99 protein-coding genes, 3 tRNA genes and 1 pseudogene (1 of these 103 running past the window's edge) are annotated in these 115,343 nt (G+C 61.6%); 55 read left to right on the top strand and 48 right to left on the bottom strand.

What is annotated here, in order from left to right:
• A protein-coding gene (locus DD235_RS00510; RefSeq protein ID WP_109060119.1) for an ABC transporter substrate-binding protein crosses the window boundary here: on the bottom strand, positions 1-952 show its 5' portion. Its footprint begins 668 nt before the window's first position; the window shows 952 of its 1,620 coding nt (coding positions 1-952); its start codon is at positions 950-952; its stop codon lies beyond the left edge, outside the window.
• A 434-nt stretch (positions 953-1,386) separates the two neighbouring features.
• Between DD235_RS00510 and DD235_RS00505 the strand changes: the two genes are divergently transcribed.
• Positions 1,387-2,865 (top strand): inorganic phosphate transporter, encoded by a 1,479-nt coding sequence (locus tag DD235_RS00505; protein WP_109060118.1) that lies wholly within the window; start codon positions 1,387-1,389, stop codon positions 2,863-2,865.
• An 84-nt stretch (positions 2,866-2,949) separates the two neighbouring features.
• On the opposite strand, the gene DD235_RS00500 is transcribed toward DD235_RS00505, so the two are convergent.
• Entirely contained in the window at positions 2,950-3,906 is a 957-nt protein-coding gene (locus DD235_RS00500; RefSeq protein ID WP_109060117.1) for a DnaJ C-terminal domain-containing protein, read from the bottom strand.
• Between the two features lie 193 nt (positions 3,907-4,099).
• On the opposite strand from DD235_RS00500, the gene DD235_RS00495 reads away from it, so the two are divergent.
• Positions 4,100-4,555, top strand: a complete 456-nt coding sequence (locus DD235_RS00495) for an Hsp20/alpha crystallin family protein (RefSeq protein ID WP_109060939.1) — start codon at positions 4,100-4,102, stop codon at positions 4,553-4,555.
• A 2-nt stretch (positions 4,556-4,557) separates the two neighbouring features.
• The gene (locus DD235_RS00490) at positions 4,558-4,941 is read left to right on the top strand and encodes an Hsp20/alpha crystallin family protein (protein ID WP_109060116.1); all 384 of its coding nucleotides are present in this window, start codon (positions 4,558-4,560) and stop codon (positions 4,939-4,941) included.
• A gap of 74 nt (positions 4,942-5,015) precedes the next feature.
• Here the strand turns inward: DD235_RS00490 and DD235_RS00485 are convergent, their stop codons facing one another.
• Entirely contained in the window at positions 5,016-5,918 is a 903-nt protein-coding gene (locus DD235_RS00485) for a LysR family transcriptional regulator (protein ID WP_109060115.1), read from the bottom strand.
• A 182-nt stretch (positions 5,919-6,100) separates the two neighbouring features.
• On the opposite strand from DD235_RS00485, the gene DD235_RS00480 reads away from it, so the two are divergent.
• The gene (locus tag DD235_RS00480) at positions 6,101-6,907 is read left to right on the top strand and encodes a type 1 glutamine amidotransferase domain-containing protein (protein WP_109060114.1); all 807 of its coding nucleotides are present in this window, start codon (positions 6,101-6,103) and stop codon (positions 6,905-6,907) included.
• Here DD235_RS00480 and DD235_RS00475 read toward each other — a convergent pair.
• Complete coding sequence (locus tag DD235_RS00475) at positions 6,852-7,535, bottom strand: DJ-1/PfpI family protein (protein WP_109060113.1); 684 nt, start codon at positions 7,533-7,535, stop codon at positions 6,852-6,854. The genes DD235_RS00480 and DD235_RS00475 overlap by 56 nt on opposite strands.
• 148 nt (positions 7,536-7,683) lie before the next feature.
• On the opposite strand from DD235_RS00475, the gene poxB reads away from it, so the two are divergent.
• Complete coding sequence (gene poxB / locus DD235_RS00470; RefSeq protein WP_109060112.1) at positions 7,684-9,402, top strand: ubiquinone-dependent pyruvate dehydrogenase; 1,719 nt, start codon at positions 7,684-7,686, stop codon at positions 9,400-9,402.
• Positions 9,399-9,749 carry a hypothetical protein gene (locus tag DD235_RS00465; RefSeq protein WP_204524156.1) on the top strand — a complete coding sequence of 117 codons (351 nt, stop codon included), beginning with the start codon at positions 9,399-9,401 and terminating at the stop codon, positions 9,747-9,749. Before poxB ends, DD235_RS00465 begins: the two co-directional genes overlap by 4 nt.
• Here DD235_RS00465 and DD235_RS00460 read toward each other — a convergent pair.
• The 4 genes from DD235_RS00460 to tkt form a co-directional block, all read right to left on the bottom strand.
• Positions 9,722-10,123 (bottom strand): hypothetical protein, encoded by a 402-nt coding sequence (locus DD235_RS00460; RefSeq protein ID WP_109060111.1) that lies wholly within the window; start codon positions 10,121-10,123, stop codon positions 9,722-9,724. The two genes, DD235_RS00465 and DD235_RS00460, sit on opposite strands and share 28 nt — an antisense overlap.
• 95 nt (positions 10,124-10,218) lie before the next feature.
• Positions 10,219-11,418, bottom strand: coding sequence for a phosphoglycerate kinase (locus tag DD235_RS00455; RefSeq protein ID WP_109060110.1), 1,200 nt, complete (start codon positions 11,416-11,418; stop codon positions 10,219-10,221).
• Positions 11,419-11,434: 16 nt separating this feature from the next.
• Positions 11,435-12,448: a type I glyceraldehyde-3-phosphate dehydrogenase gene (gene gap, locus DD235_RS00450; protein ID WP_109060109.1), complete on the bottom strand. Its 1,014-nt coding sequence runs from the start codon at positions 12,446-12,448 to the stop codon at positions 11,435-11,437.
• Positions 12,449-12,459: 11 nt separating this feature from the next.
• On the bottom strand, positions 12,460-14,514 hold the full coding sequence (tkt, locus tag DD235_RS00445; protein ID WP_109060108.1) for a transketolase: 2,055 nt from the start codon (positions 14,512-14,514) through the stop codon (positions 12,460-12,462).
• A gap of 118 nt (positions 14,515-14,632) precedes the next feature.
• On the opposite strand from tkt, the gene DD235_RS00440 reads away from it, so the two are divergent.
• Positions 14,633-15,478, top strand: a complete 846-nt coding sequence (locus tag DD235_RS00440) for a 16S rRNA (uracil(1498)-N(3))-methyltransferase (RefSeq protein WP_109060107.1) — start codon at positions 14,633-14,635, stop codon at positions 15,476-15,478.
• On the opposite strand, the gene DD235_RS00435 is transcribed toward DD235_RS00440, so the two are convergent.
• On the bottom strand, positions 15,444-16,394 hold the full coding sequence (locus tag DD235_RS00435; protein WP_109060106.1) for a LysR family transcriptional regulator: 951 nt from the start codon (positions 16,392-16,394) through the stop codon (positions 15,444-15,446). The genes DD235_RS00440 and DD235_RS00435 overlap by 35 nt on opposite strands.
• 86 nt (positions 16,395-16,480) lie before the next feature.
• Here DD235_RS00435 and DD235_RS00430 point away from each other — a divergent pair, with 86 nt between their 5' ends.
• Positions 16,481-17,269: an NAD(P)H-dependent oxidoreductase gene (locus DD235_RS00430; RefSeq protein ID WP_193519531.1), complete on the top strand. Its 789-nt coding sequence runs from the start codon at positions 16,481-16,483 to the stop codon at positions 17,267-17,269.
• Positions 17,270-17,467: 198 nt separating this feature from the next.
• Here DD235_RS00430 and DD235_RS16930 read toward each other — a convergent pair.
• The 4 genes and pseudogenes from DD235_RS16930 to DD235_RS00410 all read right to left on the bottom strand — a co-directional run.
• A pseudogene (locus DD235_RS16930) lies at positions 17,468-17,899 on the bottom strand (barstar family protein); the annotation flags it as partial.
• Positions 17,896-19,083 carry a patatin-like phospholipase family protein gene (locus tag DD235_RS00420; protein WP_109060104.1) on the bottom strand — a complete coding sequence of 396 codons (1,188 nt, stop codon included), beginning with the start codon at positions 19,081-19,083 and terminating at the stop codon, positions 17,896-17,898. The gene DD235_RS00420 and the pseudogene DD235_RS16930, both read right to left, overlap by 4 nt.
• A gap of 4 nt (positions 19,084-19,087) precedes the next feature.
• Entirely contained in the window at positions 19,088-21,379 is a 2,292-nt protein-coding gene (locus DD235_RS00415; RefSeq protein ID WP_109060103.1) for an NADP-dependent malic enzyme, read from the bottom strand.
• 80 nt (positions 21,380-21,459) lie between these two features.
• Positions 21,460-22,374, bottom strand: a complete 915-nt coding sequence (locus tag DD235_RS00410) for an FAD-binding protein (protein ID WP_109060102.1) — start codon at positions 22,372-22,374, stop codon at positions 21,460-21,462.
• Positions 22,375-22,496: 122 nt separating this feature from the next.
• Here DD235_RS00410 and DD235_RS00405 point away from each other — a divergent pair, with 122 nt between their 5' ends.
• The 11 genes from DD235_RS00405 to DD235_RS00355 all read left to right on the top strand — a co-directional run bounded on the left by DD235_RS00405 (position 22,497) and on the right by DD235_RS00355 (position 32,664).
• Positions 22,497-23,657, top strand: coding sequence for a pyridoxal phosphate-dependent aminotransferase (locus DD235_RS00405; protein WP_109060938.1), 1,161 nt, complete (start codon positions 22,497-22,499; stop codon positions 23,655-23,657).
• 34 nt (positions 23,658-23,691) lie between these two features.
• Entirely contained in the window at positions 23,692-24,084 is a 393-nt protein-coding gene (locus DD235_RS00400) for a CidA/LrgA family protein (RefSeq protein ID WP_109060101.1), read from the top strand.
• Complete coding sequence (locus tag DD235_RS00395) at positions 24,081-24,818, top strand: LrgB family protein (protein ID WP_109060100.1); 738 nt, start codon at positions 24,081-24,083, stop codon at positions 24,816-24,818. Before DD235_RS00400 ends, DD235_RS00395 begins: the two co-directional genes overlap by 4 nt.
• Positions 24,815-25,615, top strand: a complete 801-nt coding sequence (locus tag DD235_RS00390; RefSeq protein WP_109060099.1) for an N-acetylmuramoyl-L-alanine amidase — start codon at positions 24,815-24,817, stop codon at positions 25,613-25,615. The genes DD235_RS00395 and DD235_RS00390 overlap by 4 nt, the downstream gene beginning before the upstream one ends.
• A gap of 134 nt (positions 25,616-25,749) precedes the next feature.
• Positions 25,750-25,840, top strand: a tRNA-Ser gene (locus tag DD235_RS00385).
• A gap of 168 nt (positions 25,841-26,008) precedes the next feature.
• On the top strand, positions 26,009-27,124 hold the full coding sequence (locus tag DD235_RS00380) for a cytochrome P450 (protein ID WP_109060098.1): 1,116 nt from the start codon (positions 26,009-26,011) through the stop codon (positions 27,122-27,124).
• The gene (locus DD235_RS00375) at positions 27,121-27,381 is read left to right on the top strand and encodes a DUF2249 domain-containing protein (protein ID WP_109060097.1); all 261 of its coding nucleotides are present in this window, start codon (positions 27,121-27,123) and stop codon (positions 27,379-27,381) included. The genes DD235_RS00380 and DD235_RS00375 overlap by 4 nt, the downstream gene beginning before the upstream one ends.
• Before the next feature lie 127 nt (positions 27,382-27,508).
• A complete protein-coding gene (locus DD235_RS00370; RefSeq protein WP_109060096.1) occupies positions 27,509-28,477 on the top strand; it encodes a chemotaxis protein in 969 nt (322 codons plus the stop codon).
• 118 nt (positions 28,478-28,595) lie between these two features.
• On the top strand, positions 28,596-29,123 hold the full coding sequence (locus DD235_RS00365) for a sigma-70 family RNA polymerase sigma factor (RefSeq protein ID WP_109060095.1): 528 nt from the start codon (positions 28,596-28,598) through the stop codon (positions 29,121-29,123).
• Entirely contained in the window at positions 29,113-30,102 is a 990-nt protein-coding gene (locus DD235_RS00360; protein ID WP_109060094.1) for a FecR domain-containing protein, read from the top strand. Before DD235_RS00365 ends, DD235_RS00360 begins: the two co-directional genes overlap by 11 nt.
• A 90-nt stretch (positions 30,103-30,192) precedes the next feature.
• On the top strand, positions 30,193-32,664 hold the full coding sequence (locus DD235_RS00355) for a TonB-dependent siderophore receptor (protein ID WP_239989988.1): 2,472 nt from the start codon (positions 30,193-30,195) through the stop codon (positions 32,662-32,664).
• Here DD235_RS00355 and DD235_RS00350 read toward each other — a convergent pair.
• The 5 genes from DD235_RS00350 to DD235_RS00330 form a co-directional block, all read right to left on the bottom strand.
• Positions 32,616-32,831 carry a hypothetical protein gene (locus DD235_RS00350; protein WP_109060092.1) on the bottom strand — a complete coding sequence of 72 codons (216 nt, stop codon included), beginning with the start codon at positions 32,829-32,831 and terminating at the stop codon, positions 32,616-32,618. The genes DD235_RS00355 and DD235_RS00350 overlap by 49 nt on opposite strands.
• A gap of 129 nt (positions 32,832-32,960) precedes the next feature.
• Positions 32,961-33,431 (bottom strand): Imm42 family immunity protein, encoded by a 471-nt coding sequence (locus tag DD235_RS00345; protein WP_109060091.1) that lies wholly within the window; start codon positions 33,429-33,431, stop codon positions 32,961-32,963.
• Complete coding sequence (locus DD235_RS00340) at positions 33,428-45,403, bottom strand: two-partner secretion domain-containing protein (RefSeq protein WP_109060090.1); 11,976 nt, start codon at positions 45,401-45,403, stop codon at positions 33,428-33,430. Before DD235_RS00340 ends, DD235_RS00345 begins: the two co-directional genes overlap by 4 nt.
• A 15-nt stretch (positions 45,404-45,418) precedes the next feature.
• Positions 45,419-47,122, bottom strand: a complete 1,704-nt coding sequence (locus DD235_RS00335; protein WP_109060089.1) for a ShlB/FhaC/HecB family hemolysin secretion/activation protein — start codon at positions 47,120-47,122, stop codon at positions 45,419-45,421.
• 263 nt (positions 47,123-47,385) lie between these two features.
• Positions 47,386-48,600 carry an EAL and HDOD domain-containing protein gene (locus tag DD235_RS00330; protein WP_109060088.1) on the bottom strand — a complete coding sequence of 405 codons (1,215 nt, stop codon included), beginning with the start codon at positions 48,598-48,600 and terminating at the stop codon, positions 47,386-47,388.
• 247 nt (positions 48,601-48,847) lie between these two features.
• Here DD235_RS00330 and DD235_RS00325 point away from each other — a divergent pair, with 247 nt between their 5' ends.
• Both DD235_RS00325 and DD235_RS00320 read left to right on the top strand, forming a co-directional pair.
• A complete protein-coding gene (locus DD235_RS00325) occupies positions 48,848-49,366 on the top strand; it encodes an Lcl C-terminal domain-containing protein (protein WP_109060087.1) in 519 nt (172 codons plus the stop codon).
• On the top strand, positions 49,363-49,806 hold the full coding sequence (locus DD235_RS00320) for a lysozyme inhibitor LprI family protein (RefSeq protein ID WP_109060086.1): 444 nt from the start codon (positions 49,363-49,365) through the stop codon (positions 49,804-49,806). Before DD235_RS00325 ends, DD235_RS00320 begins: the two co-directional genes overlap by 4 nt.
• Positions 49,807-49,898: 92 nt before the next feature.
• Here the strand turns inward: DD235_RS00320 and DD235_RS00315 are convergent, their stop codons facing one another.
• Both DD235_RS00315 and gad read right to left on the bottom strand, forming a co-directional pair.
• On the bottom strand, positions 49,899-51,641 hold the full coding sequence (locus DD235_RS00315) for a methyl-accepting chemotaxis protein (RefSeq protein ID WP_109060085.1): 1,743 nt from the start codon (positions 51,639-51,641) through the stop codon (positions 49,899-49,901).
• A 313-nt stretch (positions 51,642-51,954) separates the two neighbouring features.
• The gene (gad, locus tag DD235_RS00310) at positions 51,955-53,358 is read right to left on the bottom strand and encodes a glutamate decarboxylase (RefSeq protein WP_109060084.1); all 1,404 of its coding nucleotides are present in this window, start codon (positions 53,356-53,358) and stop codon (positions 51,955-51,957) included.
• A 109-nt stretch (positions 53,359-53,467) separates the two neighbouring features.
• On the opposite strand from gad, the gene DD235_RS00305 reads away from it, so the two are divergent.
• Complete coding sequence (locus DD235_RS00305; RefSeq protein WP_109060083.1) at positions 53,468-53,950, top strand: acyl-CoA thioesterase; 483 nt, start codon at positions 53,468-53,470, stop codon at positions 53,948-53,950.
• 4 nt (positions 53,951-53,954) lie between these two features.
• On the opposite strand, the gene DD235_RS00300 is transcribed toward DD235_RS00305, so the two are convergent.
• From DD235_RS00300 to DD235_RS00280, 5 genes are read right to left on the bottom strand one after another with little or no spacing between them, the layout of a single operon-like run.
• The gene (locus DD235_RS00300; RefSeq protein WP_109060082.1) at positions 53,955-54,581 is read right to left on the bottom strand and encodes a PqiC family protein; all 627 of its coding nucleotides are present in this window, start codon (positions 54,579-54,581) and stop codon (positions 53,955-53,957) included.
• Positions 54,578-56,236, bottom strand: a complete 1,659-nt coding sequence (locus DD235_RS00295) for a PqiB family protein (RefSeq protein ID WP_109060081.1) — start codon at positions 56,234-56,236, stop codon at positions 54,578-54,580. The genes DD235_RS00300 and DD235_RS00295 overlap by 4 nt, the downstream gene beginning before the upstream one ends.
• Positions 56,229-56,873 (bottom strand): paraquat-inducible protein A, encoded by a 645-nt coding sequence (locus DD235_RS00290; protein WP_109060080.1) that lies wholly within the window; start codon positions 56,871-56,873, stop codon positions 56,229-56,231. Before DD235_RS00290 ends, DD235_RS00295 begins: the two co-directional genes overlap by 8 nt.
• Positions 56,870-57,499, bottom strand: a complete 630-nt coding sequence (locus DD235_RS00285; protein WP_109060079.1) for a paraquat-inducible protein A — start codon at positions 57,497-57,499, stop codon at positions 56,870-56,872. The genes DD235_RS00290 and DD235_RS00285 overlap by 4 nt, the downstream gene beginning before the upstream one ends.
• 60 nt (positions 57,500-57,559) lie before the next feature.
• Positions 57,560-58,726 carry a mandelate racemase/muconate lactonizing enzyme family protein gene (locus tag DD235_RS00280; RefSeq protein ID WP_109060937.1) on the bottom strand — a complete coding sequence of 389 codons (1,167 nt, stop codon included), beginning with the start codon at positions 58,724-58,726 and terminating at the stop codon, positions 57,560-57,562.
• A 107-nt stretch (positions 58,727-58,833) separates the two neighbouring features.
• Here DD235_RS00280 and DD235_RS00275 point away from each other — a divergent pair, with 107 nt between their 5' ends.
• On the top strand, positions 58,834-59,730 hold the full coding sequence (locus DD235_RS00275) for a LysR family transcriptional regulator (protein WP_109060936.1): 897 nt from the start codon (positions 58,834-58,836) through the stop codon (positions 59,728-59,730).
• A gap of 27 nt (positions 59,731-59,757) precedes the next feature.
• On the opposite strand, the gene DD235_RS00270 is transcribed toward DD235_RS00275, so the two are convergent.
• The 4 genes from DD235_RS00270 to DD235_RS00255 are packed head-to-tail and all read right to left on the bottom strand — an operon-like array spanning position 59,758 to position 66,333.
• Positions 59,758-60,513: a universal stress protein gene (locus DD235_RS00270; RefSeq protein WP_109060078.1), complete on the bottom strand. Its 756-nt coding sequence runs from the start codon at positions 60,511-60,513 to the stop codon at positions 59,758-59,760.
• A 7-nt stretch (positions 60,514-60,520) separates the two neighbouring features.
• Positions 60,521-61,981, bottom strand: coding sequence for an efflux transporter outer membrane subunit (locus DD235_RS00265; RefSeq protein ID WP_109060077.1), 1,461 nt, complete (start codon positions 61,979-61,981; stop codon positions 60,521-60,523).
• Positions 61,978-65,136: an efflux RND transporter permease subunit gene (locus DD235_RS00260; protein WP_109060076.1), complete on the bottom strand. Its 3,159-nt coding sequence runs from the start codon at positions 65,134-65,136 to the stop codon at positions 61,978-61,980. Before DD235_RS00260 ends, DD235_RS00265 begins: the two co-directional genes overlap by 4 nt.
• A 12-nt stretch (positions 65,137-65,148) precedes the next feature.
• A complete protein-coding gene (locus tag DD235_RS00255) occupies positions 65,149-66,333 on the bottom strand; it encodes an efflux RND transporter periplasmic adaptor subunit (protein ID WP_109060075.1) in 1,185 nt (394 codons plus the stop codon).
• A gap of 86 nt (positions 66,334-66,419) precedes the next feature.
• On the opposite strand from DD235_RS00255, the gene DD235_RS00250 reads away from it, so the two are divergent.
• Complete coding sequence (locus DD235_RS00250; protein ID WP_109060074.1) at positions 66,420-67,127, top strand: TetR/AcrR family transcriptional regulator; 708 nt, start codon at positions 66,420-66,422, stop codon at positions 67,125-67,127.
• A 68-nt stretch (positions 67,128-67,195) separates the two neighbouring features.
• Here DD235_RS00250 and glcC read toward each other — a convergent pair whose 3' ends face one another.
• Positions 67,196-67,981, bottom strand: a complete 786-nt coding sequence (gene glcC / locus DD235_RS00245; RefSeq protein WP_109060073.1) for a transcriptional regulator GlcC — start codon at positions 67,979-67,981, stop codon at positions 67,196-67,198.
• 184 nt (positions 67,982-68,165) lie between these two features.
• Here glcC and glcD point away from each other — a divergent pair, with 184 nt between their 5' ends.
• From glcD to glcF, 3 genes are read left to right on the top strand one after another with little or no spacing between them, the layout of a single operon-like run.
• A complete protein-coding gene (glcD, locus tag DD235_RS00240; RefSeq protein WP_109060072.1) occupies positions 68,166-69,665 on the top strand; it encodes a glycolate oxidase subunit GlcD in 1,500 nt (499 codons plus the stop codon).
• Positions 69,665-70,777 (top strand): glycolate oxidase subunit GlcE, encoded by a 1,113-nt coding sequence (glcE, locus tag DD235_RS00235; RefSeq protein WP_109060071.1) that lies wholly within the window; start codon positions 69,665-69,667, stop codon positions 70,775-70,777. Before glcD ends, glcE begins: the two co-directional genes overlap by 1 nt.
• A gap of 9 nt (positions 70,778-70,786) precedes the next feature.
• Positions 70,787-72,016 carry a glycolate oxidase subunit GlcF gene (glcF, locus tag DD235_RS00230; protein WP_109060070.1) on the top strand — a complete coding sequence of 410 codons (1,230 nt, stop codon included), beginning with the start codon at positions 70,787-70,789 and terminating at the stop codon, positions 72,014-72,016.
• Between the two features lie 63 nt (positions 72,017-72,079).
• Here the strand turns inward: glcF and DD235_RS00225 are convergent, their stop codons facing one another.
• From DD235_RS00225 to DD235_RS00205, 5 genes are all read right to left on the bottom strand, one after another.
• Complete coding sequence (locus tag DD235_RS00225; RefSeq protein WP_239990033.1) at positions 72,080-73,129, bottom strand: NAD(P)-dependent alcohol dehydrogenase; 1,050 nt, start codon at positions 73,127-73,129, stop codon at positions 72,080-72,082.
• Between the two features lie 160 nt (positions 73,130-73,289).
• Complete coding sequence (locus DD235_RS00220) at positions 73,290-74,681, bottom strand: NAD-dependent succinate-semialdehyde dehydrogenase (protein WP_109060068.1); 1,392 nt, start codon at positions 74,679-74,681, stop codon at positions 73,290-73,292.
• Between the two features lie 128 nt (positions 74,682-74,809).
• The gene (locus tag DD235_RS00215) at positions 74,810-75,946 is read right to left on the bottom strand and encodes a metallophosphoesterase (RefSeq protein ID WP_109060067.1); all 1,137 of its coding nucleotides are present in this window, start codon (positions 75,944-75,946) and stop codon (positions 74,810-74,812) included.
• A gap of 4 nt (positions 75,947-75,950) precedes the next feature.
• Positions 75,951-76,538, bottom strand: coding sequence for a flavin reductase family protein (locus DD235_RS00210; RefSeq protein ID WP_109060066.1), 588 nt, complete (start codon positions 76,536-76,538; stop codon positions 75,951-75,953).
• A gap of 52 nt (positions 76,539-76,590) precedes the next feature.
• Positions 76,591-76,881 (bottom strand): putative hemolysin, encoded by a 291-nt coding sequence (locus tag DD235_RS00205; RefSeq protein WP_109060065.1) that lies wholly within the window; start codon positions 76,879-76,881, stop codon positions 76,591-76,593.
• A 129-nt stretch (positions 76,882-77,010) separates the two neighbouring features.
• Between DD235_RS00205 and alkB the strand changes: the two genes are divergently transcribed.
• From alkB to DD235_RS00190, 3 genes are read left to right on the top strand one after another with little or no spacing between them, the layout of a single operon-like run.
• Positions 77,011-77,661: a DNA oxidative demethylase AlkB gene (alkB, locus tag DD235_RS00200; protein ID WP_109060064.1), complete on the top strand. Its 651-nt coding sequence runs from the start codon at positions 77,011-77,013 to the stop codon at positions 77,659-77,661.
• A gap of 4 nt (positions 77,662-77,665) precedes the next feature.
• Positions 77,666-78,217, top strand: a complete 552-nt coding sequence (gene ogt, locus DD235_RS00195; RefSeq protein WP_109060063.1) for a methylated-DNA--[protein]-cysteine S-methyltransferase — start codon at positions 77,666-77,668, stop codon at positions 78,215-78,217.
• Positions 78,214-78,894 carry a hypothetical protein gene (locus DD235_RS00190; RefSeq protein WP_109060062.1) on the top strand — a complete coding sequence of 227 codons (681 nt, stop codon included), beginning with the start codon at positions 78,214-78,216 and terminating at the stop codon, positions 78,892-78,894. The genes ogt and DD235_RS00190 overlap by 4 nt, the downstream gene beginning before the upstream one ends.
• 21 nt (positions 78,895-78,915) lie before the next feature.
• On the opposite strand, the gene DD235_RS00185 is transcribed toward DD235_RS00190, so the two are convergent.
• Positions 78,916-79,263, bottom strand: coding sequence for a hypothetical protein (locus DD235_RS00185; protein ID WP_146193358.1), 348 nt, complete (start codon positions 79,261-79,263; stop codon positions 78,916-78,918).
• A gap of 19 nt (positions 79,264-79,282) precedes the next feature.
• A tRNA-Gly gene (locus DD235_RS00180) sits at positions 79,283-79,356 on the bottom strand.
• Between the two features lie 178 nt (positions 79,357-79,534).
• Here DD235_RS00180 and DD235_RS00175 point away from each other — a divergent pair.
• The gene (locus DD235_RS00175; RefSeq protein ID WP_109060060.1) at positions 79,535-81,004 is read left to right on the top strand and encodes a DUF1266 domain-containing protein; all 1,470 of its coding nucleotides are present in this window, start codon (positions 79,535-79,537) and stop codon (positions 81,002-81,004) included.
• Here DD235_RS00175 and DD235_RS00170 read toward each other — a convergent pair.
• From DD235_RS00170 to DD235_RS00155, 4 genes are read right to left on the bottom strand one after another with little or no spacing between them, the layout of a single operon-like run.
• A complete protein-coding gene (locus DD235_RS00170; protein ID WP_239989986.1) occupies positions 80,964-82,619 on the bottom strand; it encodes an alpha/beta hydrolase in 1,656 nt (551 codons plus the stop codon). The genes DD235_RS00175 and DD235_RS00170 overlap by 41 nt on opposite strands.
• A gap of 21 nt (positions 82,620-82,640) precedes the next feature.
• On the bottom strand, positions 82,641-83,897 hold the full coding sequence (locus tag DD235_RS00165) for a complex I 51 kDa subunit family protein (RefSeq protein WP_109060934.1): 1,257 nt from the start codon (positions 83,895-83,897) through the stop codon (positions 82,641-82,643).
• Between the two features lie 4 nt (positions 83,898-83,901).
• A complete protein-coding gene (locus DD235_RS00160; protein WP_239989984.1) occupies positions 83,902-85,548 on the bottom strand; it encodes an FAD-binding protein in 1,647 nt (548 codons plus the stop codon).
• The gene (locus DD235_RS00155; protein WP_109060058.1) at positions 85,545-86,219 is read right to left on the bottom strand and encodes a 4Fe-4S dicluster domain-containing protein; all 675 of its coding nucleotides are present in this window, start codon (positions 86,217-86,219) and stop codon (positions 85,545-85,547) included. The genes DD235_RS00160 and DD235_RS00155 overlap by 4 nt, the downstream gene beginning before the upstream one ends.
• Before the next feature lie 86 nt (positions 86,220-86,305).
• On the opposite strand from DD235_RS00155, the gene thiS reads away from it, so the two are divergent.
• The 3 genes from thiS to lysM all read left to right on the top strand — a co-directional run bounded on the left by thiS (position 86,306) and on the right by lysM (position 87,759).
• Positions 86,306-86,506 carry a sulfur carrier protein ThiS gene (gene thiS / locus DD235_RS00150; protein WP_109060057.1) on the top strand — a complete coding sequence of 67 codons (201 nt, stop codon included), beginning with the start codon at positions 86,306-86,308 and terminating at the stop codon, positions 86,504-86,506.
• 3 nt (positions 86,507-86,509) lie between these two features.
• The gene (gene trmB, locus DD235_RS00145; RefSeq protein ID WP_109060056.1) at positions 86,510-87,247 is read left to right on the top strand and encodes a tRNA (guanosine(46)-N7)-methyltransferase TrmB; all 738 of its coding nucleotides are present in this window, start codon (positions 86,510-86,512) and stop codon (positions 87,245-87,247) included.
• 65 nt (positions 87,248-87,312) lie between these two features.
• A complete protein-coding gene (gene lysM, locus DD235_RS00140) occupies positions 87,313-87,759 on the top strand; it encodes a peptidoglycan-binding protein LysM (protein WP_109060055.1) in 447 nt (148 codons plus the stop codon).
• Positions 87,760-87,883: 124 nt separating this feature from the next.
• Here lysM and DD235_RS00135 read toward each other — a convergent pair whose 3' ends face one another.
• The 3 genes from DD235_RS00135 to ffh all read right to left on the bottom strand — a co-directional run bounded on the left by DD235_RS00135 (position 87,884) and on the right by ffh (position 92,781).
• The gene (locus DD235_RS00135; RefSeq protein WP_109060054.1) at positions 87,884-90,157 is read right to left on the bottom strand and encodes a FepA family TonB-dependent siderophore receptor; all 2,274 of its coding nucleotides are present in this window, start codon (positions 90,155-90,157) and stop codon (positions 87,884-87,886) included.
• Positions 90,158-90,328: 171 nt separating this feature from the next.
• Entirely contained in the window at positions 90,329-91,336 is a 1,008-nt protein-coding gene (locus tag DD235_RS00130) for a helix-turn-helix domain-containing protein (RefSeq protein WP_109060053.1), read from the bottom strand.
• 26 nt (positions 91,337-91,362) lie between these two features.
• Positions 91,363-92,781 carry a signal recognition particle protein gene (gene ffh / locus DD235_RS00125; protein ID WP_109060052.1) on the bottom strand — a complete coding sequence of 473 codons (1,419 nt, stop codon included), beginning with the start codon at positions 92,779-92,781 and terminating at the stop codon, positions 91,363-91,365.
• A gap of 29 nt (positions 92,782-92,810) precedes the next feature.
• Between ffh and DD235_RS00120 the strand changes: the two genes are divergently transcribed.
• From DD235_RS00120 to cyoE, 18 genes are all read left to right on the top strand, one after another.
• Positions 92,811-93,674 (top strand): cytochrome C assembly family protein, encoded by an 864-nt coding sequence (locus DD235_RS00120; protein ID WP_109060051.1) that lies wholly within the window; start codon positions 92,811-92,813, stop codon positions 93,672-93,674.
• A gap of 20 nt (positions 93,675-93,694) precedes the next feature.
• Entirely contained in the window at positions 93,695-93,991 is a 297-nt protein-coding gene (locus tag DD235_RS00115; RefSeq protein ID WP_109060050.1) for a PP0621 family protein, read from the top strand.
• Between the two features lie 46 nt (positions 93,992-94,037).
• Positions 94,038-94,625, top strand: coding sequence for a 1,6-anhydro-N-acetylmuramyl-L-alanine amidase AmpD (gene ampD, locus DD235_RS00110; RefSeq protein ID WP_109060933.1), 588 nt, complete (start codon positions 94,038-94,040; stop codon positions 94,623-94,625).
• A 12-nt stretch (positions 94,626-94,637) separates the two neighbouring features.
• Positions 94,638-95,558 carry a LysR family transcriptional regulator gene (locus DD235_RS00105; RefSeq protein WP_109060049.1) on the top strand — a complete coding sequence of 307 codons (921 nt, stop codon included), beginning with the start codon at positions 94,638-94,640 and terminating at the stop codon, positions 95,556-95,558.
• A 270-nt stretch (positions 95,559-95,828) separates the two neighbouring features.
• Complete coding sequence (locus DD235_RS00100) at positions 95,829-96,881, top strand: TRAP transporter substrate-binding protein (protein WP_109060048.1); 1,053 nt, start codon at positions 95,829-95,831, stop codon at positions 96,879-96,881.
• Positions 96,882-96,883: 2 nt separating this feature from the next.
• Entirely contained in the window at positions 96,884-97,501 is a 618-nt protein-coding gene (locus DD235_RS00095) for a TRAP transporter small permease subunit (protein WP_162300375.1), read from the top strand.
• Complete coding sequence (locus DD235_RS00090; RefSeq protein ID WP_109060046.1) at positions 97,498-98,784, top strand: TRAP transporter large permease; 1,287 nt, start codon at positions 97,498-97,500, stop codon at positions 98,782-98,784. Before DD235_RS00095 ends, DD235_RS00090 begins: the two co-directional genes overlap by 4 nt.
• A gap of 93 nt (positions 98,785-98,877) precedes the next feature.
• Complete coding sequence (locus tag DD235_RS00085) at positions 98,878-99,873, top strand: threonine/serine dehydratase family protein (protein ID WP_109060045.1); 996 nt, start codon at positions 98,878-98,880, stop codon at positions 99,871-99,873.
• Between the two features lie 29 nt (positions 99,874-99,902).
• A complete protein-coding gene (locus DD235_RS00080) occupies positions 99,903-100,970 on the top strand; it encodes a DUF4392 domain-containing protein (protein ID WP_109060044.1) in 1,068 nt (355 codons plus the stop codon).
• Entirely contained in the window at positions 100,967-101,449 is a 483-nt protein-coding gene (locus DD235_RS00075; protein WP_109060043.1) for a RidA family protein, read from the top strand. The genes DD235_RS00080 and DD235_RS00075 overlap by 4 nt, the downstream gene beginning before the upstream one ends.
• A 131-nt stretch (positions 101,450-101,580) precedes the next feature.
• Positions 101,581-101,656 (top strand) — tRNA-Lys (locus tag DD235_RS00070).
• A gap of 86 nt (positions 101,657-101,742) precedes the next feature.
• Positions 101,743-101,904 (top strand): hypothetical protein, encoded by a 162-nt coding sequence (locus DD235_RS16780; RefSeq protein WP_155574600.1) that lies wholly within the window; start codon positions 101,743-101,745, stop codon positions 101,902-101,904.
• Between the two features lie 173 nt (positions 101,905-102,077).
• Complete coding sequence (locus DD235_RS00065; protein WP_109060042.1) at positions 102,078-102,938, top strand: hypothetical protein; 861 nt, start codon at positions 102,078-102,080, stop codon at positions 102,936-102,938.
• 432 nt (positions 102,939-103,370) lie between these two features.
• Entirely contained in the window at positions 103,371-104,279 is a 909-nt protein-coding gene (cyoA, locus tag DD235_RS00060) for a ubiquinol oxidase subunit II (RefSeq protein WP_109060041.1), read from the top strand.
• 6 nt (positions 104,280-104,285) lie between these two features.
• Positions 104,286-106,259, top strand: coding sequence for a cytochrome o ubiquinol oxidase subunit I (gene cyoB / locus DD235_RS00055; RefSeq protein WP_109060040.1), 1,974 nt, complete (start codon positions 104,286-104,288; stop codon positions 106,257-106,259).
• Between the two features lie 5 nt (positions 106,260-106,264).
• Positions 106,265-106,906, top strand: coding sequence for a cytochrome o ubiquinol oxidase subunit III (cyoC, locus tag DD235_RS00050; protein ID WP_109060039.1), 642 nt, complete (start codon positions 106,265-106,267; stop codon positions 106,904-106,906).
• 2 nt (positions 106,907-106,908) lie between these two features.
• Positions 106,909-107,241, top strand: coding sequence for a cytochrome o ubiquinol oxidase subunit IV (gene cyoD, locus DD235_RS00045; protein ID WP_109060038.1), 333 nt, complete (start codon positions 106,909-106,911; stop codon positions 107,239-107,241).
• A 19-nt stretch (positions 107,242-107,260) separates the two neighbouring features.
• Positions 107,261-108,166, top strand: coding sequence for a heme o synthase (gene cyoE / locus DD235_RS00040; RefSeq protein ID WP_109060037.1), 906 nt, complete (start codon positions 107,261-107,263; stop codon positions 108,164-108,166).
• Between the two features lie 146 nt (positions 108,167-108,312).
• On the opposite strand, the gene DD235_RS00035 is transcribed toward cyoE, so the two are convergent.
• Entirely contained in the window at positions 108,313-108,927 is a 615-nt protein-coding gene (locus tag DD235_RS00035) for a DUF6436 domain-containing protein (RefSeq protein WP_109060036.1), read from the bottom strand.
• Positions 108,914-109,186, bottom strand: a complete 273-nt coding sequence (locus DD235_RS00030) for a hypothetical protein (RefSeq protein ID WP_109060035.1) — start codon at positions 109,184-109,186, stop codon at positions 108,914-108,916. Before DD235_RS00030 ends, DD235_RS00035 begins: the two co-directional genes overlap by 14 nt.
• Before the next feature lie 238 nt (positions 109,187-109,424).
• On the opposite strand from DD235_RS00030, the gene DD235_RS00025 reads away from it, so the two are divergent.
• Positions 109,425-110,183, top strand: a complete 759-nt coding sequence (locus tag DD235_RS00025) for a sulfite exporter TauE/SafE family protein (RefSeq protein ID WP_109060034.1) — start codon at positions 109,425-109,427, stop codon at positions 110,181-110,183.
• 3 nt (positions 110,184-110,186) lie between these two features.
• On the opposite strand, the gene DD235_RS00020 is transcribed toward DD235_RS00025, so the two are convergent.
• Together DD235_RS00020 and DD235_RS00015 are read right to left on the bottom strand one after the other, a co-directional pair.
• Complete coding sequence (locus tag DD235_RS00020) at positions 110,187-112,115, bottom strand: methyl-accepting chemotaxis protein (RefSeq protein ID WP_162300374.1); 1,929 nt, start codon at positions 112,113-112,115, stop codon at positions 110,187-110,189.
• 210 nt (positions 112,116-112,325) lie between these two features.
• Positions 112,326-113,210 (bottom strand): LysR family transcriptional regulator, encoded by an 885-nt coding sequence (locus DD235_RS00015; RefSeq protein WP_109060032.1) that lies wholly within the window; start codon positions 113,208-113,210, stop codon positions 112,326-112,328.
• Between the two features lie 150 nt (positions 113,211-113,360).
• On the opposite strand from DD235_RS00015, the gene DD235_RS00010 reads away from it, so the two are divergent.
• The gene (locus tag DD235_RS00010; RefSeq protein ID WP_109060031.1) at positions 113,361-114,164 is read left to right on the top strand and encodes a dioxygenase family protein; all 804 of its coding nucleotides are present in this window, start codon (positions 113,361-113,363) and stop codon (positions 114,162-114,164) included.
• Between the two features lie 112 nt (positions 114,165-114,276).
• A complete protein-coding gene (locus DD235_RS00005) occupies positions 114,277-114,693 on the top strand; it encodes a DoxX family protein (protein WP_109060030.1) in 417 nt (138 codons plus the stop codon).
• Positions 114,694-115,343 lie beyond the last annotated feature (650 nt).

Raw genomic sequence — 115,343 nt, 5'->3', positions numbered from 1 at the left:
ACGGCACGTCGATGGCATGGGCAATGGCGCGACGCACACGAACGTCGGCAATTTCCTTGCGACGGAAGTTGAACTCCACCGTATTGAAGAACTGGTTGGCCTCTGAACCCTTGCTGGTCACTTCGAAGTCCGGGTTGCTGCTGAGACGATCCAGATCGGCCAGCGTCAGCTGCGAATAGGCGCTCAACTGCACCTGACCGGTTTCCAGCGCGGCCGTGGCGGCCGACTTGTCGGTGATGATGCGCCAGACGATACGGTCGAGGTAGGGTTCGCCTTCGCGCCAGTAGTCAGGGTTGCGCTCGGCAATGATGTACTGGCCGCGCTGGTATTCGACGAAACGGAACGGGCCGGTGCCGATCGGCGCAGTGTTGGCCGGATTCTCGAGCACGTTGGTGCCTTCGTAGACATGACGCGGCACCACATAACCCAGATCGGCCAGGGCACGCAGCAGCAGATCCTCGGGGATCGGACGGGAGTAGCGGAATACGGCCGTGTGATCGTCCGGCGTGTCCACCGCTTCCAGGTTCTGCTGCAGGCCGGTCGAGAAATTCAGGTGCTTCTTCCACAGTTCCAGCGCGTTGTACTGGACGTCGGCAGAGGTAAAGGGCTTGCCGTCATGCCATTTGACGCCCTCGCGCAACTTGAACGTCACGGTCTTGCCATCCGGGCTGGACTCCCAGGACGTGGCCAGTTGCGGTACGACCTTGCCATCGGCATCCAGGTCAACCAGCGACTCGATAATCTTGCTGGTCACGATATAGACCCCGGTCGAAGCGCGCAGGGACGGATTCAGGATGCGCTGCTCGGAGCCCAGATGCACATTCAGCACACCACCGCGAACCGGCGCTGCTGCATTGCCCGTGACTGCCTCGGCCATGACAAGATGCGGCCAGAGAGGGGCCGCAATCAAGGCGCCGGACATCGCCAACCATTCACGACGGGTGATTGCCATTTCGTCAAACTCCAGTAATTTGCATAGAAGGAAGCGTTAGTCTAAAACCAGCCTCTTATCTAATAAAATTATTTATAGCGATTCTTATATTATTTTTTGAAATATAAAAATCGGGCGATCCATACCTGACATGCCATATCGCATGGTGTTTTTTCACAACAGGAATGGAAGACGCAAAAGGGGAGAAAATTCTATTCCAGCATCCAAATAACAATAAACAATCAAAAATTATTAGCTTATAACCAAACAGAAGTAGTCGCCGGAGCAGCGCCCTTGTGGTCAACCCCATACGCAGGCCATGCAAAACAATGACGGCCTGCCAATACGTCTCCTTGAAACCCCGTTTTTACATATCGGCGGCATTTGATCTTTCTCGTCACGGACACGTCATTTATCTGCAATAATCGCGCATCTTCATTCAGCCAACATCTCCCATGCCCGATCTGTTCACCGGCCTGGATCCCTGGGTCGCAGCCAGTCTCGTCCTGGCGCTGACCTTCGTGCTCGCCTTCGAATTCATCAACGGTTTCCACGATACGGCCAACGCCGTTGCCACCGTCATCTACACCAAGGCCATGCCCCCCTATCTGGCGGTGGTCGCATCCGGCATCTTCAATTTCCTCGGCGTACTGCTGGGCGGCGTGGGCGTCGCCTACGCGATTGTCCATCTGCTGCCCGTCGAACTGTTGGTCAACGTCGATACCGGACGTGGGCTGGCAATGGTCTTTGCCATGCTGTCGGCTGCCATCATCTGGAACCTGGCCACCTGGTATGTCGGCCTGCCCGCCTCCAGCTCGCACACGCTGATCGGCTCCATCCTGGGCGTGGGCCTGGCCAATGCATTGATGACCGACCTGCCGCTGGGCAGTGGCGTCAACTGGGGCAAGGCCATGGACATCGGGCTGTCGCTGGTCATGTCGCCGATAGCGGGGTTCCTGGCCGCCGGCGGGCTGTTCCTGCTGCTGCGTCGCTACCTGCCGCTGTCCAAGATGCACAAGACGCCCGAACAGCGCCGCGAAACCGAGAACAAGAAACACCCGCCGTTCTGGAACCGGGTCGCCCTGATCTTCTCGGCCATGGCGGTGAGCTTCGTGCATGGCTCCAATGACGGCCAGAAAGGCATCGGCCTGGTCATGCTGGTACTGATCGGCATCGTGCCTGCCAACTATGTCCTGAATATCGAAAGCACCCCGTACCAGATACAGCGAACACAGGATGCCGCCGCGCACCTCAGCACCTTTTACCTGCGCAATGGCGAACTGCTCAACGGCTATCTGGGGCAACCGGAACATACTCACGCAGATTCCGATACGCCCCAGCAGTTCCGCTGCGAAGCAAGCCAGACCATGCAGACGCTCGAAGCCCTGCAACAGGCTCTGCATGGCGCAACCAGCTATACGGAACTGTCGCCGGACGAGCGTATCCGGGTACGCCGCTACCTGTTGTGTCTGGATGACACGGCCAAGAAAATCAGCCAGGACAGCAGCCTGCCCACCGCCGAGCGCAACGATCTCAACCGACTGCGCAGCGACCTGACCGCCACCACCGAATACGCCCCCCTGTGGGTTATCGTGGCAATTGCCATCGCGCTGGGTGCCGGCACCATGATCGGCTGGCGTCGCGTGGTACTGACCGTGGGTGAAAAAATCGGTCGCCAGGGCATGACCTATGCCCAGGGCATGAGCGCCCAGGTCACGGCGGCCTGCGCCATTGGGGTGGCCAATGTGTTCAGCCTGCCCGTCTCGACTACCCACGTGCTGTCGTCGGGCGTGGCCGGCACCATGGTGGCCAACAAGAGCGGCCTGCACGCAGGCACCATACGCAGCATCCTGCTGGCCTGGGCCATGACGCTGCCCATCTCGATCGGCCTGGCCGCCCTGTTCTTCTGGATCGGCGTCCAGATCACGGGCTGATGTGACAAGGGCGGCCCGCTACGGACCGCCCCATAGGCATCGGGCACTGCGCGATGCCCCACACAGACCACCGCCCGCCGTCAGTCAGAGCCTGGCGCGCGGATCGAACTTCAGGTCGCGTGCCATCTGTTCATAGAGTGCCCTCGCTTGCGGTGTATCGGCTGGCGGCACCACCACCTGCAACTCGAGATACAGGTCGCCTGCCGGCTTGCCGGGAATGCCACGCCCACGCAGGCGCAGGCGACGTCCACTGACAGTGCCTTCCGGCACCTTGACCTCCACCCGTCCGCCCGGCGTCGGCACCTCGATATCCGCCCCCAGCGCGGCCTCCCAGGGTGCAATCGGCACGGTCATAGTCAGGTCACGCCCCTCGACGCGATAGCGGGCATGAGGCCGGAACTTGATTTCAAGATAGAGATCCCCTGCCGGACCGCCGCCCAGTCCGGGATCGCCCTGCCCCGCCAGCCGGATCCGCTGGCCTTCGTGCACACCGGCGGGAATACGCACCGACAGCGTACGCTGCTGCATCGATGGCTGTCCATGCGCATCGGTCTGCATGGCGCGCAGTCCGATCTCGCGCTGGGCACCCTGCAAGGCATCATCCAGATCGATCTCGATCACGGTATGGCGATCCTCGCCACGCGTGCGAAAACCGCCCCCGGCACTGCGAGGATGTCCGCCCATGCCTGAGCCACCCATGCCACCAAAAAAGGCCGAGAAAAAGTCGCTGAAATCGCCCTGCGCACCACCAGGACCTGCCTGTCCGCCACGAAACTCGAAGCCGCGCTCCCAACCCGGCGGCGGATTGAAACCACTGCCCTGGGCATAACCTGCGCCAAGCTGATCATAGGCGGCCCGCTTTTCGGCGTCGCTCAGTACGGTATGGGCTTCGTTGATCTCGCGCATGCGCGCTTCGGCATCGGCCTCGGTGCTGACATCGGGATGATATTTGCGCGCCAGCTTGCGATAGGCGCGGCGGATATCATCGGCGGACGCATCTCGGGCGACACCCAGAATTTCATAATAGTCCTTGAATTCCATGTGCTTTCACCTGGTCAACTGCCTGTATGTCGAATGGGATCCATATGGGGCCTTTGCACCCGATATCAAGACATGATTTTTCGTAATGCGAAAAAATTATCTGCCCTCTTGAAAGCCTGCCCGGCGATCCCATTATCGGTTCATGCGGTGCTGGACTGCCAGCACCATCACAGTCAACACATCGGAGAATCGCATGTTCCACACATCCGCAGGTTCACCCTACGCACTCTTTGGCGATCTGGATCGGTTGCACCGCAGCCTGAGCCAGGCGCTGGCAGGCAGGGGATCTGACATCCGTTCGGGAGCCCAGGGCACCTTCCCGTCAGTCAATATCGGCCGCACCGCCAGCGCCGTCGAAATCTATGCCTTCCTGCCCGGCGTGGCACCGGAAAAAGTAGAAGTCAATCTCGACCGGGGGCTGCTGTCCATTTCCGGCGAGCGTGACACCAGTCTGCCTGCCGCAGAAGGTGAAAAGCGCACGACGCATGCCCAGGAACGCACCAGCGGCAAATTCCGGCGCACCATCAGCCTGCCGGACAATATCGACCCGGCCCGAGTCAGCGCGCGCTATCAGCATGGCGTGCTGCAGATTTCGGCACTGCTGCGTGAGTCCGCCCAACCCCGTCGCATCGATATCCAGGGAGCCTGAACATGACTGACAAACATACCTCCGCCCGTCGCGAAGCCTCCGACACCGGCCGCGAAACCTGGCTGGTGCCGCAGGTGGACATCCATGAGGATGACAGTGGTCTGACCCTGCTGGCCGATCTGCCGGGTGTTCCCAAGGACCGCCTGACACTGCGCGTGGAAGGTGACGCGCTGCACATCGAAGGCGAGCTCGCCGTCGATGCGCCGGCCGATCTGTCGTCGGTCCTGGCCGAAGTGCAGGTGCCGCGCTACCGCCGCAGCTTCACGCTGAGCCGTGAACTCGACAGCGCCGGCATCCAGGCCGCCCTCAACGATGGCGTGCTGCGCCTGCGCATTCCCAAGCTGGCGGATGCCCAGCCGCGCAGGATCGATATCCAGGTGGCCTGACGCGCTTTGGCTCCCTTGCCTGTGAGGCGGGTATCCGTACCCAGGACATACCCGCCTCACAGGCAAACCGTGCTTCAGCGATTCAGCACCTGGGCACAGATTTCGATGAAAGCCCGCAACTTTGGCTGATTCCTGGCGGATTTGGGAAAATACAGGAAAAGCCCGTCACGGCCTGGCGAGCAGTCGAGCAAGGCAGGTTCCAGCATGCCAGCCGCCAGTTCACGCGACGTATGAAAAGTCGAGGAGTAAATCAGGCCCTGCCCAAGGACTGCCAGACTACGCATCAACTCGCCATCATTGACCGTGATCGCACCTGCAGGATCGAACCGGACAGCCACCCCGTTTTCAAGAAACTCCCAGCGATAGATATCGCCTTTTTCCGGTCGCCTGAACACAATGCACTCGTGCGTCACCAGGTCGCCAACAGCACGCGGCCGCCCCTTGCGCCGGAAGTAATCCGGCGAACCGAAAACAGCCCAGTTGAACGGTTTCGCGATCCTGACGGCGATCATGTCCTGTGCAATATAAGAGCCGATGGAAATGCCGGCATCATAGCCCTCGCTCACGAAGTCATCGTGGCGATTGCTGACCGTGATGTCCAGCCGCAGATTCGGCCAGGCCTGCCTGAAAACAGGCAACACCGGCTCAAGGACGTGAGGCAAGGCAAGCCGCTCGACCAGCAACCGCAACGTGCCCGAAGGCTCCATGGCTGACTGCGCAGCATCCTCCAGGCCACTGACGATGGCATGGGCCGCAGGCTCGACTCTGGCCAGCAGTTCAGCTCCAGCCTCCGTCAGGGCCATTCTGCGCGTCGTGCGCTGGAAAAGGGAGACGCCCAGCCGCTGTTCCAGACGCTGCAATGACTGGCTGACGGCCCCCGGTGTTTTACCCAGATCGTGTGCTGCCTGACGAACACTGAGTCGCTTTGCAAGCGCCAGAAATTCGGACAGACCGTCAAACGGATGATTCGTACTCATTGCATGCCTCTGGAAAATCTATCGTGTCCAGTCCCTCTCAAGACACCAACTTAACCACAAATTTTCGCCTCAATCAAACAGCATTAAGATAAAAAATTAAATAGTTCATTCAGCGCCAGGGGGCTGTTCCCGACGCTCGTCATCCCTAGAATGACTGGACACCATTTGTTCCGGAGAATGCCATGTCGATTGCCAAGTCCCTGTTCCTCATTGCATGTACAGTGCTCTCACTCTCACCGCCTGTCTCAGCCGCGCCTGCGCAGCCCCATCGGGACACCGATAAGGTATTGATCGTCGTGTCGAGCCTGGACAGAAAAACCGAAAATCTGGTGGGCGGATACTGGTTTCCGGAACTGACCCATCCCGTTGAAGTCTTGACTGAAGCAGGCATAGCGTATGACGTCGCCAGCCCGCAAGGCGGCTTCGCTCCCTTCGACGGCTTTGATCTGAAAGATCCCGTCAGCATGAAAATCTGGGTGAATCCCGAACATCGCAACAAACTGGGCAATACACTCAAGCTGGCTGATGTGAACCCTGCCGATTACGATGCCATCCTGCTGATCGGCGGGCATGGCCCGATGTGGGATTTCGTCAACAATCCCGAATTGGCCCGGATCGTTCGCACCATCTATGAAAATGACGGTATCGTCAGTGCCGTATGCCACGGGCCAGCAGGGCTGATCGACGTCCAACTCAGCAATGGCTCCTTGCTCATAGACGGGCGCAGACTGACTGCCTTCACGGCAGAAGAGGAAGCCTCCCGCCAATACGACAAAATCGTTCCTTTCGAACTTGAAGCCGCCCTCAAAAATGCAGGCGCAACGTTCGAAGAAGCGCCGATCTTTGAAAACAAGGTGGTCATCGACGGGCGTCTTATCACGGGGCAAAATCCGGCATCAGCAACAGCGCTTGGAGCAGCACTCGTCGCGGCACTCAAGAACGCTCCCGAAGCGCTCGCGCAGCCTGGGCAACCGCCTCGGCCCGAATAGCCAGCCGCGCACCGGCAGCCTCCCTGCAGCGCTGCACGATATGCGCCGGTGACGTGCCGGGTGTGCCACCAGAGAAAGGCGGCGCAGGATCATACTCGATCTGCAACTGGATCTGCCGGGCGGTATCCTCATCAAACAGGCTGGCAATCACCTGGATGGCCATGTCGATACCGGATGTCACCCCTCCCGAGGTAAAGACATTGCCATCCACGCACAGGCGGGAATCATCAGGGGTCGCGCCGAACTCGGCCAACAGCTCCCGCGCCAGCCAGTGACTGGCAGCACGCCTGCCGCGCAGTAGCCCTGCAGCGCCCAGCAACAGGGAACCGGTACAGATACCAAAAATATAGCGAGCCTGCGCGCCCTGACGGGCCGTGAACTCAACCCACTGGGGATCCAGCAAGGCATCATCGGCCCCCGGCCCACCTGGCACGACCAGCAGGTCGCAGGAACGTGCCTGCGCCATCGTGACTGTTGGCAGCAGGGTCAGGCCCCGATCGGATCGTACCGGTGCCATCGACGCGGCCACCAGATCGACATGCACACCCGGCGCACGGGCCAGGACCTCGTACGGTCCGGTCAGATCAAGCAGGGTTACAGCAGGGAACAGCAGAAAATTGACTTGCATGACGGCACCTTTCTACAGAATCCAGAGTCCAGCCGCTAGCGTAACCGCAGACAGGGGTGCCGTGTTTTGCGCCATAATGAAAAAACATGCAGTTCCCCATCCGGGCGCAGCCTGATCGCGCCCGCATCCCCCCTGAAATGGAGCGTCCATGTCGAACACCATCGCAGACTACCTTGCCGAAACCCTTGCCGCCGCGGGCGTCGAACGTATCTGGGGCGTCACTGGCGACAGCCTCAACGGGCTGTCCGACAGCATGCGTCGTCTCGGCAATTTGCGCTGGATGCACACCCGCCACGAAGAGGTCGCGGCCTTTGCTGCCGGAGCCGAAGCCGCCGAAACAGGCCGCCTGGCGGTATGTGCCGGCAGTTGCGGGCCTGGCAACCTGCATCTGATCAACGGGCTTTACGATTGCCATCGCAACCAAGTACCCGTGCTCGCAATTGCCGCGCAGATTCCATCGACAGAAGTCGGCCTGGGCTACTTCCAGGAAACCCATCCGCAGGAACTCTTCAAGGAATGCAGCCATTACGTGGAACTGGTCAGCCATGCCAGCCAGTTGCCGCGCGTGCTGGAGCGGGCCATGCGCACGGCCATCGGACAGCGTGGCGTCGCCGTGATCGTGCTGCCAGGCGACGTTGCCCTGAGCGAAGCACCGTTCGCCCCACAGCCATGGCACGATGTTGCACCCGCCAGCCTGGTACCTGACGATGCGGAACTCGACCGACTGGCAGCCCTGCTCAACGAATCGGCAGCCGTCACACTCATGTGCGGCAGCGGCTGCGCCGGCGCACATGCCGAAGTCGTGGCGCTGGCCGACACGCTGGCCGCACCGGTCGTGCACGCCCTGCGGGGCAAGGAATACATCGAGTACGACAACCCCAACAGTGTCGGCATGACCGGTCTGATCGGCTTCAGCTCCGGCTATCACGCCATGGAATCGTGCGATACCCTGCTGCTGCTGGGCACCGACTTTCCCTATCGCAATTTCTATCCCTCCAAGGCCAGGATCGCACAGATCGACCGCAACCCCGGCAACCTGGGCAAGCGCGCGCCCCTCACCCTGGGCCTGAACGGCGACATTCGGCCCACGCTGGCGGCACTGCTGCCGCGCCTGCATCGCAAAGACGAGCGACGCTTTCTGGAAAAGGCGCTGGCGCATTATGCCGAGGCCCGCAAGGATCTGGATGCCCTGGCGCGTCCCTCCCCCCAGGGCCGTCCGATCCATCCACAATACCTGACCAAGGTTATTGACCATGCTGCCGCAGAAAATGCCATCTTCAGCGCGGATGTCGGCACCCCGACCCTGTGGGCCGCCCGCTATCTGACCATGAATGGCCAGCGACGCCTGCACGGCTCCTTCAACCACGGCTCCATGGCCAATGCCATGCCCCAGGCACTGGGCGCACAGGCGGCCCAGCCTGACCGCCAGGTCATTGCCCTGTGTGGCGACGGCGGCCTGTCCATGTTGCTGGGCGACCTGCTGAGCGCGCGCCAGCTCGACCTGCCCATCAAAATCGTGGTCTACAACAACAGTTCGCTGGGCTTCGTCGCCATGGAAATGAAGACCGCCGGCTTTCCCGAAACCGGTACGGACTTCGTCGATACAGACTATGCCGCCATCGCGCGCGGTGCCGGCCTGCATGCGATCCGCGTCACCGATTCGGAAGCGTTGCCCGAAGCCGTGGTCGCCTTCCTTGCACATCCCGGTCCGGCGCTGCTGGATGTCGTGACCGACAAGCACGAACTGGCGCTGCCGCCCAAGGTCACGCTGGCCCAGGCCAAGGGCTTCAGCCTGTACATGCTGCGTGCCGTGCTGAGCGGACGCGGTGACGAAGTGCTGGAGGTCGCCAAAACCAATCTGCGATGAATACACAGCCTACCACCATCACACAAGAGCAAGTGCTGGCATTCGCTATTTACGAAATACGCCAGTTACTTGCCCAGCATCTTGGCAATGACGGGACATCCGATCCGGCTATTCGCGCTGCAGCACATTTGGCGTATGCCTTGCACAATCAGGCCAGCGCCATTCTGGAAGGCAAGCATGTCAATGCCCAGCAGTCCGTCTCGACTATCAAAAAAGTCGATCAACTGCTGGAAACCGACTTTCACAGTCGGCTGTCTGCTGCCATACCGAACCCCACCAGCAGGCATTCAACACCTCGGCCATCCGCCTCCTGGCAGACTCACAAAAAAGAGAATCCGAAAAAATGATTCGGATTCAAGCACACATCCCGCTCAGCCAATCCTTCTCGGTATTTGATTGTCAAAGTTTCAAAAGGACCGCTCGGACTGCTCACCGAAACAACCACCACATCCTGCTCCGTCTTGAAAAACTGGTTATATACGGACATCAAAGAAAAAGCATCATCTTCATCCATATCGAACCATACCTCTATATCCCCCAGCGCACGAACGTCAATCCACCCTGAATCGCTCACAAACAATTCAAACGTGCATTTCTCAAAAACAAAAAACAAACGCTCATACATGGGATGAAATCTCGCAGGACTTGCGGAATCAATATATCCAGACACAAACACATCCACTATCAGTTCATGACTGAGAGCATGAATCAAATCTTTCATGACGCCTTCAACATGTCAAAAAAATGCCAGTTGGCACTCACCAACTGGCATTGATTTTTTACTACAGACTCAGGGACAGAGCCCGGATGCGGCGATCAATCTTCGGCCCGCTCCTGCAACACCGCCACGGCCGGCAGCGTCTTGCCTTCGAGGAACTCCAGGAAAGCCCCCCCTCCGGTCGAGATATAGCTGACCTGATCGGCAATGCCGAACTTGGCAATGGCCGCCAGCGTATCTCCGCCCCCCGCGATCGAGAAGGCATCCGAATCGGCAATGGCTCGGGCAATCTGTTCGGTACCGTTGGCGAACTGCGGCAGTTCGAACACCCCCACCGGACCGTTCCAGACGATGGTGCCGGCGTGGCGCAGGATTTCCGCCAGGGTAGCAGCGGTTTCCGGCCCGATGTCCAGGATCATGTCATCCTCGGCCACGTCCTCGACACGCTTGACCACGGCTTCGGCATCCGCCCCGAACGACTTGGCGCAGACCACGTCGGTCGGTACCGGCACTTCGGCACCATGGGCGCGCATGCGCTCGATGACGGCACGCGCCTGCTCTACCTGGTCGGGTTCGGCCAGCGAGGCACCAATCCGAAATCCCTGCGCCAGCAGGAAGGTATTGGCAATGCCGCCGCCCACGATCAGGCGACCCACCTTCTGCGCCAGGGCATCAAGGATAGACAGCTTGGTTGACACCTTGGAGCCACCCACGATAGCCACCAGCGGCTGGCGCGGTGCCTCAAGCGCCTGCGACAGCGCATCCAGCTCGGCAGCCAGCAACGGGCCGGCGCAGGCCACGGGTGCGAAACGGGCAATACCGTGCGTGGTGGCCTCGGCGCGATGTGCCGTACCAAAGGCATCGTTGACGTACACATCGCACAGCTCGGCCATGCGACGTGCCAGCGCCTCTTCGTTCTTTTTCTCGCCGGCGTTGACGCGGCAGTTTTCCAGCAGCACGACCTGTCCGGGCACCACCTGCACACCCTTCTGGACCCAGTCCTGCACCAGATCGACCGGCTGCCCCAGCAGTTCGGTCAGCCGTTGCGCCACCGTGGCGAGCGAATCGGCATCGGTCAGCTCACCTTCTTTGGGACGCCCCAGGTGGGACGTGACCATGACCGCAGCACCGGCGGCCAGTGCCATGCGAATGCCGGGCACCGAAGCGCGGATGCGGGTATCTTCGCTGATGTGACCGTGCGCATCGAACGGCACGTTCAGGTCGGCGCGGATAAACACGCGCTTGTCCTTGAGCCCGCCCGACTGGGCCAGACCGGCCAGCGTCAGTACTTGAACCATGTTCCGACCCGCTCCCTCAGGTTGCTGCCATCATGGCGGCAGCAGTATCCAGCATGCGGCTGCTGTAGCCCCACTCGTTGTCATACCAGGCCGAAACCTTGACCAGCGATCCCGACACCTTGGTCAGCGTGGAATCGAACACGCTGGATGCAGGATGGTGGTTGAAGTCGCCCGACACCAGCGGCGCATCGTTGTAATCAAGGATACCCTTGAGCCAGCCTTCGGAGGCCGACTTGAGGATGGCGTTGATTTCCTCCACGGACGTTTCACGCGCAGCCACGAACGACAGATCGACCAGCGACACATTGATGGTCGGCACGCGAATGGCATAGCCGTCCAGCTTGCCGAGCAGCTCGGGCAGCACCAGGCCGATGGCCGAGGCCGCGCCGGTCTTGGTCGGGATCAGGTTGTGGGCTGCGGCGCGGGCGCGACGCAGATCCTTGTGATAGACGTCGGTCAGCACCTGATCGTTGGTGTAGGCATGCACCGTCGTCATCAGGCCGTTGACCAGACCGATCTCGCGCTGCAGCGGTGCCACCAGCGGTGCCAGGCAGTTGGTCGTGCAGGAAGCATTGGACACTACGGTATGGCTGGCGCGCAGCACATCATGGTTGACACCATAGACCACGGTGGCATCCACATCCTTGCCACCCGGTGCCGAAATCAGCACCTTTTTGGCACCAGCCTGCAGGTGCACGCTGGCCTTTTCCTTGCTGGTGAAGGCACCGGTGCACTCCATGACCACGTCGATGCCCTGGGCAGCCCAGTCGAGCGTGGCGGGATCACGGGTCGTCGTCACGGCGATGCGATCACCATTGACGATGATGGCATCCTCGGTCGCCTCGACCTTACCCGGGAAACGACCATGCGCCGTATCGTACTGGGTCAGGTGGGCATAGGCCGCTGCATCACCGCGACCGCCGTTGATTGCCACGATCTGGATATCGTGGGGATTGCCGTTTTCGTACAGGGCCCGCACGACATTGCGGCCAATGCGGCCATAACCATTGATAGCGACACGAATCGTCATCGACAGACTCCTTATAGAACCTTGCGAACCGCCTCGACCACCGCATCGGTGGTCAGGCTGAAATGTTTGAACAGGACATCGGCAGGGGCCGACTCGCCGTAGCTGTCGATGCCCACCACGGCCCCCTCCAGGCCAACATACTTGTGCCAGAAGGCCGTGACGCCCGCCTCGACCGCGACGCGCGGCACACCGGCCGGCAGCACCGACACCTGCCAGGCCTTGTCCTGACGGTCGAACACATCGGTCGAAGGCATCGACACCACGCGCACCGGCACGCCTTCGGCCTGCAGTCGCTGCTGCGCCTCAAGCGCCAGGGCCACCTCGGAACCGGTCGCGAGGATCACGGCACGCACCTCACCCTTCGAGGCCTCGCTCAGCACATAGCCACCCCGTGCAATCGCCGCCGTAGTCGCGGCATCGCGCGGCACAAACGGCAGGTTCTGGCGCGACAGCAGCAGCGCGCTGGGGCCGCCGGCATGCACCGTCATGCCGAGGCTGGCCGGACGGTTTACGGCAGCGCCCCAGGCGGCAGCTGTCTCGACCGTGTCGCACGGACGCCAGACGTCGAGATTGGGGATCAGCCGCAGACTGGCGGCATGCTCGATGGACTGGTGGGTCGGGCCATCCTCGCCCAGACCGATGGAATCATGGGTAAACACATGCACCACGCGCTGCTTCATCAGCGCAGCCATGCGCAGTGCGTTGCGCGAGTAATCAGAGAACGTCAGGAACGTACCGCCAAAAGGCAGGTAGCCACCGTGCAGGGCAATACCATTCATGATGGCGGCCATGCCGAACTCGCGCACACCGTAGTTGATGTGACGACCAAAGGAAATCGGCTGGCCGGGCTGCTGCGCGGCACGCACCGGTACGACGCCCTTCCAGTCGGTATAGTTGGAGCCGGTCAGGTCAGCCGAGCCGCCCAGCAGTTCCGGCAACAGTTCGGCCAGTGCAGCGATGGCATGCTGCGAAGCCTTGCGCGTGGCCAGTGTTTCACCCTTGGCCACCGTGGCATCGACGAAAGCCTGCCAGGCAGCCTGGAACTCGCCCGGCAGGTCGCCGCGCATGCGGCGCAGGTACTCGGCAGCCAGTTCTGGATAGGCGGCGGCATAGGCATTGAAACGCTGCTGCCAATCGGCCTGCGCCTGAGCACCCGCCGCACGCGCATTCCAGAATGCCGCGACATCCTCGGGAATCTCGAAGGGGCCGTGGTTCCAGCCCAGCGCAGCACGCGTGGCGGCGATTTCTTCGGCACCCAGCGGTGCGCCATGCACCTTGGCCGTACCCGCCATGTTGGGCGAACCCTGGCCGATATTGGTGCGGCAGGCGATCAGCGTGGGACCGCCGGCGGTACGCGCACGCGCCTCGGCAATTGCAGCAGATACGGCTGCAGCATCGTGGCCATCGGCCACGCGGATGACGTGCCAGCCATAGCTTTCGAAACGGCGCGCCGTATCGTCGGCAAACCAGTGCTCAACCTTGCCATCGATGGAAATGCCGTTGTCATCGTACAGTGCCACCAGCTTGTGCAGGCCCAGCGTGCCGGCCAGCGAGGCGACTTCATGTGAAATGCCTTCCATCAGGCAGCCATCGCCCAGGAACACGTAGGTATGGTGATCGACCACGGCATGGCCGTCACGATTGAATTCTGCCGCCAGCAGGGCTTCGGCCAGCGCCATGCCGACCGCATTGCCCAGCCCCTGGCCCAGCGGCCCGGTGGTGGTTTCGACCCCTGGCGTGATGCCGACTTCGGGATGGCCGGGCGTACGCGAGTGCAACTGGCGGAACTGACGCAGGTCATCGATTGACAGGTCGTAGCCGGTCAGGTGCAGCAAGGCGTAGATCAGCATCGAACCATGCCCGTTGGACAGCACGAAGCGGTCACGGCCGGGCCAGGCCGGATCAGCCGGATTGTGCCGCAGATGGTCATGCCACAGCGCGTGCGCCATATCGGCCATGCCCATGGGCGCACCCGGGTGGCCCGAGTTGGCCTGTTGCACGGCATCCATCGCCAGGGCACGGATGGCATTGGCGGGACGATGGTTGGATGTATCGGAAATACTCATGGATGAGAGTGGCGCAGCCGCTAGCGGTGGGAAATGCCGGGCATTTTAGCATTCAAGCGCAGCCCGATGGGCATGGCTAAAATAGGGTCATCCCCTTGTCCGCCCTGTCACCCCACCCATGTCCGCACCCCGTTTCCACTGCACGACCGCGCTCTGCGCACACCAGACCCTGGATCTGCCCGACGAGGTTGCCCACCACGCGATACGCGTGCTGCGCCTGCCTGAAGGCAGCCCCGTCACACTGTTCGACGGTCATGGTGGCGAATATCCCGCGCACCTGCGCATCGATGGCAAGCGCGGCCGCGCCGAGATCGGTGCCCACGACCCGCGTGAAGCGGAGCTTCCCGGCTGCCTGACCCTGGTTCAGGGACTGCCGGCCGGCGACAAAATGGACTGGATCATCGAAAAGGCCGTCGAGCTGGGCGTCCAGCGCATCAGCCCCATAGCCGCACAACGCAGCGTGCTCAAGCTGCAGGGCGACCGCCTCGAAAAGCGGCTGCGCCACTGGCGTCAGATCGCCGTGGCGGCCTGCGAGCAGTGTGGGCGCAATCGCATTCCCGAAATCGATGCGCCCGTAACACTGGCGCAATGGCTGGCGAATGCTGCTCGGCAAGGCGTCTCGCCGGCACCCGGCACCTCGAACCAGATGACGCCATCAACTGAAACCACGCTGCGTCTGATGTGCACGCCAGAAGCCGGCCACACGCTGAAACAGGCGCTGGAACTGTCTGCCCAGCCAGCCAGACAGACAGACAGCGCGCACAGCATCCCCGCAAACCGGCAGGCACGGAACATCGCGTTCCTGATCGGCCCCGAAGGCGGCTGGAGTCCTGAGGAACAGACACAGGCACAACAGCACGACGTACAGGCCATCCGGCTCGGCAGCCGGGTTCTGCGCACTGAAACCGCCGGGCTGGCGCTGGTAGCCGCTACGGCCGCCCTGCTGGGATGGCTGAACGACTGAGCACACTGTCACGCTCGCGATTGATCGAATTGGCAATATGCTCTCGCAGCCACTGATGCGCAGGATCTCGATGCACCCGTTCAGGCCATAGCATCAGCATCTCGAAGCCAGGAATCGCCACCGGCGGCACCGTCACCTGCAAGGCCATGTTGCCACTGACCAGTCGCGACGGTACCATCGCCACCAGATCGGTATTCGCCAAGACCGCATTGAGAAAAAGAAAATGGGGCACGGACAGCACGACTCGACGTGCGACACCACGCGCCGCCAGGGCCTTGTCCGTCTCCCCCTCGAAGCCACCGCCTTCCGGCGACACGACAACATGCTCCAGCGCGCAGAACTGCTCCAGAGTTGGCGGGGATATCAGGCTCGGATGGCCGGCACGCCCGACCAGTACGTATGTTTCAGTAAACAACGGTCGGCGACGCAAATCCGGCGGCGCTTCGGCATTGGTCAGAAAGGCCAGATCGATATCACCCTGCTCCGCCTTTTTTGCCACCCGGGTGGGAGCCGCCTGAACCACAGCAAGACGTGTCGCGGGCGCACGCTGGTGCAGGCCTGCCAGAGCAGGCAACAAGGCGGTGTACTCCCCGTAATCGAATGCGGCGACACGCCAGGTCTGACTGGACTGCGCCGGCTCGAATGCACCGACAGGCGCAACGGCCTGCGCCAACACGGCCAAAGCCTGCCGCAGCGGCTCACGCAGCGCATCTGCCCGTGCAGTCGGTCGCATCCCGCGCGGCCCCGGCAACAACAGAGGATCGTCGAAAAAATCTCGTAGACGGGCGAGCTGCACACTGACCGTGGGCTGAGCCAGATTCAGCCGGGCGGCAGCACGGGTCACATTGTGTTCAACCAGCAACGCGTCCAATGTGACCAGAAGATTGAGATCAAGCTGCCTCAAGACATTATTCATGGCAATACCAGAAATCTTGGAAATTCATTTCTAATATATCTCAGACCACTCTATCGTGTATGGACTTACCGATGGAGTCAGAAATCATGAATGTCCTGCTTGTCCACGCGCACCCCGAGCCTCACTCACTGAATGGTTCGCTCGCCCATTTCACTGTGCAGCACCTGCAACACTCAGGGCATGGCGTACAGGTTTCCGACCTCTACGCCATGCAATGGAAAGCGACACTGGATACCGGCGACGACCTGGCTTTCCGGGCAGGGGAGCACTTCGATCCATCCGCCAACTCCAAGCGGGCCTACGACACCGGCATGCAAAGCGCCGACATTACCCATGAGCAGGAAAAGCTGCGCTGGGCAGATGCCGTGATCCTGCAATTTCCCTTGTGGTGGTTCTCGATGCCCGCCATCCTGAAAGGATGGATCGATCGGGTCTATGCCTGCGGCTTCGCCTATGGTGTAGGCGAACACTCTGACACGCACTGGGGGGATCGCTACGGCGAAGGACTGCTGAGCGGCAAGCGTGCGATGCTGGTGATCACAGCCGGCGGCTGGGCCTCACACTATGCGCCACGCGGCATCAACGGTGCGATGGACGACATCCTGTTCCCGATCCAGCACGGCATCCTGTTCTATCCAGGATTCGACGTACTCCCGCCCCATGTGATCTACCGCACCGGCAAAATCGATGACGCAGGTTTCGAGCAGGTCAGGAAAGAACTGGGCCAGCGACTGGACACCCTCGGGACAACCACCCCGATTGCCTTTCGCAAACAGAACGCAGGTGATTACAACATTCCGGAACTGACCTTGCGAACCGATCTTGCTCCAGGAGAGACGGGCCTGGGCATTCATGTCAGGCAAGATCCGGCCTGACACGGACCGGCATGCTGACCGGCTCAGGGTGATGGACGATCCGCGCGCCTCTCAGCGCTCGTCCTCATCGTCATCATCGCTGTCAGAGACCTCGCCATCCTCGACGTCATCATCCTCATCAAGGCTGTCGTCGAAATCGATATCTTCCTCTTCTTCGTCGTCGTACTGGTCGCGACTCGATACGGCGACCGGCAGGGTATCCGGCTCGGCATGACGGCCGGCATGTTCGAAGTAGTAGGCAAAGGCACGGCCATTGTCGCGGGCAAACTCGGCCACATCGGCGCACACGGCCTCGATATTGACAACCTCGTCTTCCAGCGCCGGGTCGGCTGAATGCAGGTGGCTCAGCCAGAGCACCACACCCGTTTTCTGCTCGGTGACGGTATCGCACAGACAATCGTACAGCGCTTCCAGATCACCACCGAAGAACAACGGATAATCCACAGCCTTGGCGATCGCCCTGAGCACCGCCGAACGGTTGCGGGCACGATCACAATCGGCCACGAACAGTGCCATCTCGGCCTGGGACGCCATCTCGGCCAGTTGGCCGGCCTCGGACACTGCCATGGTAAGGGCTCCGCCCTCTCGCAAATCACGCAGGTGCCGCGCAGCCGATTTGCCTTGCGTCATATACTGCTCTCCTGGAAAAAATCTTCGACTTCTGCAATGCGCTGCATCGTATCGGTATATCCGAGTTCGATCAATTGATTTGTGTAGGCCGCTTCGAACAATAGGTAAGAAACCAACGTTCCCCCACTGAGCCGATTGCGCTCGGTCGATACCCCCAGCGCCCGCAGGAACATGCGCATCATCGGCGGCATGCTGTCCAGGTGTGTCAGGGCCAGGTCATCGAGCCGCCGGCTCGGTGCCAGCGCCAGCACACGCACCGGCCGCAAGTCGAGCGCCCGGCCCGCTTCCGGGCTCAGCGCCAGCATGGCGTTGAGACGTTCCAACCGCTCCACGTCCATCGAAATACTGTCCAGGAAAACAGTCGCCATGGCCTGCCCGCCGATCTGGGCCAGTGATGGATGGCCCGTCTCCTGGCCGCGCTGCTCGGGATGCGTATCACCGCCGCTGAACGCAGTACCGATCACCAGCACCCGCTGCGCGCCCAGATGAATGGCCGGGCTGATCGGTGCCAGTTGCCGCATGGAACCATCACCACACCACTCCCGCCCCTGCCCGGTTTCCAGCGGACGAGCAGGAAACACAAAGGGAATGGCGCTCGAAGCCATCAGGTGCTGCACGCCGATCCGGGCCGACACGGCACGCCGCAGCGTGCGCCGCCACGGCTTGATCGCGTAGCGGGCCTGATAGAAGGTCAGATGCTCGCCGCTGTCGTAGCCGGAGGCCGTGATCGCAAGTGCCGACAACGCACCGGATTCGAGGTGCCCTGGTAGCCGCCCGAAATCGAGCGTGGCCTCCAGCAGCTTTTCCAGCGGTGCATTGTCGAGAAGAGATCTGGGTTGCGGCTGGCGAATGGCCGACCACAGCCAGCCCAGCATCAGCATGGACAGCCAGCGCCCGCCCCCGCGCGACAGCCCCCAGGCATCGGTACGGTAAACCAGGGAAGTATCGAGTGTGCCCCACAGGTGGCGCAGTCGTCGCAGCGCCAGGCGAGGATGGCTGGCACCGCAGGCCAGTGCCGCCGCATTGATGGCACCGGCTGAAGTGCCGCAAAGAATGCCGAACGGCAGGGGGAAATCCGCCCTGCCGTTGGGGTCGAGAATGTCAGCGATGGCGCACAGCGCACCGACCTGATAGGCTGCGCGGGCACCGCCGCCCGCCAGGACCAGGCCGGTCGCGGCCGCCATTGACTTACCTCGGCACGTTGGCGTCGACCACGGTCAGCGCCGTCATGTTGACGATGCGCCGCACGGTCGAGCTGGAAGTCAGGATGGTCACCGGCGCATTGGCCCCCAGCAGGAAGGGGCCGATCGCCACGTTGCCACCCGCCTCGGTCTTGAGCAGGTTGTAGGCGATATTGCCGGCATCCACATTCGGGCAGACCAGCAGGTTGGCCGCCCCCTTGAGGGTCGTTTCCGGCAGGATGCGGCTGCGCAGCGACTCATCCAGCGCGCAGTCGGCGTGCATTTCACCATCGACTTCCAGGTCAGGAGCCCACTCGCGGATCAGGCGCAGCGCCTCGCGCATCTTCTCGGACGAAGACGAGCCACCCGTACCGAAATTGGACCGCGACAGCAGCGCCACCTTCGGCTCGAGGTTGAGCCGACGCATTTCGGCTGCCGCCAGCAGCGTAATTTCGGCAATCTCTTCTGCGTTGGGATTGTCGTTGACGTGGGTATCGACCAACGCCACCGTACGCTCCGGCAACAGCAGGATATTCATGGCGGCGTAGACGTTGACGCCCTCCTCGCGGCCGATCACCTGGTCGATGAAATTAAGGTGATTGCCATAGGCTCCCACGGTTCCGCAAACCAGACCATCGGCTTCGCCCAGGTGCATCATCATGGCACCGATCAGGGTCAGGCGACGGCGCATTTCAACGCGTGCCATTTCCTTGTCGATGCCCTGGCGGCACATCATGTTCCAGTAGGTATTCCAGTAACGGTGGAAACGCTCGTCGAACTCTGGATTGGTGACTTCGACGTCATGCCCCAGGCGAATGCGCAAACCGTACTTTTCGATGCGATCGGCCAGCACGGCAGGACGTCCCACCAGGATAGGCTTGGCCAGCTTTTCATCAACGATCACCTGGACGGCGCGCAGCACACGCTCGTCTTCGCCCTCGGTAAAGACAATGCGGGCCTTGCCGCCTTCACGCACGAATTTCTTGGCGGCCGCGAACAGCGGCTTCATGAAGGCACCGGAGTGGTAGACGAACTGCTGCAACTGATCGCAATAGGCCTCCATGTCCTGGATCGGCCGCGTCGCCACGCCACCATCCATGGCGGCCTGGGCCACTGCAGGCGCGATACGCGAGATCAGGCGAGGATCGAAAGGTTTGGGAATCAGGTACTCGGGGCCAAACGACAGATCCTGGATACCATAGGCAGCCGCCACGATGTCGCTCTGCTCTTCCTGGGCCAGGCCCACCAGCGCATTGACCGCAGCGATTTCCATCTCCAGGGTAATCGTCGTGGCCCCCACATCAAGCGCCCCCCGGAAAATGTACGGGAAGCACAGCACATTGTTGACCTGGTTCGGGTAGTCCGACCGACCGGTGGCCATGACCACGTCGTCGCGTACCGAATGGGCGATCTCGGGCAGGATTTCGGGATTGGGATTGGCCAGCGCCAGCACCAGCGGACGGGCCGCCATCTTCGCCAGCATCTCGGGCTTGAGCACATTGCCTGCCGACAGACCCAGGAAGGCATCGGCCCCATCGATCACTTCGGCCAGGGTGCGCGCATCGGTCTTCTGGGCGAACACCGCCTTTTCTTCGTCCATCAGGGCGGTGCGGCCTTCGTAGACCACGCCTTCGATATCGGTCACCCAGATGTTTTCACGCGGCAGGCCGACATTGACCAGCAGCTTGAGGCAGGCCAGCGCGGCTGCGCCTGCGCCCGACACCACCAGCTTGATCTTGTCGATGTCCTTGCCCACCACCTTGAGGCCGCCCACGAAGGCAGCCACCACACAGATGGCCGTACCGTGCTGATCATCGTGAAAAACGGGAATCTTCATCCGCTCACGCAGCTTGCGTTCGATGATGAAGCACTCCGGTGCCTTGATATCCTCAAGATTGATGCCGCCAAAGGTCGGCTCCAGCGAGGCGATGATATCCACCAGTTTGTCGGGATCGGTCTCGTCGATTTCGAGGTCAAAGACATCAATACCCGAGAACTTCTTGAACAGCACTGCCTTGCCTTCCATCACCGGCTTGGAGGCCAGCGCACCAATGTGCCCAAGGCCCAGCACGGCGGTGCCATTGCTGATCACGCCGACCAGATTGCCACGCGCGGTGTAGCGGAAGGCATTGGCCGGATCCTGCACGATTTCTTCGCAAGGCGCAGCCACCCCGGGAGAATAGGCCAGCGCCATGTCGCGCTGGTTGGTCAGGTGCTTGGTAGGGGTAACGGCTATTTTGCCCGGCCGGCCCTGCTCATGATAGAGCAATGCAGCCTTGCGCAGATCGGTGGCATCCATAAGTCTCACTCTCGCTTCGATGGACAGAAGCTGTTGATCTTTTCAACAACGGGAAGCGCTGATTCTAGCCCTGTTCTGCCCTATTCTGGCAAGTGCGGCAGGATTTTTCGGGGATCGAAGAGTGCCTTGATTTTGCGTTCGAGTTCAACGGCCTGCGGTTCGGCAGCGGATTGCTGCGACGCGTCATCCGCCTCTTCCCGCGCCAGATCGAACACCACCTGTTCTACCCAAACCAGCGTACCGCCACTGCCGGCAAGCAGTCGCGCCAGATCCGGCACGTGGGCGTCATCGGCACGCATGGCATCGAGACGATAACGAAGCGGCCAGTTTTGTGCGTCGCACCACGCCTGCACCTGCGGCTCACGCGACAGATCGAACAAGGCCGGGATCAGCCGTTGCACCACCGTGCTGCGCAGAGGACGCTGCCCGTCAACCCCGAATGGCCCGAAACGCTCCAGCGTGCCATCGGCCAGCATGACATCCACCGCCCTCAGATAACGGCTGCGCCCGCCACGCGCAAACCATGCCGCCAGCGTCTGCATATCGCCACCCCGGCACTGCGCCAGCAGGTCATCGGCAATGACCTCAGGCAACTGGCTGATTGTGCATCCAGGCCCGGCCCGCCACAGGCGGCCATCTGCCTCCGACACCAGGTGCGTCAGATGACGCCGCACATCGATGCAGACGGCTGGCAACTCCGGATCGCGCTGCGACCAGATACCCGCCGTACGGGCCAGCGGCCCTTCGACCGCATCGGCCAGCCCTTGGCAGACACCGGCAGGTGCCATTTGCACGCCCAGCTCAGCGCACCAGTCACGCAACTGGCGCACTTGCGCGGCCTCGGCAGGTGCAGCCCAGGCCAGCGGTGCCCGGCCCTCTGCGGGTGCCTCTATATAGGCATCGGGCAACAGGCGGGCCAGCCGCCGGCAGAATATCTGCCAGGGTGATTCGGGCGGGCGACGCCCGGTCAGGAAAGCTCTGCGTGAAGGCTGCATGGTGACTACAATCCGTTCTTGATCTAACCTTATATATAACCACGATCACACAGACATTGCCCGGCATCAAACTGCCGGGCGTTTTCCATTTTATTCCCCCTTTTTTCCTGCTGCTACCCGACATGTCCGCCCTTCTTGCCGCACGTACCCATGCCATCCAGCCGTTTCTCGCCGTCGAAGTCGCCAAGGAAGCGGCGCGACTGCAGGCAGCCGGTCGCGACATCATCAGCATGGGCATCGGCGAGCCGGACTTCACAGCCCCGCCCCCCGTGCTCGCCGCCGCGCTGCGGGCCATGGAAGCGGGCCATACAGGCTACAGTGCTCCAGCCGGCCTGCCGGCGCTGCGCGAAGCCATCGCCGCGTTCTATGCCGATCACTTCGGCGCGCCGGTCGATCCCGGCCGCGTCATCGTCACCTCGGGTGCGTCCGGTGCGCTGCTGCTGGCGGCCATGGCCCTGGTCAACCCCGGCGACGAGATCCTGCTGCCGGACCCATCCTATCCGGCCAACCAGAACTTCATTGCCAGCGCCGGCGGCATTCCCCGCCTGATCCCGAGTGATGCGGCACGACGCTTCCACCTCAGCGCCCAGGATGTCCGCGATCATTGGACGCCTGCCACGCGCGGCGTGCTGATCGCCTCGCCCAGCAATCCGACCGGCACATCCATCGCCGACGACGAACTGCGCGCCCTGATCGACGCAGTACGCCAGCGCAACGGTTTCGTCATCATGGATGAAATCTACCTGGGCCTGTCCTACGACCATGCCCCCCGTTCTGCCCTCCGACTGGACGACAACCTGATCATCCTCAACAGCTTTTCCAAATACTTCCACATGACAGGCTGGCGCCTGGGCTGGATGATCGTCCCCGAGGTACTGGTTGCCCCCATCGAACGCATGGCAGCCAGCCTGGCGATCTGCCCGCCCTCGCCTTCGCAGCACGCCGCCGTGGCCTGCTTCGGCACCGAAGCTCTGGACATCTTCGAGGCCCGTCGCCTGGCCTTTCGCCAGCGCCGCGACTTCCTGCTGCCCGCCTTCGACAGCCTGGGCCTGGATGTGCCGGTCAGGCCCGATGGAGCCTTCTATATCTATACGGACATCAGCCGCCACAGTGACGACAGCTCGACCTTTGCCGCACGACTGCTGCACGAAGCCGGCGTGGCTGCCGTGCCGGGCATCGATTTCGGCCCTGCGCATGCCGCGCGCAGCATCCGTTTCTCGTATGCCACCGCGCTGCCACAACTGGAGCAGGCCATCGAACGCATGCGCCCCCTGTGCCGCTGACCGTTCCATACCGACAGCCTTCCACGAGACTGCCATGCTCTACGCCATCGCCGCACTCCTGCTGTTCCAGCTCATCGGAGAGCTGACTGTCCATTTCCTGGCATTGCCGATTCCCGGCGCGCTGGTCGGCATGCTGCTGATGTTTGCCGTGCTGATGCTGCGCCGCAAGGTGCCGGGCCCGCTGCACGATGTCTCGATGACATTGCTGCGCAACATGATGCTGCTGTTCATCCCGGTCATCGCCGGCGTGATTGTCCACTCCGAGCGCGTCGCCGCCGAGTGGCTGCCGTTCATCCTCGCCTGCGTCGCCGGCACGGCCGCCACCCTTGCCGTCACCGCACTCACGCTGCGCTGGATGATGCGCCGCATGGCACCTGCCGCGACGGGTCATGCAGGTACCTCTGCCGACACGGGGGACACACCATGACCGAAGCCGCGCCAGCGCTGACGGCCTCCTTCTGGCAGTCTTTCTCCAATCCGCCCCTGCTGTGGCTCAGCATCACGCTGGCGGTCTACCTGGCCACCCACTGGCTGTATCAACGCAGCAATGGCAACCCGCTGCTACTGCCGGTGCTGACCGGCGTCGTCATCATCGTGGCGCTGCTCTGGAGTACGGATACCGCCTATCCTGACTACTTCGACAGCGTGCGGCTGCTGTACTTCCTGATCGGCCCGGCCACCGTCGCGCTGGCAATCCCGCTCTGCAGCCAGATCGCCCGCCTGCGGCAGATGTGGCTGCCACTGCTGGTCGCCCTGCTGGCCGGATCGGCCACCGCCGTCATCTCGGCCATCGGCATCGCCTGGCTGTTTGGCGGTTCGCTGGAAACCATCATCTCCCTGGCTCCCAAGTCGGCCACCATCCCCATCGCCATGGGCGTGGCCGAGCGCACCGGCGGGCTGGGGCCGCTGGCGGCCGTCGCCGTCGCCGTGACCGGCATCAGCGGTGCCATGATGGCCCCCCTGATGCGCCGCCTGCTGCACATCGATGACCCCGCCATCACGGGTTTCGCCATCGGCGTCTCGGCCCATGCCATCGGCACCTCGCGCGCCATTCAGCTCGGCGAAGTCGCCGGTGCCTTCTCGGCGCTGGGCATGGCCCTCAACGGCATCGCCACAGCCCTGCTGGTGCCACTGGCCCTGCAACTGCTGGGGTGGCTATGAAAACACCACGCCTGCTGTCAGTCCTGCCCCTGGCATGCGCCGCCCTGCTGGCCGGCTGCACGACCTCCAAGCCATACGTCCTGGATACGTCGCATACGGCAGTCAGCCAGGACAGCCGGGTACGCTTTATCGTGCTGCACTACACGGCGGGCGATCTGGACCGATCCCTGCAGGTTCTGGGCCGGGGCCGGGTCAGCAGTCATTACCTGGTGGACGACAAGCAGCCTGTCACCGTCTACGCCCTGGTCGATGAAAACCGTGCCGCCTGGCATGCCGGTGTCAGCAGCTGGTACGGCCAGACGGCACTCAATGCCAGTTCCATCGGCATCGAGATTGTCCATGACGGCCCGCAAGAAGACCGCTACGGCAACCTGTCATGGGCCCAGCCCTATGACGAGGCACAGATTCAGGCCGTGATCGCCCTGGTGCGCGATATTGCACAGCGGCATGGCGTCGCGCCGCGCAACATCGTCGGCCACAGTGATATCGCCCCGCTGCGCAAACAGGACCCGGGACCGCTGTTTCCCTGGAAACGCCTGGCCGATGCCGGCCTGGGACGCTGGTATGACGAAGCCCAGGCCACTCACCTGCGCCAACGCTTCGATAAACAGGGACTGCCCGATATCGGCTGGTTCCAGGACAATCTGATCCGCGTCGGCTATGCCCTGGATCGCACCGGCCTGCTCGACAACGCCACACGCCGGACCCTGTCCGCCTTCCAGATGCACTACCGCCCAGCGCGTTTCGACGGCCAACCGGATGCCGAAACAGCCGCCATTCTGCAGGCACTGCCCTGAACTGCCTGACATTGCGGGGAGGTCGACACCATCCGAAGACAGGCTGACTTGATAGGATCCGCATTCTGGTCTAGAATGCCGGATTCGCAAAAAGCGCAGCGCAGCTAGTACAGCCCAGCCGCCTTTGATGCATGGGACAGGTGGCCGAGTGGTTGAAGGCGCACGCCTGGAAAGCGTGTATACGTCAAAAGCGTATCGGGGGTTCGAATCCCCCTCTGTCCGCCAGATATTCAAAAAGCCTTCGGTTTACGCCGAAGGCTTTTTTATATTTCGGCCCACACCAGCATCCCCTCCGCCAATTGCCTCAGGCGCTTGACCTTCATCATTCCGCCCCAGACCGCCGCCCGCCTATCCTGATGCCCTCACCGCAGCGTCTGCGACAGGAACAGGCCCATGACTCACGACCCGACACTTCACGCCGCCCCGCTTACCGAAGATGGAGCCGGCGGCTGGGTCGTCACCGGCCATGCCGAGGTCTGTCGCATTCTGGCCGATCACGACACCTTCAGCAGTCGCGTATCGCGCCACCTAGCCGTGCCCAACGGCATGGATCCACCTGAACACAGCCGCTACCGGGCACTGATCGAGCCACATTTTTCCGCTGCACGCATGGCAGAACTAGCCCCACGCTGCCAGGCCATCTGCGACGACCTGGTCGGCGCACTGGCTCATGGCGATGCCATCGAAGCCATGGCAGGGCTGGCCGATCCCTTCGCGCTGCGCCTGCAATGCGCCTTTCTGGGATGGAACGACTCACGCCACACGCCGTTGCAGGACTGGATTCAGCAGAAAAATGCCGCCGTGGCCTCTGGTAATCCACAGGCGCTGGAGGCGGTTGCCCATTCATTCGACACCACAATCCGCACCATACTAGCCGAGCGGCGCAGCCGCAGCGACGCGTTTCCCGACGACATCACCACGGCGTTGCTGCACAGCACCCTGGATGGCCAGCCGCTGGATGATGCCGTGCTGGTCAGCATCCTGCGCAACTGGACGGTCGGCGAGCTGGGCACCATCGCGGCCAGTGCCGGCATCCTGCTGCACTGGCTGGCCACGCACCCGGACCTGCAATCGGCACTGCGCAGGCAACCCGAGGACATCACCGCTGCCAATGATGAAATCCTGCGCATCCGTGCGCCCCTGCCGTCCAACCGCCGCATCACCACTCGGGCCTGCACCCTGGCCGGCATCGATCTGCCTGCAGGTGCCCGGCTGACCCTGATGTGGGGCGCAGCCAATCGTGACGCCAGCGTCTTCGACGCCCCGCTGGAATGCCGCCCGGCACGCTCTCCGGCCGCCAACCTGCTCTACGGTGCCGGCATCCACGCCTGTCCGGGTGCCGGCATGTCGCGCATGGCCCTGGACACACTGATCCGGACCACACTGGCCCGGACGCGTCATATCGAACCGGCCCGGGCCATCGAGACCCAGCCGGCCTCTTCACCGGCCAGCGGCTTTGCGCTGCTTGGCCTGCACCTCCATCCCCTTTTACCGGAAAAATCAGCATGACCGACCACGCACTGCCCCTGTTCAACGAAAACATCTACCCTTTCGACGCCCGTGGCGTCGCCAAGCGCTTCCGGCACGCAGCTATTTTCGGTGCACTGTCTGCCCTGCAGCCTGGCGAAGCCATGCGCTTTTGCAACGACCATGATCCCCTGCCGCTGCTGCAGCAACTGGTGGACTATTTCGGCGACCGGATCGAGATTGAATATGTCACTCGCGAACCGGGTGCCATCGTGATCGATTTCCGTATCGTCGCCTGACCCGCGTCAAGCCCCTTTTGCGCGCACCCCACATCCAGAGAAGTCTGTTGACGCCACCATCTGCCAGCGGTACGGTAGATGTTTCAAATTTTTGCGCAACGATACGTGGTGTGCGCCTGGGGACAGCATGGACGATTTTCAGAAAGAAATCGAGGAACGGACCAACCTTACTTCCGCCAACAAGTTTGAGTTGCTTCTGTTCCGGCTCGGTGCTGCCCCTGACAAAGGCCACTCGGAACTGTTCGGCATCAACGTCTTCAAGCTGAGCGAAATCGTTCCCATGCCGAGCCTGACCAAGGCCGCAGGGATGCGCCCGCCGATCCTGGGCATGGTCAACATCCGGGGCAAGATCATTCCCGTGATCGACCTGCCCGCCGTGACCGGCTGCACCCCGCAGACCGGCCTCAACATCCTGCTGATCACCGAGTACGCCCGCAGCGTCCAGGCCTTTGCCGTGGAATCCGTCGACGATATCGTCCGCCTTGAGTGGAGCCAGGTGCTGACCGCCGAATCCGGCGTGGGCAGCAGCTACATTACCAGCATCGCCCGCCTCGACAGCGACCAGTCCACCAGCCGCCTGGCCCAGATCCTCGATGTTGAACAGATCCTCTACGACATCATTCCTGCCGACCGCACCAGCGGCATCGAAAAGGTCAAAACCAATCAGTTCGATATCAAGCCGGGTGCCGTCGCCATCGTGGCCGAAGACTCGCGCGTGGCGCGCACCCTGCTCGAGCAGGGCCTCAACGCCATGGAGATCCCCTTTTCCATGCATATCACCGGGCTGGAGGCCTGGAACCGGATCAAAGTCATCGCCCAGGAAGCCAAGGCCGAAGGCAAGCCGATCTCGGAAAAGATCGCCTTCGTGCTGACCGACCTGGAAATGCCGGAGATGGATGGCTTTACCCTGACCCGCAACATCAAGTCCGACAATTTCCTGAAGAACCTGCCCGTTATCATCCACTCGTCGCTTTCGGGCAGCGCCAACGAAGATCATGTGCGCAAGGTCGGTGCCAATGGCTATGTGGCCAAGTTCGAAATCAACGAGCTGGCGGCCGCCATTCGCAGTGCGCTGGATACAGCCGGCCCCTACTGAACGACACTTCACTCACAAACGCAACACCCGCCCCGGATCTGTTTGACTGGGGCGCGGCCTGCCGCTTATCATTAATGGAAACAATTCACACTCACAAAGTTTCCTGCCTGCATCCCCGATGTCCGCCGAGTCCTGCGCCCGTTCCCATGACATCGTCTCCACGCTGTACCGTGACCATCACGACTGGCTGCGAGGCTGGTTGCGCCTGAAACTGGGCGATGCCCACCAGGCGGCAGACCTGGCCCAGGACACCTTCGTGCGCCTGCTGTCGGCCGATAAGGCGGCCGCAACCGACACGACACTGCGCGAACCACGCGCCTACCTGCGTACCATTGCCAATCGCCTGGTAGTTGATCACTGGCGCCGGATGGAAATCGAGCGTGCCTACCTGGCCGTACTGCACAGCCATCCCCAGGCCAGTTGGCCCTCCGAAGAAGAGCGCTTTCTGATCATTGAGTCGCTTGAACAGATCGCACAGATGCTGGGTCGCCTCAAGCCTTTAGTCCGCGAGGTATTCCTGCTGGCCCAGATGGATGGCCTGAGCTGCCCGCAGATCGCCCGCCAGATCGGCAAATCCGTCGCCACGGTCGAACGCTACCTGGCACAGGCGCTGCAACACTGCTACCGCCTCACCTATGGACAGTGAGCAGGCCATCCTGGATGCCGCGATCGCCTGGCGCATCCGGCTACAGCACAACACGGCCAACGCACAGGACTGGCAGGCCTTCGAGACCTGGAAACAGGCCGCCCCCATGCATGCGGTGGTGTGGGAACGCCTGCAGGCGCTTGGCTCCCACCTGCAACGGCCCGCAGCGAGCCTGCCTCCGCTGGCGGCAACCCATGTCCTGCGCCAGGCCGAAGCCGCACAGCGACGGACGGCACGCCGCAAGGCGCTGATGTCACTGGGCATTCTGACCACGGGCGGGCTGCTGGCATGGCGTCTGCACGGCACATCCGCTGTCCAGCATGTGCTGGCAGATACCTCTACACGACGCGGTGAGCGCCATCGCATCGCGCTGCCAGACGGCGGTATTCTGCTGCTCAACACCGATACTGCCGTCAATATTGCTTTTACGCCCCAGTTCCGCCGTATCGAACTGCTGTCCGGCGAAATCTACCTGACGTCGGGCCACGATCCACAAGGACGTCCCCTGTTCGTACAGACGCGCGACGGTCGCGCCCAGGCCCTGGGCACGCGCTACCGCGTGCGCCTGCTCGACACCCATTCCGAAGTCGCCGTCGATGAAGGAGCCGTCTCGCTATGGCCCCATGACAGCCCTGGCGACACGGCACTGGCCACGCTGCATGCCGGCGACGCCGCCCTGATGACGCCCGCCCAGGTCATGCCCCTGCCGGATGATGCCAGGATGGATGCAGCCGCCTGGACCGAGGGAGAACTGTCCGTGCGCGAAATGGCACTGGCCCGGTTCCTCGACGAACTGTCGCGCCATCACGGCACCATCACCTGCGATCCCGCCGTTGCGCAATGGCCGGTCTCGGGCGTGTTCCAGCTCAGTGACACCCGCAAAGTACTGGCACTGTTGAGCCAGAACTTGCCCATTGAAATCCAGATCACCCGCCGATGGTGGGGCGGCACACAGACCCACGTACGCGCCAGGGGCTGATTTTTTGAGGGGATAGGCGGATTCATCCGTCATACAGGTTGAAGCAGTGCGCACTGCCCCATATCAACCGCCCCTTTTGGAACCATTTTCGTGAAGCCCATTTGTCTCCAGTCCATGGCTGCGTCATCCAGCCAGGCGACCGCGCGCGCGCACTGCAAGTCTTCGCCCATCGTCTTGCTGTCGCTGGCGGTCGCCCTGACCAGCCTTGCTCCCCATACGGCCGAAGCCCAGCCAGCCACCGCCTCGACCCACCGACAGACCACCTACCCGTTCAACATTGCCGCCGGTCCGCTGGACGATGCCCTGGCCGCATTTGCACGACAGGCCGGCATCTCGCTGATCTATTCGGCCCAACAATTGCGTGGCCTGCGCAGCACCGGCCTGGATGGCCGCTACGATGTCACCCAGGGGCTGGGTATCCTGCTGTCGGGTACAGGCTACCGCGCAGCGCGTGTCGAAGGCGGCATCCGCATCGAGGCGAACCCGTCTCCCTCGACCAGCCTGCTGGCTCCCGTGCTGATCACGGGTACCCACAATGCCACGACAGAAGACTCGCAATCGTATGCGGCCAGAGCCGCAACCATCGGCAAGACCGAACAGGCACTCATCGACATTCCGCAATCGGTCACAGTCATCACCCGGCAGCGGCTGACCGACCAGAACCTGACCACCCTCAGCGACGTCCTGGAGAACACCACGGGCGTGACCATCAGTGAGGTCGCCGATGGCGGGCGCAAATTCTACTCACGCGGGTTCACCATCAGCAATATCCAGTATGACGGTGTGCCCCTGTCCCGCAGTTTCTATGCCGTCGGCAACAGCTTTACCGCCAGTACCGCCTACCTGGATCGTGTCGAAGTCTTCCGGGGCGCGCAAGGCCTGTTCGAAGGGGCCGGCCAGCCAGGCGGCTCGGTCAATCTGGTACGCAAGCGGCCAACCGCCGACACACAGATCCGGGTCGAAACCCGTGCGGGCTCCTGGGATCACCTGGGAGGCATGCTGGACGCCGGTGGCGCACTCAACCAGGATGGCAGTTTGCGCGCCCGCGCCGTACTCGACTATGACGACAAGGGATCATTCATCGACAAGGTCAAGGAGCGCAATACCAACCTCTACCTGGCCCTGGACTACGACCTGACGCCCGACACCACGCTAGGCGCAGGCGTACTGGTATCGAGGCTGCGCTCCACGCCCTTTTTCGGTGGCCTGCCTCGCTTCAGCGATGGCAGCGACCTGGGCCTGAAACGCTCGACTTTCCTGGGGGCAGACTGGAACCAGTGGGACCGCAACGAAACCCAGGTCTTTGCCGATCTGACACACCAGTTCAACAGCGACTGGCGGCTGAAAATCGCCGCCAGCCATGCCAGGGAAACCAGCATCACCTCGGCGCTGGACGCAACCGGCGCGGTAGATCCCGCGACACTGACCGGTCCCAAGCGCAACGCCTGGAATTACGACAAATCCAGCGAGCATTTCGGCTTTGATGCCAACATAAACGGCCGCTTCAGCGTATGGGGCATGCCCCAGGATCTGCTGGTGGGTGCCAGCATGTCGCGCCTGACATCAAGCGACCGCATCGAATACAACTCCAACTACGCGCCCCTGGATGTCTTCAACCCTGACTCAGGCATTGCCAAGCCGGATGTATTCCCCGACTCACAGCGCCTGTCACGCTATGACCCACACGTGCAGAAAGGCATCTATGCCCAGTTGCGCAGCAGCCTGACCGAAGACCTGACACTGATCACGGGCGGGCGCATGAGCTGGTTCGAAAGCCGCTATACCACGCAGGCAGCCACCTGGAGCGATGTCAGCAAGAGCAAGGCCAGCGCAGAATTCACGCCGTTCCTGGGCGCGGTCTATGCGCTTTCGCCACAATGGGCGCTGTATGCCAGCTATGCCGATATTTTCGAACCGCAAACGGCAACCACGCAGGACGGCAGTATCCTGGAGCCCATCGTGGGAGCCAACTACGAGGCCGGCATCAAGGGCGATCTGATGGAGGGGCAGCTCACGGCCTCATTGGCCGTGTATCGCATCGACCAGACCCACCGTGCCGTGCAGGATTATGCCGCAGGGCCGATCTGCAACGGCGGCTATTGCTCGCGTGCAGCAGGCAAGGTCAGGAGCCAGGGTTTCGAGGCAGAGCTGAATGGCGAACTGCTGCCGGGATTGCAAGTGGCCGCTGGCTATACATACAACCGCAACAAATACCTGCGTGATCCGGATCGCGAAGGACAAACCTTCAGCGAAGAAACGCCGCGCCACCTGCTGCGCCTCTGGAGTGAATACCGCCTGCCGGGCGAATGGAACCAATTGAGCATGGGCCTGGGCGTGAACTGGCAAAGCGCCCTGACCAATGGCATTTCCAATCTGCGCCGCCCATCCTACAGCGTATGGAACACGCGGGTCGCCTACGATCTGACATCGAACTGGACAGCAGCACTGAACGTCAACAACCTGTTCGACAAGGTCTACTACGAGTATCCGGGGTATATCGAGAATCGCAACAACTACGGTACGCCGCGCAGTTTCATGCTGACATTGCGTGGGAAATTCTGATTGTCTGATTGATGCGGCTGAAAAAGGCGGTCTTGCTGGAGGTGATTACACAGCGGGCTGCCTGATGAGTGCGGTTTTAGTGCAGCGATATGCTGCGTGACCGGCAGGCCCGCATCAGCCTCCCGTAGAAAACCAATGATCTGTTCTTCTGTAAATCGCTTCTTCATGTCCAATCTCCTGCATGGAGTGGTTGGAATCCAAATCCTGATGCTACTAAATCTCGGGGGAGACGTCGCCCCACTTTAGACAAACACGGCTTTCTCTTTGAAATTCAGACTTATACCAATTAGAAAAACTCAAAAACCACTAAATTTTGACAATTCCTCACTAACTCGCGACAAGCTTCCTGACGGCAGCAAAATTTCATGCACAGTCTTTCCCTCATCTGCACTCCATACAAATCTATCTTTCCCGCAACTTTTCATAAAACACAAAAAAAACCCAAAATCATTAAGCGCATTCCAAGTTATATAAAAAACCCCATCAACCAAATCCCTACCATCCCCAAAAAAATGCCCCACTACATTTTCATAAACCTCGCGAGAGGACAGATCACACTCTCCCAAATCAACACCAGAAAAATCAAGTTCAGCCTTATAAAAATCAAAAGCGCATCTTAATTCAATAGAATCAACAACATCAAAAACCCTCTTTCCTCCCAAATAAATAGAGACCATGCCATTCTTCCAAAAGCCATCATCTGGAGGATTCCAATCCGCAACATGATCAAACTGAATTGAAAAACAAAAAGGATCACCGAAAATCATTTTAAATTCACCCCAAGAAGCCTTCTAATCTCAATAGGAATTTGCTCTTTTCGCAACTTACTCAAAGCATCGCCCGTGCTGCCACTCCAATGATACTCACCATTAGAGCTGAAAAACCTATGCACGTTACCACTCTCATCAACTGCATATCTAGTATATGAGCTACTTCCTTTTCCACTAGGATCAGGTACAGATTTCTCAAAAAGAGCCAAAGAATTACGTGGTTCCACTCCGGCATTCGGCCCAGAGCCTCGCTGCCCCAAAGTATGCTTAGGATTTGATTTATACATCCCATGCGGTGTAGAAACTGGCTCGGGAACTGGTAATGCACTCGTCGGCCCCCTGCCTCGAATGCCACTCCTGATAGTCGTCCCTAACGCAGACAATGCAGCACTGGCTATCTCCATGGCTTGGCTTTCATCCACGTCATAGCGCGCCATCAACTCATCAGCAAACGCTTGCTGATTTATCACCCCCTCAATCTCAAGCTGTTGAAACAGCAGCGCCGGCATATCATTCTTCATGCCGCTAGGAACCGCATCACTTGCCATCAAGCGATCCATCGCCTCCCGCAACAGCATGCGCTCTGCAACAAGATCACCATATCGTGCCTGACATGCCTGAGAATCGACTGAACATAGAGCCATCAATTCATCTTGCTGTTTGACGCTGAGGTTTTCCATCTCCTTGATGATTTCTTCGCAATCGCCTCTAGACTCGCACTCTCTGGCTCGATTGGCAAAACCATCAACCTGCGCATGTGTCAAATAATTATTCTCCGTCTCCAACGCAGCAGCCACGGTCGCCGCAGCAGCATCTCCACCTGCCGCTGCCGTCACGCCCGCCACCAGCGTCTTGATCAGATTGACCCGTGCTTCCTTCTCCGAAGGACTCAGCGCATCGCCTGAACTCGACTCCAATTGCGACAGCAGGTTGTTCAACACCACGCTCGACGCTGCTCCCAGCGCGCCACTGCCGCAGCCTGCTCCCTGTGCCGCCGCGCCTGCGCAACCGGCCACCGCATGCAGCGCAGTACGGGCCACTTCCGAGTCCAGGCTGTCTGCAATCAGCTTGACCTGACGTGCCGTCAGCCCTTGCAGGTAATTCACTGACGCTGCTCGCAGTACCTCCGCGCCACTGCCCGTCACGTTGCCGCTCAGCGCCGCCGTGACCGCAGTCAGAATCAACCGCTGGTCGCCGCCCGGCAACCAGCCCTGTGCATCCTGCAACTGCTGCTCCAGCACTGCGATGCGCTGTCCGTCCTGCTGGCCCGGCTGGCGGCTGCGCTCTTGCGCCAGTTGCTGCTCCAGGTTCTTGACTTCGGCATCGGCTTCCCGCGCTCGATTTGTCAGGAACTGACCTACCTGACGGCTCGCCTCCCCCGCAATCTCAAATCCTGCCTCAATCTTTTCCTTGTCAAAGATCGGCCTCAGCGCATTGAGCGTATCCGAGGTATCACGATCCAGCGCGGCGATCGTTTCCGCACCCGTCTGACCCGTCAGCGCCTGCTGGCCCGCTTCGTCGCGGATCTCGATCTCGCCTTCGCTGATCGCGCTGCGTGTCGTGCTGCTGCCGCTGCCACTGGCGGCGACCACGGTGGGCGCGTTCATCGTCAGGCCACTGCCTGTCCCCTGATTGTCCTTGGCCGCGCCCTGGTCGGCAGGGCTGCCCGCGCCTTCCGTACTGCCACCAAAGCCGAAACTGCCACCTACCGAGACCTGGCTGGCGCTATAGCTAGCCTTGTTGCGGATATCGTCGGTCTCCAATGTGCCGGTAGACAGCCGGTTACGGCCCTCGGCAATGGCTTGATCACTGCTGGCGATTACGCTACCGGTCAGCGATGTACGCCCTCCCACGTCGATCTGGAAGCCACCATCGCCCGCCCACAAGCCGGTCTGCTTGGTCACCGACTCGAAATCGCTGTCCATCCGGCCGGTACTGGCGTTGGCCCAGGCACTGCTGGCCCCTGCGCACAAAGGTGGCACACATATACTGACGCCAATACCACCACTACGCTGCCGAGACGTGTACTCACTGATCTCCTGCAGGCTGGCCAGCAGCAGGTTGCCACCGGCTGACGCAATGATCCGATCCGCCTTGGCCGATGCGCCCTGCAGGGAAATATCACCGCCGGACTGCAATGCCAGCGTATTGCCCGCGGCTACATGGGCATTTGACCAGGTGACATCGCGGCCATCCTGGCGACCGCGAGCGGCATTCACACCCAGCTCCAGCGTCAGTCCATTGGTCGCGCCGCCGAAAGACAGACCCACACCAATACTGGCACCGCTGCTCTTGCTGTCGGTATGCTGCTCGAACACATTGCGCGCTGCCTGCAACTGGATATCGCCTTCGGCTTTCAGAACCGCATCACGACCGGCCGACAGGTTGGCCCCCTGCACCGTAATGTCCGAGGCCTCGCCTGCGCCCCTGGCGAGCACGGTCAGGTCGCGCCCTGCGGCGACATTGGCACCGGTATTGCTGGTCATGCTGCGATCAGTCGTGCTGGAACTCTGGCTGCTGCCCAGGCTGATCTTGATGCTGACACCGCCGATCTGGCTCAGTGCGCCTGGGTTGGCTGCATTGCGGGCCGCATTGACCGCGTCATAGGCATTGCTGGCGGCCAATACCGTTGTGGCACCGGCCAGCCCCTGCATGACAGGATTGTCGACCTTGCCTGCAGCATCGGCCATGCGCATGCCGGTCTGCATCGCGTCCACCACCGGATTGCTGGCGGTGACGGTCAGGCCCGATTGCTTGACCTCATGAAACTCCCGCTGGCGCATCGTGTCGGCCAGCCCGGCCACGGTCACATCGCGACCGACCAGGGTAATGTCCCCCTTGCTGGCCAGGATGTCGCTGCCCAGTACGCCCAGCGATGCCCCCGCATTGACCAGCACATCGCCTTCGACGCTGCCGAGCGTGCTGCCGGTATGCAGACCACGCTGCGTATCCAGTGAGTCGGTGGTACGGCGCGAGCCGTAGCTGATGCCGCCCAGTGCGCCAAAGCCGGATTTCTTGACGCGGCGGTATTCATATTCTTCCAGGCTGTTGGCGGCCGCCGTGACCGCCACATTGCGATCAGCCGACATGATCAGATCATGCTGGGCAGCCACGTTGGAACCTGCAACCAGCAGATCGCGACCCGCCATCAGGACCGCACTGTCGCCGGTAAAGGTCGAGGAGACCGAATCGGTCCAGTCGGACGACACGATGGTGTGCACGGACCGGCTGGACATGAAACCACGCTTTTTGTAGTAGGTTTCGTTGTACGCGTAGCCACTCTGGTCGCCGGCCGCGACCGTAATGTCGCGTTCGGCACCCACCGCCAAACGTCCCCCTGCGGCAACCTCTGCGGCAATGGCAGCGACATCGCGACCGGCAATCAGCGTCAGGTCGGAACCGGCATCGATCCGTGTCCCCATGTCCGTAGCCGTTCGCATCTCGGCGCGGTTTCTTTTGCCATAGTTGTAAGACTCGGCATAGCGCTCTTCGGCCGTGGTCAGGTTGATATCGCGCCCTGCCTGGATGCGTGCCGACTCGGCCACGCTGACGGCAGCAGCTTCGGCATTGAAATCCTGGCCGGCCTGTACGTTCAGCGTGCCGGCATCGATTCGCGCCACACCATCCAGGCGCGTGCTGCTGACACCGCCGCTGGCCTGCGAACGGGTGGATGCCTGGAGATTGACATCCCGGCCCGCTGCCAGCGTGACGGTATCCCCCCGGATCAGCCCGGCCAGGTTATCGATATCCTCGCGTGCGGCAAGATTGACGGTACGGCCCTGTACCGAGCCGACCGTGTTGCGGATATTGCCTGCTTCGACCACCACGGCATTGCGGGCTCCTAGCGTGCCGGTATTGACGGCATCGCCGTCAACGCGGATCGAGGTGTCCCGACCGGCGATCAGCGTACCGTCGCCACGCAGGTCGCCCGGCTTGACGGCCAGGTACACCTGAGGGGCCAGCACCTGTTGCTGGGTGCCATCCGGCAGCGTGACGGTCTGCTCCACCAGCCAGACCATGTCGCTGGTCATGTGGCGCAGTTGTTCGTCGGTCAGCGCCGTGCCGACGTTCAGTCCAAGCTTGTGCGCGAAATCGACGCCTGCGCCCAGCAGGGCCTTGTACTGGGACTCGTTGTCGGTATAGTCGCCCACGAAGCGCTGGCCGGTTGCCAGCATGACCTGTTCTGCCACCAACCGCTGCTCGTAAAAGCCATCACCAAGCCGCTTGAGAATATGCTCGGGGTCCTGGTTCAATTGCTGCAGCATGAAGTCGCTGGACACGGACTGACGCTGGCCTGTGAACTGCGCGTCTGTTGCGATCAGGTAAGGGGCGTCGGGGCGCTGCACGACGCTGTACATCGCGTTCTGCGGCACCTGGGGCTGGAGCGTGACGACACGCACGGTCTGCGCGCCCGAGGCACTGATGTCGATCACGACGGCAGGCGCGCGCGGCCCGGGCTGAACGCCGGACATGCCGATACCTGTCGCCACGGCAGAGGCCTGCTGACTCCCATCAGAGGAAGTGGCAGGCACCATCGGATCGGCCACGCCAGACGCGGCACCGGAACCCTGAGTGCCGATCCCCCTGGCAAGGGCTGCGGCCCGCAATCCACCGGACTGTTCCTTTTCTACACCAGGCACTCCAGCCTGTGAGGTCGCAGCAAAATCCAGGGGGCCTGTGACACCGTGTGCAGGCTGTCCGCCCTGTGTGTCTATTCCTTTGGCAATGCTGGCCGCCAGCGGCCCACCCGATACCTGTACAGACTGCGCACCCGGTACATTGGCACCGGTGGAGGGGGAAGATATCGATGCGCCGGCAATGCTGCTGGCTCCGGGCGTATTCTGGCCAGATAAGGGTGCGCCCGCATGCTGGGTAGTCGAGGCGGCAGCCAGTTCAATGCGTTCGGGTGCAATGACATCGTTGTAGGCGGAGCCATCGTGCCGCCGCTTTTTACCCCCTACTACGGTCCGTACCTCTTGGCCTACACGAGCGACTATCCGCTCCCCCTCTGCGCCTTGATTGACGATTGCCGGACCATCGATTGAAAGAGTGTGGCCAGCAATGATCGTGCTCTTGTCATTAAGTACAGTACCACTCAATCGCATGTCACCACCGGCAATGATTCTGCCCGGATCGGTAGACACAACTCGACTCTCTGAGACAATCTCGTCTACTTTATAATAAAAGAAATTTTCTACTAGACGATTTTTGAAATCAGCATTAAAGGCACGGATACGGCGATCGAGTTCTAGATTTTTTTCTTTATAAACCTTTACTGCTTCCGAATGTTCTGAAACAAGGCGCTCATAATTTAACAAACACTCTCTAGTTAGATCGCCTACACACGAGCTTATCGATCCATTAAACTCAGGTGGAGGACCTGGGTAATCAAGATCAAAAATAGCCCACACAGCAGAATCATTCGCATAAACCAGTATTTCTGGAGATGTGTGGCAATCACCACCATTATCACCGCCATTACAATAAAAAGAGGGCTTTATATACGCAAGCGGAATTGGTGCTCCCACACCTGGCAGCCCTTGGTGCCAAGGAACATAATTAAATGGAGGCCCATACTGTGATTCAGGATACCGCTCTGAGGGCAGCAACAAACGGCGGCTAGCATCTCCCCAGAGAAAACTGAGCGGTTCTCGGCCGCATTCATTTGTCCTCTGATCACACAACCACATCTTTGAACCATCCATCAGCTCAGTCGAATTTTCCAGCCGGTAATACAGTTTCGGCTCGCGACTGATCTCGACCACTTCACTTTCGAAATGATTGTTGAGGTTCCTGATGCTGGCTGCCGCGATATCGGCATGCCCCGTGGCTTCGATGGTGGCTGATGCGTTGATCAAAGAACGGGCGCTGCCTGCAGCGCGACTGGCGGCGTCAAGTGCGCCACCGATGGCCAGATCACCATCCGCAAAGATCAGGGCACGCTCCCGGTTGGTCAGCGTGCCGATGCCCAGATCCATGTCGCCACGCGATGCGATCACGGCACCGGGTTCATTACGCAGCTCACCCGCGCCGATGCTGATCCTGTCGCCATACAGGCGGCCGGTATTGTTGACCGTCGCAGCCTGGATACGGGTATGGCCGCCATCGATCAGGCCCTGATTCTCCAGCACCCCCGAAACGTTCAGGCGATTTACGCCTGCCGCGACGATTTCGCCGCTGGCACGGTTGGTCAGCGACCGGACATCCAGCGTCAGGTCGCCACCCGAATGCAGCCGCCCCTGATTGTCGATCCGATCGGTTGCCAGTGTCAGGGCCGTCCCTGCGGAAATCAGCCCGGTATCATTGCCCAGACGGGTCGCCTCGATACGGGCGCGACCGTTGGAGGCAACCTGCCCCCGGATGTTGTCCAGCGAGGCCGTCACGATATCCAGCGACTGGCTGGCACCGATACGCCCGGCACGATTGTCGATGGCATCGGCAGCCAGATCGACTGCGCCCCCCATCACGCCCTTTGCCGATGCATTCAGCGTATCGCGGTTGTCGATGCTGGCCGCCCGGATGCGCAACCCGTTGTCGGCCAGGATCAGACCATTACGATTGTCCAGTGCGCCATCGACCTCCAGAGCCATCGCCTGGGCCTCGATACGGCCCCGGACGTTGCCCAGCACACCGGTCTGCACATCGAGGCGGCCACCTGCTGCCAGCGTACCGTCTGTGTTGTCGATCCGACGCCGCGCAATCAGGTCCAGGCTTTCCGTTCCGATAAGACGTCCTGCGCTGTTATCCAGCCCTGCGGCCGTCACCGACAGCACGCCACCATACAGTTCGCCACGCTGGTTGTTGACTTCGCCAGCACTGATCAGTTGCAAGGCTCCATCGGCCTGCACAATACCACTGCGGTTGTCGAGACTGCCTGCCTCTATCCTGCCGCTGTCGGCCAGTACCCGACCATTGCGATTGTCGAGTTGCCCGGCACTGCTCAGATCAAGCTGCTGCCCGGATTGCACGACGCCGCGTACATTGGTGATCGTCTCGTTGACTCGGATCGAGACGCCTTCACCTGATACCACGCCATCCGTGTTGTCCAGCGCGCTTGCCTGCACGTCGAGACGGTCACCTGCGGCCAGGGTGCCAGCAACATTGCTGACCGATCCATTCGTCACTACGTCCAGCGCACCATCGCTGCCAATGCGCCCTGCGGCATTGTCGAGACGATCCGCCTGCACAGACACCGTTGCGCCGTGTGCGGCTCCCCGTACGTTGCGTAGTTCACCCTCGGTTTGCAGCGTCAGGGCCTGTCCGGCCACCAACTTGCCGCCCGACAGGTCTATCGTGTCGGCCACGACCAAGGCCTCACCGCCCGCCAGCAGGATGCCGCTGTTCGATACGACTGCAGTACGGATCTGCAAGTCGCCTTCCGCCCCCAGCGATCCATCATCCTGCAAGCCCGCCGCCAGCGTGCCGCGATTCTCTATCCGGCCCGCATCAACCTCGATCCGCCCCGCCGCAGACAGCCCGCCCGTGTTGGACAGTTTGCCTGCCACGCCCAGCGTCAGATCACGCCCGGCTTCGACTGCACCGTCGTTGGTCAAGGATGCCACGTCCAGCGTCATGCCCTGACGGGCCGCCAGTACGGCTCCCGTCGCATTGCGCAGATCACCCGTCGTGATGCCGACCTGATCGCCATACATCCGCCCCGCGCTGCTCACGTCGGCGGCCTGGATGTGGGTCTGGCCACCATCGATCAGCCCCTGGTTGATCAGCGCCCCGGCGATCTCCAGACGGTTCTCGCCTGCCGTGACGATTTCTCCCCCGGCACGGTTGGTCAAGGAGCGGGCGTCCAGCTTCAGGTCACCCGCCGAATGCAGCAGGCCGGCGTTGTCCAGCGCGTCGGTGGTCAGCGCCAGCGTCGTGCCGACCGAGACCTGCCCGGCATCATTGCGCAGGCTGTCGGCATCAATCCGTGCGCTGTCCCTGGCTGACAGGTTGCCCCGCGCATTGTCCAGTTGCGTCGTGGCGACTTCGAGTGTCTGGCCTGCTCCGATTCGCCCTGCCGTGTTGTTGATGCTGACTGCGGCCAGATCGACCGTGCCACCCACAATGCCCCTGGCGGATTCGCCCGCTGCCCCCAGGGTGTTGCGATTGTCGATGCTGACAGAACGGATGCGCAGGCCATTGTCGGCCAGAATCAGCCCGCCACGATTATCTACTGCGCCCTCGACCTCCAGGGCTGCTGTCTCCGCTTCGATATGGCCACCGGCATTGCCCAGCGCACCGGTCTGCAGGTCAAGGCGACCACCCGCTGCCAAAGTTCCATCGGTGTTGTCGATCTGCTGCCGTGCAATCAGATCCAGGCTTTCTGTGCCAATCAGGCGTCCTGCACTGTTATTCAACCCCTCAGCCGTCACCGACAGCTCACCGCCATAAAGTTTGCCCTGACGGTTGCTGACTTCGCCAGCACTGATCAGTTGCAAGGCACCATCGGCCTGCACGATGCCACTGCGGTTGTCGAGACTGCCTGCCTCTATCCTGCCGCTGTCGGCCAGTACCCGACCATTGCGATTGTCGAGTTGCCCGGCACCGCTCAGATCGAGCTGCTGCCCGGATTGCACGACGCCGCGTACATTGGTGATCGTCTCGTTGACTCGGATCGAGACGCCTTCACCTGACACCACGCCATCCGTGTTGTCCAGCGCGCTTGCCTGCACATCAAGGCGATCTCCTGCGGCCAGGGTGCCGCCAGCGTTGGCGAGTGTGCCGCCTGTTTGCAGCGTCAGGGCCTGTCCGGCCACCAGCTTGCCGCCCGACAGGTCCATCGTGTCGGCCACGACCGAGGCATCACCGCCCGCCAGCAGGATGCCGCTGTTCGATACGGCTGCAGTACGGATCTGCAAGTCGCCTTCCGCACCCAGCGATCCATCATCCTGCAAGCCCGCCGCCAGCGTGCCGCGATTCTCTATCCGGCCCGCATCAACCTCGATCCGCCCCGCCGCAGACAGCCCGCCCGTGTTGGACAGTTTGCCTGCCACGCCCAGCGTCAGATCACGCCCGGCTTCGACTGCACCGTCGTTGGTCAAGGATGCCACGTCCAGCGTCATGCCCTGACGGGCCGCCAGTACGGCTCCCGTCGCATTGCGCAGATCACCCGTCGTGATGCCGACCTGATCGCCATACATCCGCCCCGCGTTGCTCACGTCGGCGGCCTGGATGTGGGTCTGACCGCCATCGACCAGCCCCTGATTGACCAGCGCCCCGGCGATCTCCAGACGGTTCTCGCCTGCCGTGACGATTTCGCCCCCGGCACGGTTGGTCAAGGAGCGGGCGTCCAGCTTCAGGTCACCCGCCGAATGCAGCAGGCCGGCGTTGTCCAGCGCGTCGGTGGTCAGCGTCAGCGTCGTGCCGACCGAGATCTGCCCGGCATCATTGCGCAGGCTGTCGGCATCAATCCGTGCGCTGTCCCTGGCTGACAGGTTGCCCCGCGCATTGTCCAGTTGCGTCGTGGCGACTTCGAGTGTCTGGCCTGCTCCGATTCGTCCTGCTGTATTGTCGATGCTGGCAGAACGGATGCGCAGGCCATTGTCGGCCAGAATCAGCCCGCCACGGCTATCTACTGCGCCCTCAACCTCCAGAGTTGCTGTCTCCGCTTCGATATGGCCACCGGCATTGCCCAGCGCACCGGTCTGCAGGTCAAGGCGACCACCCGCTGCCAGGGTGCCATCCGTGTTGTTCAACGCCTGACTGCGCACCCCAAGACCGCTACCCGCAGATACCGTACCGCCGAGATTGGCGAGATTGCCTGCCACCTCAAGGTTCAGGGACTGCCCCGTCGCCAGCTTGCCACCCGAAAGATCCATCGCATCGGCCACGGCAGTCGCATCGCCACCGGCCAGCAGGATGCCGCGGCTCGACAATACAGCGGTACGGATCTGCAGATCACCTTCTGCGCCCAGCGAGCCATCGGACTGCAAGCCGGCTGCCAGCGTGCCACGATTATCCAGCGCAGCAGCCTCGGCATTGATCCGCCCCGCTGCCGACAGTTGCCCGGCATTGGCCAGTTTGCCTGCGACATCGAGAGCCAGATCCTGTCCGGCCCTGACCGTACCATCGTTGTCCAGTGCAGCCACACCAAGATCCATGCCCTTGCGCGAGGCCAGCACGGCACCACCGGCATTGCGCAACGCCCCTGCTCTGAGATCAACCCGATCTCCCTGGAGACGCCCGGCATTGTCTACGCTGCCGGCCTGGACGCGCGTCTGCGCTCCATCGATCACGCCCCGGCTCGCCAGCGTGCCCGAAATGTCGAGCTGGTTATTGCCTGCCGCGAGAATCTCACCGCCGGCGCGATTGTTCAGCGACTGGCCGTCCAGCGCCAGGGTACCTGCCGAATACAGCAAACCACCATTATCGATTTCACCCACTGCCAGCGCCAGCGTCTGGCCTGCCGACACCTGGCCGGCATCGTTGCCAAGGTGATCGGCTTCGATCCGGATATGTTCCCTGGCGGCCATTCGACCAGCCGCGTTGTCCAGCGTACCGGTCTCAACAGCAAGGCTGCGGCCATACAACTCGCCCTGCCGGTTATCCAGCCTTCCGACACTGTCGATCTGCAAGGCGTCGTCCGCCTGCACGACACCACGCACGTTGCCAACAGCCTCGTTCGCCCGGATCGACACGCGCTCGCCGGCCACCACGCCATCGGTATTGGTCAGCACCTGTCCACGCGCATCCAGGCGGCTGCCGGCTGCCAGCGTGCCGCCAGTATTGGCGATCCGGCCATCTGCAGCCAGCGTCAGGTTCTGCCCGGCAACCATCCGGCCGCCTGACTGGTCGATCGTCCCGGCAGTGGCAACCACATCACCACCGGCGACCAGCAGGCCTCTGTTGGAAAGGCCGGCAGTCTGTACCTGCAACAGGCCCTCAGGGCCAACAGAGCCGTCCGCACGCAGGCCTGCCGCCAGCGTGCCGCGATTGTCCAGTGCCGACGCCTCGATGACGACCTGTCTGGCCGCCGACATCCCGCCCGTGTTGGAGAGCTTGCCGCCGACATCCAGCGTCAGTTCGCGCCCGGCCGCCACGGCACCGGCGTTGTCCAGCCCGCCACCTGCCTGTGCAGCGATATTGCCCGTCGCCTGCAGCCGGCCCGAAGGACGGATGCGCACATCGCCATTGGCACTCAATTGCAGGTCACCGGTCATGGCCACCAGATCGCCTCCGACGTTCACACCGAGGCCGGCTTCCGTACCGATCAGGCGAATACTGTTGGCATACATCCCGCCCAGCGCGGCCACGTCCAGCGCAACGGCCGGTGCAGTCCCCTCGCCAGTGCCGCGCCGTACCGCCAGGTTGTCATAGTCCACCTGCGCGGCACCTGCCACCACGTTCAGCCGGTCTGCCCAGACCTTGGCATTGACCTCCAGTGTGCGAGCCAGCAGATCGACACGGCTGAGGTTGTCTCCATACAGCCCTTGCCCCTCGATCCCGATACGGCCACCTGCGATATCGAAGCCCTGTATGCCATCCGCGCCGATCCGAGGCCGGCCCGTCGTCAGGGTGGCCTGTCCGGCATTCAGGAAGCCGCAGCCGTCGCAGGTAATGCCGGCCGGATTGGCGACGATGACATTGGCACGCTGGCCGGCCACTTCGACCATGCCCATGAGGCGCGACGGGTTGGCGGCCGTGACCTGATTCAGGATGACGGTCGCACGCTGGTTGCCCAGCATGGGATTGCCGGCGATCTGTCCGGCCAGTTGCGTCTGGCTGGCCCCGCCGCTGTTATTCAGCACAACGCCGGAAGGGCCGGCATTGAATTGGGTAAAACGGTTGTTGGACACACCGGCAGCAGAAGGCGGCGCGATGTTGACCACCGGCACGCCGTTGCTCACCCCGACGATGGGCTTGGGCCCGGACACGCTCCGATCAACGGTGATAGGCAGGGTCTGCGCCAGGACCGGCGACCATACCTGCGTGAAAATGACGAGCCAGGCGGCGGCGGAACGGAGCTTGGTCATGATCAATAATCCGGATCAGAATTCGAACATCAGGGTGGCAGCAAATACGGTGTGGTCGGTTTTCAGGCCGGCAGGCTTCTTAAGAGGCCAGCCAGCCGACAGGTCATAGCTGGCATTGACCCAGGGCATGGCAACGCGACCCCGCAATCCCGCCACGGCTCCGACCAGCGAGCGACCAGACAGGTCACGGGCAGAAGGTCCGCCGACATGCCCGGCATCGACGCCGGCATAGAGCTGCTGGCCGGACTCCCCCAGCGACAGCGACAGATCATTGCGCAGCGTCCAGCCATCCTCGGCAGCCAACGTCATCTGGCCATCGAAACCCCTGACGGCGTAGCGGCTGCCGATGGTGAAATAATCGGATGGCACGAGCGGCGTACGAGCATGCTGGATCTGCCAGTTCCCCTGATAGGCCCACTGCCGGCCTGCCATTTGCCAGGGCAGGTACAGGCCGGCGCTGGCTGTCAGGATCGTGCTGCGGCCGTTCCAGTCCGGATCGCCATAGACAAAGCCGGGCTGGTCGGACATGCCGCGCAGATTGCCCCTAACGCCAAAGCCGGCATCGAGCACGGCCTGGCCGACATAATGCCGATGCGCATAGCCGATCTCATACCCGGTCACATCCCGGCGCTGGACATCGATCTCCTCGTCGTTGAGCGTGCTGGAGACGCGTTTGCGCGATATCGATGCGGTCAGCGTGCCCTTGTAGGCACTGCCCCGGTACGCGACCCAGGACAGCCCGCCCTGCACCTGACGCGTCGTGCCACCGTAGATGATCGGTGCATCGAAGCCCGCCACCGTCTGGCGATACGTGGAACGGCTGGCACTGAAAAAAGCAGTCCAGTAACCAAACGGCACGCTGTAGTTGATCGATGCCGCCCGCGTATTGGCCTTGTCGCTGCGCCAGCGGGCATTGCTGTTCCAGGCGATGGACAACTGGTCATACAGGAACAGCGGCGAATCCAGTGTCAGGCCCGCATTGACCTGGTAGGTACCGACATTATCGAGACCGCTATTGTCCCCACCCACATAGCCATGCCAGCGCTTGCCCGTACCGGGGCGCAGGAGGATGTCCGAATCGCCGGCCTCGGGGCCGGGCGTGATATCAATGGCGGCATCGGCCTGCCCGGCCAGCCTGCGGATGTTTTCGAGTGCCTGATCCAGATCACGCTGGTCAAGCGGGCTGCCCGGCCAAGTCGGCAAGACAGTACGCCACCATCCGGGCATGTCCGGGTCATGCACCCCGGATATCCGTCCGGGCATATAGCGCAGCGTCAGCGTACCTGAGGCCAGGGACTGCTCTGGCACCAGTACGCGGGAGGTAATCAGGCCGGTATCGATCAGCCGGTCCATCATCCTTTCCTGCAATCCTCGCAGCCCTTCGATACCGACACACCGGCCCTGCACAGTGTCACCCATGCGTCGCAGGACAGCAGGCGGCCTGGCCCCGTCCCAATCTATGGTGTCAATCAGAAAGCAAGGGGTTTCTTCCGGAAACTCGACGGCATCCGCCTGGCCGGACACAACCGGCCGGGACGACAGGATATCCGGCCGCGCAGCCGCGCGGGCCCGCTGCGCCTCGATTTCCTGCTCCTGGCGCCGCTGTATTTCTGCCGCATCATTGCCGGGTATTGAAACGGATTGTGCAAAGACTGTCGGCACAACGACAAATGCCAGCGCAGCAAGCCATGCGCCGGAGATATTTTTATTCTGGACCATGCCTGATTGCGGTCGATGCGACCGCCCTATTGCCAATTACAGCCAGGCTTATTTATTCAAGATGCGGCAATATAAATCAAATATTTGAAACAAAGAGAAATTAATTCCAATTAATGCAGGCATGGCGATAGATTTAATCCATCAAATAACCTTTTTAATTAAATGGATACCGGCGACTGAATATGGTGAAACCACATCAGAAATGGAATGAATATAATCCGTCGCCTGTGCCGTCAATGCATTCGCAACAGGATAGCGAGACGTCAGGCTCCGACCGCCGACAGGATTTCAGTCGCCCAGACCCGACTGCTCATCCAGGTCCGATTCAGACGGGCCACCATCTCAGGGTCCAGACCGGCTGTTTGGGCCTGCTCGAACGCTTCGACCATGTCCAGTACCTGTCCCAGGCACTGGCTGCGATGCAGCAGCGCATCATTGACATCCTGACCCAGCGGTAGCGCTTCGAGAATGTCGGCCAGCGACAGGCCAAGTATGACATCCATCATGGAAATCATGCCGGCCATGAACGCCACCTCAGGAGGAACGCCGCCCATTTTCTCGGCCAGACGCTCGCACATGGCGGCTCGTGTCAGTACCTGGGGCAACAACAAGCGACTGGCTGGCCCGTTGTTGGCGAGCATCAGGGTCAGCACCACCGTACGCACTCGATGCAGGCCCAGCATATTGATCGCCTGCAGAATCGTGACGGCCTTGCTGAAACGATAAAACATGGCTGAATTGGTGTAGCGCAGCAGCATGAATGCCAGTTGCGGGTCCTGGATAATCAGGGATTCGAGCTTGTGATAATCCGCCGCCTCGCGCTGCAACTCGGCCAGAATACGCAGCTGTGCCTGGCGATTGCCAGTCCGGTCGCGTGCCGTACTGGTCTGTACTTCCGGGCGGGCATAGAAATATCCCTGGAACAATTCAAAACCCAGCGCCCGGCAACGCTCGAAGGTTTCCATGTCTTCGACCTTCTCGGCCAGCAACCGGATACCCCGATTGCGATATAACAGGATATCGTCGAGCCGGAGCGGCTGCAGCATATCTACCTTGACGACGCTGGCCACCTCCAGCAGAGGGCGCGTCGCCGGTGTCAGCACGAAATCATCGAGCGCTACCTCGTAGCCCAGCCTGCGTATGCGTCGCAGTGCCTCGATCACGGCAGGTTCGCCAGTCACACTCTCCAGCACTTCGACCACGACCTGCGAGGAATCGGGGGGCAACAACTCGGGACGCAGCAGCCATTCGCGCGGGGCATTGAAAAACAGTTTGCGCCGCCCCACCAGTTTTTCGATGCCGGTTTCATAGAAGGCGGCATTGCAGACACGCGCCGTCACCATCATGTCGTCATCGACCTGGGCATAACGCGCATTGACACCTGCACGGTATAACAACTCGTCGGCCACATGACGCAACGCGCCGTCGCAAATAGGCTGCAATGCGACGCAATAATTTTCAGGCGCGCTTTCTTTCATTATGGACCTCCTCCTGCGCCTGCTGCCAACCCGATATTTCCGCAACAGGAAGCAATATTTTGCATAAAGCATAGCCGTGTCACATGACAATTGAGAACGGCACTTTGCACTGCTTTGCCTTTGCAGACGCTATTGCAACAGGCAAGCATCATGGGCTGCATATATGCAGTAAATATGTTGCCAAGCGAAATATCCTGCACTGGAAAAATGCACACGGGAGCAGGTATCATGAGCGCCTTTTGCCCTTATGCCACCTGCTTTTTCAGCGCTGACAGCCCTGCTGTTGGTCGCATCCGCCAGTACGGCCGCCTACGCGGCCTGCCCTGCAGAGACACCCTCTCATTTCGTACCGGACGATACTGGCCTGGTTCGAGACACCCGTACCCAGCTTACGTGGCAACGCTGCAGCGTCGGCATCACCTGGTCTGCCGAGCAAGGCTGCACCGACGGTGAGCCGGCCATGCTGAATCTTGATGATGCCCATGCTGCTGCCCGTGAGGCCGGGACGGGGTGGCGCCTGCCTACCCTGGATGAGCTGGGCAGCCTGGTCGTCCCTGACTGCACGCCAGCCGCGCTCGATGCCCGGATATTCCCGGACGTGACAGACCTGGGCGATGGCATTCCATACTGGAGCGACACGGCCACGTCGATTGCCGAGCCATTGAAAATGCATTACTACCTTGATTTCAGCGACGGCAGCGTCGATATCCATACCACCGGATTTCCGCTGGCCGTACGACTGGTGCGCGATGGAGTATCACCATGAAAACTGCAGCACTTTTTCTGGTTGCCATGCTGCTGCATGGAGGCGTCCAGGCCCAGGAAATGTCGGAAAATTGCGAAGATGCCCCCGGAGCCGACCGGCTGACGGTCGAAACCTGTACCCGGCAGGCACTGGATCGCCAGCACCAGGCCATGGAGTCGGCCTATCGCCAGCTCCATGCGGCACTCCCCCAGACCGAAGCGGCGGCGCTTGAGGCCGGGCAGCGTGACTGGCAGGCCTATCAGCAAAGCTATTGCAGACTGTTTGTCCAGATTTCCGGCGCAGAAAACCCGGCCTGGGCCATGACCTGGGGCGAGATCGCCCAGGCAGGCTGCGAAGCCGACCAGATCGAGGGGCGCACGGCCCAACTGGAAGCCTTGCGCAACATCGTCGAATTGCGCGCTCGCCAGGGCGAAGCGATCATGGAAGATACCTCGCACTAGCGTGCCTTGGCTAGCGCTGTGCAGCACTCAGCCGAGCGGCCCTGCCACAGATGACCGGCAGGACTCGCTCGTGGTGATTTGACCAACCGGACTCAGAACGTGCTCCAGTCCTCATCGGATGGTGCTGCCGGTTTCGTGGCCGGGCGTTCTGTGGTCGTGGGAGAGGCCAGCCTGGGTGCAGGTTGTGCCGACCTGGGCACCGATGTCGCGGCAGGCTTGCGCACGGGTACCGACACCGTGCGCATGGCGGGGGCACTCCGTACTGGCAGTTGCGGCACCAGTGTCGCAGTGCGCTCAGATGCAATCCGGAACACGCTGACAGCCTCGGCCAGTTGCGCAGCCTGATCCTTGAGCGCACCGGTTGCCGCCGCAGACTCCTCGACCAATGCCGCATTCTGTTGCGTTACCTGATCCATTTGCTCAACCGCCTGGCTGACCTGGTCGATCCCGGTACGCTGCTCGTCGCTGGCCGCCGTGATTTCTCCCATGATATCCGTCACGCGCCGGATGCTGTCGACAATGGCCTCCATGGTGCGACCGGCCACCTCGACCTGCTGCGACCCTTCGCCCACCTTGGCCACCGAGTTGCTGATCAACTCCTTGATATCCTTGGCAGCACCTGCACTGCGTTGTGCCAGCGCCCGCACCTCGGCAGCCACCACTGCAAAACCACGCCCCTGCTCACCGGCACGGGCGGCTTCCACCGCAGCGTTGAGCGCCAGGATATTGGTCTGGAAGGCAATCGAATCGATCACACCGATAATGTCGGAAATCTTGCGGCTGCTTTCGTCGATATCCTTCATGGTCTGCTCGACATCGCCCATGGCCTGCCCACCCTGTGTGGCCACGGAACTGGCCTCGACGGCCAACTGGTTGGCCTGGCGAGCGTGGTCGGCATTCTGGCGCACGGCACTGGCCAGTTCCTGAATGGATGCAGAGGTTTCCTCCAGCGCACTGGCCTGTTCTTCGGTACGCGATGACAGGTCCTGATTGCCGGCATCAATCTGACCCGATGCTGTGGCGATGCTATCGGCATTGACGCGCACATGCCCTACTACGCGGGCGAGATTGCCATTCATCTCGTGCAGTGCCTGCAGCAACTGGCCTACTTCGTCACGGGAGTCAGCGTGAATCACGCTGGTCAGGTCATTGGCGGCCACCGTGCGCGCCACCCGTACCGCATCGGCCAGTGGCCGCGTAATGCCACGCGTCAGCCACCAGGCAACACCCAGCCCCAACACCACGGCGGCAGCCCCCAGCAGGATGATCCAGAGCCGGACTGACGTATATTCGGCATGAATGGCCTGCGCCTCGGCATCGATGCCGGCGCGTTGCAGGTTGGACAGGCTCAGGACCAGATCCAGATAGCGCTGCGTGACCGGCTGATAATTCTGCGCAAACAGACGTTCTGCGTCGGCCGAACGACCTTCGCGCCGCGCCTTCGACACGTCATCACGAGCACTGAGATAGCCGGCCCGAGCCTCCTTGATACCTTCCCACAGACTCAACTCTTCCGGTGTCCGGATCAGTGGCTCGATCTGCTTTTGCAGCGCGCTCGACTGACGGGAGGATTCGGCTGCTTCTTCTGCGAAGAAGTCTGCCAACCCCGGATCCGTGCTCTTGGCAATGGCGGTAGTGCGCCGTGACCCCGTGTTGATATTGCGATACCAGTCACCAATCAGCCGCTCCTTGGCCAGCGACTGCTGCGTCATTTCCGCGACTGAGCGGTCAATGGCACTCAGGCTGAGCAATCCCACGACCGACATCAACACCACCAGTGCGACCAGCAATCCAAACCCGCCTGCCAGACGCACACCTATCTTCAGATGCTTCATTATTGCGTACTCCCCCAAACCAATACAGATCGTTTCTACTTGAAATTACCTGACACATACAGGTCATTCCATTTCATCTGGTAGAGGTAAAGACGTCAACTGCATTTACACCCTCGTAGATTGCGCGCAACCGTACGCATTGCGGTCTTGTCCGCGCAAAAAAAGAGGCCTGCAGGCCTCTTGTATATATACCGCCGCATAAACAGCACGCTGATTCATCAACGCTTTGTACGCATGCGGGAGATCCAGCTGCAAATCGCGCAGCTTGATACCGGTGAGATCAAAGTATGGACTGGCACACCCTGTCAGCCCATCAGTGCCTGAAGCCGCCAGCCTCCTCCTCGCTCATGGGCCGGGCCACCGGATGCTTCTCGAAATAATCGAGGCTGCGCCGGATATCGTCCATCAGCAGGCTGGCCAGGTCACGGCTCACACCGTGGCGTACCAGAATGCGCTGCACAACCAGATCCTCGCGATTGACCGGCATTGAGTAGGCGGGCACCTGCCAACCCCGACTGCGCAGCCGGTCGGCCAGGTCATACAGTGTGAAGTTGACCTTGCCATTGTCGTCTTCCTTGAGCGTCCATGACAGCGCCGGGATGCCCTTTTTCATGTCGCCATCGAACAGAATCCTGAAGGGGCCCAGCTTGCCGATCTCGTCGGCCAGATAGCGGGCCGTGTCATAGCATGCTGTCTGAATGCGACGATAGCCATCCTTGCCCAGACGCAGGAAGTTGTAATACTGGGCCACGACCTGCCCGCCAGGGCGCGAGAAGTTGAGCGCGAAGGTCGGCATGTTGCCACCCAGGTAGTTGACGTTGAAGATCAATTCTTCAGGCAGGCTTGCGGCATCGCGCCAGATGATCCAGCCCACGCCCAGCGGTGCCAGGCCGAACTTGTGTCCGGAAGCATTGATGGAATGCACGCGCGGCAAGCGGAAATCCCATTCGATCTCGGGCGCGCAGAACGGTGCCAGGAAGCCGCCGCTGGCACCATCGACGTGGATCGGAATATCCAGGCCTGTGTCCTTCTGCAGCTTGTCGAGCGCATCGCTCACGGCCTTGACCGGCTCGTAGTCGCAGGTAAAGGTCACGCCCATGGTCGGCACCACGCCGATGGTGTTCTCATCCACGCGCTTGAGCACTTCTTCCGGGCTCATGATCAGGCGATCACCTTCAAGTGGGATCTCGCGCAGTTCGACATCGAAATAACGGGCGAACTTGTGCCAGCAAATCTGCACGGGCCCGCAAATCAGATTGGGCCTGTCGGTCGGCTTGCCTGCCGCCTGCATCTTCTTGCGCCATTTCCACTTGAGCGCCAGGCCCCCCAGCATGGCGGCCTCTGACGAACCCGTGGTCGAGCAGCCCAGCGTGTTGGCTGCCTCAGGCGCATTCCACAGGTCGGCAATGATATGCACGCAGCGCGATTCGATTTCGGCCGTCTGCGGATATTCATCCTTGTCGATCATGTTCTTGTCGACGCACTCATCCATCAGACGACGCGACTCGTCCTCGACCCAGGTCTGGCAGAAAGTGGCGAGATTCTGGCGGGAATTGCCATCCAGCATCAGCTCATCGTGTACGACCTGATAGACATGCCGAGGGTCATGTTCGCCCTCGGACATCTTGTATTTGGGCATGGAAACAGACAGATCCGTTGATGCATAAATATCATCGAACGCACGGTCCCGGATCGAGTCTTTGGTATGTATTGCCATGGATCACCTTTTCAGTGTCGTGTAAAAACGGGAGAGGCCCTGACAGTGTATGGCAAGCGCTACAATCTGCGGCCCATCGCTACCTTGCGGCACCTGGCCGACCGACCTCATGAAAAACGATCACTCCATCACCCTGCGCTTTCTGGCCGAACCCAGCACCGTCAATTTTGGCGGCAAGGTGCACGGCGGCACCGTCATGAAATGGATCGACGAAGCAGGCTACGCCTGTGCCACCAAATGGTCACAGCGTTATTGCGTGACGGTCTACGTCAGCGGCATCCGCTTTCATCATCCCATCATGATCGGTGACCTGGTCGAGGTCGAGGCGCGCCTGGCCTATACCGGCGAAACCAGCATGAACATCGTGGTCGATGTGCGCAGCGGTGACATGAAAAGCGGCAAGATGCAGACGACGACAGAATGCGTGATCGTGTTCGTGTCGATCGACTCCCACGGACGGCCGATCCCGATCCGCCCCTACGAACCGGCCACACCGACTGCCGTCGAACTGGCCCGCAGTGTACGGGCGCATCTGGACACCTCGCGCCAGATCCCGACGCTGGACAATACCGACAGCGACCCCAGCGCCTGAGCGCTCAGTTGACGGCCGGCGATGCCGACCCGCAACCGGTGCGCGATGCCATCCAGAGGCGGGCATCCTGCGCGATCCGATCAGCCAGATCAGCAACCAGGCGTTGCTGTGCCTGCACCAATTCCGCATAGCTGCCGGGAGCGGCCACCCGGAAACGTCCCTGGCACACCAGCCTGGAATCAGCCTGGTCATCGGCCTGACCCATGCTCCAGCCTGCTTCCATCTGTGCCTCGCGTCCTGGCCAGGCATCCAGGCGCCTCACCTGTACCTTGATCCGCAACAGCGGCTGCCCACCCGGACGGGCCAGACCGGCAATATCCGGCACCCCCAGGCGCTGCGACAGACCGCTCGACAGCGCGGTACGCATCTCGTCACTCAGCGGCCCGCTCCAGCGCTCGGTATCGAGCACGGCCACACCGCTGTCACCCTGGCGTACCACCATGGATTGCTGATCCAGTTGCGCCGGTACGCCCACAGGCAGCACCTCGATCAGGAAAGGAGCCACCGCCTGGCCTGCAGGCGCAGGACTCTCGGGCGGCAACAGCGTGTAGTAATGCACGGGTGCAGAGCTGCAGCCAGCCATGACGGCAGCAGCAGCCAGCCAGCCGGCCAGGCGATAGGATCGGATCATGGAAGCATCTCCCGGGAAGGGTCACGCCCGCTGCCGGGCATCGGCGGCTGCTGCGTAGGCAGGCCGCGCAACAGCGCATCCGGACTGCGGCCCAGCACGTCGGTCAGGGTCTGCAGGGAGCGGGTGGCCCGCTGGATACCCAGCAGGGTTTCATTGAGGTTCTGTTGCAGGGGCGCATCCTCGGACAGCATGCTGCCGGTCGACTTGAGCGTGCGCTGCGCCTGATCGAGCGTACCGGCCACATCCGGCAGCACACGACTATTGATCTGCGCCAGTGTACGGTCGAGATTTGCCAGCGATGCATTCAGGTTGCGGCCGATGTCTGCGAAAGGAATGCGATTGATCTTGGCCACGATGCTGCTGATCTGCTCTTCCATTTGTCCAAAACCGCTGTCGATGGTCGGCAGCACCAATGGATCGGCATCCGGGTTGAACTCAACAGGAGTCGCATCCGGCACGAAATTGAGCGAGATGTAGAGCTGCCCCGTCAGCAGGTTGCCGGTATTGGCCTGCGCCCGCAGGCCATGTGCCACCAGACTTGCCAGGAAATCGGCCATCTGCGCATCGGTATCGCCTTCCAGGCGGGTCAGCTTGTTGAGGACCGGCCCAAGCCGTTGCGGATAAACCATCACGCCTACTACAGTCGGAAAGCGCTTGGTTGTTTCGTCGTAGTCCAGACTCAGCGACATCACCTTGCCCAGATTGACGCCGGAGAACAGTACCGGCGCACCGATGGCCAAGCCACGCAGGGATTGCTGGAAGCGCAGTTCGAGATACTGTCCCGGTCCGTCGGGCGGTGCCAGCGCCGTCGCTTCGTCGGGGGACAGCGCAAACACACTGTGTTCTTGCGCCTGTTCGCCATTGCCCAGGGTCGGCTGATGGAATGCGATACCGCCCGCCAGGATAGAAGCCAGGGACTCGGTCTGCAGGTTCAGCCCATTGGCACCCAGCGTCAGGTCAACACCGCTGGCATTCCAGAACCGGGTATCGGTGCGGACATATTTGTCATAGGGGGCATCGACGAAAATCTGGACATTCACGCGCCGGCCACTTTCATCGAGGCTGTAGGCAGCGACACGGCCGACCGGGATACGGCGATAGTAGACCGGTGAGCCGATATCCAGCGAGCCCAGATCCTGGGCATGCAGGATGAACGAGCGCCCAGGCGTGCCCGTGATGACAGTGGGCGGGTTTTCCAGCCCGACGAACTTGCGAGCGGTCTCGTCGCTCTGCCCCAGGTCCACGGCGATATACGCCCCCGAGAGCAGCGTGTCGATTCCCGACACCCCGCTCATGCCGATACGCGGCCTCACCACCCAGAAACGCGTGTCCTCGCGTGTCAGCTTGAGGCCGGTCTTGATCATGTTGACAGTAACCAGCACTTCCTTGCCGTCATCACTCAACTCAATGGCAGACACGCCCCCGACCGTGACATCCTTGTATTTGACCGGCGTCTTGCCGGCTTCGAGTCCGGTTGCCGTGGCAAAGGAAATCGTGATCACCGGTCCTTTCGACAGCCAGGTATTGACCAGCATCGACAGGCCGATCAGGGCGGCCACCACAGGCACCAGCCAGACCAGCGAAATGCGGCGGGTACGGCGACGCGTAATCGTCAGCTCCGCAGGCGTGGTCAGGCGTTCTTGCGAATCAGTCATTTTCCTCGACATCCCAGATCAGGCGTGGATCGAAACTCATGGCGGACAGCATGGTGAGAATCACCACGGCACCAAAAAACAGAATGCCGATGCGCGGCTCGATATCACTGAGCGCCTGGAACTTGACCAGCGCCGCAATCACGGCCACCACCAGCACATCAAGCATGGACCAGTAGCCGACCAGCTCGACCAGGCGATACAGCCGTGCCCTTTCCCGCATGGCCCAGCGGCTGCGACGCTGCGTGGTCACCAGCAGCAATGCCATGACCAGGAACTTGGTGCAGGGCACGGCCACACTGGCCGTGAAAATCACCAGGGCAATGCCATACGAGCCGCTGCTCCAGAATTCGACCACACCGTGCATGATGGTGCTGTCCAGATGATTGCCCAGCAGACTGGTGTACATCACGGGCAGCACATTGGCTGGAATGTAACAGATTATGCCTGCAATCAGAAAAGCCCAGGCCCGCATGATGCTGTCAGGCCGGCGACTGTGCAGTGTCGCGCCGCAGCGCGGACAGCGCGTATGGGGGTCTGACGTCGCCTCACTGACCAGGCCGCAGGCTTCGCAACCTGTCACCCCCAGTTGGCGTGCACGCGGCAGACGCTCCAGAGAGCCATTGCCTGGCATGCTCATGCCGCCACCTCGTCGTGCGGGGCCCGACGTTCCGTCATCTGCCACAGGTCCTGAAGATCACGCTTGGCAATCAGCACAATCAGTACCATCAGAACGGCCGTGGCCCAGATACCGGCACCGGGCGCAACATCCATATAACCGGATAGTTTGATAACCGCCACCATGATGCCCAGCAGGGCCACCTCCACCATGCTCCAGGGGCGCAAGGCCACCAGCATGCGCATCGCAGCGGCAAAGCCGGGCGCACGCCGTCCCCGACGGGCATGGATCAGCACCCAGCCGAGCAGGGAAATCTGCATGAACGGCACAATAATGACGGTCATCGCCGCCGGGATGGCAATCGGTGCGACCAGCCCGTAGTCCAGCGCCACGGCGGCCTGCCAGAGCGTGGCATCGTTGCTCAGCCCCTGGAAACTGATGCGGATCACCGGGTTGATATTGGCGATCACGAAGACAATGGCGGCCGCGACCGTCAGCGCCAGCCAGCGGTCCAGATCCAGCCTGCTGCTGCGATACAGCACGGCAGCGCAGACCGGACAACTGGCCGCTTCACCAGACGCCAACTGGCGGCGCCGGTATACGGTGTCGCAATGCTCGCACGCGATCAGGTCGGGATAGGTCTTCATGAGCGGGCATTATCCGGGAAATCCGGCTTGCCCGTCCAGAAAAGCAAGGTAAATCGACGATCAGGCCGACAGTGCCTGCATCTGTGCGTAGAGATCGGCCTTGCCTTCGAAGCCGATACCCGGCAGTTCCGGGAGGGTCACATAGCCATCGACCACCTTGACGCCATCGGGGAATCCGCCGAACGGCTGGAACAGGTCCGGATAGGATTCGTTGCCGCCCAGGCCCAGACCGGCAGCGATGTTCAGCGACATCTGATGCCCGCCGTGCGGGATGCAGCGCGACGGCGACCAGCCATGTTCATGCAGCATGTCAAGCGTGCGCAGATACTCCACCAGGCCGTAGCTGAGCGCGCAATCAAATTGCAGCCAGTCACGATCGGGACGCATGCCACCATGACGGATCAAATTGCGCGCATCCTGCATCGAGAACAGGTTTTCGCCGGTAGCCATGGGGTTGCGGTAATAGTTGCGCAGCGTGGCCTGCAGCTCGAAATCGAGCGGATCACCCGCCTCTTCGTACCAGAACAGGTCGTACTGGGACAAGGCCTTGGCATAGCTGATGGCCGTGTCGAGGTCGAAGCGGCCATTGGCATCCACACACAGCTTCTGCCCGTCCTGCAGGATGCTGAGGATGGAATCGATGCGGCGCAGATCTTCGTCCAGCGAAGCGCCGCCGATCTTTTTCTTGACCACCGTATAGCCCCGGTCGATGTAGCTGCGCATCTCGTCCTTGAGCTTGCCATGATCCTGGCCGGGGTAGTAATAACCACCGGCTGCGTACACGAATACGCGGGGATCGGGCCGACCATTGCCATAGCGCTCGGCCAGCAGCTGGAACAGCGGCTTGCCTTCGATCTTGGCCACGGCATCCCAGATCGCCATATCGATGGTGCCGATCGCCACCGAGCGCTCGCCGTGGCCGCCGGGCTTCTCGTTGGTGAACAGGGTATTCCAGACTTTGTGCGGATCAAGATTGCGGCCGGTATCATCGACCAGCGACTCGGGATCGGCTTCAAGCAGACGCGGAATAAAGCGCTCGCGCATGAGCTGGCCCTGACCGTAGCGGCCATTGGAGTTGAAGCCATACCCGACCACCGGCTTGCCATCGCGAATCACATCGGTAATGACCGCCACCAGGCTCAGGGTCATCTTGCTGAAATCGATATAGGCGTTGCGGATGGGGGAACTGATCGGGAGCGTCTGCTCCCTGATTTCGACGATTCTCATCATGATCTCCTCGGATGGAACCGTTATGATCGTCCTGCGCGGCGACATTGACCAATGCCGTTTTTTTTCCTTTCCATGCTTTCCAGGCACTAGCACGCGATGACATCATGAACATGACCTGGCTCGAAGATTTCCTGACCCTGGCGGCAACCGGCAACTTCTCGCGGGCGGCCGACGACAGGCATGTCACGCAGCCAGCTTTCGGACGGCGTGTGAGGGCACTGGAGGAATGGCTGGGCGCGGAGCTGTTCGACCGCAGTTCGCAGCCGGTGCAACTGACCGAGGCCGGCCTGTGGTTTCACGACACGGCACGCAATCTGCTGGCCGAAATGCACCGCCTGCCCGGCGAAGCACGCGCCATGGCGGAAGCGGCATCCAGCCGGCTGCGCTTTGCCGCCACGCATGCCCTGTCGCTGACCTTCGTGCCGGACTGGCTGCGCCGCTTCGACGTCTACACGCTGGCCGGCAACCTGCAGCTCGAATCCGACATGCTGCGCCGCTGCGAAACACTGCTGGCACAGCGGCGCGTACAGTTTGTGCTGTGTCATGCCCATGCGCAGGCCAGTAGCCCAATGGAACAGGCCGGCCATATCTCGATGGCAGTCGGCCACGATACGCTGCTGCCGGTCAGTGCCGCAGGCTCGGGCGATCAGGCATCACGCCACAGCCTCGATGATACGACGGCTCCCCTGCTGGCCTACAGCGACGAGTCCGGCCTGGGCCACATCCTGGCTGCCGCCTGCCCTGCCGCACAGTTGCGCCTGGCAGCTCATACCGTCTTTACCGCCCACCTGGCATCGGTGCTGCGCACCATGGCACTGGATGGCCGGGGCGTGGCCTGGCTGCCATTCAGCCTGATCGCACCCGACCTGGATGCCGGCCGGCTGCAACCGGCGGGCGGCCCTCAATGGCAGGTTCCACTGGAAATCCGCCTCTACCGCAACCCGGCCCCGCTCGGAAAAACGGCTGAAGCGCTCTGGGTTGCCGTCGGCGCGCAGGCATAGACGGCGCATGACTCAGTCCTGCAGCGGCTAAAAAAGCAACACCAAAGGCACCATACCGCAAGACTGCCGAGGCTTTTTCCCGAAAACCGTCGTAGCGGCTTCGCCTCGATCACAGCCTCCCAGCACCACGAGATCGGCCTCCCAGAGACCAGCTTGCTCGGCCAGCCATTCTGCCAGCGGCTGCTCGGCTGCCACGGTCTTCTCGGACCACGCCTCGGGATCAACCTGCATCAGCGCCACAGACTCGGCCGACGCCAGTAGCGGCAATACCCTGGTGACATCGCTGCGGGCCGGCGCAGCACCACACCAAGCCAGCAGCACATGCCGGCCTATATCGCCCTGCCAAGCATTGGGCACAACAAGCAAAGGCACCCCGACTTGCTGCAAGATGGCATAGGAAGACCAAGCAAAACGGGCCCCCGGCGCTTCCGGGTAACCCACAACAAGCAGATCGCAATGCAAAGCCAGCGTCCGGCTGTCCTCGGATTGAAAGATCGCCCGGAGCTCGGCATCAACACCTAGGTCTATCGCCATATCACCAAGCACCTGTCCGGCCCGCATCAACTCTGCAGCCATGGAGGCTCCGCGCCGCTCAGTGGCTGCGCGAGCAGCCGCACCATAAGCCTGACCACTGTCCTGCGAGACAACCTCCAGGTCAGGACAGCAGATGCCGATGAGCCTGGCCCGCTCACGCTCCGCCATGTTCGCGGCCACGCCCAGCAAGCTACGCCCGCAATCACTCAGATCGAAAAATACCGCGATATCCTTCAGTCCTTGCGACATGAGCGTTTCATCCGCCCGACGGACCGGCCGCAGCAGAGTCGGTCTGCCCCTGCGCCAGCCAGCCGCCGCCCAGTGCCCGATAAAGCGACACCAGGCTGCCCTGGCGAGCCTGCTCCGCCTGCAGCCGATCCTGTTGCGCCGCATAGAGCGTACGCTGGGCATCCAGCACCTCCAGGTAGTCCGAAACTCCAGTGTCGTAGCGCAACCGCACCAGTTCGTCGACCTCGGCCGCAGCCTGAGCGCGCTTAGACTGTGCCTGTACCGTGGCATCGGCCGTACTGCGTCGCGCCAGGGCATCTGCCACTTCTCGGAACGCAGTCTGTATGGTCTGTTCATACTCTGCCACGGCAATCCTGCGATCTGCCTCGGAGACCTCGAGCTCTGCCTGCAGGCGTCCGCCCGTAAAGATCGGCAGCGTGATCTGCGGCACGAAACGCCAGGTCCGTCCGCCTGCATCGAACAGACTGGAGAGCGCGTCGCTGCCACGCCCGGTTGCAGCCGTCAGGGAAATCATCGGGAAGAACGCCGCCCGCGCTGCGCCGATATGGGCATTGGCCGCCATCAGCCGGTGCTCGGCCGCCAGGATGTCCGGACGCGCCTGGAGCATGGCCGACGGCAACCCGGCCGGAATCTCACGCGTGCCGAGCACCGTGTCAAGATCGACATCGGCCTCGGGCAGCAACGATGCATCCAGCGGCAGGCCAACCAGCAATTCAAGGGCATTCGCGTCGAGTGCTGCCTGCTGCGTGGCAGACAGGGCCTGGGCCCGCGCCTGCTCCATTTCACGTTCGGCCTGGCGCAGGTCGAGCTGCGACGCATTGCCTTCTTCAGCCCTGGCCTGCTGCAATGCATACGCCCCCTCGCGGCTGGCGAGGGTACGCTCGGCCAGTTGCAGCAACTGCCGGTCGGTCACCAACGCCAGCCAGGCATCGGCCACTTCGGCCACTAGGGCAATATGCACCGAACGCCTGGTTTCCTCGGTAGCCAGGTAGCTTTGCAACGCTTCATCCCTGAGACTGCGAACTCGACCAAATAGATCCAACTCATAGGAAGCAAGGCCCACTTCCAGTCCGTAGGTATGGCTGACACCGGACTCGCCGGTTACCGACGTGGCCGCAGGTGTTCGCTGCGCCGTGCCGCTGCCAGCCGCCTCTATTTGGGGAAGTAGACTGGCACGCTGGATACGGTATTGGGCGCGTGCCTTTTCAATATTCAGCACTGCCACCTGAAGGTCGCGGTTGTGCCGCAGCGCCAGTTCGATCAGGCGCTGCAATCTGGCATCGGCAAACACCTGGCGCCAGGGCAATTCGGCAGCGTGGCCCCCCCCCGGCGCAGGTGCATCGTCCTCTCCGGCCCAATGCCCGGCCACCGGCATCGCCGGGCGCTGGTACTCGGGTGCCATGCTCGCGCACGCAGACAGGAACAACAGGCTGCAGGTCGCCGCAATGTGGTAGACCGTCTTGCTCATCGCGCATCCTCCTGTCGTGTCACTTCGGCAGATGCCGTACCCGACGCCTCTGGTGGGCGTCGTTTTCTACCGAACAGGCTGGACACCACCACGAAAAACAGCGGCACGAAAAATACCGCCAACACGGTAGCCGCCACCATGCCGCCGATCACGCCAGTGCCGATGGCATGCTTGGCTGCCGAACTGGCACCGCTCGCGATTGCCAGCGGGATCACCCCGGCAGTGAAAGCCAGCGAGGTCATGACAATCGGGCGCAGTCGCAGCCGCGCCGCTTCGATCGCCGCCTCAATCAGGGGTCGACCCTGCCGCTCGACCAGCTCGCGGGCGAACTCGACGATCAGAATGGCGTTCTTGGCCGCCAGACCAATGGTCGTCAGTAATCCGACCTGAAAAAAGACATCGTTGCCCAGTCCACGCATCAGCGTGGCCACCACAGTGCCCAAGACGCCCAGCGGCACCACTAACATGACAGAGAACGGTATCGACCAACTCTCATACAGCGCCGCCAAACACAGGAACACAATCAACAGAGACAGTGCATACAGCATCGGGGCCTGGGCCCCTGACAACCGTTCCTCGTAAGACAGACCGGTCCAGGCCACACGGATATCGCCCGGAAGTTGTGCAGCGATTTCCTCGACTGCCGCCATCGCCTCGCCCGAACTGTAGCCTAACGCCGGCTCACCGAGGATCTCCACTGCAGACACACCGTTGTAGCGCTCTAGTTTGGGCGAGCCATAGGTCCAGCGCCCCGTCGCGAACGCCGCGAACGAAACCATCTGCCCATCCGCGTTGCGCATGTACCATGTTTCGAAATCCTCGGGGGTCATGCGGAAATCAGGTGCCCCCTGGATAAAGACTTTCTTGACTCGGCCTCGGTCAATGAAATCGTTGACGTAGGACGATCCCCAGGCCGCCGACATGGTGCTGTTCACATCCGCCAGGCTCAGCCCCAGCGCCTGCACCTTCTCGTCGTCGATCAGGATCTGGTACTGAGGTTCATCGTCCAGGCCGTTCGGACGCACCATGGACAGCGCCGGATGTTGCGCAGCCAGCATCAGGAACTGGTTGCGCGCCTCGATCAGCCTTTCATGATTGCCGCCACTGCGATCTTCCAGGAACAGGTTGAAACCGGTCGCGTTGCCTAGCTCCATGACAGCCGGTGGCGCGAAGGCGATCACCGAAGCTTCCTTGATGCGGCTGAACCGCCCCATCGCACGCCCTGCCAGCTCGAATACGCCGACGCTGCGTTCGGCCCAGGGACGCAACTGGACAAAAGCCATCCCCGATCCCTGCCCGCGCCCGGCAAAGTTGAAACCGGCCACGGTCATAACCGATTCGACGGTTTCGCCCTCATCTTCAAGAAGATAGCGCGCCACCTCTGACAGCACCTCCTGCGTCCGTTCGGCACTGCTGTTGGGCGGCATCTGCACCTGCACGAACAGATTGCCCTGATCCTCATCCGGCAGGAATGTCGTCGGCAGCATCGGGAACAGCACCACCAGCGCGGCAATGATCACGGCGAATGCCGCCATCCCACGCCTGCGACCGCCCACGAAGCGGGCTAGGCCATTGCGGTAGCGCAGAGTAAGCCGGTCGAACCAGCGGTTGAAGGCCGCCAGTGGCCCCTTGCCGGTGCCATGCGCCTGCCCGGCCGGCTTCAGGAGCGTGGCGCACAGGGCCGGCGTGAAGATGATGGCCACCAATACTGACAAAGCCATCGCCGAGACGATGGTAATCGAGAACTGGCGATAGATCACCCCGGTGGAACCGCCAAAGAACGCCATCGGCACGAACACTGCCGACAGCACCAGACCAATACCAACCAGGGCACCCGTGATCTGGTCCATCGACTTGCGGGTAGCCTCGACCGGGGACAGTCCTTCCTCGGCCATCAGCCGCTCCACGTTCTCGACCACCACGATGGCATCATCCACCAGCAGCCCGATCGCCAGCACCAGGCCGAACATGGTCAGGATATTGATGGTGAAACCAAAGGCCGACATGATACCGAAGGTGCCCAGCAGCACCACCGGCACGGCCAGCGTGGGAATCAGGGTGGCGCGCCAGTTCTGCAGGAACAGGAACATCACCAGGAACACCAGCACGATCGCCTCGAGCAGGGTATGCACCACACCCTCGATCGATTCGCTGATGACCGGTGCGGTATCGTACGGATAGACGATCTGCAGCCCATCCGGAAAGGTCGACTGCAGGTCGTCGAGCGTCGCGCGCACTGCCTCGATCGTCTCCAGGGCATTGGCTCCCGTCGCCAGCCGCAAGGCAATCGCAGCAGAAGGCCGGTCGCTGTCATGGCGAGCCTGGATAGAGAAATTCTCCGCGCCCAGCCCGATCTCTGCCACGTCGCGCAGCCTGACCTGCGAGCCGTCGCGATTGACCTTGAGCAGAATATTCTCGAATTGCGCCGGCGTCTGGAAGCGGGTCTTGCCGATCACGGTGGCATTGAGCTGCACGCCAGCCCGCGACGGTAGCCCGCCAATCTGACCGGAAGACACCTGCACGTTCTGCGTACGAATCGCATTGGCCACATCCACTGGCGTCAGGCCGTAGCTGTTGAGACGAACAGGGTCCATCCAGATCCGCATTGCATTCTGCGATCCCATCACCATGAAGTCACCCACCCCCGGCGTGCGCGACAGCGGATCCTGCAGATTGGAAACAATATAGTCGCCCAGGTCATATGCACTCATGCCGCCATTGGCCGACACCAGCCCGATTACCACCAGGAAATTGATCTGGTACTTGGCCACGCGAATGCCCTGCTGCTGGACCTCGTCCGGCACCAGGGGGGTCGCCAGGGACAGTTTGTTCTGCACCTGCACTTGGGCGATGTCGGGATCAGTGCCTTGTTCGAAGGTCGCTGTGATCGAGAAGCTGCCGTCGGCATTGCCCTCGGACTTGATATAGCGCAGGCCATCCAGGCCGTTGAGCTGCTGCTCGATCACCTGCACTACCGTATCCTGCACGGTCTGTGCCGAAGCGCCGGGATAGGTGCCGCTGATTTGGATGGCCGGCGCGGCGATATTGGGATACTGGTTGATCGGCAACCCGCGAATCGCCAGCACTCCGGCCAACATCACGACAATGGCGACCACCCAGGCAAAGATCGGCCTGTCGATAAAGAAACGTGACATGCTGCATCTCTCCTATCGTGCGCCAACGGCGAACTGCTGCGGCTCAGTGGCAGGCTGCTGCCGCTCGGCACCCGCCTGCTGCGGCTGTTTCGCGCCATCGGCGGGCACCACGCTGACCTGCATACCCGGGCGGACTTTCTGCAGCCCGTCGACGATGACCCGGTCGCCGGCCTGCAACCCGGACTCGATCAGCCAGGAGGCCCCCATGCTACGTCCGACCACCACAGGCCGCTGTTCAACTTTGCCTTCGGCATCGACGACCAGGGCACTGGCTTGGCCGGCGACATCGCGGGCAATGCCGCGTTGCGGCACCAGCAACGCCGCCTCGCGCCGCTCCTGTGGCAGTTGCGCATGAACAAACATGCCTGGTAGCAGCAAATGCTCCGGATTTGGAAACACGGCACGCAAAGTGACCGCCCCGGTTCCCTCGTCGACACTGACCTCGGAAAACTTCAATACGCCCGTATGCGGATAGGGCTTGCCGTTCTCCAGCGTCAGGTTCACCTCTGCCTGAGCCTGTTCCATATCTGCCGTGCCTCGCCGCGCCAGGTCTTCCTTCAGGGCCAGGATGGCCGTGGCGGGCTGCACGATATCGACATAGATCGGATCAAGCTGTTGCACCGTGGCCAATGCCTCTGCCTGGTTGGCCGTCACCAGCGCCCCCTGCGTCACCGACGAGCGACCAATCCGACCAGCAATAGGCGCGGCCATGCGGGTATAGCTCAGGTCGATACGTGCTGTCTCCGCCGTCGCCCGAGCCTGCAGATATTGCGAGCGTGCATCGTCATGGTCTTGTCGGCTGATCGCGTTGCGTTCAATCAAACGCGCATAGCGTTCGGACAGCAGACGGGCTGACGCCAGGCTGGCCTCAGCCCGCGCCAACGTCGCCCGGTATAGTGCCGGGTCGATCTGGTAGAGCGGCTGCCCTGCCTCGACCTGGCTCCCCTCCTCGAACAGACGTTTCTGCAGGATCCCGCCCACCTGCGGCCGCACCTCAGCCACAAGATACGGCCGCGTGCGCCCCGGCAGGTCGGCGACCAGGGACACCGGTTGCGGCGCAAGCGTGACAACGCCGACCTCCGGCTCGGGCTGGCCGACGGCGGCGGAATCGGAAGCGTTCTTCTGGCAGGCGGCCAGCATCAAGCTGACCATCGCCACAGCCAGCGCCAGGCCATGCTTTTTCCACTGATGTGTCATATAACGGCACTCTCGCATAAAATTAGGTTGGTTAACCGACCTAATTTTAGAGGATTGCGATCAGTTTGCAATACCGTATCGGGAAGATGCATCGGAATGCGCCATCCCGATCTGGCCCTACACCCGCTAAACTGTTGTTTTCACGAAACGCTGGCGCGCGGCCAATCCAAATGCCACGCCACGGCCCTTCCACAGACACAGCCATGACCGACAGGAATAGATCCGAAGACTCCGCGATTGCCCGACGCAGAAAGGAACAGATACTCGAAGCGGCTGCCAGATGCTTTCGCGAAAAAGGCTTCCACCGCAGCAGCATGGCGCAAATATCTGCCGAAGCGGGCATGAGTGCGGGCCATATCTATCATTACTTCAAGAAAAAGGAAGACATCGTGGCCGCTATCGTGGCGCGCGAACGCAGCGCCATCGACACGCTGATCGAAGAGACCCGCTCCACGGACGCGTCTGCGCCCAGCGGTGCTTTGGGTATAGAGCATGCCGTCAAGGCCATCCGGCTCAGCCAGGATCCAGCCCGCGCCTCCCTGATGATGGAAATCCTGGCCGAGGCCGCCCGCAATCCTGAAATTGCTGCCGAACTGCAGCGCAGCGATACCGAACTGCAAGCCACCCTGCTGAAACTGCGCGGCGACGACAGTCCGCGTGCGCGGTCTCGCCAGGAGCTGATTGCCGCCCTGATGGAAGGCCTGTCGGTCCGTGCGCTGCGCAACCGCACGCTGGCGGAAAACATCGATCCGGACATGCTGAATGACGTGTTCGGCTACATCACAAACGCATAGCGGTATTGACTTTGCCGGCACGTGCCCGGTGCGCTGATGGCCGGATGCCAGGGTACCAGCGCAAGTTGCTAGAGGCGCGTTCCCGCAGCCCCTTCCAGCCGCAACAGCGCACGCGCCTGCCGCTCCTGCTCGCGCCCCGCTTCCTGCAGGTTGTCGCGCACCGAACGGACATGCTCCAGTGCAGCACGCTGGGCCGCCTCGGGCCGGCGCTGCTCGATGGCCCTGAAAATCCGCAGGTGCTGACGGTCGATCTGCGCCTTGTAAAGTGGCCGGCCATACAGATGGCTGACCGAGGCATGCACACTGCCCAGCATCAGTTCGCTGAGCGAATCCAGGGTATGCACCAGCACCGGATTGTCGGCCGCCTCACTGATGGCACGGTGAAAGGCATGATCACGACGCGCATGTTCTTCTGCCGGCAAGACCTGCCCGGAAGGCAACGACTGTGCCTGCTGCCACGCCTCAAAGGCGCGGCGGATCAACACCATGTCGGCCTGGGTGGCCCGCGCGGCGGCCAGCCGGGCCGCCTCGGCCTCGAGCAATGCCCGAACCTCCAGCAGGTCATACAGCGTACGGGGCTGGGAAGCGAACAGGTGCATCAGCGGGGAGGACTCACGCCCTGCGCCCAGACTGGCCACAAATGAGCCCCGACCATGCTCGGTACGGATCAGCCCGCGACCACGCAGGATGCGCAACCCCTCGCGCAGCGCCGTGCGCGAACAGCCGAACCGTTCCATCAACTGCCGCTCGGACGGCAATACCTGCCCCGGCCTCAGCACGCTGTCGACGATCAATTTCTCGACATGCACGGCCACGCGTTCCGCCACACTGGGCGGTCTTGAATCACTGGTCATACCAGCAGAACCCCCTTGTCAGGTGAATCAATAAATCCCTTTTATTTCATCAATCAATAAAGCACCAAGGGATAACGATAACCCGAAAAACTGGTATGACCTCCAGGAACAGGGCTTGAGCTGCCTGCCCAGGCTCCCGATAATCATTGCATACCTATACCTATCCAACCTGGAAGAGACAGCCATGAACATCCTGTACGACCCGCGTCTGGATGGCGTCCTGCCGGACGTTGACCGCCCCGCCCTGATCGAGGCATTGCGCCAGGCCGCGCCGGGCCTGACAATCCTGCACGAAAGAGAGCAGTTGCGCCCCTACGAGTGCGACGGACTGTCTGCCTACCGCACCACGCCGCTGCTGGCTGTCCTGCCCGAGCGTGTAGAGCAGGTCGCGGCCATCCTGCGAACCTGTCGGGACATGGGTGTGCCGGTCGTGGCACGCGGTGCCGGAACCGGCCTGTCGGGCGGCGCGCTGCCGCTGGCCCAGGGTGTGTTGCTGGTCATGGCCCGCTTCAAGCGCATCCTCGATATCCATCCGGAAGGCCGCTATGCCCGTGTACAGCCGGGTGTGCGCAACCTGGCGATTTCACAGGCGGCAGCACCGCATGGCCTGTACTATGCGCCCGATCCTTCCTCGCAGATTGCCTGTTCGATCGGTGGCAATGTGGCCGAGAATGCCGGCGGCGTCCACTGCCTGAAATACGGCCTGACCGTTCACAACGTGCTCAAGGTCGAGATGCTGACCATCGATGCCGAGCCTGTCACGCTTGGCAGCGATGCACTGGATGCAGCAGGCTTCGATCTGCTGGCGCTGTTTACCGGCTCGGAAGGCATGCTGGGGGTGGTCACGGAAGTCACCGTACGGCTACTGCCCCGTCCCGTGGTTGCCAAGGTACTGATGGCCAGCTTCGACGATGTCGAGAAAGCAGGCCGGGCCGTGGGTGACATCATCGCCGCCGGCATCATTCCGGGCGGGCTGGAGATGATGGACCGACTGTCGATCCACGCCGCCGAGGATTTCATCCACGCCGGCTATCCGCTCGATGCCGAAGCCATCCTGCTGTGCGAACTGGACGGTGTCGAATCCGATGTCGACGAGGACTGTACTCTGGTGCGCAATGTCCTGGCACGAGCGGGGGCCACGGAAGTCCGGCAGGCCCGCGACGAAGCCGAGCGGGCGCGATTCTGGGCTGGCCGCAAGAATGCCTTCCCTGCCGTGGGCCGCATTTCTCCCGACTATTACTGCATGGACGGCACGATTCCGCGCCGGGCGCTGCCGGGCGTATTGCAGGGCATCGCCGCACTGTCGGAAGAATACGGCCTGCGCGTGGCCAACGTCTTCCATGCCGGCGACGGCAACATGCATCCGCTGATCCTGTTCGACGCCAACCGGCCGGGTGAACTGGAACGCGCCGAAGCGCTGGGTGGCCGGATCCTTGAACTGTGCGTGGAGGTCGGCGGCAGCATCACCGGCGAGCACGGCGTGGGCCGCGAAAAAATCAACCAGATGTGCGCCCAGTTCAACAGCGACGAAATCACCTTTTTCCATGCGGTCAAGGCGGCCTTCGACGAGGCCGGGCTGCTCAATCCCGGCAAGAACATTCCGACCCTGCACCGCTGCGCCGAGTTCGGTGCGATGCACGTTCATCATGGCCAACTGCCGCACCCCGAACTGGAGCGTTTCTGATGACTGCCGCACACGATACCTCGCGTCTGCCCATCGACTTCCAGACCGACCAGGACCATGACGACAGTCTCCACCTGCTTGATCAGGTACGCACCGCCCTGCGTGACCGTACCCCGCTCGACATCCAGGGCGGCGGCAGCAAACACTTCCTGGGACGTCCGCGCCGGGGTGTCCCCATAGACACCACCCGCCATCGCGGCATTGTTTCCTACGATCCGACCGAACTCATCATCACGGCACGCGCCGGCACCCCGCTGGCCGAGCTGGAAAGCGTACTGGCGCGTGGCGGCCAGATGCTGGCCTGTGAAGCCCCCGCCTTCGGCCCGGCAGCCACCGTAGGCGGCATGGTTGCAGCCGGGCTATCAGGGCCACGCCGCCCATGGGCCGGTGCCGTGCGAGATTTCGTGCTGGGCACGCGCCTGATCAGCGGCCTGGGCACCTACCTGCGCTTTGGTGGCGAAGTCATGAAGAATGTGGCCGGCTACGATATATCGCGCCTGCTGGCAGGCAGTCATGGCTGCCTGGGGCTGATCACCGAAGTCTCTTTCAAGGTGCTGCCACAACCGCGCTGCAGCATCAGCGTCGCGCAACCCATGCCGCCCGACAAGGCACTGGCGCGGCTGCGCGAATGGGGCCAGCAACCCTTGCCGATCAGCGCCGCCAGCCATGATGGCTATGCCCTGTACCTGCGCTTCGAGGGCAATGACGGCTCGGTGCGCGCCGCCTGCGACCGCATCGGCGGCGACCGTCTCGATGACGACTGGTGGCTGTCACTGCGCGAACATCGCCTGCCTTTTTTCGCCACGACAGACGACCCTCGTCCGCTGTGGCGCCTGTCCGTGCCGTCCTGGCAGCCGCCACTGAATCTGCCGGGAGATCAGTGGGTGGACTGGGGCGGTGCCCAGCGCTGGCTGCGCAGCGAAGCACCACCAAATAACATCCAGCACTTGGCCCAGGCGGCCGGCGGCCATGCCACCTGTTTCACGGCCGGTCATGCCGACAGCCCTTTCCAGCCCCTGCCGTCGGCCCTGATGCACCTGCACCGCAACCTGAAAGCCAGGCTTGATCCGCACGGCATTTTCAATCCCGGGCGGATGTACGCCGAATTCTGAGAGCCGATCATGCAAACCAATCTGAGCGCTGCCGCCCAAGCCCTGCCCCATGCGCAAGAAGCCGAGCGTATCCTGCGCAGTTGCGTGCACTGCGGCTTCTGCAATGCCACCTGCCCAACCTACCAGGAGCTGGGCGATGAGCTCGATGGCCCGCGCGGGCGCATTTACCTGATCAAGCAATTCCTCGAACACGACACGGCGGGCCCCACCACCCGTGCGCATCTCGACCGCTGCCTGAGCTGCCGCAACTGCGAAACCACCTGTCCCTCGGGCGTGGAATACCATGCCCTGCTGGACATTGGCCGGGCCGCACTGGAGGTTCATGCGCCACGCCCCTGGCGCGAGCGCCTGCTGCGTACCGGATTGCGTGCCGCCCTGCCTCGCCCGGTGCTCTTCGCCCTGCTGCTGCGAGCCGGACGTGGCCTGCGCGCATTGCTGCCACAGGTATTGGCCAACAAAATCCCGACGCGCATCACGGAGCCAGGGCGACGCCCTGCCCCACGCCATGCGCGCCGCATGCTGATGCTGGAGGGCTGCGTGCAGCCGTCCCTGTCACCCAACACCAATGCCGCCGCCGCACGCGTGCTCGACCGGCTCGACATCAGTATCGTGCCAGTCACCGAGGCAGGCTGCTGCGGTGCCATTGACTATCACATGAATGCTCAGGAAACAGGCCTGGCCCGTGCCCGCCGCAACATCGACCTCTGGTGGCCGCTGCTGCAACAGGGTGCCGACACTATTATTCAAACAGCCAGCGGTTGTGGTGCCTTCATCAAAGAATACGGCAGGATGCTGCGCGACGATCCCGCTTATGCAGACAAGGCCCGGCACATCAGCGCCTGCACCAAAGACCTGTTCGAGGTACTGGCCGAAGCCGACCTGGAGACCATCCGGATCCAGGCTGAACGACGCATCGCCTTTCACTGCCCCTGTACCCTGCAGCATGCCCAGAAGCTCGGCCCCCTGGCCGATCAGGTGCTGACGCGCCTGGGATTCAATCTGACCGCCGTGCCGGATGCACACCTGTGCTGCGGGTCTTCAGGCACCTACTCGATCACCGAACCCGTGCTGTCGAAAAAACTGCGCGACAACAAGCTGGACGCCCTGGAAAGCGGCCATCCCGACCTGATCGTGACCGCCAATATCGGCTGCCAGACCCATCTGGATGGTGCCGGCCGCACCCCCGTGCGGCACTGGATCGAGCTGGTCGATGCCGCACTGGCCTCGCAGTCCACATAAGACAGGCAAAATAACCGAAATCATCCTGCCGCCTTGCAGACCCGAGCGAAGCCAGAGTCACCACTAGCCCTGCAGTGAGGCCATATCGATCACGAAGCGATAGCGCACATCGGACCGCTCCATGCGCTCGAAGGCTTCATTGATCTCGTCCATGCGGATCATCTCGCACTCGGGCAGGATATTCTTCTCGGCGCAAAAATCCAGCATCTCCTGCGTCTCGCGGATGCCGCCGATCAGTGAACCCGCCACGCGCCGACGCCCCAGCACCAGCGGCACCGTGCTCGGCTCATCAAGCGGGCCGATCTGCCCCACCAGGGTCAGGGTACCGTCGATATCGAGCAGCGGCAGGTAGGGATTCAGATCGTGCTTGACCGGCACGGTATCGATGATCAGGTCGAACGAGGATTGTGCCGCCGCCATGGCCTTTTCATCCGATGACACCAGAAAGGCATGCGCCCCCAGCGCCTTCGCATCGGCCGCCTTGGCATCGGTACGACCCAAGACGGTCACCTGCGCGCCCATGCCCACCGCCAGTTTGACGGCCATGTGACCCAGCCCGCCCAGGCCGACTACCGCCACGCGGCTGCCCGGCCCGACGTTCCAGGTACGCAGCGGCGAATAGGTCGTGATGCCGGCGCACAGCAGCGGTGCCACGCGCGACAGGTCCAGGCCATCGGGCACCGACAGCACAAACTCTTCGCGCACCACCAGATGCTTGGAATAGCCGCCCTGGGTCGCCTCGCCGGTGACCCGATCCGGGCTGGAGTAGGTGCCGGTCATGCCTTCGCGGCAGTACTGCTCCTCGCCATGCTCGCACTGATCGCATTCCTGGCAAGAGTCCACCATGCAGCCCACGGCGACTTTATCGCCCACCTTGTAGCGTTTGACGGCAGAACCCACTGCCGTGACACGCCCCACGATCTCGTGGCCGGGCACGACCGGATACAGGGTCCAGCCCCAGTCATTGCGGGCCGTGTGCAGGTCGGAGTGACAGACGCCGCAATACTGCACCTCAAGCGCCACATCATGGGCACGCAGTTCGCGGCGTTCGAATACATGGGGAGCCAGGGCGGTGTCGGGGCCCTGCGCGGCATAACCGATGGTTTGCATGATGATCCTTGTAAAAAGTAAACGGGCGGATGTGCCCATATAGTACACATCCGCCCGCTCTGAAAAACAGCCCGGTATCTTATATGAACTGTCCCAAAATGTCGGATTCAACGTTCGACTTCGGGAACAGATCAATCGACCGGGCTTATCATCCGCTCGTTAATCAGAAACGGGCGTCGATATCCACCACGTCGATCAGCTTGTGGTTGACGAATTCCTTGAGGCCCAGGCCTAGCAACTCGCGACCATAGCCGGAACGGCGGATCCCGCCAAACGGCAGGTCGGCCTCGACCTTGGTCGGGTGGTTGATGAACACCATCCCGGTCGACACGCGCTGTGCCACCTTCTTGCCGTTTTCGATATCGGTGGTGAAGACCGAACCACCCAGGCCAAACGGCGAATCATTGGCGATGCGCACGGCATCATCTTCGTCCTTGGCGCGGAACAGCATCGACACAGGGCCGAAGAATTCCCAGTAGCGGGCAGGATTGTCTTCGGCCAGGTCGGTCAGGATGGTCGGCTGCACGAAAGCGCCCTGCGTCGGCACGACAGGACCGACAGCTTCGGCCTTGGCACCCAGCTTGATGGCTTCCTGGATTTTTTCACGCACCTCGTCGGCTGCACCCTGCGAGGACAGCGGTGCCAGCGTGGTGGCGGCATCGAACGGATCTCCCGCCACCAGCCCTGCCACACCTGCACGGTAGCGTTCGAGGAAGGCATCGTAGAGTTCATCGACGATGATCATGCGCTTGGACGAGCAGCACACCTGGCCACCGTTCCAGTGGCGACCGAACACGGCCCATTTGACGGCCTTGTCCAGATCGGCATCGGCCAGCACGATAAAGGCATCGGCACCACCCAGCTCCATGGTCGATTTCTTGAGCGCCTTGCCTGCCTGAGCTGCCACGATGGCACCCGCGCCTTCGGAGCCGGTCAGGGCCACACCATGCACGCGCGGATCGCTGATGATGCGCTCGATCTGACCACGCGTCGCGTACAGGTTGATAAACGCACCCTCTGGCAGACCCGCCTCACGCATCAGGCCCTCGAAAGCGGCAGCGCTCTGCGGCACATTGGAAGCGTGCTTGAGCAGCAGCGTATTGCCGGCGGACAGTTGCGGAGCCAGGATGCGAGCGATCTGATAGTAGGGGAAATTCCAGGGTTCGATGGCGAGGATCACGCCCAGCGGCTCATGCACCAGCACGGCTTCGCCTTCTTCCGGGTCCAGCACCGGCAGTTTTTCGGGTTCGAGCAGTTTCTCGGCGTTGCGAACGTAGTATTCGAGGATCTTGGCCGACAGTTCGACCTCGCCCTGTGCCTCGGTATACAGCTTGCCCATTTCCATGGTCAGCAGCTTGGCATAGTGCTTGGCGTCGCGGCGCAGCAGGTCGGCCGCCCGCTGCAGGATGCGCCCACGCTCGGCGAACGATGTCTCACGCCACGCCAAAAAAGCCTTGTGTGCCTGGTCAATGGCCCCATCGACCGATGCATCGGTTGCATCGGGAAATGTCTTGATGGTTTCGCCAGTGTAGGGATTGATGCTTGCGTAAGTCATGTTGCAGTCCTTTATATGAGTTGCAAGACTACTTTAATCCTCCAAACACGTCTGCGACATGACGAAGATCAGCAGCACCCCGTCATTTTGAAACAAGAAGAAACCAGATTTTCCACGATCCGGCAGCATCATTCACCAGCCGACATCGACCGCAAGACCAAGCGTGTAATCTCAGAAGGCCGTCCCAGCCGGATCGGAAAACCATTCCACAGGCCTGCACCGTTGCTCACATAAAGTTGCATCGCCCCGACCCGGTACAGCCCCGACACATAGCCCTCGTTGGCCAGTTGCGTGGCCAGATGCAGGCCCAGCACCTGCCCGCCATGGGTATGTCCCGACAGTTGCAGATCCGCGCCGGCCTGCGCGTAGGCATCCGCCCCGACAGGCCGGTGACTCATCAGGATCACGGTATCCGTCTCGGGGACACCGGCCAGCGCCGCACCGATATCAGGTTCTGGCAATCCGAACCGGGCCGCAACCGGATCGGTCACACCCGCCACCACCAGTGTGCTGTCGCCCACCGGCAGCACGACATGCGCATTGGGCAGCATGCGCAATCCGAGCCGCTCAAATGCTGCCATCCAGCCCTGGTACTCGGCGTAGTACTCATGATTGCCCGGAATGGCGAAGACACCGTGGCGCGCCTGCAAATGCGCCAACGGACGCACATCGTCGGCACGTGCCTCGGGCGTGCCATCAACCAGATCCCCGGTCACCAGCGTCAGGTCGGGTGACAGCGCATTGGTCCGCGCCACCACGGCCTCCATCCAGGGCCGCTGCAGCAGGCGACTGGCGTGCAGGTCAGTCAGTTGCACAACCGTGAACCCGTCCAGCGCAGTTGGCAGGCCGGGCAATTCGATTTCGACCGTGCGCACCTCCGGCACGCGCACGGCCTGCCAGACGCCGACGCCAGCCAGTACGGCCGAAGTCACCGCCAGCACCCACCGCAGCCCCCCGCTACCGAACAGCGTGTCTGACACCCGCCGGGAAAGTGGCCTTGCCAGCCAGCCCAGCACATCCCTCAGCAACAGCAGAACAGCCAACAGGATCAGCGTACCGAATGCCCAACCCAGCACCAACAACACCGTAGCCGGCACTTCGGGAGACGACATGGTGCCAAAGAATGTCCGGGTCACCAGGTGATGCTCGGCCACCAGCAACAGCACGCCAGCAAGAGCAACCTTGCCTGGCCGCTGCCAGGGCAAGGGCAAGACAAAACGCCAGATGACATACAGGGCGATCAAACCACTGACAACATGGAACATGGCATCAACCCTGAGTATGTGTGTCTGCGTCCAGCGCCTCACCGATCGCGTAGAAACGACCGCCGGCAATATAGTGCAGGCTGCGCAATGCCGGATCGGCACGCTCAAAGTGCCAGTGCCCGTCGCGGAATACCCGCGTATCCGCCCAGGCTCCTACGACTTCGGCAATGAACAGATCGTAGGTCTGCTGGTTGTGCGATTCGGGAATCAGCCGGCAAGCAAGCCAGGCCGAACACCCCGCCACGAACGGCAACGCCTGCCCATCGATCCCGAACAGTTCGACACCGCTGCGCACCAGCTTGTCCGGTACCGTGTGCAGGCTGCGATGACCGACCTGGTAAGTCAGTTCCAGTTGTGCCACCGTCGGCACCTGGATCACAAAGCGCCCACTTTGCTCGACCAGATCCCGCGTCCTGGCGATCTTGTCGAGCACGACCGTGAGCTTGGGCGGATCAAAATCAAGCGCGCAGGCCCAGGACGCCGCCATGACATCATCCACCCCGTCATGGCGTGCGGAAACCAGGATGGTCGGCCCATGGTTGAGCAGGCGAAACGCTTTGTCCAGGGGCACTGCTGCAATATGTTCATGCATCGTCGTCTATCTCTTTCTCTGTCTTGGTATCGTCTACTGGCACCGGCCCAGATCAGCGAGTGGCGTTGCCCTGCCGGGGATGGTCGCGGTAGAACAGTGTCCACTCCTCGATTTCCGTCCCGTCGGGCAAGTGGCATACACCGTACTCGCCACCATCCTCGCCCTTGAGGATCTCGATCTTGCCGCCTTGCTCGATGCAATAGACCGACGCAGGATTGGCCATGCCGATCATGGGTGGCGCGTCCCGTTGCGGTGGCTCGACTGCGCAGGCCGACAGGCCTGCCGCCATGGAGACGGTCAGCAAACCCAAGGATCGATAATGGCGGGATGTGCGATGGTTCATGAGTCGACTCCTTTTGATCCGGATATCCAGGATGGAAATACGATCATAGCTGGAATGGAACTACACTGTTCGTAAACACAGTCATTTGCAATTCCATTCCTGTCATCTGACTCCCATTGTGATCCCCCTATGACAACCCTGGATCTGTTTCGCAGCACCGCTCCCGGCGAGTTCGAGCGCATCGGCCCCGGAGCCTGCATCCTGCGAGGCTTTGCACTCGCGGGCGAAGACGGGTTGCTGTCGGCACTGGCCTCTATCGAGGCTGAAGCACCTTTCCGCCGCATCAACACGCCGGGTGGCCGCCCCATGTCGGTCATGCTCACCAGTTGTGGTGCCCTGGGCTGGACATCGGATCGATATGGCTATCGCTACAGCCGTGTCCATCCCGATACTCGCCGTCCCTGGCCCGCCATGCCACCCGCGCTGCGGCAACTGGCCTGCAATGCGGCCGACACCGCCGGTTTTCCCGGCTTCGAGCCGGATGCCTGCCTCATCAACCGCTACCTGCCGGGTGCCCGGATGTCGCTGCACCAGGACAGGGATGAGCGCGACCTGCGGGCCCCGATTGTCTCCGTGTCACTGGGCATGAGCGCCACCTTTCTGTTCGGTGGCCTGCAACGCGCCGAGCGTACCGCCCATGTACCGCTGCATCATGGCGACGTGGCCGTGTGGGGCGGCCCCGACCGACTGCGCTACCATGGCATCATGCCGCTGCCGCACCATCCCCATCCGGTGCTGGGCGCGCAGCGCATCAACCTGACATTCCGCAAGGCAAGCTGAAGCCATGACCGCCACCACATTCCTGCTGCAACGCCAGCCCTCGCCGCTTGGCGAGATGCTGATCGTCACCGACGAACAGGACCGGCTGCGGGCGCTGGACTGGTTCGACCACGAAGACAGCCTGCGCCAGTTGCTGCGCCGCCAGAATCCCCGCCTAGACCTGACATTGCGCGACAGCACGCAGGACAGTACCGCCACCCTGGCCCTGAGGGCCTATTTCGGAGGGCGTCTCGATGCCATCGACCATCTGGACATTGCCACCGGCGGCACCGACTTCCAGCGCCAGGTCTGGACCGCATTGCGGACCATCCCATGCGGCTCCACAATGAGCTACCGTACCCTGGCCGAACGCATCGGCCGTCCCAAGGCTGTCCGTGCCGTCGGGCTGGCCAACGGTGCCAATCCGATCAGCATCGTCGTGCCCTGCCACCGGGTCATCGGCGCGAATCACACGCTGACAGGGTATGGCGGCGGCTTGCCACGCAAGGCCTGGCTGCTGGCGCATGAGGGCGCACAGACGGCGGGAGAACAAGCCTCTCTTTGGGACACACCATGATTTTTTCCGACACCCTGCCAGGCCACACCGAGCCGACCGATCTGACACGTTATTTCGAAGAGGTCGAGCACGCCAGCCTGCACCTGCCGCAAGATCACTCGCAACAGTTACTGACCAGGGCAGAAGCACGGCATCTGTCGCAGCAGATGCATTTTCATCCGCTCATGCAACAGCTCGGCGGCCTTATCCTGGACGATGTCCAGACCAGCAATCACCACCTGTATGTCTCGACCGGACCGCTGCGCGGCGCAGTCTGCTGGCTCTCCCATGATGGCGCAAGCCGCATCGTGTATGCATCACTGTCCGACTTTCTGTCGGCCGCCATCGCGGCCAGGGCAGAACACCAGATTCTGGAAGACCGGCACCCTGAGTTATCGCCCCTTGCCGAAGACCAGCATGCGCTGGGCCACTGGATCCTGACGATGCTGGAGGAAGCCGATGCCGATGTGCGGGTGCCGGCGCTGATCCCCTCGCTTGACCTGACCGATCTTGCCTTGCTGCGCCAACTGGCCAGCCACGAAGATTTTTATATTTCAGAAGCGATAGCGCTGGAAATCTGCAGACGGCCGCACAAGGCACTGGCCGAGATTGCGCAGACTTGCGCACAGCATCCGCATCCGCAAGCCGCCAGGGCGGGAGGACGGGCGCGTGGCATGATCAGGGGGTTGAGGGGGTGAAAGCGGGTGACGGTCGAAACACTATTCACTGCACATGACGCCGCGATTGAAATCCCAACGCGCGCAATTACTGTAATGCAGCGCTCCGACCGCCAACGCCAGACCAAACAGCACACCCCCTGCGGCCATGATCCATGGCAGCGCCTTGTGGGTATCTTCCAGAAATCTGCGCCAGGGAGCCTGTCCGGGAAGCGCCATCGACACAATGCCGGCCACCCCAACGGCTTGGAAAACAATAGAGAAAAACAACCGGGACACGCTCACAGCGGCCATGTCATCGGTTCTGGAAAGAAAGATATAGACATCGATGCCCGCCAGAATCAAGGCGGCAGCAACGCCAGCAAGAACACAAGCTCGCATGGGGCTCAACCTTTCGAAGCCTTGTGATTGGAGCGGGTGATGGGAATCGAACCCACGCTTGAGGCTTGGGAAGCCGCCGTTCTACCATTGAACTACACCCGCATTGCGAAGTGATCGCAAAGACACCGTACACAGCAGGTGTACGGCAGGTCGCAAGTGTACATCAAAATCCCCTGCCCCACCTCGCCAGCATCACACATCTCCGCACGCAATTTGCAATCTCCTGGCGAGACAGCCTGCCCTACAATTTTTGCCCCTTCGTTTTTTAGAAAGACTCATCATGCAGCACCCCGCCAGTCAGCAGCCGGTCAACAAATATGTCGCGCTGGGCGCCGTCTATCGTTACCCCCACTACCGCCTCAAGCAGATCGAAAGCGCCACACCGTTGAGCGACGAAGACCAGCGCCAGTCCTTTCTCGGCCTGCACATTGCCGATCCGGCAGAACACCGCAACGCCTTGCGCGCCTCGCTCGAAGAGAACTACGGCATCACTGATCGCGACAGTCTCAAGGCCTATGTCGAATCGCTCCAGCAGGGTGACTGGATCGATGGACCGGTACATGCGCTGCTGGGCCGCATCTATCTGGCACATCGCCAGGACTTTGCAAACCTGAGCCCCGAGCAGGTCACTCATGCATTCCTCGCTGATGGCCAGTTGCAGGCACTAACGGCACGCTACGATCCGGTCACCGGTATCGGCTCGGCCGACGACGAGACGCGCCAGCGCTATTTTGCCGATCTGCGCCAGGCGGTCGCCAACACTTTCCTGCCCGAACAAGGTGAATATCGCGAGCATCTGGCAGCGTTTTTTGAGACACACGAGAACTGGCTGGCACCTGCCGGAGATTTTTCGATTGTCGGCTTCAACCACTCCCGCCTCATCGATATTCTCGCCAGCGCTGCCACGGCCGGTTTCCTGTCGGAGGAAGAAGCGCTGGCCCTGATCGATCACTACGGCAGCCAGATCGAACAGTTGTATCCGGACTGGCAGACCTTTTTCTTCAGTTGCCTGCTGGGCAAGCGCATGCTGGTTCCACAAGGCGGCGGGCGTACGCTGGACAGCGATGACTACCTCATTTTCGTGCGCGACATGGTGACGGCAACGCACTTTCCGCTGGCCATCTCGGGATTGTGGCCCGACAGCGACCTGAGCCTGATTGCCGGCATGCTGGGCCAGGCCGGGCAGACCGCCAGCGCAGTCATCCAGGATGTCGCGCTGCCGGTCTTTGCCCGCTTTGACCTGGCCGAAGTCTGGCAATATGGTTCCGAACTGCACCCGGGTGGCGAAGAAGACTCGATCTCCCTGCCCGGCGATCCCGTCGCCACGGGCTCGACCAGTTTCCAGGAGCAGGCCGAAGACCCGTTCTTCTTCAATCTGCAGGAGGGTGAAGCGCCCTTCCTGCAGGCCGACACGGGGCTGTTCAAATACATCATGCTGACGGACCGGGGCATCCACTTCTCCCATCGCCCCTTCATCCTCTTCGGCGGCATGCGCAAGCGCTTCGTGGCCTGGAGCGAGCCCATGCAGTTCACCTGCGAAGCCAGCGGCCTGCTGTGCTCGTTGACCGTCAAGGTCAATGGCCGCAAACTAATCTCGTTTCCCGACAACTACGGCCGCTATGGCCTGACCGAAGAAAAGGCCATCGAGATGGACTCCAAGAAGGTCCGCGCCCTCATGCAGCAGGACGTGGACAACATGGTGGCGGCCTTTACTGCCCTGCGCGAGCAGCTTGCGCAACGCGCTGCTTGAGCGCAGCCAGTCGCTCCGGTGTCCAGCCTGACGGCGAGGTCAGGCTGGCCCAGGCATCCGCATAGTGATCAAACGCATAGACATGCCCATACCCCTTGGGCGGCTCGGTCGCCAGCATCAGATCGAAGGCCAGTTGCAGGAATGTCACCACCGGAATCCAGGTCATGTCGGGTGACACGTCCGGCCCCAGCGGAGCCTGCATCCAGGCCGGGCGGCGCCACAAGGCGCGTGGATCGAAAAAGGTCACGGCATCGCTGGCATACTGGAGAAACACGATGCGAAAGGGTCCCCAGGGCTGGGCAGCCTCATCAAGCCGGTTGTCCTGCGCCGTGAACCGCACCACCGAATCGTCACCAAAACGCGGCAGCCAGGCCGGCGAACCGGGTTGCCGGGCAGCGGTGACCGCGCGCCATGTCGGTGTGCTGAAAGGCGGCCCCGACCACAGCGCACCCTGATAGGGCGCACCGATGACCTGGTACAGATCATGGCTCTGGTCGCCATTGAGCGCCCCCAGGCTCAGGCCCTGCAAGTACAGACGCGGCCGCGCGTCGGGCGGCAGGCTGCGCCAGTGCCCATAGACGGCGGCGAACACGGCACGCGCAGTATCCACGCCGTATTGCGGATCGGCCAGCAGCGCCAGCCAGCTCAGCAGGTATGAATACTGTACCGAAACGGTGGCGACATCTCCCTGCAGCACATACTCCAGCGCCGACTGACTTTCCGGATCAACCCAGCCAGTGCCTGTCGGCGTGGCGATCACCAGGTTGCTCCGTTCGAACGCACCGATGCGCAACAGTTCCTGCAAGGCCAGCTCGGCCCGTGCCTGAGGCGTATCGGCCGAATTCAGACCGACATAGACACGCAACGGCTCCTGCGCAGGCAGCCCCGTCATCTCTGCAATCCGTGTCGCATCAGGACCGGCCGCAATCATGCGCCGCCCCTGCCGGCCCAGTTGCTGCCAATCCACCAGGGACCCCGGCCCACCGGTCTTGAGACGATTGGAAGGCTGGGCCACGTCATCCTCGATCAGTGCATCCAGCCCGCTGTAGATCCGATCAGCAGCACGCATGGCACGATCGGCCAGCACACCATTGCCGATGTTCCAGAACAGCGTAGCCGTCACCACAATACCGACCAGCGCGGCGGCCGGCCGTGACAGATAGCGCCCCAGCCGTGCCGAAAACCAGCGCCGGATCCAGCCGAACAGGCGCGCCAGCGCCAGCAGCACGGCAAAGGTCAGCAACGCCAGCGCCAGGATACTCAGCGGCCCGGCACTGTCGATGGGCGTCATTTCCATCCGCGCCCGCAACCGGTTCTGCCAGCCGGCCGCCCACCACAACGCCAGCGCCGCAGCGATCAGACACAGCGCCAGGGTCAGCAGCAGGGCCACACGCCGCACACGCTCCGGCAGCGCAGGCAGGCCCATGGCACGCCATAACCGGCGCAGCAAAACCCCCAGCCCATAGCCGGCAGCCAGGCAGAAACCACCCAGCACACCCTGTATCCAGGGTTCGCGCGGCACCAGGGACGGTGTCAGCGAAGCAGCAAACAGCAATGTGCCCAGAACCAGGCCTATGCCGCACAGCGAAAACGGAGACAGATCGGTTCTGGGCATGGGCAGAGGTCCAGTCAGATATCAGGCAGGGGGCTGGCGCACCGCGCCATATTCCTCGGGAAAAGTGTGCAGGGAGCTTTCCACGACCGTGACCGCACCATCGATCAGGCCGCAGCGCCCACTGCTCGGCAAAATACCACACAGGTTGCGCAGGGCCCGCAGGTCGTCTGCCGAACCGTGACCGCTGTCAAAGCGATGCAGCAGGCGCGAAAGCTGGAACGTGCCGCACTTGCAGGAAGGACACTGCCCGCACGATCCGGCCGCGAAAAAGTCGATATATTCCGACACCTTGCGCACCACGCTGGTCCCTTCGGAAATCACGATCATTGCGCCGGTGCCCAGTCGCGACTTGCGCGCCCGCACCGAATCGAAATCCAGCGCGACATCCAGATCGGCCGCCGTCAACAGCGTATTGGACGGCCCGCCCGTGAAAACCGCCTTGAAGGCCCGCCCCTGCAGCATGCCGCCGCCATGCACGAATACCAGATCCTGCAGCGACGTGCCCATGGGCAGTTCGTACAGGCCCGGATTGAGCACATCACCGGAAAGCGAATAAAGCTTGGTGCCCGCCGCCTCACCCTGGCCCAACGACCGATACCACTCAGCCCCCCGGCTCAGGATATGCGGCACATTGGCAAAGGTCTCGACGTTGTTCACCAGCGTCGGCGCGCCACCAACGCCCTGCTGCGTCGGAAACGGCGGCTTGCGGCGCGGAAACGGAAAACCGCCCTCCAGCCAGGAAATGACCGCCGTATCCTCGCCGCCGATGTAGCGCCCGGAACTCGGTGTCACGTTCAGTTCAGGCATGCGACCCAGACAGTCGGCCACCCGCCCCAGCAACGGACTGGCGCGCCACTGTGCCACGGCCAGACGCAGGGCAACAAGCGCCTCGGCCTGGTGCGGATTGGCATACAGCGTGACATGGCTGGCGCGCAGCGCCACGGCAGCGATCAGCATGCCCTCGATGATCTGGTGCGGCGTATGCAGCAGCAGATGCCGATCCTTGAAGGTGCCGGGCTCGTCCTCGTTGCCGTTGCACACGATATGGCGCACGCCATCCGGTGCCTCGACCTCGGTCATGCCGGCCCACTTGCGCCAGGTCGGAAAGCCCGCGCCGCCCATGCCGCGCAGGCCGGCCGCCTGCAACGTACCGATCACGGCATCGGGTTGCGCCAGCGCCGCCTGCAGCCCCTGCCCGCCACCGGCGGCCAGCCAGGCATCCAGGTCGGCACCGACCTGTCGGGAGGGATGCAGCAACACCGGTTCGAAATCAGCCATGTGCTCAGTCATGCGTCATCTCCTGGCCCGCCGCATGGGCATGCAGGTCAAAGGGTACGGCACCGTAATTCGGATACAGGCAGGGTGCTGCCGGCGCATCGACCAGCCCGGCACGAATCAGGCTGCGATGCCAATCCTGGACATGCTCGATACCCACCCGCTCTCCATGCGATAGCGGCATCATCGCCGCAGCCCGGCCAGCCCGACGCCCGAAGCACAGGATATCCAACAGGGCATTGCCCATCAGGCGGTTGCGTCCATGAATACCACCGCTGACCTCGCCTGCGCAGTACAGCCCGGGCACGCTTGTCGCCCCCTGCGCATCGATGACCACGCCGCCATTCTGATAATGCAGGGTTGGATGCACCAACAGAGGATCCTGCGCAGGATCGACACCGCACTTGTGTGCGATATGCCCCAGCGTGACCAGCCGCTGCAACGCATCGGGTTGCCGTGCCAGCAGACCCGGCGTGTCGAGGAACACCCCCACCTGTCCATCATGCTGCACCCCGCGCCCCTCGGCACATTCACGCAGGATGGCGGCCGCCACCACATCGCGCGGTGCCAGCTCATCAATGAAACGCTCCCCCAGCCCGTTGACCAGATAGGTACCCGCCGAACGCACCGCCTCGGAAATCAGGCCACCGGCCAGATGGGCCGGATGCGCGATGCCGGTCGGGTGATACTGAAAGGAATCCAGTTCGCGCAGGCGGGCACCCAGCCGATAGGCCAGCACCAGACCATCGGCGGTCGCACCATAATGATTGGACGTTGCGAACCCCTGCAGGTGCAGGCGGCCGCTGCCCCCGGTCGCCAATATCACGGCGCGGGCACGCACCAGCACCAGCCTGCGCTGCTCCAGGTCATACAGCACCGCACCCGCGCACGCCCCATGCGGGTCTGACAGCAACTCCACAACAGGATGCCGGTTGCGGACGGTGACGCCTGGATGCATTTCCACCGCCTCACGCAAAACCCGCATGATTTCCAGGCCGGTAAAGTCGCGATGGCACAACACGCGTGGCACCTGAGTGCCGCCGGCGCGCTTGCGCACCAGACAATCCCGGTGCGGCCCGGAGGTCTCCAGGTCGAAATGCACGCCCAGCCCGATCAGCCAGCGAATGGTGTCCGGCCCGTCGCCGACCATGCCGGCGACCAGCGTGCGGTCTGCCACCTGATGTCCACCCCGCCAGGTATCCTCGAAATGCTGCTGCAGGCTATCCTCATCGCCAACGGCCGCCTGTATCCCCCCTTCGGCCATCACGGTATTGCCATCCCCCAGTCGCAGCTTGCCGGCCAGCAGCACGCGGGCACCCGCCTGCACAGCAGCCAGCGCCGCCGCGCAGCCTGCCCCGCCGCCACCGACCACCAGCACATCGGTCTCCAGCGTCTGCACGCCGGTCAGATCACGGTCATCGACCAACGTACGGCTCTGCAGCAGGCGAGCCAGTTCAGGATGACAGGGGTCGCCGGCATTCGGCCCGACCTGCAGGGCCGTGCGGGCAGCAGGGGCATGATCGGGATGAAATTCGCGCAGCAATGCCTCGCGCGGCCCGGGTTCCGGTCGCAACGGCGGCTCGCCTGCCGCCAGGCGGGCGCGTGCCTGTGCATAGGGAATGCCCGCCGCACGCATGGACGCCCCCGCCGTCATGGTTGCGCTCCCGGTTTGCGCCCTGCGTCCGTACAGGATAATGACGCGTCCGTACCCGGATCGACCAGCATGCGTCCCGATTCGATTTGGTTCAGCCGACGCAGCAGGTCTGCCGGACGCTGAGCGCTGGCACGCTGGCGGCGCACGAACAGGCCAAGGTGATTGGGCCGGATATCTTCCGGACAGGCCAGCGAACACAGGTTGCACATGACACACTGGTCGAATACATCGTCCACCGCCGCAAAATCCCCTGCCACGGCGTGCGCCACGCCCTGCTGCACCGACAGCCCCTTGGGACAGGCCCGGTCACAGCCACCGCAATGACGGCAATGCGCCGCCTGCGGAAAGATGCGGGCTGTCTCCTGCAGGCGTGACCAGCCATCGCCCAGTGACGCCAGATCGTAGACCCGGTCCTGCCCGGTCGAGAAATAATCAATGAAGCTGACCAGCATGCCGGCCTCGACCTGCGTCTCACAGGCCAGCGCGGTACGGACCTCCGGCTCCCCCTCGCGCCGTACCAGGCAACGACAGGAGCCACAGACGCCCTGCCCCATGCAGCCGACATTGGCCGTCAGGGTGGCACCGGCTGCCGCGTAGGCCTGGATGATGGTGGCATGAGGCGCGGCATCCAGCGCCTGTCCGTTGACGATCAGTTGCACTGTTTCAGTCACGCGACAAAACCCTTCATATAAAATGGTCGTTCGAGTGTAGCTGATGCAGTAGCCGCCCGACAGACCCTCCCGCTACAATAGCGCCCATGAACATTATCCTGAATGGCGAGCCGCACAGCGTGCCCGCTCCCCTTACCCTGTCCGCGCTGGTCGAACAGCTCGGCTACGTCGGCAAACGCATTGCCGTCGAGCGCAATGGCGAGATCGTGCCCAAGAGTCAGTATGCCGAGACGCTGCTGGCCGCAGATGACCGCCTGGAAATCGTTGTCGCAGTAGGAGGCGGCTGAATCATGAGTCTGCCCGACACCCCCGTCGCCCCCGATACGGACGAACTGGCTGCACAGCCCAACCGCACCCATATCCGCAGCTTCGTTCACCGCCGCAGTCACATCACGCAGGGTCAGCAGGAAGCGCTGGATCGCCTGACAGCGCAGTGGGCGATTCCCTATGCCGCGCAGCGCCTGTCCGTCGAAACGGCATTCGGCCGTACCGCCCCCCTGATCCTGGAGATCGGCTTCGGCATGGGCGAAACCACCGAAAAGATCGCCCTGTCCCGCCAGGGTGACAACTTCCTGGGCGTCGAAGTCTTCAATGCCGGCGTCGGCTCCATGCTCAAGCGCATCGAGGCTAGCGGCCTGCAGAACCTGCGCATCATCCAGCATGATGCCGTCGAGGTGGTGCGCGACATGATCGCGCCCGCCAGCCTGGCTGGCGTACATATTTATTTTCCCGATCCGTGGCCCAAGAAGCGGCATCACAAACGCCGTCTGGTGCAGCCGGCCTTCATCCACCTGCTGGCCAGCAGGCTGGCACCGGGGGGCTACATTCACTGCGCCACCGACTGGGAAAACTACGCCGAACAGATGCTTGAAGTCCTGTCGGGCGAAACACTGCTGACCAACACGGCAGAGGGCTATGCCCCCCGCCCCGACTATCGCCCCCAGACCAAGTTCGAAACGCGCGGCCTGCGCCTTGGTCATGGCGTATGGGATCTGATTTTTGTCAGGAATGATCAAATAGCGAGCTGATCGTTACCGGGTCATTCCTGTCGTGTATACACTTGCTTTGTTCCACCACTGACAAGGAGTCACACATGGGTCTGCTCAGTTTTATCAAGGAAGCCGGCGAAAAACTCTTCGGCGGCAGCGAAGCCAAGGCGGCAACGCCCGATCAGCTCAAGAAAGCCGTGGACGACCTCGGCCTGCAGGCCGATGGCCTGGATATCAAGGTCGATGGCGACAAGGTCACCATTTCCGGCAAGGCCAAGTCCACTGCCGATGCCGAAAAGATCGCCCTGGCAGTCGGCAATACCCAAGGCATCGCCTCGGTCGAGAACAACCTCGATGTCGAGGAAGTGGCCGTCGAGGCTGTTTTCTACACCGTGGTCAAGGGTGACACGCTCTGGAAGATTGCCGAAACCCAGTACGGCAATGGCAAGGGTGCCAAGTACACAGTCATTTTCGAGGCCAACCGCCCGCTGCTGAGCCATCCGGACAAGATCTATCCCGGCCAGTTGCTGCGCATTCCGCCGCTGGATTGAAGCCGACGCGCCTCCAGGCGCACGGTTCACAGAAAAGGGCAGTTCACTCGCGTGGCTGCCCTTTTTGCCTGTTGTATAAAGGCGCTACCTTCACCCAGAAGACGGCGCATTGTCTTTATGACGATCAGAACGACGCTGTCAGATTGACGAACAGTGCACGACCATGCTCGTTGTAGGTTTGCGCACCTGCCCCCTTGATGACCGCATTGTTCGTGCCGGTATTCAGGCCGGTACGATACAGGCGCTTGTTGAACAGGTTGTTGATCCCCGCACGGATATGGAAATTCTTGTTGATTTCATATCCGGCATTGAGCCCGACCAGTGCATAGGGACTCAATGACGGTGCTTGCTCAACCTCTTCGTTGCGGCGAACATCGAACGAGGCAGGCTCCTGCTTGCCGTACCAGGTCAGCGTGGCCTGCAGCGACAGCTTGGGCATGGCCTGCCAGTCTAGCCACGAATTCACTGTGTACTTGGGAATAATACTCAGCGGTTGGTTGTACGTTTTATCCTTGGATTCGATCATGTAGGTCACGTTCGTATTCCAGGTCAACGTCTCGGTCAGCGGCAGGAACAGATTACCCTCCAGGCCCGACACGACCGCCTTGGGTGTATTTTCCCAGCGTAGCAGATACGGATTGGATGCGCCCGACACGACCTGACCATAGGGATCAACCCCAGCCACGATCTTGTTCTTGTAATCATTGCGGAAGTAAGCCAGGCTGCCACTCAACGAACCGTCATCGTAAGCAAATCCGATTTCCTTATTGATGCTGGTCTCGCTCTTGAGATCATCATTGCCCTGCAAATAGCAACCGCCAGCAGCACTCATGTACCCCATGCAACCGATCCCTCGGCTGTAGAGCAGATAGTTCGGATTGGCCTGGTACATATTGGGCGTCTTGTAGGCACGCGCAATCCCCCCCTTGATACTCCAGACATCGTTGAGCGCATACGATGCAGTCAGGCCAGGGCTGACATTGGAACCGAATTTTTCATGATGATTGAAGCGCACGGTCGGCACCAGCGTCAGTGCATCTGTCACCCGGATATTGTCTTCTACATACAAGGCAAAACTGTTGTAGTCCAGTTTGTCGTTGCCATCGCGCCCCGGCAATACGCTCGGTTCGAAACTGCTCCCGGCCAGTGTCAGTATCCGCATGCTGCCCGGATCCTCCAGCGATTCATGTACGAATTCACCGCCCACCGTCAGCATCTGGTCCAGGCCACCCGCAAACAACGGGATATTCACTTCTCCATCAAGACGCCACTCCTTGAATTTGCTGACATAGCGCGATTGTGCCGAAGCCGATTCCGACAGGAATGCGCCTTCCGGGCCCCCGAACAGCCCCTCGGTGCCTCGATCATTGCGCGTATACCCATAGCTCAGACCAATGCGTGACGTTCCCCAGTCCCAGTTGCCGCGATGCGTCAGCCCCAGATCGGTGCGATACACCACAGTCGTTTCAGAACCATAAAGATCCGTCACCGGCACGAAATTACCACCGCTGCCGGTCGCGTAGCCGTTGAGATTCTGGGTATCTCCGGAATACAGATCACTCTTGCGATTGAAGCTCATCTCGACATCGAGCGTCTGGCTTTCATCGATATCCAGGGTCAGCAGGCCATTGATATATTTGTCGCGCACACCGGTCTTGCCGGAAGCCGCCACGATGCCGCCCTGCTCGTATGCATGGCCGCGATTGATGTTCAAGGCATCCGGTTGCGTCTTGGCATAACCGCCAAACAGCCGGAAACCCAGCTTGTCGCTCAGCGGTCCTGCCAGCATGAATGTTGTACGCCGGCTATCCCCTTCATCAGAGTCCTGCTGGAAAGTGTTGTATTGCGAAATGGACCCGGACAGTTCGTCGGTGGAACGCTTGGTAATAATGTTCACCACGCCCCCCATCGCCCCCGAACCATAACGGGCCGCGGCAGGTCCGCGCAGAACCTCGATACGCTCAACAGCCTCGGGCGGCACCCAATTGGTGTCACCGTCGGTATCACGCTCGCCGGTCCAGCCCTGACGTGCCGCATTGCGCGAGTTTGCCGGTCGACCATCGATCAGGACCATGGTGTTGTCCGGTCCCATACCCCGGATATCGAGTTGCCGCCGATTGCCACGCATGCCGGAAGCCGCGCTGCCGGTCAAATTGACACCCGGCTCACGCCGCAAGATATCTGACAGATCCGTGGCAGGAGGACGCTTGGCAAGATCATCCGCAGTGATCACGGACACCCCAAGCGACTCTTTCAGCTCCTCTTCGGCTGTACCCAGCACGTCCACGGAATCGAGCGCATGCACGGTCTGGGCGCGTACCGGCGCAAAAACTGACAGGCAGCACAGGACGGCTGCCACATGATTCAGCCTGAACAGGCCTTGATGATGATGACTCATGACTCTCCCTGGTTCCGATTGTGCCGAATGCCGGACACACAACATGACGCCAGCACGGAAATTCGTTCCAGCATCAAAAAGAAATGCATTCTTATTTACATGTAAGTATAAAAATGCAACAGGGAAAGCATGTTTGCACAAGCATCAGAGAACTATGCAAAAACGTCAAAATCAGACCCGCGACCGCATTCTGGCTGGACTGAGCCCATACAGCCGGCGCATGGCCGTGGCAAAGTTGGTAGGACTGGCGTAGCCAGCGATAGTCGCCGCCTGAGCCACACTGACGGACTCATTCTCCAGTGCCTTGCGTGCCCGCGCCATGCGGCAACGCCTGAGATATTCGAACACGGTTTGACCATAGGCCTGGCGAAAATACCGCTGCAGTGTGCTGGCGCTCATACCGAACCGTCGGGCAATCTCACTGACACTCAGTTGATCGGCCTCACCGCTGTCGAGCCATTCGCGGATACTCAGCAAACGCCGTTGTTCGCGCACAGGCATACCCTCATGCGCCACGGCACGGCCAGTACCGGCGATCTGCTGGAATGCTTCACTCACAATTTCGATAGCTCGACTTTCAAGGTACAGCCGCTGCATGGGATCGTCATATACGTTGGTGCACAGCATCTGTCCAGCCAAGGCACATATCCGTCCCGAAGGCTGCCAAACGCAGGTCGCAAGATGTGTTTCCAGGAAATGACGCACCGTAGACCAGTCGTCACCCCCCGAGATACTTGCGTCGCCAATCCAGGATGGCTCAAGAGTCAAGCTGATGGCGCGGGCCTTGCGGCCCGCTCGGCCTCGCCGCACACAAAGAACAGATTGTCGCAGATTGACAGCCGCCGCCTGCGCTGATGGCCCCTGCTCGGCTCCCCAGCCAGGGCCAAGCAGAAAGCGATGCGGTCCGTATGTCATATCGACCTGCCCATCAATGACCAGCGCCAGCTTGAGGCCTTCGTGCAGGATACGACTGGACACATGATCGCGCACCTGTACCGTATCCGACATGTGCAGATACAGCCCATCACGCAAAGGCAATACGGAAAAGCGCCCACGCACCGCAGCGCGGGCCTCGTCAGTCGCTGATGCGGGCACCGGCGCATCGACCTCGCTCGATATCAGCCCGAGCTGCCGCTTGAGGTCCTGCTCATACAGCAGGGAGGTCACTGCACGCGCCATGCCGAGCCCTCCTTGATGTGTGCGCCCTACTTGAAGCCGCGCGGCAGTTTCATGCCGCCCAGCCCCTTGAGTCCGCCCATGGCACGCATCATCTTGGCCATGCCACCTTTTTTCATCTGCTTCATCATGCCCTGCATCTGCTCGAACTGAGACAGCAGCCGGTTGACTTCCTGGACCGGCACGCCGGCCCCGGCAGCAATACGGCGCTTGCGCGAAGCCTTGAGCAGTTCCGGCTTGGCGCGCTCCTGCGGCGTCATCGAGTTAAGGATGCCTTCGGTTCGGCGCAACTGCTTCTCGGCCTGACCACCCTGCAACTGACCTGCGGCCTGCGCAAACTGTGCCGGCAATTTTTCGAGCAGCGATCCCATGTCGCCCAGCTTCTTGACCTGGCCCAACTGATCGCGAAAGTCATTCAGGTCGAACTTGTCGCCCGACTTGAGCTTCTTGGCCAGCTTGGCAGCATCTTCAACATCAATGGATTGCTGTGCCTGCTCAACCAGCGACAGGATATCGCCCATGCCCAGCACGCGCTGGGCCATCCGGTCGGGATGAAAGGGCTGCAGGCCATCGAGCTTTTCCGAGACCCCAACGAACTTGAGCGGCTTGCCGGTGACATGCCGCACCGACAACGCCGCGCCACCGCGCGCATCGCCATCGAGCTTGGTCATGACCACGCCGGTCAGCGGCAGCGCCTCGGAAAAGGCGCGCGCCACGTTGACCGCATCCTGACCCTGCATGGCATCGACCACGAACAGGGTCTCGATGGGACTCAGCAAATCGTGCAGGGCGCGGATCTCGCGCATCATCGCCTCGTCCACGCCCAACCGGCCTGCCGTATCTACGATCAGGACATCGTAGTGGTGGCGCTTGGCATGATCCAGTGCCTGGGTTGCAATCGTCTCGGGCTTTTGCGACGCATCGGACGGCAGGAAATCGACGCCGACCTGTCCAGCCACCGTCTTGAGCTGCTCGATAGCGGCCGGGCGATACACGTCGGCACTGACCACCAGCACTTTTTTCTTGCCGGTCTTGCGGCCATGCTGCGTGTGACTGCCTTCGCTGAGCCAGCGTGCCAGCTTACCGGTGGTGGTGGTTTTGCCCGCCCCCTGCAGGCCGGCCATCAGGATCACGGCCGGCGGCTGGGCAGCCAGCGACAACTCGCCCGCTTCCAGCCCCAGGTCGCCCCCCATCAGCGCGGTCAGTTCCTTGTGTACGATCCCGACCAGCGCCTGTCCCGGCGTCAGGCTGGAAATGACTTCCTCGCCCAGTGCCTTTTCCTTGACGCGTGCCACGAACTCTCGCACCACGGGCAACGCCACGTCCGCTTCAAGAAGCGCCAGCCGGACCTCGCGCAGCATCTCCTGGGTATTTTCCTCGGTCAGCCGCGCCTGACCCCGCAGCGTCTTGACGACGCGCGACAAACGATTGGTTAAATTATCAAGCATTGCTCTGGTTTCGCTTACACTATCGGATTATGTCTTCAGGCATTGTATTTCACGCGCTGGCAGCCTTCGGCTACTTCCTGCTCTCGGTGGCGCACTGGCGCCATATTCCGGCAGAGCATACCGACGCTGCCCGTCCCACACGCGAAACGCAGACACTGCGCTTCGGGTTGGCGTTCGCCCTATTGTTGCATGGAATCGGCCTGCAACAGTCCATCCTGGTCGGCCCAGCCATCTACCTGAGCTGGTCACTGGCCCTGTCGGTCGCCTTCTGGCTCGGGCTGGTTGTCTTCTGGATAGAAAGCCAGTGGTTCCGCATCGACGGGCTGCTGCTGTTACTGCTGCCCTGCGCAGCACTGACCACGGCACTGGCCGCCCTGTTTCCCGAAGCCACACTGGTGGCGCACGCCGGCAATCCCTGGTTGCGTATTCACCTGCTCATCGCACTGGCAGCCTACGCACTGATCACCGTGGTTGCTGCCCATGCCATGCTGATGGCCGCGCTCGACCGCCACCTGCACCGGCCCTTCGTGCCCGAGGCAGCCGAACAGGCCACCCACGGTCTGCTGAGCCGCACACTGGAAGCCATGCCGCCACTGCTGGTGCAGGAGCGCATTCTGTTCCGACTGATCTGGATTGCCTTCGGCGCGCTGACCCTGACCGTCATCACCGGTTCGCTGGCATCCTGGATGATCTCCGGGCGCATTCTGCCCATGGACCACAAGACCGTCTTCACGCTGCTGTCATGGCTGACGTTCGGACTGCTGCTGATCGGCCGCCATCGCCATGGCTGGCGTGGCCGGGTCGCACTGCGCTGGACCATGACAGGCTTCGGCTTCATGCTGCTGGCCTATACCGGCACGCGCTTCGTGCTTGAAAACGTCCTCACGCGCTGACACAAGGGTAGCAACGCCACATGGGCAAGATTCTGTTCTGGTTCATCCTGATTCTGGCCGTTCTGTTGGCAGGTCGTTTGCTCGGACATGCCGCAGCCAAGCGGGCGGCCCGTGCACGCCAACCCGCTGCGCAGCGCCCGGCTCAGCCCGGACGGGGTCCTGCGGCCCCCGCAGCGGCCCAAGGATCGGAAGAAATGGTGCGTTGCGCCCACTGTGGCATCCACCTACCCCGCTCCGAGGCCCTGCTCCAGCAAGGCAAGACCTGGTGCGGCAGCGAACACGCCCGTCTGGGCGTGCGCCCCGAGCGAACGCACTGACTCTCGGCGGAGCGCGAACATGCACAGCCGTGCCGGTTTCTCCTCCATGCCCCTGCAACTCGATACGGCGGGCTGGCTCAGGCCCGCCCCCGGCGTCAATCTGGTGCCCTCGCCCAACCAGGATGAACGCCCCGGCCACGAGGTTCCCTCCCTACTGGTTCTGCACAACATCAGCCTGCCACCCGGCGAGTTCGGTGGCCCGCATATCGTGCGCCTGTTCACCAACAGCCTGGTGCTGGCCGACCACCCCTGGTTCGAAAACATCCGAGGCCTGCGTGTATCGGCTCACTTCCTAATCCGGCGCGACGGCCAGATCCTGCAGTTCGTGGCCACCTTGCAGCGAGCCTGGCATGCCGGCGTATCCGAGTTCGAGGGACGCAGCCGCTGCAATGATTTCTCGATCGGCGTCGAACTGGAAGGCACCGACAGCCAGCCCTACGAACCTGTCCAGTACACCCGCCTGCAGGCGCTGACCGCCTGCCTGCGCACGCACCACCCGCTGTCGGCAGTACGTGGACACGAACACATTGCCCCTGGCCGCAAGACCGACCCAGGCCCCGCCTTCGACTGGCCAGCCTATGGCAGGCACTGCGACTGGGCCGCCAAGTCGCTCCCACCTACCGGCCAGACCTGACTGGAGCCTGCCATGCGTGACATGCGCACACTGGAAACGTTCTACTGGGTTGCCACCCTAGGCGGCTTCCGGGCGGCGGCACAGCACCTGAACACGACCCAGCCGGCCATTTCGGCGCGCATCGCGCAACTGGAGGAAGAACTCGGCGTGCGCCTGTTCGACCGCCAGACCAAGCGCATCACCCTGACCAACCGGGGAGCTGTGCTGCTCTCGTATTCCGAAAAGATCTTCCAGATACGCACCGAGATGCTGCAGGCCGTCTCCGACAATGGTGCCCTGCTGCGCGGCACGTTCCGCCTCGGCGTCTCCGAAACGCTGGTACATACCTGGCTGTCGCCGCTGCTGGAACGCATCCGTGCCTTGTACCCCCAGATCTCGCTGGACATCTCGGTCGACACCACCGTAGAAATCCACAAGCAACTGCTGTCGCTCGACCTCGACCTGGGGCTGGTAGCCGCACCGCTGGATCACCCCGATGCCCGCTCGCTGAAACTCTGCGCCTACCCGTTCCGACTGCTGGTCTCACCCGCTTTCCGGGCCGCCCTGCCAGCCAACGCTACCGACCGGATGCTGCTGACCCGCTATCCGATCATCACGTATCCCAAGAGTGCCCTGTCGACCAAGAATCTGATTGCCGTCAGCCAGGAACGGCTGGGCCTGGCCAACCTGCGGATCTGGGGCATCTCGCCCATCACCACCATTATCGACATGGCACGTACCGGCCTTGGCATTGCAGCCCTGTCGCCTGTCAGCATCCCGAAGATACTGGCTGCCGGTGAGCTGGAAACACTCCCCAGCAGGCTGCCTCTGGAAGACCTCAGCTTCTATTCCACCTACCTGCCTGGCCCCAACGCCTTTCTCAAGGAAGCCATTCGCGACCTTGCCCTGGAAGCCGCCGAAGCCTTCAGCGCCACGACCGGACACCCGGACTGAGGGCACGTACGGCCTGCCGCACAGTGCCGGCAATGCCTGCCACCACCGCAACCGATCTCGGGACTTTCCCCTAGACAGCCGATTTATTACAAAAACGGGCTGGCTCGCCAGCGCCGTGGCCATGCCCTTTTCAGCCAACCTATCAAAAAAAAGGATCAGTCCGATAAAAAACCACGCTTTGTCTTAAAAAAATCCTGATCAGACAATCTCCTCGACCCTCACGCAACAGGCGCACGGATCTCGCCGGCGCCGCCCTGACAGGAGATTGCCATGAAGAAACTCGGTTACGCGCTGGCGCTCGGTGCCGCATTGTCACTGGGCCAGGCCCAGGCCCAGGATGCAGCCCTGCCCGAACTGCAGTTGCGCGCCATTGGCGCCAACAGCACCTTCAACCTCTGGACCGACCTCGAACAGGACTGGTACGCCAAGCAGATTCCCGAGGCCTCCGGAGGACAGATCGCCATCGAAGCCCTGCCGCACGATGTCGCCGGCCTCAAGGGGCCCGAAATCCTCTCCTTCCTGCAGAATGGTGCCATCCAGTTCGCCTCCCAGGCCATCAGCTACATGGCAGGCGACGACCCACGTTTCGAAGCCGTGGACCTGGCCGGCCTGACATTGGACGTACCGACCGCCATGCGCGCCATCGACGCCTACCGCCCGGTACTCGAACGTGTCATGGCAGAACGTTTCAACGTCAAGCTGCTGGGGCTGGCACCGATGAGCGCGCAGGTCTTCTGGTGCCGCGACCAAATCAACGACATCGACTCGCTCAAGGGCAAGAAAATCCGCGTCTTCAATGCCTCGCTGACCGACCTGGTCAACGGCGTGCAGGGCTCCAGCGTCACGATCCCGTTCGTGGAGGCCGTCCCGGCATTGCAGCGCGGTGTGGCTGACTGTGGCGTGACCGGTGCCATTTCAGGCTATCGGGCCAAATGGTATGACGTCACCAAAACCCTGTATCCGCTGAACTCGGGCTGGAGCACCATGTTCTGGGGGGCCAACCTCGATGCCTGGAATGCCCTGCCACCCGAAGCACAGACCTTCCTGCAGGATCAATATCGCCAAATGGAAACCCGGCTGGCCGAAATGGCAGCCGCCGGCGATGAACAGGCCATGCGCTGCGCTACCGGCCAGAACTGCACGGACAGCCACACCGGACGCATGACGCTGACGCCGCTGTCCGAAGCCGACAACCAGCGCCGCCTCGACATCCTGCAGAACCATGTCCTGCCGGGTTGGGCCAAGCGCTGCGGCAAAGACTGCACCGACGAATGGAACGCCACCGTCGGCCGGGAACTGGGGCTCACCGCAGAGGCCAGGTAAACATGGATAACCACTCCCCCCTGATGCGCCTGTGCAGCAAGGCAGGCGATGCCGCTGCACTGGCCTGCGGGTTGCTGATCCTGGCTGCCAGCGTTGTCATCACTCTGGAAATCATGGCCCGCAACCTGTTCGGCATGAGCTTCAACGGTGCCGACGAACTGTCTGGCTATGCCCTGGCGATTACCAGCACCTGGGCGCTGTCGGCCACGCTGCTGGCACGCCGCCATATCCGCATCGACTCGCTCTACGCCATTCTGCCCCGTCCGGTCCAGCTCGCGCTCGACGTCCTGTCGATCGTGGCCATGCTGGCGTTCTTCGGCCTGGTGCTGCGCTATGGCTGGGTCATGGTCGATCGCAGCCTCACCATCAACGCCAAATCCATGACGCCACTGGGCACCCCGCTGGCCATTCCGCAGATTCTGTGGCTGGCCGGGCTCGCACTGTTCTGCCTGATCGCCGCCATCCTGCTCTGCAAGGCGCTCGGCAGGTTGCTGCGACGTGACTGGAACGGCGCACGCCAGTTGATCTCGAACCGCAGCACGCTGGAAGAAGTGCACGAGGAGCTGGAAGACGCGGCGAGCCGCGACGGCCAGGCCCGCCAAGCAAAGGAATCATCATGATTGCAAACGTCGCGCTCGGACTGCTGGTCCTGCTGGCGCTCTCCATCCCCGTGGCTGCCGTGCTCGGGCTGCTGGGCGTCGCCCTGGCCGAAGCCTACTCGCCCTTTCCCATCCTGCAGGGCATCGGCCAGATCGCCTGGAATGCCGGCAACGACCCGCTGCTGGTGTCTATCCCGTTCTTCGTACTGCTGGGCGAACTGCTGCTGCGCTCTGGCATCGGCGAAGGTATGTACGGAGCCATGGCCAAGTGGCTGTCATGGCTACCCGGCGGACTGATGCACTCCAACATCGGGACCTCGGCGGCCTTCTCCGCCACCAGCGGCTCCAGCGTGGCAACCGCAGCCACGGTCGGCACGGTCGCCATCCCGCAGATCCGCAAATACGGCTACAACGAGAAGCTCTTCCTGGGCAGCATCGCAGCCGGCGGCACCCTGGGCATCCTGATCCCGCCGAGCATCAATCTGGTGATCTACGGTGCCCTCACCAACTCGTCGATCCCGGCGCTGTACCTGGCGGCGCTGCTGCCCGGCATTCTGCTGGCTGCGATGTTCTCGCTGACCATCCTGATCGTGTGTGCAGTCAAGCCATCCCTGGGAGGCGAGCGCTTGCACGCCACCTGGCGCGAACGCTTTGCCGCACTCAAGGATCTGATCTTCCCGCTGGGCATTTTCCTGCTGGTGGTCGGCTTCATCTACGCCGGGCTGGCCACGCCGACCGAGGCAGCCGCGCTGGGCGTGACCGGTGCCATGCTCGTCATCGCGCTGACCGGGCGACTTTCCTGGGCCATGCTGAAGCAGGCACTGATGGGCACCATCCTGACAACCGGCATGATGCTGGCCATCATCATCGGGGCCTATTTTCTCAACTTCATCATGGGCTCCATCGGCGTCACCCGTGCCGTGGCTTCATTCGTGCAGAACATGGACGTGGCCCCCGAGGTGATGCTGCTGTTCATCATCCTGTTTTACCTGGTGGTCGGCCTGTTCATGGAAACCCTGTCACTGATGGTCGCCAGCGTCCCCATCGTCACCCCTATCGTGATCGCGCTGGGCTACGACCCGATCTGGTTCGGCATCCTGGTCGTGCTGCTGATCGAGACAGCCCTGATCACCCCTCCAGTCGGCCTGAACCTGTTCGTGGTGCAAGGCCTGCGCAAGTCCGGCCCCATGAGCGACGTCATCATCGGCGCACTGCCCTTCGTGGCGGCCCTGCTGGCGGTGATCGGCCTGATGGTGGCCTTTCCCGATCTGGCCCTGTTTCTGCCCCGCGTGCTCTCGGGCTGAGCACCGGTCTGGCCGGCGGCAACCCAGCCGGTCAGCCCTGCTCCGCCAGACCCTCCACAGCCCTTTTTTCCCACCCTTTCGGAAAGCATACTCATGAACACGAAAACACTCGCCCCCAGCGTTTCCTTTGCCGATGTCGAAGCCGCTGCGCAACGCCTGCGCAATCGCGTGGTGCATACCGCGCTGATCGAAAATGCCGCACTCAACGAACGCCTGGGTGCCCGCATCCTGATCAAGCCGGAAGTCCTGCAGCACACCGGATCATTCAAATTTCGCGGAGCCTACAACCGCGTCATCCAGTTCACACCCGCCCAGCGCGAAGCCGGCATCGTCGCCTGGTCGTCCGGCAATCATGCGCTGGCCGTCTCCTCGGTCGGTGCCCGGCTGGGCATCCAGGCCACGATCCTGATGCCTTCCGACGCCCCCGTCGCCAAGGTCGAGGGTGCCCGCAAGCTCGGTGCCACCGTGCGCCTGTACGACCGAAAAACCGAAAACCGCGAAGCCATCGGCACCGAAATCGCCGAGCGCACCGGCGCGGTCATCGTGCCCCCCTACGACGATCCGCATGTCATCGCCGGCCAGGGAACCCTGGGTATCGAACTGAGCCAGCAGGCCACGGCGCTGGAGGCCACGCTTGATGCGGCACTGGTCAGTTGCAGTGGCGGCGGCCTGGCCGCGGGGGTCGCCACCGCCATCCATGCGCTCTCGCCCAACACCGCAGTCTGGTGCGTCGAGCCCGAGCAATTCGACGATACGGCACGTTCCCTGGCCAGTGGTACCCGCGTCGGCAATCCGGCAGGTCGCCAGTCGATCTGCGACGCACTGCAAGTGCAGTCGCCTGGCGACATCACGTTCCCTATCAACCAGGCGCTACTGGCAGGCGCGCTGACCGTCAGCGACGAGGATGTCCGCCAAGCCATACGCATCGCCTATGAAGACCTGCGACTGGTCGTCGAGCCGGGCGGTGCCGCACCACTGGCGGCACTGCTGGCCGGCAAGCTCGATATCCGCGACAAGACCATCGGCATCGTCCTGAGCGGCGGCAATGTCGATGCCGACAAGTTCGCGACCTATATCCAGCAACCCTGAAACCACATTTTCAACACAAGGAATTCACCATGCTGAGCAAAGACAGCGCCACCTATCAGCGCGTGGCACAGACCATCGACGACTTCATGAGCCTGGACCTGACCGGCGTCGGCTCCATCCGCCATATCCGGGATGCCGTGCAGCGACGCCAGCCCGGCTTCAACTGCATGGGCGCGGCGGAAGTGATCGCCACCCGCCTGCGCGACCAACCTGGCCCCGTACTGATCATCACCGGCTTTCCCGAGGGCGGCGGTGTGCCCGAAACCGATGGCCCGGTCGGAGCGGCGCTGCTGGCACGCGCCCTGTTCCTGGGTTTCGGCGTTCACTCCATCATCGCCATCGACCACGACTGGGATGCCATGATGCGCGCCACCTGCATGGGCGCAGGCCTCTCCCCACGCAACCTGCCTGCCGACGGACAGGCCGTCGGTATCGATTTCCTGCGGCCAGTCTATATCCGTTCGCTGGAGAAGGATGACACGCGCTGCCATGCGGCAGCCCACGAACTGATCGAAACCAGCCGGCCCGCCCTGGTCATCTCCATCGAACGTCCGGGTGCCAACGCCAACGGACTCTATCACGGCCTGGGCGGACGCCCGCTGGACGGCATGGTGGGCGATGCCGACTACCTGTTCAACCTGGCAAAGCAGCATGGCATCCCCACCATCGGCATCGGTGATGGCGGCAATGAGCTTGGCATGGGCGTCATTGCCCAGGACCTGCCCACCTTCTCGCCCAAGGCCCGCGACTGCGGCATTCCAGGTCGCGGCGGCGTCGCGGCAGCCAATGCCGCGGATCATCTGGTCATCTCCAACGTATCAAACTGGGGGGCCACCGGCCTGATTGCCGCACTGACCGCCCTGCTCGAAAATCCCACCGTATTCCATGATGCCGAACTGGAACGTCGCAGCATTGAGCTGTGCGTAGGCAATGGCGGCGTGGACGGCATGTTCATGGCACCAGAACCTGCCGTCGATGGCATTCATGTCGATGAATGGGTCGGCCTGGTGCATACCCTGCGCGCCACTGTACTGCGCACCCTCGGCCACACCATCAACTGGAAGGGTGACCAGGGCGACTGGAGACAGATCAAATGAGCCAGCCGTCAGAGAACGACCGTCTGCGCCAGCGACTGACCGAACTCGGGCTGTCGTTGCCGGACGCCACGATTCCCCAGGGAGCCTATGTTCCCTATGTCCGCAGTGGCAACCTCCTGTTCGTGGCGGGACAAGGCCCGCGCCTGAATGGCATGCTGCATCATACCGGCCCTGCCGACAGTGCCGACCTGCCTTCCAGTCAGGAGGCAGCCCGCATCTGCGCGCTCAATGTCCTGGCGCAGGCGGCACACGCCTGCTCGGGCGATCTGGGTCGCATCGAGCGCATCGTGCGGCTGGCTGGCCTGGTGCATTGCGATGCAACCTTCACGGCACACGCCAGCGTACTCGACGGTGCCTCCACGCTCTTTCTCGATCTGTTCGGAGAGCGAGGCCGGCATGCCCGCATTGCCAGCGGCGCAGTCTCTCTGCCCTCCGGCATGCGCGTAGAAATAGAAGCCGTCATCGCACTGCGAGATTGATCATCGCACTACGGAATTGAGACTGACCGCATAAAAATTTGCAGAAAAGACGAAATTATTTGCACAGCACAAAAAAAACATGTATAGTTTCGCCTTCTCGAGCTGCAACACACATTGCAGTTACGCAGATCGGGCTGTTAGCTCAGTTGGTAGAGCAGCGGACTCTTAATCCGTAGGTCGAGTGTTCGAGCCACTCACAGCCCACCAGGTTATCTCGCACAAGGCGGCTTTCAGCCGCCTTGTTGCTTTTCTGCCGGACGCTTTGCCGGATTCTCCGACACCCGACGCCCGCCATGCCCACGCTCAGGACTCCGTACCAGCGACGCATTCTGCAAAACCGGTTCGCCGGACGCGGACGCTTCACCTTCGGTGTCGTGCTCCACACTCGCTTCAGGCTGCTCAGCCTGCAGGAACTGGCTTTTCGCTCTCTCTTTGCCCGCGCCAAACCAGGCTGATCGTTCGCGCACGCACCTTCCCCCTGCCGATGATGCCTCGGGCCATCCTGCCCTGACGCACCACACCCGCGACCCTGCCCTTTCGCCGCGTCACCGCGCCGAGGCAATGCACGCCCACAGCGACCCGAGATGAACACGCTGCCGCGCCTGCACACACGAGATACCGAAGCCCCATGCAACTCACCAAGAATTTCGTCAAAGCCAAGCAACCCTGCGCCGCCGGCTTTCGCTGGTTCATCCGCAATCGCAACGGTCAGGGCGAATATCAGCAATTGCTTGACGACCTCGTCGCCGAGAACCGCATCGACGACGCCCTCTGGCTACTCGATCAGTTTGGCCCGATTGACGCCGTACGCACACTCGACAGCCTGGAGGCCAATGCCGTCATTTTTGCCGGCGAACTGCGCATCCGCCAGGGCATCGAGGTTGACACCATCGTGCGAGCCGGCCGCAGCATCCACACCCAGGGCAGTATCCGCGCACAAGGCAACATCATCGCCGGCCGCGACATCCGGGCCGAAGGCGGCATCCGCTGCGATGGCAACCTGCAGGTCGCCGGCGACCTGCACACTGGCTGGAGCCTGGACATCGGCCAGACACTGAACTGCCGCGGCCTGATCAAAGCGCGGCGCGACATCCGGGTCGAAGGTGCCTTGCAGGCGGAAGGCGACCTGCATGCCGGCGAAGACATCGACAGCGGCGGCCCGCTGTCGTGCAACGGCGGCATCAAGGCTGGCGGCAACGTCATCGGTGGTGCCGGAATTCACACACAGCGCGGCATCATGGCCGGCCAGGATATCCGCTGCGCGGACCACCTCGACGCCCGCTGGGGGATCCTGGCTCGCGGCGACATCCTGGCGGGCGGCAGCATTCGCGCCGGAGAGGGCATCGAAGCCGGCGGTCAGCTGCAAGCCGGCGAAGGGCACGGCATCTATGCCGGCCTGTCCGTGCGCCAGGATACCTGGCCCGCCTCCGCCTTGGTGCGTGCCCAATCCAGGCCCCCACTACTCCTGAGCGGCCACTGGCAATCCTGAACCTTCTTTCTCACGCCCATAAGACACATATAGAAATATATAGTTTCTAAAAAATATACGGAGAAAAAGGCTGGATGATGTGTATCATTGACTTCTGCGCACTTTTTCGGTCTGTAAAAAAATTTGATATAGATCAAAGCAATTCTTTGTTTTAAAAGATTTTTTTTACAGACCTGCATTCCTCTCCGGCACCTCATCCTGCCCACCCAAGGCGTCTCCCTGCATTCTCCGTACATTGGGTCGTAACATCGGTGCCGCTCATGAGCCGCCGATATTTTGTATAGTCGTGCCTGCACGCGCCGCTCATCCCTGATGGCGGCTTTTTGCATGTCGTGTCGCTGCATACATTCATACATGCATGCCGGCCACAGCAAGAGCATGAAAACAAATGCGTTTCCGAACGATTGTTTATATATCTCAGGATCTTTCCATATGAAACACCACTGCCGGACATTATGGCGAAGCGCACTTGCGCTATTGATCGCTTCCGGTCTGAGCGGCTGCTCGGACTGGGTGCTCTTCAATTCAAAAGGCGAGATCGGGATCGCCCAACGCGACCTGATCATTACTGCCGTCGGCCTGATGCTGATCGTCGTGATCCCAGCCATTTTGCTGACCTTCGTATTTGCCTGGAAATACCGCGCATCCAACAAGAATGCAAAATACACACCTGACTGGTCACATTCCACCAAGGTTGAAATCGTGGTCTGGGGCATACCGCTGCTGATCATCTTCACACTGGCCATCATCGTCTGGAAGAGCACGCATGCGCTCGACCCGTTCAAGCCGCTGGAGTCCGATCGCCAGCCCGTCGTCATCGACGTGATCGCAACGGACTGGAAGTGGGTGTTCGTCTACCCTGAGCAAGGCATCGCTACGGTCAACGAGATCGCCTTCCCGGAAAACACGCCGATTGCCTTCAACATCACCTCCAACGGGCCGATGAACTCGTTCTTCATTCCCCAGCTGGGCGGTCAGATCTACGCCATGGCCGGGATGCGCACCCAATTGCACCTGATCGCCAATGAGGCGGGTGTCTATGATGGCATTTCCAGCAATTACAGCGGCAGTGGCTTCTCGGGCATGAAATTCAAGGCGCACGCTCTGAGCGACGCCGGTTTCGAAGAGTGGGTCCAGAAGGTCAAGGCCAGCGAGCAGGGCCTGGACTTCGAAGGCTACAAGCAGCTCGCTCAGCCGAGCAAGGACCACCCCGTGACCTATTACGGCAATGTGCAGCCCGGTCTGTTCAAGCAAGTCATCGACCAGTTCATCGGCGTGGGTGCCAACACCCGGGACCGCCTGGACATCGGCGACGCCCCCCAGTCCGGTTCGGAGGAGTAATCAACCATGTTCGGCAAGCTAACCCTGGATGCCATCCCCCTTCACGACCCGATCATCATCGTTACGCTGATCGCCATCGTGCTGGGCGGTATCGCCGTCGTCGGCGGCATCACCTATTTCAAGAAGTGGACCTGGCTGTGGAAGGAGTGGTTTACCACGGTCGACCACAAGCGCATCGGGATCATGTACATCATCGTGGCCATCATCATGCTGGTGCGCGGCTTTGCCGACGCCATCATGATGCGCACGCAACTGATGCTGGCCCACGGCGGCAGCGACGGCTTCCTGCCCCCGCACCACTATGACCAGATCTTCTCGGCGCACGGCGTCATCATGATCTTCTTCGTCGCAACGCCGCTGGTGACAGGCCTGATGAACATCGTCATGCCGCTGCAGATCGGTGCCCGCGACGTGGCATTTCCCTACCTCAACGCGCTCAGCTTCTGGCTGTTCGTGGGCGGCGTCATCCTTGTGATGCTGTCGCTGGGTGTGGGTGAGTTCGCCCAGTCCGGCTGGGTGGCCTATCCGCCACTTTCGGGGATCGATCTCAGTCCAAGTGTCGGCGTCGATTACTACATCTGGTCATTGCAGCTATCCGGGCTGGGTACCCTGCTGACCGGCGTCAACCTGTTCGTGACCATCCTCAAGATGCGCACGCCGGGCATGACCCTGATGAAGATGCCCATCTTCACCTGGACCACCCTGGTCACCTGCGTGATCATCGTCGCCGCCTTCCCGATCCTCACAGTCGCACTCGGCATGCTGTCGCTGGATCGCTACCTCGACATGAATTTCTTCACGGCCGGCATGGGCGGCAACGCCATGATGTACGTGAACCTGTTCTGGGCCTGGGGCCACCCCGAGGTGTACATCCTGGTACTGCCGGCTTTCGGTGTGTTCTCTGAAGTCGTTTCGACCTTTGCCCGCAAGAAGCTGTTCGGCTACAAATCCATGGTCGGTGCTACCGTCGCCATCGGCCTGCTGTCGTTCATCGTCTGGCTGCACCACTTCTTCACCATGGGTTCGGGGGCCAACGTCAACGCCTTCTTCGGCATCATGACAATGATCATCGCCATTCCGACCGGCGTAAAGATCTTCACCTGGCTGTTCACCATGTACCAGGGCCGCGTCGAGTTCAAGACGCCCATGCTCTGGACCCTGGGCTTTCTGGTCACCTTCAGCATCGGCGGCATGACCGGCGTTCTGCTGGCCGTGCCGGGTGCCGACTTCCTGCTGCACAACAGCTTGTTCCTGGTGGCCCACTTCCACAACACCATCATCGGTGGCGCGGTATTCGGCTATCTGGCCGGCATCACCTTCTGGTTCCCGAAGGCATTCGGCTTCAAGCTCAATGAACGTCTGGGCCGCTACTCCTTCTGGTGCTGGATCATCGGCTTCTACCTGGCCTTCATGCCGCTGTACATGCTCGGCTTCATGGGCATGACCCGCCGTCTGAACAGCTACGACAACCCGGCCTGGGTCCCCTACCTGACCGTGGCATGGGTAGGCGCGCTGTTCATCCTGGCAGGTATCGGCTTCTTCATCCTGCAGCTCTACGTCAGCATCCGCGACCGCAAGCAGAACATGGACGTCACCGGCGATCCGTGGGATGGTCGCACGCTGGAGTGGTCCACCGCCTCGCCGCCGCCGTTCTACAACTTCGCCGTGCTGCCCAAGGTGGATTCCATTGACGCGTTCTATGAAGCCAAGCAACGTGGCCTGCCGCCCGCGCCCAGCCACTATGCACCGATCCACATGCCGCGCAACACAGGCAATCCATTCGTGGTTTCAATGCTGCTGACCGTGATGTGCTTCGCCCTGATCTGGCACATCTGGTGGCTGGTCGGTGCCTCGTTCGTCGGTGCGATCGTGGCCTATATCGTGCGCACCTATGACCAGGACGTGGACTACTACGTCCCGTCCGAAGAGGTCGCACGCATCGAGCACCAGCATATCCAAGCCCAAGCAACCCAGGCGTAAGAGACATGTCAAGTCAAACCCTACATCACTCTGCCGCGACCCCTGCCTCCGGGCAGGAGCACGGCCACGACCACGAGCACCACGACTCGGGATCCACCTCCGTCTTCGGTTTCTGGATCTACCTGATGTCGGACTGCGTTCTGTTCGGCACCCTCTTCGCGGTCTTCGCCGTGCTGAGCAATGCCTTCGCGGGCGGCCCGACCAGCGTCGAGCTGTTTGGCCAGCAATTGCCCTTCGTGCTGACCGAAACCTTCGTGCTGCTGTTCTCGAGCATCACCTACGGCTTCGCCATGCTGGCCATGCACCGCAATGACCGTTCCGGCGTACTGAAGTGGCTCTGCGTCACTTTCGTGCTGGGAGCCACCTTCATCTGCATGGAACTCTATGAGTTCCATCACCTGATCGAAAACGGCAACGGTCCGAGCCGCAGCGCCTACCTGTCGGCCTTCTTCACGCTGGTCGGCACCCACGGCGCGCACGTTTTCAGTGGTCTGATCTGGATGGCCGTCATGATTCATCAGGTATCGAGCCGCGGCCTGACCGCCTCGAACCAGACCCGCCTGAACTGCCTGAGCATCTTCTGGCACTTCCTGGACGTGGTCTGGATCTGCGTGTTCACTGTTGTCTACCTGATGGGAGTGCTGTAATCATGTCGCACGAACATACCACCCCCGCCGGCGAAAGCCACGGCTCGACCAAGTCGTACATCGTCGGCTTCATCCTGTCGGCGGTCCTGACGCTGATCCCGTTTGGCCTGGTGATGTACGGCGTGCTGCCCAAGCCTGTCACGCTGTTGCTGATCGTGGCTTTCGCCGTGATCCAGATCGTGGTTCAACTGGTGTATTTCCTGCACATGAACCGCCATTCCGAAAGCGGCTGGAACCTGATGAGTTTCATCTTCACGGTCGTCATCGTCGTCATCGTTGTCGTGCTCTCGATCTGGATTATCTGGAACATGCACTACAACATGATGATTCACTGAGCGCACATGCGCGGATGCAATGCTTAAACGCTATCTGAAGCTCATCAAGCCAGGCATCGTCGTCGGCAACCTGATTTCGGTTGCCGGCGGTTTCTTCCTGGCATCCAAGGGCGACATCGACCTGGCACTCGGGTTCTGGACCGCGCTCGGCGTATCGCTGGTCATTGCGTCCGGGTGCGTATTCAACAACTACATCGACCGCGATATCGACGGCCTGATGTCGCGCACCCGCAACCGCGAACTGGTGCGCGGCCTGGTGTCACCGCGCAATGCACTGATCTATGCCTGTGTCCTGGGCTTGGCCGGTGTAGCGGTGCTGTATCTGGCCACGGCCAGCCTGCTGCCCGTGGCGCTGGTACTGATCGGATTCCTGATCTACGTGGGCGTGTACAGCCTCTACATGAAGCGCCATTCGACCTACGGCACACTGATCGGCAGCCTGTCCGGAGCCACGCCGCCCGTGGTCGGCTACTGCGCCGTGACCAACGAGTTCGATGCCGGTGCGGCGATCCTGCTGCTGATTTTCAGCCTGTGGCAGATGCCCCACTCCTACGCCATCGCGATTTTCCGCTTCAACGATTACCAGGCCGCCTCGATCCCGGTGCTGCCGGTGCGCAAGGGGGTTTCCACCGCCAAGCACCATATCGTCTTCTACGTTGCGGCATTCGTGGCAGCCACACTGATGCTGGCCGTCAGCGGCTACGCCGGCACCAGCTATTTCGTGGTGGTGGCTGCCAGTGGCAGCTACTGGCTCTGGCTGGCGATCTCTGGCTACCGTGCACCAGACGACCGAGTCTGGGCACGCAAGCTGTTCGTCTACTCGATTGCCATGGTGATGGTGCTGAGCATCATGATGTCGGTTGATTCCCAGGTCGGCAATCTGGTCGCGCCCATCAATGCAGCCCTCGAGGTCCCTCTGGGCTGAGTCGGATAAATATCATCAGACGATATCATCGGGGCGGCCATATGGCCGCCCCGATGCTTTTCTGGCAGTCGTCTGTCATAACATGCCAGGATCTCATGCTTCATAGATGACTGCCACCTTGCATAAACAGACCGAACTGTGCAGCCTCAGGATCCGACCATGCTCCCCTCACCCCAGGGGCAGTAGCAGCCCACGGCCAGGAACCCCTTGGGGGTAACCTTGCGCCCGGCAATCAGCGCATCGATGATCGGCTCCACGAAGCTGTTGCTGGAGTTGCAGATCAGCCCCTCGCTATAGGGGCCGGCATAGGCCAGGTTGCCATCACGATCCCATATGGCCATGGCAGGACTGGCAGGCAGTGTCTCGATCCCCTGGATCGTCTCCAACGGTGTCAGCTTGCCCTGCAGGAAAGGGGCAAGCTCACCTGTCGTACCCGGTTTCTGTACGCTATAGAAATCGATACCGGCCGAACGATACATGCCGATCAGGTAATTGAGATGGGCATCGGTTTCCTTGTTGCAGCTGCGGCAACCCGGATCCCAGAAATGCACGATGCGGATATTGCCGGGCCCACTGATGGCAGCAGGCAGGCTCAACCCCTCGCCCTCGAAAATCACCACCTGCTCGGTACTGAACTCACGCAGGTTGGATACGCCGGTCCGTTTCCAGAGAAACAGGCTGCTGGCGGTCAGCACGATCACCACCACCACGATGGCAATCACCAGGGCGCGACGCGAAGGCGTAATCCTATTGTGTTGCATTGGGGAACTTGAACCTGAATTGTTTTTCCATCTCGCGGCAGCTGGCTCCCAGAAACTCACGGCGTTGCGGCGTGATATCGGGACGCGCCAGTTGCTGGCGACATACCAGGATCGCCTGCCATTCCTGCGCCTCGACCTCGGCGGTCTGGGGACGGGAAATCACATAGATGATGATGCCGAACACCAACCCCATGAACGCCAGGCCGCCCAGCATCAGCCACAGACAGCCTTTTTTATTACGCCACTCTGCAGCGTCCATGATGATCCTTTTCCGACATGCCAAAAGGGGAAAAGTGTAGCAGAGCGCCCGGCACCTGCTGCCACTATTCCCTGCCAGGATTGAGGTTAAGAAAACAGAGCCAGCGCGCTTTCCCGAGCAGCAAGGCCCGACTTCTGCAAACGCAGTAAAATCCTTCCCTTTCCGTGACGGTGGCCGGCCCGTCCCGCACCGTATCACCCTCCATGCCACGCTGGCGGCATCCAAGGATTACGCCATCATGGAATGGCTTGTCATTTCCGTTGCTTCCCTGTTCGCCGGTTTCGTCGATGCCATCGTGGGCGGCGGCGGACTGATTCTGGTACCGGCCCTCTTTGCCGTATTCCCGACTACGGCCCCTGCCACGCTGTTCGGCACCAACAAGACAGGCTCCATATGGGGAACGGCACTCTCGGCATGGCGCTATGCACGGCGCGTCGAATTCGACTGGCCCACACTGTGGCCGGCACTGGCCGCCGCCTTCCTGGGATCGCTCTTCGGCTCATGGGTGGTGACCATGATCTCGGCCGACTTCATGCGCAAGCTGCTGCCATTCATCCTGCTGGCCGTGCTGCTCTATACACTGGCCCGCAAGGACATGGGACAAGTCCACAAGCCCCTGCAGTCGGCCGCACGCAGCCTGGTGCTGGGGTGCGCCATCGGCCTGCTGATCGGCTTCTACGACGGCTTCTTCGGCCCCGGCACCGGCAGCTTTTTCGTATTCGCCCTGGTGCGGCTGCTTGGCTACGATTTCCTCAACGCCTCGGCCAACGCCAAGCTGCTCAACATTGCCACCAACCTGGCCACCATCATCCTGCTCGGCTTCAAGGGCTATATCTGGTGGCACCTGATGCTGCCGCTGGCTGCCGCCAACCTGGTCGGCAGCTTCCTGGGGACCTATATGGCACTGCGCTATGGTGCCGGCTTCGTACGCTGGATTTTCATCGGTGTAGTGTCGTTATTGATCATGCGCACGGCGTATGATGCGTTCCTGCGCTGACAATCACCCTCCGATCCGTGGTGGCAATCCGCGATCCAGCCTGAAAGCCACAACAGCCTCCGCCAGCGCATGCGTCTGATCACGAAGATTGGTCGCAGCCGCAGCGGCCTGCTCGACCAGTGCCGCATTCTGCTGGGTAATATCATCGATTTGCGTCACAGCCTGATTGACCTGAGTAATGCCAGTCGTCTGTTCGCCGCTGGCCGTATCGATTTCCACGATCAGATCGGCCACCTGACGAATCGAGCTGACTACCTGCCCCATGGTATTGCCTACCCCTTCGATACAGGCACTACCCTGATTCACCTCCTGTAACGAGGCATTGATCAGCGTCCGGATCTCCTGGGCAGCATTCGCCGAACGTTGCGCCAGCGTCCGCACTTCAGCCGCCACGACGGCAAAACCACGCCCCTGCTCCCCGGCGCGGGCAGACTCGACCGAGGCATTCAATGCCAGGATATTGGTCTGGAAGGCAATGCTCTCGATCACACCGATGATATCGACCATGCGCCGCGAGCTCTGGTTGATCGCCTGCATGAGGGAAACTGCCTGCTCCACCTCGCTACCGCTGCGCCCTGCCAGCTCCGCTGCGGCCACAGCCAGCTCACTGGCCTGGCGGGCATTGCCAGCATTCTGCTGCACGGTAGCGGTCAGCTCCTCGATAGAAGCAGCCGTTTCTTCCAGACTGGAGGCCTGGGATTCCGTCCGGCTCGACAGGTCCATATTGCCGTGGGCAATTTCGGCGGCTGCCAGATCGATACTGTCGACACTGGTACGCACCTGCCTGACCACTGCGGAAAGACTTTCGCTCATGGCATTGAGAGCCTGCAGCAACTGGGCAGGCTCATCCCGCCCTGTAACCTCGGCCCTGGCAGTCAGGTCGCACGCAGCCACCTGGCTGGCCATTGCAACCGAGGTCGCTATCGGACGGGTAATCGAACGGATCACCAACAGCGTGACCCACCCCGCCAGCAGTGCCATGACCAGCAAGCCCCCCAACAGCCAGGCAGCATCGCGCTGCAAATGATCGACCCGCTCCGACAGCAGGTGCTCCAGCTCGACAATAACATCGTCCACCACTCGATACTGCACATCGATGGCCCGCGTCATGGCATCGAAATACGGTTGCGAAGGCGCTACCAACGTCGCGGCCGAGAGAATCTGCCCGTTGACTAGAACCAGCGCCTCCCTTGCCTGCTCTGCGGCTTGCCGGGTCTTGGCCTGCAAAGTCGAGCGCAGATCGGCATCCAGCGCATAGGCCTTGTCAAACGCACGCTGGGTCTGCTGCAGATATTCGTCCGCGCGTTGCACAATGCCACCCAGTGCAAGCCGGTCCTGATCAGAGGCTTTGCCCAGCACCAGCAAGCGCGCGCCCTGTGCCCGCGCCTTGCCGAGTTCTTCCGACAACAGTGGCAATGAAACAAATGCCCCCTGGATCAGTGCATCGACCTCGAGTGCGTCATCCAGGCTGAGCCCGTAGATATCGAGAATGCGATCCCCCATCGAGAACAGAGCGTTGATGACATTGACATGCCCGGCAAAGCTCTCAGGGGCAGGAATTGTGCCCTGTTCGACACGGGCCTGCAGTTCGCGCCAGCGGGCTTGCACATCCTTCAGTTCCGGTAATAGCACTGCCACCTTTTCCGAAGCCTGCTCCAGAGTCTGCTGCAGTTGCCCCATTGCCTGCTCGATCTCCACCACGCGCTGGCGACGTTGCTCCTGGATGGCAGTATTGCCACTCAACAGAGATGCAGACATGCCGCGATGCTGTTGCAGGAGCCTGACCACAGCCAGCAATTGGTTGCTGGGTACCATGCCTTCCCACTCAAGCTGTTTCTGGGCAATCACGCCATAGGTACTGCCGAGGTACAGCGTGGTTGGCACACTGAACATGATCAGGCTCAGCACACTAATCAGGGCAAATTTGGCCAAGAGCGACCAATTTCCAAGCAACTTCGTCATAGACAGGGACTCCGGTTCTGCAACCGGACTACCTGCAGGGGTGCAAATATATTCGGCTGCTCTTATCCGATATCATTTAAATATGGAATGTTTTGTAATATATAGCTCAACATTGGTATACAGTTCTTTGAGCAGCAGCACATTACACGTTCATTTCTTCAGGCTTTCAGACTGACATCATCAGTGGTTGAGTGCCTGCGTCAGGTAGTCCACCATATGCCTGACCTTGAGTGACAGTTGTCGCCTGGATGGAAACACCGCATAAACTCCCAGCTCCTGAGTCTTGTAATTCGGCAGCAATTCAATCAACTCCCCCCGGCGCACATCGGCCCCCAGAATAAAATCCGGCTGCAACGTAATGCCTCCGCCTTGCAGGGCAATCATCCGACAGGTATCTCCATTGTTGGACAGTACCTTGGGCCGTATCCGGGTACGCACCTGTCCCTCCGATCCCTGGAAATACCATTCCTCATGATTGGCCAGGAGCGTATAGGTCAGCGTGTCGTGATGCAGCAATTCGGCCGGCGTCGTGGGTGTGCCACGTCGGCGCAGGTAATCCGGCGAGGCACAAAGCATCATTCGCGTCGTGGCCAGACGACGACAGATCAGGCTGGAACTGGGCAGGGCACTGATTCGCACCGCCATGTCATAGCCCTCCTCGATCAGATCAACCACGCGATCATTGAGCGAAATATCCAGTTCTACCTTGGGATAGCGAGCCATGAACCCCGACCATAAGGGAGCCAGGCAGGTAATACCATACGACACGGGCACATTGATCCGAATCCGTCCTCCGGGCTCCAGTGCTCGCTCCGACACCGTACTTTCGGCCTCATCCATGGCATTGAGCACCTCGCGTGCCCGCTGGTAGAAAATCTGTCCCTCCTCGGTCAATGACAACCGGCGTGTTGTCCTCTGCAGCAATCGAACCCCAAGCCGCGACTCCAGCGCAACGATATGTCTCGATACCGCCGCCTTTGACATACCCAGCACATCTGCCGCACCGACGAAACTACCGGCATCCACAATAGCCACAAAGACTGTCATTTCAAGCGAACGACTCATATCCGTTACCTCCTGCTCCCAAATACTCAACAGGCTCAATTATCTCTTTTTTCACAACAATAAGTTCATAAAAAGTCTGTTTATCTTATTTTTTAAAACCAATAAAATTTTCACATCGAACTTGAAAGTTCATTACCCAAAGGATTCATCATGTCGAACCGCATGCCTGTCCTGTTTGTCTCCCATGGCGCGCCGACCTTCGCACTGGAACCCGGCCTGGCCGGTCCGGAGCTCACCCGACTGGGCCAACAACTGCCGGAACCCCGAGCCATCGTCGTTATTTCTGCACATTGGATGACGCGAGGAACCGTGGGAGTCACGACCAGTGCGCAACCCGCGACCATTCACGATTTCGGTGGCTTTCCTGCACCGCTCTACGCCCTGCAATACCCTGCAGCCGGCGCACCGGAGATCGCGGCACGTACCCTTGAGTTGCTGCAGCAGGCCGGCTGGCCCACCACGCCAGATGCCTCACGCGGTCTGGACCACGGTGCCTGGGTACCCTTGATGCATCTGTATCCGGATGCCCGGATTCCCGTAGTACAGGTATCGCTGCCCTATCCTTGCGATGCAGATACAGCATTGCGACTGGGCAAGAGCCTGGCTCCCTTGCGTGATGAAGGCGTATTGCTGATCGGCTCAGGCAGCCTGACGCACAACCTCTATGAAATTCGCCATCCGGGTAGCGATGCTTCCGAGTATGTACGTGAGTTCACAGATTGGACCCGCCGCCAAGTAGATGCACATGATATTTCGGCTCTGCTGGGTTATCGCAGGCTGGCCCCCGCGGCCGAACGCGCCCATCCCACAGAGGAGCACTTCCTACCGCTACTGGTTGCTGCTGGAGCCACCGGCGATGAAGAACCGACCACCATCATCGATGGCGGCGTGGATTATGGCGTCCTCGCCATGGACACCTACGTACTGGGAGAATTTTCCACAACCGCGTATTGATTTTATCCCTGCGCCTCAGCAGAACACGCTTTGTTTTTATCTGTTTGCGCCTCTCATTGGCAACACTTGCTTCATCATATTTTTCTAAATTCTGTCTTAACGGAGAATAACCATGATTGATACCCGCACCGCCCCTTATGCAGCCCTCGTCCTGCGACTGGCCCTCGGCCTGATGTTCCTGGCCCATGGGCTGACCAAACTGCTGGTCTTCACCCCCGCCGGCACGGCTGGCTTTTTCGAGTCAATCGGCTTTCCGGGCTGGACCGCCTATCCCGTCATTGCTTTTGAGGTCATCGGTGGAGCCTTCCTGATCCTGGGCGTCTTCGCCCGCTGGATTGCCGCCATTGCCGTTGTACAACTGTTTGCTGCTTCCTCTGTCCATTTCGGCAACGGCTGGGCCTTCGCCAACGCCAATGGCGGTTGGGAGTACCCGATTTTCCTGACGGCCGCGGCATTGGCCCTGGCATTGATCGGTGACGGCGCTTGGGCCTTGAAGCGTTCGGGCAGCAGCACCGACCACGCACGCTGAAACTGTCTTTCCGCTTGACTGCCGACTGACAACGCAACGCTGAGCAATTTCCTGACGGGCACCTCTGGTGCCCGTTTTTTATTGTCCCTTCCGCGGCAAGATCAATATGCCGAATCCGGAACTTTGTCTTTCGGCATACTGCCATCAAGACGTTTTCCATAACGACAGCAGCACAACAGGAAGCAGGCCACAGATGTCATCGCCAATACAAGACGGTCGGCGTGTTCTGACGGCGCGGGCTGTGGCACCGGGTCTTTGCTCAACGGTAACGCTATTGTGATTCGTGTTGACTCTGCAGTAGCTGGCTGACAGCTTTATCCGCATGCAATACCAGTGCAACTCAATGAAAACAGAGCGGATCGATAGTCACTGCATACGCCTTTTGCACCTATTGAGTGGCGTTCAATCCGCTGGCTAACGCTATTGATGCGATCAACACGTGGCGGCTGCAGACATTACGTCACGAGTTCTCTATAAGAACCCAGGAGGTATGGGCTGAGTAATAAACGCCCAGCAAGCATTCTTTTTTCTAATTTTTTCTTTCACCAAAAGCAAAAACCCCCAAGCGCGGAGCTTGGGGGTTTCTGGGAATAAAAGCTTGACGATGACCTACTTTCACAGGCGTAAACCAACTATCATCGGCGCGAAGG

Source organism: Corticimicrobacter populi (assembly GCF_003123725.1).
Taxonomy (GTDB): Bacteria; Pseudomonadota; Gammaproteobacteria; order Burkholderiales; family Burkholderiaceae_B; genus Corticimicrobacter; species Corticimicrobacter populi.
The sequence above is the reverse complement of the archived record's forward strand: the minus strand, read 5'-3'. Positions and strand labels throughout refer to the sequence as shown.

What these genes read in the sequence shown, in the direction of transcription:
- DD235_RS00505 (WP_109060118.1), top strand. Translation starts at nt 1,387, where the DNA reads ATGCCCGATCTGTTCACCGGCCTGGATCCCTGGGTCGCAGCCAGTCTC.
- DD235_RS00500 (WP_109060117.1), bottom strand. Translation starts at nt 3,906, where the DNA reads ATGGAATTCAAGGACTATTATGAAATTCTGGGTGTCGCCCGAGATGCG.
- DD235_RS00495 (WP_109060939.1), top strand. Translation starts at nt 4,100, where the DNA reads ATGTTCCACACATCCGCAGGTTCACCCTACGCACTCTTTGGCGATCTG.
- DD235_RS00490 (WP_109060116.1), top strand. Translation starts at nt 4,558, where the DNA reads ATGACTGACAAACATACCTCCGCCCGTCGCGAAGCCTCCGACACCGGC.
- DD235_RS00485 (WP_109060115.1), bottom strand. Translation starts at nt 5,918, where the DNA reads ATGAGTACGAATCATCCGTTTGACGGTCTGTCCGAATTTCTGGCGCTT.
- DD235_RS00480 (WP_109060114.1), top strand. Translation starts at nt 6,101, where the DNA reads ATGTCGATTGCCAAGTCCCTGTTCCTCATTGCATGTACAGTGCTCTCA.
- DD235_RS00475 (WP_109060113.1), bottom strand. Translation starts at nt 7,535, where the DNA reads ATGCAAGTCAATTTTCTGCTGTTCCCTGCTGTAACCCTGCTTGATCTG.
- poxB (WP_109060112.1), top strand. Translation starts at nt 7,684, where the DNA reads ATGTCGAACACCATCGCAGACTACCTTGCCGAAACCCTTGCCGCCGCG.
- DD235_RS00465 (WP_204524156.1), top strand. Translation starts at nt 9,399, where the DNA reads ATGAATACACAGCCTACCACCATCACACAAGAGCAAGTGCTGGCATTC.
- DD235_RS00460 (WP_109060111.1), bottom strand. Translation starts at nt 10,123, where the DNA reads ATGAAAGATTTGATTCATGCTCTCAGTCATGAACTGATAGTGGATGTG.
- DD235_RS00455 (WP_109060110.1), bottom strand. Translation starts at nt 11,418, where the DNA reads ATGGTTCAAGTACTGACGCTGGCCGGTCTGGCCCAGTCGGGCGGGCTC.
- gap (WP_109060109.1), bottom strand. Translation starts at nt 12,448, where the DNA reads ATGACGATTCGTGTCGCTATCAATGGTTATGGCCGCATTGGCCGCAAT.
- tkt (WP_109060108.1), bottom strand. Translation starts at nt 14,514, where the DNA reads ATGAGTATTTCCGATACATCCAACCATCGTCCCGCCAATGCCATCCGT.
- DD235_RS00440 (WP_109060107.1), top strand. Translation starts at nt 14,633, where the DNA reads ATGTCCGCACCCCGTTTCCACTGCACGACCGCGCTCTGCGCACACCAG.
- DD235_RS00435 (WP_109060106.1), bottom strand. Translation starts at nt 16,394, where the DNA reads ATGAATAATGTCTTGAGGCAGCTTGATCTCAATCTTCTGGTCACATTG.
- DD235_RS00430 (WP_193519531.1), top strand. Translation starts at nt 16,481, where the DNA reads ATGAATGTCCTGCTTGTCCACGCGCACCCCGAGCCTCACTCACTGAAT.
- DD235_RS00420 (WP_109060104.1), bottom strand. Translation starts at nt 19,083, where the DNA reads ATGGCGGCCGCGACCGGCCTGGTCCTGGCGGGCGGCGGTGCCCGCGCA.
- DD235_RS00415 (WP_109060103.1), bottom strand. Translation starts at nt 21,379, where the DNA reads ATGGATGCCACCGATCTGCGCAAGGCTGCATTGCTCTATCATGAGCAG.
- DD235_RS00410 (WP_109060102.1), bottom strand. Translation starts at nt 22,374, where the DNA reads ATGCAGCCTTCACGCAGAGCTTTCCTGACCGGGCGTCGCCCGCCCGAA.
- DD235_RS00405 (WP_109060938.1), top strand. Translation starts at nt 22,497, where the DNA reads ATGTCCGCCCTTCTTGCCGCACGTACCCATGCCATCCAGCCGTTTCTC.
- DD235_RS00400 (WP_109060101.1), top strand. Translation starts at nt 23,692, where the DNA reads ATGCTCTACGCCATCGCCGCACTCCTGCTGTTCCAGCTCATCGGAGAG.
- DD235_RS00395 (WP_109060100.1), top strand. Translation starts at nt 24,081, where the DNA reads ATGACCGAAGCCGCGCCAGCGCTGACGGCCTCCTTCTGGCAGTCTTTC.
- DD235_RS00390 (WP_109060099.1), top strand. Translation starts at nt 24,815, where the DNA reads ATGAAAACACCACGCCTGCTGTCAGTCCTGCCCCTGGCATGCGCCGCC.
- DD235_RS00380 (WP_109060098.1), top strand. Translation starts at nt 26,009, where the DNA reads ATGACTCACGACCCGACACTTCACGCCGCCCCGCTTACCGAAGATGGA.
- DD235_RS00375 (WP_109060097.1), top strand. Translation starts at nt 27,121, where the DNA reads ATGACCGACCACGCACTGCCCCTGTTCAACGAAAACATCTACCCTTTC.
- DD235_RS00370 (WP_109060096.1), top strand. Translation starts at nt 27,509, where the DNA reads ATGGACGATTTTCAGAAAGAAATCGAGGAACGGACCAACCTTACTTCC.
- DD235_RS00365 (WP_109060095.1), top strand. Translation starts at nt 28,596, where the DNA reads ATGTCCGCCGAGTCCTGCGCCCGTTCCCATGACATCGTCTCCACGCTG.
- DD235_RS00360 (WP_109060094.1), top strand. Translation starts at nt 29,113, where the DNA reads ATGGACAGTGAGCAGGCCATCCTGGATGCCGCGATCGCCTGGCGCATC.
- DD235_RS00350 (WP_109060092.1), bottom strand. Translation starts at nt 32,831, where the DNA reads ATGAAGAAGCGATTTACAGAAGAACAGATCATTGGTTTTCTACGGGAG.
- DD235_RS00345 (WP_109060091.1), bottom strand. Translation starts at nt 33,431, where the DNA reads ATGATTTTCGGTGATCCTTTTTGTTTTTCAATTCAGTTTGATCATGTT.
- DD235_RS00340 (WP_109060090.1), bottom strand. Translation starts at nt 45,403, where the DNA reads ATGACCAAGCTCCGTTCCGCCGCCGCCTGGCTCGTCATTTTCACGCAG.
- DD235_RS00335 (WP_109060089.1), bottom strand. Translation starts at nt 47,122, where the DNA reads ATGGTCCAGAATAAAAATATCTCCGGCGCATGGCTTGCTGCGCTGGCA.
- DD235_RS00330 (WP_109060088.1), bottom strand. Translation starts at nt 48,600, where the DNA reads ATGAAAGAAAGCGCGCCTGAAAATTATTGCGTCGCATTGCAGCCTATT.
- DD235_RS00325 (WP_109060087.1), top strand. Translation starts at nt 48,848, where the DNA reads ATGCCACCTGCTTTTTCAGCGCTGACAGCCCTGCTGTTGGTCGCATCC.
- DD235_RS00320 (WP_109060086.1), top strand. Translation starts at nt 49,363, where the DNA reads ATGAAAACTGCAGCACTTTTTCTGGTTGCCATGCTGCTGCATGGAGGC.
- DD235_RS00315 (WP_109060085.1), bottom strand. Translation starts at nt 51,641, where the DNA reads ATGAAGCATCTGAAGATAGGTGTGCGTCTGGCAGGCGGGTTTGGATTG.
- gad (WP_109060084.1), bottom strand. Translation starts at nt 53,358, where the DNA reads ATGGCAATACATACCAAAGACTCGATCCGGGACCGTGCGTTCGATGAT.
- DD235_RS00305 (WP_109060083.1), top strand. Translation starts at nt 53,468, where the DNA reads ATGAAAAACGATCACTCCATCACCCTGCGCTTTCTGGCCGAACCCAGC.
- DD235_RS00300 (WP_109060082.1), bottom strand. Translation starts at nt 54,581, where the DNA reads ATGATCCGATCCTATCGCCTGGCCGGCTGGCTGGCTGCTGCTGCCGTC.
- DD235_RS00295 (WP_109060081.1), bottom strand. Translation starts at nt 56,236, where the DNA reads ATGACTGATTCGCAAGAACGCCTGACCACGCCTGCGGAGCTGACGATT.
- DD235_RS00290 (WP_109060080.1), bottom strand. Translation starts at nt 56,873, where the DNA reads ATGAGCATGCCAGGCAATGGCTCTCTGGAGCGTCTGCCGCGTGCACGC.
- DD235_RS00285 (WP_109060079.1), bottom strand. Translation starts at nt 57,499, where the DNA reads ATGAAGACCTATCCCGACCTGATCGCGTGCGAGCATTGCGACACCGTA.
- DD235_RS00280 (WP_109060937.1), bottom strand. Translation starts at nt 58,726, where the DNA reads ATGAGAATCGTCGAAATCAGGGAGCAGACGCTCCCGATCAGTTCCCCC.
- DD235_RS00275 (WP_109060936.1), top strand. Translation starts at nt 58,834, where the DNA reads ATGAACATGACCTGGCTCGAAGATTTCCTGACCCTGGCGGCAACCGGC.
- DD235_RS00270 (WP_109060078.1), bottom strand. Translation starts at nt 60,513, where the DNA reads ATGTCGCAAGGACTGAAGGATATCGCGGTATTTTTCGATCTGAGTGAT.
- DD235_RS00265 (WP_109060077.1), bottom strand. Translation starts at nt 61,981, where the DNA reads ATGAGCAAGACGGTCTACCACATTGCGGCGACCTGCAGCCTGTTGTTC.
- DD235_RS00260 (WP_109060076.1), bottom strand. Translation starts at nt 65,136, where the DNA reads ATGTCACGTTTCTTTATCGACAGGCCGATCTTTGCCTGGGTGGTCGCC.
- DD235_RS00255 (WP_109060075.1), bottom strand. Translation starts at nt 66,333, where the DNA reads ATGACACATCAGTGGAAAAAGCATGGCCTGGCGCTGGCTGTGGCGATG.
- DD235_RS00250 (WP_109060074.1), top strand. Translation starts at nt 66,420, where the DNA reads ATGCATCGGAATGCGCCATCCCGATCTGGCCCTACACCCGCTAAACTG.
- glcC (WP_109060073.1), bottom strand. Translation starts at nt 67,981, where the DNA reads ATGACCAGTGATTCAAGACCGCCCAGTGTGGCGGAACGCGTGGCCGTG.
- glcD (WP_109060072.1), top strand. Translation starts at nt 68,166, where the DNA reads ATGAACATCCTGTACGACCCGCGTCTGGATGGCGTCCTGCCGGACGTT.
- glcE (WP_109060071.1), top strand. Translation starts at nt 69,665, where the DNA reads ATGACTGCCGCACACGATACCTCGCGTCTGCCCATCGACTTCCAGACC.
- glcF (WP_109060070.1), top strand. Translation starts at nt 70,787, where the DNA reads ATGCAAACCAATCTGAGCGCTGCCGCCCAAGCCCTGCCCCATGCGCAA.
- DD235_RS00220 (WP_109060068.1), bottom strand. Translation starts at nt 74,681, where the DNA reads ATGACTTACGCAAGCATCAATCCCTACACTGGCGAAACCATCAAGACA.
- DD235_RS00215 (WP_109060067.1), bottom strand. Translation starts at nt 75,946, where the DNA reads ATGTTCCATGTTGTCAGTGGTTTGATCGCCCTGTATGTCATCTGGCGT.
- DD235_RS00210 (WP_109060066.1), bottom strand. Translation starts at nt 76,538, where the DNA reads ATGCATGAACATATTGCAGCAGTGCCCCTGGACAAAGCGTTTCGCCTG.
- DD235_RS00205 (WP_109060065.1), bottom strand. Translation starts at nt 76,881, where the DNA reads ATGAACCATCGCACATCCCGCCATTATCGATCCTTGGGTTTGCTGACC.
- alkB (WP_109060064.1), top strand. Translation starts at nt 77,011, where the DNA reads ATGACAACCCTGGATCTGTTTCGCAGCACCGCTCCCGGCGAGTTCGAG.
- ogt (WP_109060063.1), top strand. Translation starts at nt 77,666, where the DNA reads ATGACCGCCACCACATTCCTGCTGCAACGCCAGCCCTCGCCGCTTGGC.
- DD235_RS00190 (WP_109060062.1), top strand. Translation starts at nt 78,214, where the DNA reads ATGATTTTTTCCGACACCCTGCCAGGCCACACCGAGCCGACCGATCTG.
- DD235_RS00175 (WP_109060060.1), top strand. Translation starts at nt 79,535, where the DNA reads ATGCAGCACCCCGCCAGTCAGCAGCCGGTCAACAAATATGTCGCGCTG.
- DD235_RS00170 (WP_239989986.1), bottom strand. Translation starts at nt 82,619, where the DNA reads ATGCCCAGAACCGATCTGTCTCCGTTTTCGCTGTGCGGCATAGGCCTG.
- DD235_RS00165 (WP_109060934.1), bottom strand. Translation starts at nt 83,897, where the DNA reads ATGGCTGATTTCGAACCGGTGTTGCTGCATCCCTCCCGACAGGTCGGT.
- DD235_RS00160 (WP_239989984.1), bottom strand. Translation starts at nt 85,548, where the DNA reads ATGACGGCGGGGGCGTCCATGCGTGCGGCGGGCATTCCCTATGCACAG.
- thiS (WP_109060057.1), top strand. Translation starts at nt 86,306, where the DNA reads ATGAACATTATCCTGAATGGCGAGCCGCACAGCGTGCCCGCTCCCCTT.
- trmB (WP_109060056.1), top strand. Translation starts at nt 86,510, where the DNA reads ATGAGTCTGCCCGACACCCCCGTCGCCCCCGATACGGACGAACTGGCT.
- lysM (WP_109060055.1), top strand. Translation starts at nt 87,313, where the DNA reads ATGGGTCTGCTCAGTTTTATCAAGGAAGCCGGCGAAAAACTCTTCGGC.
- DD235_RS00135 (WP_109060054.1), bottom strand. Translation starts at nt 90,157, where the DNA reads ATGAGTCATCATCATCAAGGCCTGTTCAGGCTGAATCATGTGGCAGCC.
- DD235_RS00130 (WP_109060053.1), bottom strand. Translation starts at nt 91,336, where the DNA reads ATGGCGCGTGCAGTGACCTCCCTGCTGTATGAGCAGGACCTCAAGCGG.
- ffh (WP_109060052.1), bottom strand. Translation starts at nt 92,781, where the DNA reads ATGCTTGATAATTTAACCAATCGTTTGTCGCGCGTCGTCAAGACGCTG.
- DD235_RS00120 (WP_109060051.1), top strand. Translation starts at nt 92,811, where the DNA reads ATGTCTTCAGGCATTGTATTTCACGCGCTGGCAGCCTTCGGCTACTTC.
- DD235_RS00115 (WP_109060050.1), top strand. Translation starts at nt 93,695, where the DNA reads ATGGGCAAGATTCTGTTCTGGTTCATCCTGATTCTGGCCGTTCTGTTG.
- ampD (WP_109060933.1), top strand. Translation starts at nt 94,038, where the DNA reads ATGCCCCTGCAACTCGATACGGCGGGCTGGCTCAGGCCCGCCCCCGGC.
- DD235_RS00105 (WP_109060049.1), top strand. Translation starts at nt 94,638, where the DNA reads ATGCGTGACATGCGCACACTGGAAACGTTCTACTGGGTTGCCACCCTA.
- DD235_RS00100 (WP_109060048.1), top strand. Translation starts at nt 95,829, where the DNA reads ATGAAGAAACTCGGTTACGCGCTGGCGCTCGGTGCCGCATTGTCACTG.
- DD235_RS00095 (WP_162300375.1), top strand. Translation starts at nt 96,884, where the DNA reads ATGGATAACCACTCCCCCCTGATGCGCCTGTGCAGCAAGGCAGGCGAT.
- DD235_RS00090 (WP_109060046.1), top strand. Translation starts at nt 97,498, where the DNA reads ATGATTGCAAACGTCGCGCTCGGACTGCTGGTCCTGCTGGCGCTCTCC.
- DD235_RS00085 (WP_109060045.1), top strand. Translation starts at nt 98,878, where the DNA reads ATGAACACGAAAACACTCGCCCCCAGCGTTTCCTTTGCCGATGTCGAA.
- DD235_RS00080 (WP_109060044.1), top strand. Translation starts at nt 99,903, where the DNA reads ATGCTGAGCAAAGACAGCGCCACCTATCAGCGCGTGGCACAGACCATC.
- DD235_RS00075 (WP_109060043.1), top strand. Translation starts at nt 100,967, where the DNA reads ATGAGCCAGCCGTCAGAGAACGACCGTCTGCGCCAGCGACTGACCGAA.
- DD235_RS16780 (WP_155574600.1), top strand. Translation starts at nt 101,743, where the DNA reads ATGCCCACGCTCAGGACTCCGTACCAGCGACGCATTCTGCAAAACCGG.
- DD235_RS00065 (WP_109060042.1), top strand. Translation starts at nt 102,078, where the DNA reads ATGCAACTCACCAAGAATTTCGTCAAAGCCAAGCAACCCTGCGCCGCC.
- cyoA (WP_109060041.1), top strand. Translation starts at nt 103,371, where the DNA reads ATGAAACACCACTGCCGGACATTATGGCGAAGCGCACTTGCGCTATTG.
- cyoB (WP_109060040.1), top strand. Translation starts at nt 104,286, where the DNA reads ATGTTCGGCAAGCTAACCCTGGATGCCATCCCCCTTCACGACCCGATC.
- cyoC (WP_109060039.1), top strand. Translation starts at nt 106,265, where the DNA reads ATGTCAAGTCAAACCCTACATCACTCTGCCGCGACCCCTGCCTCCGGG.
- cyoD (WP_109060038.1), top strand. Translation starts at nt 106,909, where the DNA reads ATGTCGCACGAACATACCACCCCCGCCGGCGAAAGCCACGGCTCGACC.
- cyoE (WP_109060037.1), top strand. Translation starts at nt 107,261, where the DNA reads ATGCTTAAACGCTATCTGAAGCTCATCAAGCCAGGCATCGTCGTCGGC.
- DD235_RS00035 (WP_109060036.1), bottom strand. Translation starts at nt 108,927, where the DNA reads ATGCAACACAATAGGATTACGCCTTCGCGTCGCGCCCTGGTGATTGCC.
- DD235_RS00030 (WP_109060035.1), bottom strand. Translation starts at nt 109,186, where the DNA reads ATGGACGCTGCAGAGTGGCGTAATAAAAAAGGCTGTCTGTGGCTGATG.
- DD235_RS00025 (WP_109060034.1), top strand. Translation starts at nt 109,425, where the DNA reads ATGGAATGGCTTGTCATTTCCGTTGCTTCCCTGTTCGCCGGTTTCGTC.
- DD235_RS00015 (WP_109060032.1), bottom strand. Translation starts at nt 113,210, where the DNA reads ATGAGTCGTTCGCTTGAAATGACAGTCTTTGTGGCTATTGTGGATGCC.
- DD235_RS00010 (WP_109060031.1), top strand. Translation starts at nt 113,361, where the DNA reads ATGTCGAACCGCATGCCTGTCCTGTTTGTCTCCCATGGCGCGCCGACC.
- DD235_RS00005 (WP_109060030.1), top strand. Translation starts at nt 114,277, where the DNA reads ATGATTGATACCCGCACCGCCCCTTATGCAGCCCTCGTCCTGCGACTG.